This window comes from Catellatospora sichuanensis, from assembly GCF_007483665.1.
GTDB lineage: Bacteria > Actinomycetota > Actinomycetes > Mycobacteriales > Micromonosporaceae > Catellatospora > Catellatospora sichuanensis.
In genome coordinates this window covers 1-115,343 of record NZ_VIQO01000039.1, presented here as the reverse complement: position 1 = coordinate 115,343, position 115,343 = coordinate 1, and the positions used below count along the sequence as shown (strand labels likewise).

Below are 115,343 nucleotides of genomic sequence, written 5' to 3'. Positions count from 1 at the left end.
GTCGCTGTTCGCGCTGGGGAACACCGGCTCGTAGGTGAACACGCCGATGATGCGGTTGTGCCGTGCGGCCAGCCGCCGGGCGATCGGGTCGGCCACGTAGCCGGTCTCGGCGATGGCCCGCAGCACCTTCTCGCGGGTCTCCGCCGAGAGCTTGACGTCGGCGTCGGACCGTCCGTTGAGGACGAGCGAGACGGTCGCCTGGCTCACGCCGGTCATGCGGGCGATGTCCTGCTGGGTCACCCGCCTGCGGGCTCCGGTCACGGTGCGTGTCCAATCCTCGGGCTAATGCGCATTAGTTGGTTCGGTGAGATGAGATCCTGCGGCCTTGCGGGCGCTTCGTCAAGGCCCACAACGAAAATCGTGCGCGCAGAAGTTCCTGAACTAATTCGTATTAGCCCCTTGACGTCCGCGCGCCGCGAGCCCGAGACTCACCGTTACTTTCGGTTATATCCATCGATGGGAGGCACCACCGATGAAACCGCTCCTCAACCGCAGGCAACTCCTGGTCGCGGGCGCAGCCGCCGCGGCCGGCGGGCTCACCGGGACGGTACTGGGCAGCCCGGCCCACGCCGCCCCCGCGGGTTTTCCGACGTACCAGTACCTCGGGACCCCGTTCAACAAGGCGAACCTGCGCTACAACCCCACCGGCGAGCTGATCTTCCCATGCATCCGCGGGGTGTACGACAAGATCGCCTCACCGCTGGGCAGGTACTACCTGTACTACGCCCCGCACGACTCGCCCGGCGGCATCTGCCTGGCCTACGGCAACTCCCTGAGCGGCCAGTTCACCGAGTACCCGAACAACCCGATCATCTCGAACAACTGGGCGCCGCACTACTCGGTGAGCCACGTGTCGTCGTCGCACGTCATCTGGAACGCCGCGAACAGCAAGTTCTACCTGTACTTCCACGGCGAGAACAACACGACCCGGATGGCCTGGTCCACCGACGGCGTGCACTTCACCTACTTCGGACGGGTGCTGCACACCGGCGTCATCCCGAACTGCACCGAGACGTCGTACGCCCGCGTCTTCGAGCACACCGTGCCCGGCCTGGGCAACAAGTACGTGATGGTGTTCATGGGCGTCACCTCGGGCACCCGCAAGATCTTCTGGGGTTGGTCCAACGACGGCAAGACCTGGTCCTACGACCCGACCCCGCTGGTCACCCCCGGCCCCGACGGGCAGGTCGACATCGCCGCGCCGCACATCCTCAAGCGCAACAACACCACGTACGTCGTCTACCACGGCAACGGCGGCGACATGTACCTCACCGAGGTCGGCAACAGCTTCGACCGCGAGGTCCACCTCGGCGTCTTCCACTACGCCATGGACGCCGGGCCCGACCGGGGCCGCAGCGCCGCCGCGAGCTTCGGCACCGACGGCGGCGTGGAGTACATGTTCTACGAGGCCGGTCCCCGCCTCGACGCGACCATCGCGGTGGCCCGGGCAGTCTGAGCCGACGGGCAAGATCGCCTTTTCCGCTCGGAAGGTGCAGCCAGACCGCATTTTCCGAGCGGAAACAGCGATCTCGTTGCCACCCACGCGATATTCGCCACTGCCGCCGCACGGCGAAGGCGGCTACGGTCGCTGGCGTGACCCCCGACTCCTGGTTCCTGTCCGCCGACGAGCGCGGCAACCCGGCCACCGGCATCGACCGGCGCCGCGCGGACGGCCTCGCCTGGAGCCGGGGCAACCTGGCCCGCCCGCTGGTGCACGGGGCGGCATACTTCAGCGAACTCGTCGCCGTGCTCGACGGCACGCGGGCCGGGGACGTCGTCATGTTCACCGACTGGCGCGGCGACCCGGACGAGCAGCTCGACGGGCCGCGTACCCAGGTCACCAAGGTGCTCGGCGACGCCGCGCGACGCGGAGTGCAGGTGTACGGCCTGCTGTGGCGCTCGCACCCCGACTGGCTGCACTTCAGCTCGCCGCAGAACCGCCAGCTCGCCGAGGAGCTGCAGGCCGCGGGCGCGCACGTGCTGCTCGACATGCGGGTGCGTTTCGGCGGCTCGCACCACCAGAAGCTGTTCGTGGTACGCCACCCGGGCCACCCGGAACGCGACGTCGCCTTCGTCGGCGGCATCGACCTGTGCCGCGGCCGCAACGACGACGCCGAACACCACGGCGACCCGCTCGCCCCGCCGATGGCCGAGGTCTACGGTCCGAACCCGCCCTGGCACGACATCCAGCTGGAGCTGCGCGGACCGGCGGTCGGCGACATCGAGCACGTGTTCCGGGAACGCTGGGACGACCCCAGCGCGCTGTCGCTCAACGTCGCGGACCTCGTCCGCGACAAACTGTCCCGGCTGCGCACCGAGGTCCCCGCCCTGCCCCCGCCGCTGCCCGACCCGCCCCGGCAGGGCCCGCACAGCGTGCAGACGCTGCGCACGTACCCGCGGCGGCGGCTCGGGCGCTACCCGTTCGCGCCGCGCGGTGAGCGCAGCATCGCCCGCGGATACCTCAAGGCGCTCGCCCGTGCCGAGAAGCTCATCTACGTCGAGGACCAGTACCTGTGGTCGGCCCGGGTCATCCACCCGTTCGCGCAGGCGCTGCGGAACAACCCCGAGCTGCGGCTGATCTGCGTGGTGCCGCTCGCGCCGGACGCGGCCTCCCCCGCCATCTCCCGCGCCGAGTCCTGGGGACGCAAGCAGGCCATGAAGGTGCTGGGCAAGGCGGGAGGCGACCGGGTCGCGGTGTACGGCCTGGAGAACGCCGCCGGGACGCCGATCTACGTGCACGCCAAGTCCTGCATCGTCGACGACGTCTGGGCGACGGTCGGGTCGGACAACTTCAACCTGCGGTCGTGGACCTACGACTCGGAACTGACCTGCGCCGTGGTGGACGAGTCGCCCGAACCGGCGTACGCCCGCGACTTGCGCTTGGAGCTGATGAGCGAGCACCTCGGCGGGGCCGGCGACCCGCCGGACCCGCGGCTGGGCGATGCGCGGGCGGCGTTCGACCTGTTCGCCGCCGCAGCCCGGCAGCTGGACGAATGGCACGCGTCCGGCCAGGTCGGCCCGCGCCCGCGGACCCGGCTGCGCCGCTACGATCCGCCGAAGGTCCGCGGCTGGCGACGGCTGCCCGCCCGGCTGGTCTACGAACTGATCTGCGACCCCGACGGCCGACCCAGCACCATGCGGGTGCGCAACCGCTTCTGACCGCTCACCAGTAGGCGGCACTGCCGAACGGCTCGCGGCGCGGACGGCGCAGCACACCCGGGCTCAGAACGGCTTCGAACGCCGCGACCTGGTACGGGCACGAATCGCTGGGCTGCGCCAACCACTCCCGCACCGGCACGCCCGGCACCACCTCGGCGGCTGCCCACCACTGCGCACGATGCTCCTGCCAGAACTCGTCGTCGAACCCGATGTCGAGCAACCGCAGCCTCCGGACAACCGGCACCGCCTCCTGGACGAAATCATCCTCGTCGGCGGCGTCCTGGCGGGCCATGGCCTGCTCCAGGTCCTCGTCGTCGCCCGCCTCGTCACCGTCGGTGAGCAGGCGGAACACGAACCGCCGCTCGGCGTCCTCGGCGTCCGGCGGCAGTCCTGCATCCGGATGCACCGTCACACACTCGACGACGACCCGCTGACAGCCGTTCCCTGCGAGCATGTACTCCGGCTCAACAGTCGTCGCCGGCTCGTACCCGAGCACGCGGGCAAGGTAGAGAGTGCTCACCCGGCAGAGTATGGCCGGGCCTGCCGAACGCGCATCGGCGCGCCCCTCTCGCTTGGGATCAGCAGGGAGACTGCGCAGGCGCTGTGCGCGCAGCCCGCCGCGGACAAGCCCCGGCGAACCTGGTGGAAGCGGCGCTGAGCCCACCCCGGACGTCGCCTGGTGGTCGTCAAGCGGCTGCGGCATCATCGTGCCGTGACCGTTGAAGATCCAGTGTCGATCGACCTGACCGACGACGAGCGTCTCCTGCTCGTCCGCGGCTTCCTCCAGTGGGGCGGGCCCGCCCACGCCACTGACGCGCTGGCGGTCCTCATGGGCTTCGACAGCGTCGAGGACATGTACCGGCAGTGCCGCCGCCTCAGCACGGCCGTCGAGGCTGGGCAGCCGCTCAGCCGACGGGACTGGCGACGCTCGCTGATCAGCACGGAGATCGTCTTCGCCAGCGACATCTTCGGGGCGGGCTATGAATGGTCGACCACCACCGGCCTATCCGACGCGGAGACGATGAAAACCCTGCGGCAACTGCAACGCAAACTCACCATGCAGGCGCGGGTACACAACGTCTGACCGGCTGCCGAACGCCTCCCCCGCACCGTGCTCTCCATGCGCCGTTGTGCGGACGTTCTCGGCGGGTTCAACCGGGATGTCTAACGTCCGGGGCGATTTCCCGTTCGAGGAGGATTCATGACACGTCTGCCCCGGCTGGCCCTGACCGGCCTGACCGTGCTGACCCTGGCGGTCGCCCTGCCCACCGGCGGTTCCGCGGCCCCGGCCGAGGCGGCGCGGTCCGGTGACTTCGGGCCGGCCGTGCTGACCGGCTTCGCCAAGCTGCCCGCGCTGACGTTCGTGCCCGCCAGCGACCCGTCCGGTTCGCTGCTCGGCACCACCCCGGTCAACGGCGTCACGCCGCCCTTCGCCGACCAGCCCGTACAGGGCTTCAGCGGCATCGCCCGCAACAGCGACGGCAGCTACGACGTGCTGTCGGACAACGGCTACGGCAACATCAACAACAGCGGCGACTTCGTACTGCGCATCCAGCGCATCGTCCCCGACTTCGGCACCCGTGGCGTCGACGTCGTCGGCGGCATCAACCTCACCGACCCGGCCGGGTTCGTGTCCTGGCCCCTGACCCGCGCCGACCGGGTGCTGACCGGGGCCGACTTCGACGTCGAGTCGATCGTCAAAGCCAAGTACGGCAGCTACTGGATCGGCGACGAGTTCGGGCCGTACCTGCTGCACTTCGACCGGGCCGGGCGGCTGCTGGCCGCGCCGGTGCCGCTGCCGGGCGTCAACGCGCCGGAGAGCGCCGCCCGGCTGGGCGTGACCGCGAACCTGGGCAGCAGCAAGGGCTTCGAGGGCATGGCCGCCTCGGTCGACGGCAGATACCTGTACCCGCTGCTGGAGGGCACCGTCAGCGGAGACACCGCGGGCACCCTGCGGATCAACCAGTTGGACCGCACCACCGGCGCGTACACGGCCAAACGCTGGACGTACCGGCTGGAGTCGCCTTCGAACGCCATCGGCGATTTCATCGCGGTGGACAAGCAGCGTTTCCTGGTCATCGAGCGCGACAACAACCAGGGCGACGCGGCCGTGTTCAAGAAGATCTACCTCGTGGACCTGGCCGACCGGGACCGGGACGGCCTGGTCGACAAGACGCTGGTCGCCGATCTGCTGAACATCGCCGACCCGAAGCACCTGGGCGGCAGCGCCGACACGTTCCGGTTCCCGTTCCAGACGATCGAGGACGTGCTGATTCTCGACAACCGGACCCTGGCCGTGCTGAACGACAACAACTTCCCGTTCTCGTCAGGCCGCACCCCGGGCCGCCCCGACGACAACGAGTTCATCACCATCCGCCTCGACCGCTCCCTGCACGCCGACCACCGCGTGCTCGGCTGAGCCCGCACGGCTGGGTCCGGTCACGCTCCCGGACCCAGCCGTCGGCGCCACACCCACGTGCGTGCCGACGCTCACTTGACGAAGTGGTAGTCAGGGTGGGCCAGCCAGGCTGCTGTCGCCGCCGCGTCCAGGTAGACGGCGTTGTCGACGCCGATGCAGCGGCCTGCGTCCGCCAGGTGACGCAGCAGGCGTGCCGAGGGCGGAACCCGGAACTCGATGAACACCCAGCCGCCGGTCCGGCGTGCCACTCGCTGGGCGATGCGGGCCAGGGCGGGTCCGTCGGCCGGGTCGCTGACGAGGGTGTGCAGCACGACGTCGCAACGCATGGCAGTACCGGCGATCTGTGCGATGAGCTGCAGCTCTTCCGGCTCGATCTCGTGGTTCGGTGCCTGAAGCCAGTATTGGAAGGCCAGCCCGCCTGCGGTGAACCAGTAGCCCGGGTAGCGCTCGTCCCGGACCAGGCCCTCGGCCGCCAGCTCCTCCACCAGGACCGGCTCCGCCTGCTCAGCGGCACAGGAAGTCAGGAAACTCAAGGTCGTTCCGGCCACGGCCGACAGGTTATCGCACCTGGACCCCGAATCCTGTCGGTGCTCGGCAGGGTCGAGCTCCGCCTGGGTACGCTGCTCGCCGACATCCATCGTCGGGAGGGCACGTATGGGCACCTGGGGCAGCGGCAACTTCGACGACGACACCGCCGCCGACCACCTGTCGATGCTGACCGACCGGCTCATCCGCGAGATCGCCGAGGCGATGTCCGGCGATCCCGTCGGGATCGAACCCGACGAGTACTGGGGCGTCGCGGTGCCGTGCAACCTCGAACTGCTCCACCTCATCGCGAGCCGGAACCTTGTCGGCGCCGGCCTGCCCGACCCCGAGGTGATCGCCGACTGGAAGACCCGGTTCCTGGGCGTCTGGGAACAGGCCATCGACGGGCTGGAGCCGGTACCCGGGTTCAAGGAGCAGCGGCGGGCCGTCCTGGTGCAGACCTTCGACCAGCTGTCCGAACTGGCCGTACGCAGGCGGGCCTAGGTTGGCTTACCAGAGTGCGATCCGCACGGTCGACTGTCCGGCCTGCGGGGGAACCGCGACGTACGAAGTGACGGGTTATTCGGACGGCAGGGGTATCCGCTGGGACTCCTCGGTGACCTGCGCTGTGTGCTCGAGCGACGAACTGCACTGTCGCGCCACGTTCGTCGGCGTGGACGACTACGCGATGCTCCGGGAGCAGGGCGGCTGGTTCGGGCTGCAGGTCACCGTGCCTGGCGGTGACCGGATCCGGCTGCTGAGGGAACTACGGGCGGCGCTCGACCTTTCGCTGGACGAGGTTTCACGCATCCTCGCGGTGCGCACGGGTCCGCGGCTGTGCGGGCTGGAGATGGAGATGCGCCACGTGGAGTCCCTCGTGCGATCTGCGCTGCCGCAAGCCGTGACGAGCGTCGAGCGCATCACGGACTCAGCGGATTGCGTCCAAGCCGTCACCAGTCGCCTATGGCTGGCGGACTAGTCGGCGACGTGGATGACGATCTTGCCGCGGCGTTTGGCCTCCAGCGCCTCATAGCCTGAGCGCGTCTCGGCCAGAGGCAGCACGCGGTCCAGCACCGGCCGCACCCTGCCCTCGTCGACCAGTTCCGCGATCGAGCGCAACGCCGCCCGGTCGGGCTTGACGACGAAGTAGGTCGCGCGTACCCCGTGGCGGGCGGCCTCTTGCTGGTCGGGTGGCGCGGACAGGGCGACCAGGATGCCGCCCGGTTTCAGGACCGACCAGGATCGTGCCTGCGCGGCCGCGCCGGCGAGGTCGACCACGACGTCCACGTCCCGGACGTGGTCCTCGAGACGTTCGTCCTTGTAGTCGATGACCTGCTCGGCGCCCAGCCCTTCGACGAACTCCAGATCGGCGGCCCCCGCCGTGGCGCTCACCCGGGCGCCGAGGGCGGCCGCGAGCTGCACCACGTACATGCCCACGCCGCCCGCGCCGCCCTGCACGAGTATGTGCTGACCGGCCTGCAGCTCGGCGTGATCGCGTAGCGCCTCCCACGCGCTCAGCGCCGCCAGCGGCAGCGCGGCTGCGTGATCATGGTCGAGGGTGGCGGGTTTCGCCGCCACGACGGCGGCAGGCACGGTCACGTACTCGGCGGCCGCCCCGTTGAGGGTGAACGGGATCAACCCGTAGACGGCGTCGCCCACGGCAGGGCTGTCCACCCCTGGCCCGGTCGCCGCGACGACGCCGGAGAACTCGTGCGACGGGATGATCGGCGTGCGCTCAGGTCCCGTCCCGTCAGAGGTGTATGTCCAGGTTTCGGGCCAGGTGAGCTCTTGCGGTGTCATGGAGGCGGCTTTGACGGCCACCAGCACTTCACCCGGCCCCGGCTCGGGCCGCGGAGCCTGCTCGTACACGAGCTGCTCCGGGCCGCCCTTGGTATGCGCCCTCACGGCGAACATGGTGCTCATCCGGCGCTCCTCTCCGACCGTGCGCCCTGGAGAACAAGCCGCAGCCCCCATTATCTGGCCGACAGCGCCCCACCCGCCGGGGTTCGCTCTCCGGCCCGGAGATCATTCTCGCGCCATACCCAGCACACCCGCGCGCAGCAGCACGTACGTGATCCGCCGGTCGCCGTGCACGAGCACGTCGGCCGCGCCGTGATCCTCGAACAGCTCCAGCCCTCGCCGGACGTGGTTGCCCTCAGACGCCATGGCAGGCGACGGTGAGCGTGTCGTGCCCGCGCAGGATCAGCGGCTTGGGCGCGTTGCCGGGCTGCTGGGCCAAGGCCAGGTCGGGGAACCGTTCGAGCAGCGCCGGGAACGCGACCTGGCCCTCCAGGCGGCTCAGTGCCGCGCCGAGGCAGTAGTGCGGGCCGAAGCCGAAGCTCAGCGACCCGGGATCGGGCCGGGCCGGGTCGAAGGCGTCCGGGTCGGTGAAACGCGCCGGGTCCCGGTTCGCCGCCCCGATCATGACGAGCACCGCCTGGCCCGCCGGACAGGGCACGCCCTCGATCTCGGCGTCCTCGGGTGCATACCGGACCAGGATCTGCACCGGCGGTTCGAACCGCAGCATCTCATCCACGTAGGAGCCGACATTGTCCGCGGTCAGCTCCGCGCGCAGCCGCGGGCGTTCCAGCAGCATCGTCAATCCGTTGCCGAGCAGGTGCGTGGTCGTGACGAATCCGGCGTTGAAGGTCGTGATCAGGTTGGCGACGAGCGCGTCGTCGCTCAGCTCGGTGGCGGCCAGCATGCTGATCAGGTCGTCGCGGGGGTCGGCGCGCCGCAGCGCGACCAGGTCGGTGAAGTATGCCGACAGCTCCTTGGCCGCCGTGTCGGCGCGGACCATGTTGCGCCAGTTCGCGCCGTCGAGTTCGAGGATCGCCCCGATCGCCAGCACCCGCGGCCGGAACCAGGCCAGGTCGTCCTGCGGCACACCCAGCAGCTCGGCCATCACGCTGCTCGGCAGCAGGTAGGCGAACTCGCCCATGAACTCGACCGGGCCGTCGGCGGCCAGCTGGGCCAGCCGGTCGAGCAGCCGATGGGTCAGGTCCGTGACCGCGTGCTCCAGCGCGGACACCCGCCGCGCGGTGAACGCCCGCCCGATGATCTGCCGTACGCCGTCGTGCGCGGGGCCGTCGGTGAAGAACATCGAGTCGCGCAGCACGCGCAGCGCGGGGTGCCGCCGCCACTGCGGCGTGTGCAGATCCAGGTAGGCCGCATCGAGCTGACGGAACCTGGGATCCTTGAGCACCTGCGCGACCGCCTCGAAACCGTGCACCGCCACGGCGAAGCCCTGCGCGCCGCCGTCCACGGCCACCGCGACGCCCTCCCGGTGCAGGCGCGCGTAGAGGGCAGGCGGATCAACGCGCCCCTCCTCAGAGAGCAGTGCATTTAGATCCATGAGCATGTTCCTACCACACGGCGCAGGTCACCGGAACGGCACTGTTTCTGCGCCGACCGCTCACCGGCGGCGGCGCAGCCACGGGCCGGCCGCCTCCATCTGCTGGAGGACCGCCAGCCGGACCAGCGCGACGAACATGGCGGCGCACAACCCGGCGGCGACGACCGCGAGCACCCAGGCATAACGAGCCGGGTACGTGAGGACACGCGCCGCGCCGCCGGTGACGATGACGTCGCGGGTGCAGACCAACGCCGCCGGCTGCGCGGTGGACACGTCGATTCCACCGATGCCCGCCCAGCCGTTGGTGTCCCGCGGCACGTCGACGTACTCCCGGGACCTGCCGACGGTCAGCTCGCAGCCGCCGCCTGCGGCGGAGCTGTGCAGAAAGATCGTCCCGCTGGTCCATTCGTACGGATTTCCGGCCGGCAGCGCGGTGCCGATGGTGCTGACCAGCGGCGCGAACAGACACGCGACAAGCATGGCGAGCGCGGTCGCGCCGACCAGCCGGTGGCAGCGGCGCATGGCCCGCTCGATCGCCTGCGCGCCTCGTATCGCATCGTGGTCGGCGGTCAAGTGTCTGCCCCCTCGCGTCGCGGCCCATCCGCGCCTCGATGATGGCGGCACGTGGCAAGCAGACACGTCGGCGGCGCCCACCGGCGCGAGACCGCCCGCGGCGGTGCCGGAGTTCGAAAACGCCCCGGTCAGTGTCGCGGCTTGCCCCGCCGCGCAGCGGCAGGCGTCGCCCGTTCCGCGCTGTTGAACCGCACCTCGTGGCGGGTGGCGTCGGGTGCGGCGAACGCGAGCAGCCGCTCGCCCTCCTCGGTCAGGTCCTGCACGTCCCGGGTGGGGATCTGGAACAGGGGACGCACGACCAGCGTCGCCGCGCCCTTCTTCCTGACGATCGTCCAGATCGCCTGGACGAACCCGTCGACCAGCACCGTGCCGGGCACCACCCCGGGCACGGCGAACACGTCGCGCCGGTCCCGGTCGTCCATGATCCGGAAGGTGTCGTCGTACGCGTCCAGCATCGCGTCGAATTCCGCGAGGTAACGCGCGGGCGCGGGGGTGTCCGGGTGCGGCAGCGGGGCGTCGGGCAGGTCGAGCAGCTCGGTTCCCTCCTCGTCGCGGTAGACCACGAGCCGGCCGATGAGCCGGTCGACGACCTCGCCCAGCCCGCCGAGCCCCGACCAGGCCTGCATGTCGCGGACGGTCGCCGGGCCGAACGCGGCCAGATACCGCAGGACCAGCTCGTCGACGGTGGCCCGCGGACCCGCGTCGGCGCCGAGCCAGTGCTCGGCGGTGGTGTACGCGGGCTGCCCGACCGCACCCCACAGCCCGTGCGGCGGCACCTGCACCAGCGGCAGGGCCGCCCGAGCCGCCGGCCCGAGCGCGGCGGGATCGGCGTCGGGCCAGCGTTCGGCGAGCGCCACGCCCAGGTCCTTGACCGTGTACGGCCGCTGCTCGACCAGCGCCCGCGCCGCCGCAGCCACCTGGCCCAGGTCGGCTCCCCGCAGCCGCTCCCGTGACGCGGCGCCCAGGTGCCGTTCCTGCACGACCTGCAGCAGCGGCCGGAAGGCCGCGGCATCGCGGGCGCTGACCAGCTGCGGTGTGGCCTGCATCAGCGCCATCCTGACTGCTGCCCGCGAGGTGAGCAGGTCGGACAGGTCGTCGATCCGGAACTCCCGCAGCCGCGTCCACAGGCCGAGGTAGGGCGGGTTCGGCGCCTGGGCGGGCAGTCCGGCGAGGTGTTCGATCGCCTCCAGCGGGGCCATGGGCGATCGCTCCAGCAGCAACTGCCGCGCGAGCAGGGCACGGTTGAGATCGCGGCGGGTCAGCACGTGTGGATCATTTCATGGAACCGCCGGTCGCCACGCGCAGCACGGCGGACCCGTCACCTCAGGATGAGACCGGCCGCGCATGCGGGTCAGCATCGACGGTTCCAGGCGGCGTGGCCGGGCAGGCGGCCGTCCCGAATGTCAGAACCTCGGTCCAGCTTGCTTCCATGATTCGTGGTCGGCTAGGGCAACAGGTCGTCGATGCGGCAATGATCGACGCGACGGCGGCCGTGTTGGAGTTCGACGACGCCCGCGGATGGTTGGACGCCGCGGCTCAAGGACCGATGGAGCCGCTGGGGGCCGAAGTCTGGGTGTTCGACCCGGACTTCACCCAGGTCGTGTTGGTGCATCACCCCTGGCGGGCCTGGGTGCCGCCGGGCGGCAAGGTCGAACTCGGGGAAACGCCCCGCGAGGGCGCGATGAGGGAGTTGTTCGAGGAGACGGGTCTGCGCGTGCGCCTCCTGGCCGAGCCGGCGGCAGCGGCGGTGCGCTCGTTCCATCCGGACCTGCCGGCGACACTGTCCCTCTCGTACGCCGCGGTCGCCGCCGCGTCGACACCCCTGATCGGGGAAAGCGGGCAGCAGGCGGCCTGGATGCGGCTGGACAAGGACTGGGAGAGCTACTTCCCGGAGGACGCCGCCCGAATGCGGAGCTTCGTGACGGCACGCGCACATGAACTGAGAACGGCGTGACGGCGTTGTCAGACTCCGAAGTCGGTTACGAGGCCACGCGTTCGCCTGCCGATGCCCGCTGCTCGCTGCTCGCTGCTCGCTGCTCGCTGCTCGCTGCTCGCAACACCCCCGCATACGGCCCCGTAGGCATATACCTTGCGCGGAAACCCACGGCGGCCGCGGCGAAGTAGGCTGCGGTTTGTGACCAGTGCCGAGTGGGATCTGGACGATGTGCTGGTCGTGGTCGGCAGTTCCTGGGGCGACTACCAGGTGGCGCTGGTTGAGTGGATGGCCAGAGGCCCCGGTCCTCGGCACGGGTGCAGGCCAGAGTCCGCGCGGTCGCGATCGACGGGCGAGGCGCTGCCGCTGACGGTGATTCCCCTGGCGTACCGCAACGATCGCGAGTCGCGCGCCCTCATCGCGGTCGGCAGGATCGAGTCGCCGTGGCGCGAGGTCCCATGGGACATCGACAACTGGGGCGAGCCGCCCTGTCAGGTCCGCGGCCCGCGACCCTTTGACCGAACGGTGCCGAACCCGGAACGGATCGATCGCATTGCCGCCAGCGTCCTTCGCATTTTGCCACCCGGCCCAGTACACACAGAGACCGCACGCGCGGTGCTTTCCCAGGTGCCGGAGTTTGGCAGTGCTGCTCGTCCCATAATACGGAGGCTCGCGGCCGAGGCTCGGTGGAAGGAACTGGGCTCGATCGTCCAGTTGGCCGCCGTCGCCGCACTCGACGACGTAGCTCCGGTGTTGTGCGAGGTGCTCGAGTCGAATGCCAGACCGCCTCATCCGGGAGACCTTGTGGATGCGCTTGGACAGCTCAGATACGACGAGGCCGCGGAGCTTCTGGAAGGCCTGATTGGACAGTTCGCGTATGCGGATGGCGATCTGTCCGACGCTCGACGGTGTATCCGCGCGCTGGCTGCGATTGATGGGCAAAAGTCGCGTGCAAGGCTGACGCTCATCTCCTGGAGGGACTGGCCCGGACCCATTCGACAGTGGGCGGTCTGGGAGTTGGAGGCCAAGGGCCAGTATATTCCTCCACCAGGTCCTTGATCCGGACGCGGAGAAGGTCGGTGGCAGGATCCGGTCCACCAAACACCTCAGCCATGATCAGGTGCGGCCTGACCTACCCTGATGCGGATCACTTAGGGGGTGAGCGGGCATGGAAGAGCGTGAGAGGCGGGCGGCGATCGCATTGGTTGCCGCCATCCGGGCAGGAGATACCGAGGAGGAGGTCGATGAGATGATCGAGGACCTCGAGGGATACTTCCTTCTTCCTTCGGGGCGCCTTACGAACTACATCTTCTGGACCGAGTTGTCGGATGAGGAAGTAGTGGACAAGGCGCTGGAGTACGAACCTATCGCCCTGTAGCTCTCACCCGCGGGCGCTCCTGATCCGCAGGTTCGGGGCTTAAGCCCGTGGCAGCGCACCACCTGCGCCGGGGCTTTGGACACATCCAATAGCCCAACTTCGCTGCGCATCGTACGGCAGCGGCAGGTAGCTCAGGCTGGAGGCGGCGACCAAGTAGATCGCCTGCTGGACTCCCGGGCCGGTGCCGACGGTGCGGCTGGTCACCGTCGCTGTGCATCCGATGAGGCTCGACCGGCACCGCGGGCAACTGCGGCCTCAATGCGGAGCAGCAACCCCGCGACCACCATCAGGCCGCCGACGAACAGTCCGTCGGCACCCAGCAGACCGTACCGCCGCATCAGAAATGCAGCCACGATGACGATCACACCAATGACCGCAAGCGACGTGCCGAGGATCCCTGCCGCTGTACCTGGTCTCGCTTCCATGCGCCGCAGGCTACACATGATCGCCAACACACGGTATCCCCGCGATCATCCGCTGGGCTTTATGCGGCCTACCTCGTAACACGGGGCGGACACGCCTGGGCCTCCGTTACGGTAGGCCGGTGAAGGTCGTGCCGGACGACGGTCATGAGTCCCCTGGACGTCAGTTCCGGATCCAGGACTCTCCCGGCGATTCCGGAGTGAGCGGCGCCGGGAGCCGACGCGGTGGTGAGGGGCCGCGGAGGGACCAGACTCGTGATCACGGTGCCGGAGCAGTTCGCCGAGTGGCGCATCCGTGTCGACGGCGAGGCCGGGCGAAGGTGGGTGCAGTCGCTGCCAACGCTGGTCGAGCTGCTTCGCGAGCGGTGGGACCTGGTCGTCGACGATGCCGCGCCGCTGCACGGGGGCCTGAGCCTGGTGGTCTTGGTCCGCCGTGGCGGGCAGCCGCTGGCTCTGAAGCTGACCTGGCTGGTGGACTCCGCGGGAGAGGAGGCCCGCGCGCTGAGGGCGTGGCAGGGCCGAGGCGCGGTCGCGCTCCTGGCGGCCGAACCGGACGTGGGCGCCCTGCTCCTGGAGCGCTTGGACCACACCCGATCCCTGCACACGCTGCCGCTGCCGGAAGCAGCGGAAGTCGCCGGTTCCCTGATCCGCGCCCTTGCCGTCGCGGCTCCGGCCGGGGTGCGTACGCTGCGCGAGGTCGCGGCGGAAATTCCGGAAACGCTGGCCCGGCGCCAGCGGGCTCTCGGCTACCCGGTCCCACCCGGCTGGGTGGAGGCGGCCTGCGGCCACGCCGTCGAGTTGGCGGAAGCCGGGGAGCAGGTCCTGATTCACGCCGACCTGCACTATGGCAACGTGCTGGCCGCGACACGGCAGCCGTGGTCGGCCATCGATCCCCGACCGCTCCGGGGCGCCCCGGAGTACTCCGTACCCGAACTGATGTGGAGCCGCGCCGACGAGTTGCCCGCCGACGCCGACGTACGGCGGCTGCTCGACATCCTCGTCACAGCCGGGAACCTGGACGTCGAGGCAGCACACGGCTGGACCGTCACCCGCTGCGTCGACTACTGGCTCTGGGGTCTGGAGCGCGGCCTGACGATCGACCCCGCCCGCTGCGAACGGATACTGAGTGCACTCATCCGCTCGTGACGGACCTGGGTCCGTATCGAGCACGCCGCGCTCACGGCGGACCGGGTTGCGAGCCGTGGTGGTGCCGACTGCGGACGGCACCACCACGGTCGGGAAGGCCTCCGGTCAGCCGGCGCCGGTCGCCGCGGCCAGCGCGACGGCGGACTCCGGATACCGGGCCAGCAGCTCGTGGACCGGCCCGGTGCCGGGCTCCGGCTCCGCCGACGCCCACGTCCCATCGCAGCCGAGCAGCGCCGCGAGCGCATCGGTCGGCACCGGGTGCGTCGCCAGCAGCGCCGCGACCGGACCCGCCTGACCGCGCGGCGCGACGGCGACCGATGCCGGGTCCACAGCCGCCGCCGACCACGGCGGGGTCCACGCGTCCAGCGTCGCCAGGTCACCCGGGAACACCCGGCCGGCCTCACGGACCAGCAGGCCGACGTGGTCGCCGCCCTCCTTGCGCAGGGTCGTGATCAGCGTCGGCAGCCAGGGCAGCAGCACCGGGTCGGGCAGCCGCCCGAACGCCTGCGAGATCGCCTCGACGACGAACCCGGCCAGCGCCGGCACCGGTTCCAGCGCTTGCACGAAACCGCTCAGATACTGCGGGTACGCGGGCAGTACCAGCGGGTTGTCCAGCAGTGCCGCGCAGCGTTCGCGCAGCTCGGCCCGGGGCAGCACGCCGAGCTGGTGCTGTGCGGCCCACAGCAGCGCGGTCTTGCCGGGCGTCGTCGGGTGCGACTGCGCCACGGCCAGTTCGAGCTGGGCCCGGTCGCAGCCCAGCGACAGGGCGAGGCTCTCCATGCTGAACAGGAAGCCGAGCATCGCAGCGACCTGGCGGGTGCCGGTCTCCTCCTCGACGAAGGCGTTCGGCAGCAGGGTGCAGTAGTGCGCGTACCCGGCTTTGACGAAAGCCTCCAGCCAGGCGGGCAGCACCGGTTCGGTGGCCCGGTAGTGGGCCAGCAGGCGGCGGGCCCGGCGCAGCACGTCGGGCGCGTCGTCGACGGTGCGTTCGGCGGCGAGCAGGTCGACCGCGCGGGCGCCGAGTTCGTCGGCGAAGCGGCGGCTGCGCAGGTACAGCGTGGCGTCCTCGACTGCGCCGAGGGCGACCGCGGCGGTGGCCTGCGGGCCCCAGACTGAGCGGCGCAGCCGCTGTTCGAGCACCTGCTCGACGGTGATGCCCTCGTAGCCGAGTTCGATCAGTTCCCGCTGGTGGGTGCCGAGTGCCAGGTCCCAGGACTCCTGGATGGCCCGGTGGCCGAGCCGCCGCTCGCCCATGATCGGGCGGGCCGCGCCTTTGGGCAGCAGGTGCAGCAGGATCCACAGCAGGTCGGAGCACTTGCCCAGCACAGGATCCCCGGCGATGTCGAGCAGGGCCCGCTGCACGCCGCGCTGCTCCAGTTTGAGACCGAGCGGTGCGAGCCGGTCGTGCACGTCGCGGGCCAGCGGCGGCAGCGATTCGTAGCCGACCTGGCCGATGCGGTCGCCGCCGAGCATGATCTCGCAGAGCCGCCGCACGTCGCGGCGGCCGGGCACGGACTCCTTCTCGATGCAGGTGACGGCCGCGTCCTGGAAGTCGTACGGGGTGGGCCGGGCGCGGCCGCGCATCCCGGCGAGCAGGATCGAGGTCTCGAACACGGCGATGGCGTCGGCGGTGCTGGCCAGGTAGCCGTTGCGCCGGGCCAGCCGCACGATCTCCACGGACCAGCCGAGCAGCTCGTCCTCGTCGAGCGTGTCGAGGACCGGGGGCCGGGCGAGGAACCCGGACAGCCGGTCGGCGACCTGCTGCGACTGTGGTGACACCACCGCGGTCGGCTTGGCCTTCTTCTTCGCCGACGGGCGACCCTGCTGGCCCTCCAGCCGGTATGGGATCACGCCGGTGCGGGTCAGCGACTTCGCGAAGACCGCGGCGGCGATCGACACCGAGCCCGAGGCCAGTCCGAACTGGGCCTCGATCGAGGAGTGGCTCGACGGGATCAGGCCGTAGTGCCACTTCGTGGCGGTCCGGGGGCTGATCTCGTAGGTGTCGGTGCCGTGCAGGCCGAACTCGTCGACGTGGCTGGCGGCGTGGAACGCGCCGCAGACGTAGAGCGTGTCGGCCGGGTCGGCGCCGGATGCGGCGAGGTGCTGCCGCATCCGGGTCCACATGTAGCGCTCGCGTTCCTCGTCGGAGGCGACCCGGTCGTGCGCGCCGGGCGCGAGCCGCCGGAACAGGCTGCCGATCAGGACCATGACCTGCCGGTATGTGTCGTAGTCGGCGTCGCCGAGGGGCTGCTCGACATACTGGTCCCACCACTCCGACCAGTGCCGCACCTTGCCGTGGTGCAGCAGGTGCTGCTCCAGTTCGGCGAAGCGCGGCCGCAGGTCGCCGATCTCGACGCCGACGGCGTCACCGTGCAGATCGGCGTCCTCGGCGGGTTCCGTGCCGGGTTCGTCGGCCGGTTCGGCTGCCTTGTCCTTGCGCGGCTGCCACTGGAACACGTGGTCGGTCGACCGGTCCACGAGCACCAGCTCGACGCCGGGCGTGTCCAGGGCGTACGCGATGGCCTGGTATTCGGCCGACGCCTCGGTGATCGGCGCGACCACCGACAGCGGTGCCCAGTCCTGCGGGAAGCCGTCCAGCTCGGACGCGAACGCCTGCACCGCCACCGGCAGCCGGCAGTTGCGCAGCTCGGTGAGCAGCGGTGTCATGTCCTCGCACAGCTCCAGATAGATGACCTTGGGCTGCTTCTCCTGCAGCCGTCGGGCCATCGCCATCGCGGACGCGGGCGAGTGGTGGCACACCGGGAAGATCTCCAGCGGCTCGGCCAGCGCCCGGTCGACGTCGTCCACGATGCCGGAGAGGATCCCGGCGAGCGCGTCCGGCCCGTCGGCGAGCGCCGCCGCCGCGTCGAGCAACTGCGAACGCAGCGCTCCGAAGGTCGGCGTCGTCATGACAGGGTCTTGATCGCTTCGCGGCCGCCTTCGAGGAACTCGGTCCACGACCCGCCCTCGGCCTTGCTGCGCGGCTCGACGACACCGTGCCAGTACTTGTTGAGGATCGCCAGGTCCTCCGGGGCGCGCCGGGCCAGCGAGCCGACCAGCGAACCGGCGAGGGTCTGCGCCCGCAGCGACCGGTCGCCGAAGAAGTTGCTGTGCAGGATCGCATCCTCCAGCACGCCGATCTGTTCGGCGGTGGACAGCGCCGACTCGAGCTTCTCGTCGTCGCTGCCCGCCGAAGCGGCGGCGGCGCGCAGGTCGGCGAAGCTCTGCAGCAGGATGTCGAGCAGCGTCGGCGGCACGTCCAGCTCGATCTGGTGGCGGCGCAGCAGTTCCACGGTGCGGAACCGGACGATCTCGGCTTCGCTCTTCTTGTTGGTGACCACGGGGATGCGCACGAAGTTGAAGCGCCGCTTGAGCGCCGAGGACAGGTCGTTGACGCCCCGGTCGCGGCTGTTGGCGGTGGCGATGATGGAGAAGCCGGGCTTGGCGAACACGATATTGTCGTCGTCGAGCTCGGGAATGGACACGTACTTCTCGGACAGGATCGAGATCAGCGCGTCCTGCACGTCGCTGGTGGAGCGGGTCAGCTCCTCGAAGCGGCCGATGACGCCCTGCTCCATCGCCGTCATGATCGGCGACGGGATCATCGAGGCCCGGGACTGGCCGTTGGCGATGACCGCGGACACGTTCCAGGAGTATTTGATGTGGTCCTCGGTGGTGCCGGCGGTGCCCTGCACGACCAGGGTCGAGTTGCGGCTGATCGCCGCGGACAGCAGCTCGGCGAGCCAGCTCTTGCCGGTGCCGGGGTCGCCGATGAGCAGCAGGCCGCGGTCGGAGGCGAGGGTGACGATGGCGCGTTCGACGAAACTGCGGTCGCCGAACCACTTCTGGGCGATCTCGCGGTCGAGGCCGTCGGCGCGTTCGCTGCCCAGGATGAACAGCCGCACCATCTTCGGGCTCAGCCGCCACGAGAACGGCCTCGGCCCGTCGTCGACGGACTCCAGCCAGTCCAGCTCCTCGGCGTACTTGGTCTCGGCGGGGGCGCGCAGCATCTCGGTCATGGTGCAGATCTCCTAGGCGAGGAAGTTCTTGAGTTCGAACACGAGCTTGCGGATGTGGCCGGACACCACCGGCGTGCCGAGGTCCTTGAACCGCTGGCGGAACCACGGGTTGACGATGTTCTGGCCGGAGCTGGTCACCGAGCCGACGGGGATGAACCGCACCCCGGAGCGCTGCACCGCGACGATGCTGTCGTACAGCGGCTGGGATGCGCCGAACTCGTAGAAGTCCGAGATCCAGACCATCGCGGTGTTGGCCGGCTCGGCGATCTTCGGGCGGGCCATGGCCATCGCGACCGGGCCGTCGTTGCCGCCGCCGAGATTCGTGCGCAGCAGCACCTCGAACGGGTCGTGCACCCACGGCGTCAGGTCGATGGCCCGGGTGTCGTACGCAATGAGGTGCACGTCGACCTTCGGCAGCCCGGCGAAGATCGAGGCGAGGATGGTGCAGTTCACCATCGAGTCGACCATCGAGCCGGACTGGTCCACCACCACGATCAGCCGCGACGGCGTGGTCTTGCTGGCGGTGTGCCGGTAGAACAGCCGGTCGACGTAGAGCTTCTGGTCGTCCGGGCTCCAGTTGGTGAGGTTCTTCCAGATGGTGCGGTCCAGGTCCAGGTTGCGGAACACCCGCTTGGGCGGCACGCTCCGGTCGATCTTGCCGACCGCGGTGCGTTCCACCTGGGTACGCAGCACCGCAGCGACGTCGTCGACGAACCGCCGGATCAGCGACTTGGCGTTGGCCAGCGCGACGCCGGACAGGTTGGACTTGTCGCGCAGCAGCTGCTCGATCAGCGACATGCTCGGGGTGAGCTGCGCCGCGAGCTTCGGGTCGGCCAGCACCTCGCGCAGTTGCATCCGGCTCACCAGGTCACCTTCCAGCTCGCCGAGCGTGCCGCCCATGCCCTGCCCGCTGCCGCCGCCCGCTCCCCCGCCGCCCTGGCGGCGCAGGCTGCCCGGTTCCTCGCCCAGCGCCCGCTCCAGCCAGCCCGCGTCGGACTGCCAGCGCGCCAGCTGCGTTGCCGACACCGAGCCCGACCCGGTATCGAACACATTGAGCAGCAGCTTCGCCGCCAGCGCGGCCCGGCGCACCTCAGCGGCCGTATCGCGGCCCGACTCGTCCGGCACCGCCGCGGCAACCTCGTCGGCGGCGGCTGCGGAACCGCCGGCAACGGCGCTACCGGTGGCCGCCGGGTCGCCCCCGGTTGTCCTCGCCTCGTCGGACGGCGCGGCATCGTCGGCCGGCACGGCATCGTCGGCCGGCGCGGAGCCGAGGTTCTCGGCCGTCATCAGGCCGTCGAACTCGTTGGCCAGGTCGGGGAAGCGCTGCACGATGTTGTCGATCGACACCGACGGGTCGAGCAGCGCGGCGGGCAGGCCGATGTCCTCGGTCACGGCCAGGCTGGCGGCCTCCAGGGCCGTCTGCTCCTCGCGGCTGAACAGCCGCGCGATGAGCCGCCAGTAGATGACCTGGCGGCGGTTGAAGTCCGCGTCGATCGTCATCTGCGCAGCAACCTTCCGGCGCGCTCGCGCAGCACCTTGACCGCGTCGGCGGCGGCTGCCTCCGCCTTGGCTCCGGCGGCGTCACCGGCCCCGCCCGCCCACGCACCCGCGTGCACGGCGACTGTCTTGCGCTTGACCTGCGCCTCGACCCCGAGCGGCTGGATCGTCCAGCGCCCGTCCCAGCGCAGCAGCCCGATGCACGCGGTCGACGCCGCGACCAGCGCGGGGGTGAGCGGCCCGGCGCTGTGCATCCGCTCGACGTCGACGTCGACGGCCAGTCCCGGCAGGGCGAGCGTGACGCCGTCGTCGTGCGCCGCTGCGGTGTACCCCTCCAGGAGCACCGGCTCGGCGAGGCGAACGGGGTGCCGTTCCAGCGGCGGGGCCGGAGCGGCGGCGGCGGTCGCCAACTGCACGCGTGCGGTGGCGAACGGCTCGGCGGGCGTGTCGAGTCTGGCGTGCGCGTCGGACCAGATCAGGTCGCCGCCCGCGGTGACCGGCATGTCGGTCAGGGCCATGGCGCGCTGCTCGGTGACCGCCGCCAGCAGCGCGCTGTGGCCGCGCAGCAGCTGCCACACGCCGGACCCGACCAGCGTGTCCACCTTCGGGGCGGAGACGCTCGCGCGGACCAGCCGCGGTCCGTCCGCGGTCTCCAGCACGGCGTGCACCTGCGCCTGCACCGCGGTCGGGTGCTCGTGCAGGTCGATCCCGAGCGGCAGCAGCCGCCCCGACACCGTGCCCGCTTCGGCGGCGGTGAGCGCGCCCGGCTGGGCCAGTAGCACCGCGCGGGCCCACAGGTCGGCCCAGCGCCGCACCGGCACCCGCGGCATGGTCGCGCCAGGCGCGCAGGCGCGCAGCTCACCGGCGAAACCGTCGAGCAGCGCGCCCAGCCTGCGCAGGCGCGCGTCGGCGAGCAGTGCCTGCACCGCCTGGTCGGCGTGCGACACCAGGTCGTGGTCGATGCCGCGCCAACCCGCGATGGCCAGATCGGACAGCCAGGACCGCGCTGCGGCCAGCAGGTTGTCGGCTCCTGCCGCGGTTGCCGTCACGGTCGCGGGCCACGGCTGTCGGGCCCGCCCGGCGGCGTCGTCGAGCCGGGCCAGCAGGGCGTCGTGGGCCGCACCGAGCAGCGCGGACCTGGCCGCGACCAGGGCTGCCAGGTGCTCGTCGGAGATCGAGCCGGCGACGGTCTTGTCGACCGCCTCGGCCACCCGGCCGGCCAGCGGCGTGCCCGACACGGCGGCGGCGAGTGCGTGCAGCGCGGCGATCTGTTCCGCGCCCGGCCGCAGCAGCCCGGCGACCAGCGTGCCGTCGAACCCGGCGACCACCTCGTACGCCTCGGTCACCCCGTCGACCGGGGCCGTCAGCAGGTCGAATCGCATCAGCGCACCGCCCCGCCGGCCGGGAACCAGTGCAGCTCGGGCAGCGGCTCGGTGGTGGCCGCCAGCTCCAGGTAGGCCAGGTGGCGCAGGAAGCGGCTGAACACCGGAGCGCCCGCCGACGGTTCGTGCCATGCGTTGACCGCCGCCAGCACGGCCGCGCCGGTCGTGGCGTCGGCGGCCACGTCGGCGCGCAGGTAGCGGGCGACCCGATCGACGCCGTACTGCAGCACGGCCTCGTCGGCCAGGGCGCGCAGGTGGTTGCAGCCGCCGGAGCGGATGCCGCCGCAGGGGCGGTTGTTGTTGGTGCTGCAGTGGAACGAGTGGTTCGCGGCGGTCAGCGAGGAGACGTACACCCGCTCGATGTCCGAGCCGCTGGACACCACTCCCTGCAGCCGGCCGTCGGCCAGTTCCACGAACGGCACCTTGGCGAGTTTGCGCGGCCGCGCGGGCGCGACCACGCGCGCGGCGCTGCGCTCCTCCCACGGTTTCTGGGCAGCGTTCAACCTGCCTGCACCTCCTTGAACGGCGGTTCCACCGGCCAAGGTCGGCTTCGGCGGCGCGGTGAAGTTACCGTCGCCGCCCGACATTTTCCATTCGGGCGCCAGTCGTTCGTGGACTACGACAGTTCGAGCACGTCGTAGGGGTCGAGGATGCCGGTGTAGCGGTCCGGGTGGAAGGTCGCCAGAGTCGCGCCGAGGTCCTGGACGACAGCGACGGCGTGGGCCGGGCCGTGCCCGAGCGTGCGTGCCGAGGTGGCCACTGCGGGCACGAGGTCGGTGTGCATCGGCAGCACCTGCACCGGGCTGTCCGCGCGCCCGATCAGGTCGGTGACCAGGTTCTGCTCCTCCTTGCCGAGGTCGGGCCACAGGTCGACCAGGGCGAGGACCGGTATCCCGGCCAGGTCGCCGTCCTCGGCGACGGTCTGCAGCAACTCCCCCACGGACACGCTCTCCAGACGGGCGTAGGCGCGCAGCGCGGAGGCGTCCAGCACGACGGTGATGTTCACGCGGCCTGCTGGCGGCGGTTGGCCCGCTCGCGGCGCACCCGGTGCAGCCGGTCGCGCATGGCCGCCACGCCGTCGTCGGTGATCGCCTGGTCGCCGGCGTATCCGTGCTCGACCAGCATCGCCTTGATCCGGTCGAGGCGGCGGTCCTTCTCGATCAGGCTCGCCAGGTATGCCGAGGTGTTGCCGTTGCCCTTGGCGCGGGCGTATTCGGCCAGGTCCACAGGCAGGCTGATCGAGGTGCGGTCCACCTGTTCTCTGTTCATACGATGACTGTATACCGTAATACTGTTCAACTATCGTCGTTCGCCACGGACGGTGATGACGACGTTGCCGGTCTTGTGGCCGGTGTCGACGTAACGGTGCGCCTCGACGATCTGCTCCAGCGGGTAGGTCCGGTCGATGACGATCCGCAGCCGGTCCTGCTCGATGAGGTCGCGCACGTAGGCCAGCAGCTCGGTCTTGTGCACGGACATGCCGCCGACTACACGGCGGCCACGAGACAGCCCGGTCAGCCAGACCAGCGGGACGTTGTGCAGACCCGTCGTCGGGACGTAGCAGCCCCGGGGCGTGAGGGAGGCTCGACACGCGCGGAAGGAACTGCGCCCGACCGTGTCGAAGACGACGTCGTAGCGCTCGCCGTTCGCGGTGAAGTCCTCCTGCGTGTAGTCGATGACGTGGTCCGCGCCGAGTTCGGCGGCCAGGGCGGTGTTGCGGGTGCCGCATACCCCGGTGACGTGCGCGCCGAGGTGCTTGGCCAGCTGGACCGCGTACGTACCGATGCTGCCGGAGGCGCCGATGACCAGCACCCGCTGGCCCGGCTGCACCCGCGCCTGGTCCCGCAGGAAGAACAGTGCGGTGGTGGCCCCGTCGACCGCGGCGGCGGCCTGCTCGAAGGTCACGTTCGCGGGCATGACGGCCAGCGAGCCCTGCTCCGGCATGCACTTGTAGTCGGCGTACGCGCCAAGCCCGAAGCCGGTGAAGCCGAACACCCGGTCGCCGGGCCGGAACCGGGTCACTTCCGCGCCAACCGCGGCGACCTCGCCGGCCAGTTCCATGCCGAGCCGGCGCATCCGCCGGCGTGGCCGGGTGAACCCGAGGATCACCCGGCCCCAGCGGGGCTCGCCGCGCCGCATCGCGCACTCGGCCGCGGTGACGGTCGTGGCGAAGACCTTGACCAGGACGTCGCGGTGGCCGGGCATGGGTGGATCCACCTCGGCCAGGCGCAGGACGTCGGGGGGTCCGTAGGCGTTGTGCACGATCGCTCGCATGGAGGTCCCCAACCGTGAGACGGCATTGGACGGACGACGTCGGCCGATGTCCGCCACGCTAGGCCCGTCCACGGGACCGCCGCATCGGCGTGAACCCTGAACCCGCCCCCTAATAGGGCGGCGGAGGCGGGGCCCGGCCCCCGGCCGGGCCCCCCCCGGGGCGAACAGGGCCGGGCCCCCCCCCCGCCGGCCCCCCCCCCCCCCCCCCCCCCCCCCCGGGGGGGGGGGGGGGGGCCCCCCCCCCCCCCCCCCCCACGCCTCGTTGCCTACAGGTCAGGCGCCCGGACGCGGCCGGATGGTCTTGACACCCGACTGTTCGAAGTCGTAGATGGTGTCGTTGATCCGCAGTCCGTCGACGGCGCCGACCCAGATGAAGTCGCGGCCCTTGCCCACCGCGGCGGTGTAGATGGTCGCCGGGGCACCGCCGTCCGCGAGCAGCCTGGTCTGCACGGTGGAGAACGAGCACAGGTCGCCCTGTTCGCAGTCGATCGCGGCACCTGCGGGGCCGGTGAGGAACCAGGTGCCGGTCTGCGTGGCGTCGAGGAACGGGCTCCAGCCGTTCAGTGTGGGGGACTCGGCCGGCACCCATACGAGCGTGGAGTACGTGGTGGTCGGGTTCGCGCCAAGGTTCGGGTTGATCTCGAACCGGATGTTCGGCATGTTCACCGTCGTGCCACCGTACGAGACGTTCTCGCCCGTCTGGAACACGTGGAAGCCGACCCGGGTCAGTTCCGACACCGGCTTGCCGAAGAAGTCGACCTCGTTGCCGAAGTCGACCTTCTCGCTGGACGTGCCGAGGGTGGTGGCGTCGTCGGCGACCTCGATGCCGAGGCTGCCCTGGCCGTACGGCGGCCGCACCAGGGTGCCGGTCGCGTTGAACCTGGTGAACGGGCCGTTGCGCAGGTCGGCGACGGGGGAACCGATCGTGTTGCGGGCGATCACACCCCAGTGATCACGCTGGTCCCGGTGGCCGCCGTCGCCGTCGGGTTCGGCGGACGCGGATCCGGGGGCCACCGCGGCGATGATGGCGAGCAGTGGCAGGGCCAGCAGCGCAGTAGCCCAGCGGCGCGCACCGATGCGAGTCTTCATACGCACTCCTTGTGGATGCGGGTTGTCAGAGCCCGGCCACCGTAACTGACGCTGCGTAATTGTTTGGCTACGACATGCAAGGGTGGGTGCCGGGTTCACCCGCATGTGCACATCGCCACCAGGCTTCGCACAGGATCACCGTCCGTTGCGGATACCCATGAGGCCCCCGGCACGGTCGCCGCGCCGAGGGCACCTGCCGCCTGCGTCAGGCCGTCGCGGGCGCATCCCAGTCGATGGCGTAGCGCTGCACCGGCCCGAGCGTCTTCTCCGGGTTCATGGCGACCCGCATGACGGCCCGCATCATGATCGGCATGAGGAGCCTGCCGACCGGGCCGAGCGCCTTGGCCTGGTTCACCCGCGCAGCGCGCTTGGCGATGCCTTCCACCCGGCTGCGGCGCAGGCCTTCGTAGGCGGCGAACGCCGACGGCACATCAGGCAGGTCGCGCAGGCAGCGCGCCAGCTGGATCGCGCTCTCGATGGCCAGTGACGCGCCCTGACCGGAGCTGTTGGACGGCGCGTGGGCGGAGTCGCCGACCAACACCATCCGGCCGCGGTGCCAGTGCCGCAACGGCGGCATGATCTGCAACGATCCCACGATCTGCAACTCGTCCGGGTTGCTGCGCTGCATCAGGTCGTGGCCGGGCAGGTCGTCGGCGTACGCCTGGCGCAGCGTCCGCATCCACTCGGCCTTGGGCACCGCACGGGCCTCGGCCATCGTGTAGGGCCGGTCCTGGGGCAGGTTGACGCCCCAGCCGGTGCCGCCGCCGGGCTGTGGCCAGTAGAGGTAGTAGCCCCGCTTGCCGAACGCGAACGTCATGGTGCCGGCCTCGACCGGCACGTCGACGTCGGCCGCGGCCTCGAAGCCGAGTGTGCCGGTGTGTCTCGGACCGGGCGCGTCCGGGTCGATCAACGTCCGCACCGTGGACCGCACGCCGTCGGCGCCGATCAGGACGTCCGCGGACGCGGTGCTGCCGTCGGCGAACGTCGCGACGATGCCCGACGGGGTCTCCCGGGCGCCCGTCAACCGCTTGCCGTATTCCGTGGTGATCCCCTGCGCGGCGGCCGCGTCGTGCAGCACCCGGTACAGGTCGGCGCGGTGGACCAGCTGCATCGGCGCGACATCTGCCAGGCCGGGCATCTCCAGCCGCTTGCCGCCCACTTCCATGACCGTCTTCGAGATGGGCAGGCCGATGGCGACCACCGCCTGGTCCACCCCGACGATCCGCAGTGCGGCAAGGCCGTTCGCGGCCAGGGCCAGCGTGCCGCCGACGCCGTCGGCGGTGCTCGGATAGGCCTCGTGGACGGTCGCGGCGATGCCCGCTTTACGCAGCGCCATCGCCGTCACCGGACCGGCGATGCCGCCGCCGATGACGATGGCCGTACTGACGTCTGTCATGTGTTCTCCCTCTGTCGATCCGGTGGGGTGCGCCCGAACCGTCCTGGGAGGTGACCCGGCTATCGTTGTGGTTGCCGCCTCGTGCCGGGTTGCCGTTCCAGGTGAGTGGTTCGAGGTCGAGGGCCCTGGCACAGGTGTTGGCGCACCCGTGCCGGGGCCTGATTCTCTTATCGCGGATGCGTTTGCGCGAGGTCGGCCAGTTCAGCCGGGATCTCGCCGGTCTCGTGGAACGCCCGCCACTGCTCCAGGCCCGGATAGCTGCCTGAGGCGAACTCGTGCAGCATCGACTGCGTCCACGCCGCTTCGGTCTCGTGGATGGCCAGGTCGTACTCCGTCTCGATGAGGAACAGCCGCGGCAGGGTCGCGCCGTGCTCCGCCAGCTCCGCGCGCAGCCGGGCGATCTCCTCCGCCAGTCGGCCGAGCCGCTGCCGGAACAGGCTGATCGCCTCGTCCGGCCCCAGCACGGCCAGCACCGACAGGCCCGCCTTGAAGCGGGGATACTCCCGCACCGGGGTGGAGATCAGTTCGCGGGTCCAGTCGACGAGCTCAGCGCGCCCGGCGTCGGTGATGGCGTACACGGTGCGCTCGGGACGCCTGCCCTCGCGGGTGCTCTCCACCGCCGCGATCAGACCGTGCTTGTCGAGGTTTCGCACGACGGTGTAGAGCGAGCCCCACTTGAGCTCCATGTCCTGGTCCTTGCCCCAGCCGCGCAGCGTGGAGGCCATCTCGTAGGGATGCATCGGCCGCTGCGCGACCGCGGACAACACGGCGAGCGCCATCAGATTGCCCACCTTGCGCCGTTTCACCGCTGCCTCCCGTTCTGCCTTTCGAACGAATACTCGTAGACAAGTATACGCGCGCAAGTATTGCGCACAACGGTCGGCCACGACGCGATCGGCAACGGCCGGTGACGGCGGTCACGGGCCGTCACACGCTTCTCGGCTGCCCTGTCTTAGCTGGTTGAGCAGGGCAGACCTTACGAATTGGAGAACAAGATGTCCGACCACAAGCCGACCGTCGTACTCGTGCACGGTGCGTTCGCCGAATCCGCGAGCTGGGCCGGGGTGGTTCAGCGGCTGCAGAACCGCTCGATCGACGTCGTGGCCGTCGCCAACCCGCTGCGCAGCGTGTCGGGCGACGCCGCCTACGTCCGTGACGTCATCGCGGCGATCGACGGACCGGTGGTGCTCGTCGGCCACTCGTACGGCGGCATGGTGATCACCGAGGCGGCATCCCGGAACGACAAGGTCGCCGGCCTGGTCTACGTCTGCGCGTTCGCGCCCGATCAGGGCGAGTCCGCGTTCGAACTGTCGACCAGGTTCCCGGGCAGCACCCTCGGCCAGGCACTGACCGCCTACCCGGTCGCGACCGGCGGCAAGGAGCTCGCCATCCGGCCCGACGCCTTCCACCACCAGTTCGCCGCCGACGTGTCGCCCGCGGGAGCCGCCGTGATGTGCGCGACGCAGCGCCCCGTCACGGAGATCGCCCTCACCACAGGCCTGCCGACGGACGCGCCCGCGTGGTCGTCGATTCCGCCGTGGTTCGTCTTCAGCGACGCCGACCTCTGCATCCCGGTCGCCCTGCAGCACTTCATGGCGAACCGGGCCGGTGCCAAGAGCGTCCGGGAGGTGCCCGGGGCGTCCCACGCGATCGGCGTCTCGCAGCCCGACGCCGTGACGGCGTCGATCCTCGAGGCCGTGGACGCGGCGTAACCCGATCCGGGGGTGAGGTCCCTCCCCGAGGCCTCACCCCCACCCGGCGACAGCAGGAAGAAGGGCGGTGGCACGGTGAAAGCCAGTCGGCTGGAGGCGTTCAGTGATGGGGTGCTCGCCATCATCATCACGATCATGGTGCTGGAACTGAAGGTGCCGGAGGGCCACGATCTGGCCGATTTCCTCCACACGAGCGGCACCGGGCTGCTGACGTATCTGCTCAGCTTCGTCTACGTGGGCATCTACTGGAACAGCCACCACCACATGTTCCACCTGGTGCAGCGGGTCAGCGGCAGTGTGCAGTGGGCCAACCTGGCGCTGCTGTTCTGCCTGTCGCTGTTCCCGTTCACGACGGCGTGGGTGGACGAGTCGGGGTTCGCGCAGACCTCGGTCGTCGTCTATGGACTGAACCTGCTCGCCTCGGCGCTGGCCTACGTCGTGCTCCAGACGGTGATCATCCGGCAGCAGGGACCGGACTCGCCACTGCGCCGGGCCGTCGGCCGTGACCGCAAGGGCAAGATCTCCCTGGCACTCGACGCCGTCGGCATCCTCAGCGCCATGACGGTCGGCGGGCAGGTCGGCGTGCGGATCGCCCTGGCATGCTTCGTCGCCGTGGTGATCATGTGGGTGGTCCCCGACCCCCGCATCGACCGGATGTTCCGCGAGCACGAGGCTCAGGAAGCGACCTGACCGGGCCCACGCGTCCGACACCCATCCACTACGTTTGCCGCCATGGGATTGCTGGCAAGGTTGTTCGGATCGCCCCGGGACAGGTTCGCGGCCGAGGCGCTCAGGATCACCCGGCAGGCCCCGGGGGTCCGCCGGGTTCGCTACGACGCCGACAAGTTCGCGATTGCGGCCTGGCGTGAGGGTGCCACCGCCCCAGTCTGGATCTACCTGGCGAACGTCTTCACCGAATGCGAGGGCTCCGGGGCGTCCGCCCGGCACGCCCGGATCACACAGCTCGTGCGCATCATCATGACCCCGCACGAGGACGAGACCTGGGAACAGGTGCGCCCCCGGCTGCGGCCGGTGCTGCGCGCAGAGACCTTCGGGCAGGGCGGCCCGCTGGGCATGGTGCCGCCGCTGTCCCGGGCCGCCGTGCCGCACCTGCGCGAACTGGTCGTCGTCGACCGCCCCGAGTCCATGGCGTACGTGACCCCGCCCCGGCTCGACGATTGGCAGGTCAGCGCCGACGAGGTCTTCGCCGCCGCCCGGGAGAACCTCCAGCGCATCGCGGAGCGCTCGCTGAGCCGCGAGTGGCCCGACGAGGGCGCGCTGATCCGTATGATCGACACCGGCGACGGCTACTTCACCTCGCTGCTGCTCGCTCCCGGCTGGCTCGCCGGAATCGGTGACGCGATGAAGGCCCAGATCGTCGCGTTCGTGCCCGACGTCAACACGGTCCTGCTGTGCCCGGTCGGCGAGGGCGGCATGCCCGGCCTGTTCTCCCTCATCGAGAGCGAGTTCAACGAAGCGACCCGCGGGGTGTCGCCGGTCGGTTACGTCGCCGACGAGCGCGGCCGGGTCACGGCGTACGCACCGCCGCCCGACCACCCCGACCACGTGCCGGCCCGGCGGGCCCAGGTGGTGCTCGCCCACACCGAGTACGGCGCGCAGACCCGCTGGCTGTCGGCCCAATACGCCGAGCACGACATCGACGTGTTCGTGGCGGCGCTCATCGCCGCGGCCCGTCCCGACGAGCCCGCGATCACCGTCACCACCTGGACCGACGGCATCGTCTCGCTGCTGCCGGAGGCAGACTTCGTATCCTTCGTCCGCGACGGCGAGATCTGGGGCCGGGTGCCGTGGCGCGAAGTCGCCCGGCTCGTCGAACTGACGCCCGAGCCGCTGCTCGCACCGACCCGCTACCAGGTCGGCGACTGGCCCGCGCCGGAGGTCATGAAGCAGTTGCGCGCCCACGCCGTCGACTGAAACCGGCGCCTCGGCCGTTCTCACCGCCTGGCGGGAACGAACGGGCCTCGTCGGTGTGTGGCCGCACAGCCTGCCCGCATCCCGCCGACGGTCACGAGTCGAGGACCGCGGGCAGCGCGGCGACCAGCCGTTCGAGCCACGGCGCCGCGGCCTGCTGCTTCGTTTTGCCGCCGGGCCGGTCGATGCGCCAGGACCGGACCCGGTCGGGGTGGAACGCGTCCGGATCGGACACCCGCCGCAGCAGCCTGCGGCGCAGGAGGTCGGGCAGCCGCATGCCGTCGCGTTCGGCGAGCAGCATCGCGTCGTAGAGGTCCTTGCCCGCCGACGAGCCCGTGCTCGCCTGGTCGGCGTGCAGCCACTGCAGTTTCCAGGCCAGCGACAATTCCGGGCTGGCGGTCCACACCGTGGTCGGCGGGCCGCCGTCGGCGCGGGGTATCGCGGTGACCACGGGCGCCTCCGGCAGCCGCTCGTCGTAGGAGAAGTCCAGTTGCAGCGTCCCGTGCACGGTGTCGTCGACCCGCCAGGGCAGCAGCAGACGCGTCCCGCCCGCACCGTACTCGTCGTCGTACGCATACGCCCAGGCGTGGTCGAGGACCGCCGCTTCGGGGTCGAACAGCACACCGGCCGCGGCCCGTGGCTGCTCCTCCACGAGCGCGAGCACGTCCTCGTGCGGACGGTCGAGGTCCATCCGGCCGACGGGCAGCATCCAGCGCAGTCCCTCGGGCGGTAGCAGGGCGCGTATCCCGCCGGTGTCGAAGTCCTCGGGGTCCCACATCTCGTCACCGGTCGCGCCGTGGGCCGCCTCCGGCCAGGTGCGCACCTTGTCGAGCTTGTTCAGGTAGGGATATGGATGGGCCAGGTCGATCGGCACCCAGGCCAGCGGCCGCACCACCCAGTCCAGATCGCCGGGGTCGCGTGCCTGTTCCCCCGCCCAGGCCAGCATGGCCATGCTGCCGCGCAGCACCAGACTCTCCCCGCACGGCGCGGCGGCGACAAGGGCGAGCACGTGGTCGAGCGCCGCCCGGCGGGCCGCCCGCAGCCGGGCACGGCCGGACGACGTCTGCTCGAACTCTGCCGCGACCTCGCCCATGCCGACCGTCCCGCCGGGGCGCCACCCGTCGTGGCGCGCACCGGCGAGAGGGTAGGCGCACCGTCTGACAGTGGTCAACGGTCGAAGCGATACCGGGTCTGGCTGAACTGTGCGCCCTTGCCGAAGGCGAACACCTTCACCGGCTCGACCTCGAACACCAGCGCGTCGCCGCCGGAGTGGTGGAACATGCCGTCGCCGACGGTGAACCGCCAGTCCTCGCCGTATTTGGCGGCCCAGTCCCCGGCGAGGCGGGCCAGCACGCCGTCGTCGGTGACGCGCACCGCGTCGCCCTCCACCACCAGGTCGAGCCCGTCGTCGAGGTCGCTCGTGCCGGTGGTCAGGGTGCAGTGGGGGTTGTCCGAGAGGTTGCGGGCCTTGCGTTCGCCGCTTTCCGTGCTCACACCGCATTCCCCGCTCGCATCGGACCAAACGCCGCGAAGCGGTCCGATGCGAGCGGAACGAGGCTCAGGTGAAGATGCTGACGCCTCCGGGGCCCACCAGCAGGCCGACGACGATCAGCACGATTCCCCAGAGGATCTCCCTGCGAATCAGGGCGAAGATACCCGCGACCACCAGCACGACCGCGAGAATCCACAGCAGCGTGGCCATCTTTTGCTCCTCCGTGTGACCTGTCGGCCCCGGTCGGGCCCGACTCCGGTTGGCGAACCAGGTCGATCAGCGACGGCCGACCGAGCCCGCACGACATTCCGGGTACCCAAGGTTTAAACATGTCAAACCGACCAGCCTGCCGGACGCTCAACCGCGCTCCGCGCAAAGTGAAAGGAAGGGCACCTTCACATCGATTTGCGATGTAGAAGGTGCCCTTCCCAACAGTTGACCGTCTCAGCCGACCTCGACGGGGTCGAGGCGCAGGCGCTCGATCAGGTTCGCGCGGTGCATGTTGGCGATCGGGGCGACCAGGTCCGGGTGGCGCAGCAGAGCGGCGGCGCGGCTGTCGTCGGCGTCGGGTTCGGTGAGGCGGCCGAAGTCCCGCGGACCGGCCTCGGCGTGCTCGCAGTCGGCGGTCGCGGCGACCGCGTCGGCGGCCAGGCGCGGGTCCGACAGCAGGCACGCCGCCCAGCTGGCGACGACCTCGTCGACCCAGCCCCGCCAGATGCGGTCGTTCGCGTCGTCTTCGAGGTGCTCGTCCCTGCGCATGACCCGGTCCAGCCCGCCCGAGCCGCCGGTGCCGACCATCGCCAGCAGCCCGGCGTCCAGCGACGTCGGATAGCGCAGCCAGGCGGCCACCGTGGCGGCCTGGCGCGCCTGGGCGAGCAGGCGGGCCGCCTGGGCCGGGCCGCTGTCGGAGGGGTACGCCCGGGTCAGCCAATGGGTGGTGGCGGCGATGACGGGGGCCAGGCCTGCGGTCACGACTACCTCATTCGGGGTGCACGAGGCCGCGCCGGTGCGGCCTGCCCCGCTGGGGCCAGCGAGGATCAGCAATGTTAGCCAGGATGGGGGCGGGGAGGCTTCCATGATCTTGATTGCGTACGCTCAGCCGGCCGGAAGGATGTGACATGTCCGATACGACGGGGTACAACTCCGGGGTGCACCGGGACGCCGCCGCCGACCTGCTGGCCATCGCTGTGGAGCTGGAGCGCGCCGGGGAGGCCGGTTACCGCATCCGGGCCTTCCGCCGGGCGGCGCAGACCGTCGCCGACACCGACCCGGCCGAGCTGGCCGACCGGGCCGCCCAGGGCACCTTGGCCAAGCTGCCCGGCCTGGGCGAGGTGACCGCCCGCTGCGTCGCCGAGTCGCTTGCCGGGGAGGAACCCGTCTATCTCCGCCGCCTGCTGGCCACCGCGGACCGGCCCCTCGATGAGGCCGTCGAGGCGCTGCACAGCGCGCTGCGCGGCGACTGCCACAGCCACTCCGACTGGTCCGACGGCGCGGAGCCCATCGCCGCGATGGCCGACGCCGCCCGCGCGCTGGGCCGGGAGTACCTGGTGCTCACCGACCACTCCCCCCGCCTGACCATCGCCCGCGGCCTGACCGTGCAGCGGCTGGAGCAGCAGCTGGCCGAGGTCGAACGCCTGAACGCCGGGTACGGCGACGGATTCCGCCTGCTGTCCGGCATCGAGGTCGACATCCTCGACGACGGCTCGCTGGACCAGACCGACGAGCTGCTCGGCCGTCTCGACGTCGTGGTGGCCAGCGTGCACAGCAAGCTGCGCGCCCCGACGGAGGTGATGACTCCGCGGATGCTCGCGGCCGTCGCCGACCCGCACACCGACATCCTGGGCCACTGCACCGGCCGCGTGCTCCGGCGCGCGGGCGGCGGCACCGCCACCGAAACCCGGCCGGAGAGCACGTTCGACGCCGAGGCCGTGTTCGCCGCGTGCGCGGACCGCGGTGTCGCCGTGGAGATCAACTCACGGCCGGACCGGCTCGACCCGCCCAAGCGGCTGCTACGCCTGGCCGTCGAGGCGGGCTGCCTGTTCGCCATCGACTCCGACGCCCACTACAGCGTCCAGCTGGACTGGCTGCGCTTCGGCTGCGAACGCGCCGCACGGTGCGGCGTGCCGGTGGACCGGGTGGTCAACACGTGGCCGCTGGACCGGCTGCTGGCCTGGACCCGCCGTGAGCGCTCCTGACCGTCAGCGGGTGCCCTCCCGGTGCTCCAGGCCGACGGCGTCGCGCAGCTCCACCATGTCCTGCACCAGCTGCTCCTTGTCCTCGCTCTGGGCCTCCATCAGGTCGGCCAGCCCGTCGGCGATCGCGTTCAGCTTGTGCTGCACCGCCTCGTTCGCCCGGGTCTGGCTGTTCTGCAGCAGGGCCACCATGAGGAACGTGACGATGGTCGTGGCCGTATTGATGATCAGCTGCCAGGTGTCGACCTTGCCGATGAACACGATCGACGGCGCCCAGACCAGGATCAGCAGCACGCACAGTGCGAAGAACCATGCCTTCGACGCGAAGTTGCTGGCCGCCTCAGCGAAGTGATCGAACATCGACATGTCCTTGCCGGACACCGATGACGGCATGTCCCCCTTGCGCCCGGTCATGGCCTGTCCTCCCATCGTCGCGACACAACCGGGTATTGCCCGCCCGCGGCGCTTTCCATGCCTGTACCACCGCCCCGTTCCGGAACACGCCGAAAGTCCGGATCGAGGGCAGGGAACCGCCAGCCGCCCGCCGAGGTCAGTACCGGTGGTCCACCCGCAAGATCCGCACATCGGAGGTACCGGCGCACGATGCCCGACGAGCTGGAGTTGCTGCCCGCGTTGGAGGAACACGCCTACCGCGTCCTGGTGAAACTGGACCGGGCCCGGCCCGGCGACCTCGCCGCGCTCACCACGCTGTCGTTCGCCGAGGCGACCCGGGTGCTGTACGCGCTGCAGGCCCGCGGCCTGGCCGCCGCGCAGCCCGGCGAGGACGGTGTGTTCCGCCCACTGCCGCCCGACGTCGCCCTCGGCAACCAGCTGCTGCGCCGCCACGAGGCCCTGGAACAGGCCAGGCAGCTGGTCGCCGAGCTGAACGACGAATACCGGGCCGGTGTGCGCCGGTCGGAGGCCGACCACCTGGTGGAGGTGATCATCGGCGGCGGCGCGCTGCGTGACCGGTTGCAGCAGCTGCAGGACGGCGCCCGCGAGGAGATGCTCTGGTTCTGCCGGTCCAACCCCGTGGCGCTGCCCAGCGGGGAGAACACCGCCGAGCTGGACGCGCTGCGCCGGGGCGTGCGCTATCAGGTGATCTACGACCGGGAGTTCCTGCAGTCCCCGGGCGTGCTGGACAACGCCCTGGCTGGCATGCGGCTCGGGCAGCAGGGCCGGATCCTGCCCAGCCTGCCGATCCGGATCGCGATCGCCGACCGCACCACCGCGATCTGCCCGCTGGTCCGTGAGACGGGCGGCGGCGAGACCACTGCCGCCGTGATCGGCCCGAGCGAGCTGCTCAACGCCCTCATCGCGCTGTTCGACGCCTACTGGGCGATGGCCGCCCCGATCCACGGCCCCGGCGAAGCCGACGCCACGGGCGCCGACGCCCCCGACGACTCCGAGCTGTACGTGCTGTCCCTGATGATCGGCGGCCTGCCCGACAAGGCCATCGCCTCCCAGCTCGGCGTCAGCCGCCGCACCGTCCAACGTCGACTCGACCGGCTGATGACTCTGGCCCGCGTCGACACCCGGCCCGGCCTCGCCTACCACGCCGCCCGCCACGGCTGGCTGTGAAGCAGGCCGATCCGGTCGGCCCGATCCGTCGCGGCGGCGGCCGGGTCTGGCCACTGGCTAGGATCGGGCCATGCCGTTGACCGCGCAGGACGTCGACCGGTTCGAGGCCTCCAGGCACCGCCTGGAGGCCGTGGCCTACCGCATGCTCGGCTCCGCCGCGGAGGCTGAGGACGCCGTGCAGGAGACGTTCCTGCGCTGGCAGGCCGTCGACGTCGACCGCATCGAGGTGCCCGAGGCCTGGCTGACGAAGGTCCTCACCAACCTGTGCCTCAACCAGCTCACCTCCGCGCGGGCGCGCCGCGAGACCTACGTGGGCGAATGGCTTCCCGAACCGCTGCTCGCCGGGGACCCGATGCTCGGCCCCGCCGACACGGTCGAGCAGCGCGAATCGGTGTCGTACGCGGTCCTCACCCTCATGGAGCGCCTCTCCCCCAACGAGCGGGCGGTCTACGTGCTGCGGGAGGCATTCGACTACCCGCACCGGGACATCGCCGAGATCCTCGACATCACCGAGACCGCCAGCCAGCAGATCTTCCACCGCGCCAAGAAACACGTCGCGGACGGCAAGGCCCGCGCCGAGATCGACGAGGCCGCCGCACGGCGCATCGTCGAGGAGTTCCTGGCTGCCGCGACCAGCGGCCGGACCGAGCCGCTCGTACGCCTGCTCACCGCCGACGCCATCGCGATCGGCGACGGCGGCGGCAAGGTCCCGGCCCGCGTCAAGGCGTTCGAGGGCGCCGTCGCGGTCGCGAAGTTCCTGTGGGGCCTGTTCAAACCTGCCGAGGCCAAGCGCGCCATCGTCGGCGGTTCACCGGAGGTCTACGCCTCGACCGCCAACGGCGACCCCGCCGCGGTGGCGGTCCTGGACGGCCGGGTCGTCGGCATCATGTGCCTGGAGGTCACCGCCGACGGCATCGCCGCGTTCCGCAACCAGGTCAACCCGGACAAGCTCGCCCGCGCGACCGCGCACTGGGCGACGGTCGACCACGGGAAACCCCTGTTCAACGCCTTCTGACCATGCTGTGAGGTGCTTCACAGCGGTACCTGTCAGGAAACGGCGGGCTGCCCGGTTCAAGAGGCGAACCCGCGAACGACAGGAGTAGGGACATGCAGCACCGCATCATCGTCCTCGGCGCCGGATACACCGGCGCCATCGCCGCCGGGCGCCTCGCCAAGCGGCTGCACCGCGAGGACGTCGCCATCACCCTGGTCAACGCCGAACCCGACTTCGTCGAACGCGTCCGCATGCACCAGCTGGCGGCGGGCCAGGACCTCAAGCCCCGGCCGTTGCACGAGATGTTCGCCGGCACCGGCGTCGAGCTGAGGCTCGCGCGGGTCACCGGTATCGACGTCGACCACAGGACCGTCGCCGTCGTCGACGCGCACGGCGCGGCAGAACTCGCCTACGACACGCTCGTCTACGCCCTCGGCAGCGGCTGGAACGCCCAGGGCGTCCCCGGGACCGCCGAGCACGCCCACGAGCTCGCGAGCCGCCCCGGAGCACAACGGCTGCGCGAGCGCCTGGCCCACCTCGACGCCGGGCAGCCCGTGGTCGTCGTCGGCGGCGGCCTCACCGGCCTGGAGGCCGCGACCGAGATCGCCGAGGCCCGGCCGGACCTCGACGTGGCGCTGGCCGCGCGCGGCGACCTCGGCGACTGGCTCTCCCCCAAGGGCCGCGAGCACCTGCGCAACGTCTTCGGCAAGCTCGGGATCACCGCGTACGAGCACGCCGCCGTCACCGCCGTCGAAGCCGACCGGGTCGCCACCGCCGACGGCCGGGCCATCCCGGCCGCGGTCACCGTGTGGACCACCGGCTTCGCGGTACACCCGATCGCGCAGGCGACCACCCTGGAGGTCACCGGCACCGGCCGGATCGTGGTCGACGGGACCATGCGCTCGGTCTCGCACCCGGACGTGTACGCCGTCGGCGACGCGGCCATGGCGCTGGGCGCCGGAGACAAGCCGCTGCGGATGTCGTGCGCCTCGGGAACCCCGATGGCATGGCAGGCCGCCGACGTGATCGCGGCGCGCCTGACCGGCGGGAAGCTGCCGAACGCACACCTGCGCTACTTCAACCAGTGCATCTCGCTGGGCCGCAAGGAAGGCCTGATCCAGTACGTCACCGCCGACGACCGCGCCAAGCCGGCGGTCCTGACCGGACGGCTCGCCGCCGTCTACAAGGAGCTGATCTGCAAGGGCGCCGCCTGGGGCGTGGCCAACCCGATGCTCGGCCTGCCGACCCGGCGCCACCGCGTCACGCGGGAGCGGGCCGCGACCGGCCCGACCGTCGAGGCCGCGGCGTAGCACCCGAAACGAAGCGGGCGCCGTCCACGCGGCGGCGCCCGCCCACCACTGGCCCTCGATCATTCACGCTGTTCGGGGCCGATCACCCCCGACTCCCGGCCTGGCGGAGCATCGCGTCCATCTCGGGGTCGGGCAGGATCTCCCGGACCTCTTGCGCGCAGCGGCAAGCGGCGGCAATCTTCGCAGCCCACGCCTGCGCCTCCTCGCGTGAGGCCACGTCGACGACCACGAACCCGCCGATGACCTCCTTGGTCTCCGGGTAAGGGCCGTCGGTGACCATCCCGTCCGCGGCCACGACGCTCGCCTGCTGCCTTTCCAGTCCGGCGCCGAACACCCACACGCCGGCGTTCACGGCCTCCTGCACCACCGCGTGCGCGGCCTTGCCCACGTCGGGCATGTCCTCGCCGGGGATGTGGTCCATCGCGCCGTCATTGAACGAGATCAAGTACCGCGTCATCCCATCACTCCCTTGTCCCGGCGGCCTCCTCCGGCCACCACTCACCTGTACTACGAACGACCCGCCCCGAATCCGACGCCATGCCGGAAGAATTCTCACCAGCGACGACGAGCCGGCCCAGGACTGTCGGCGACGGCTCCTGGCCGCTTGATGCCGATAGCATCGAGGCCGTGGATCAGCCCTGACACTTCCCGCCGACGCGTCCGATCGCCCGCCGTTGCGCGGTGTACGAAATTCCTCGAAGTTTCTCGGCGGAGCGTGTCCGAGTGAAGCGGCGGCGTTCGTAGCAGGGGTGGGAGCCCGTTCGAGAGAGCGGCGACACGACGACAGGAGATGATCCCGATGGCGCAGTACCTGATGTCCGTGCTGTTCGATTCGACCGACCTCGCCACTGCGGAGGAGATGGCCGCGATCGACGTCTTCAATGAAAAGCTCCAGGCCGACGGCAACTGGGTGTTCGCCGGAGGCCTCGCGGCGCCCGCCACGGCCACCGTCGTCGACGGCCGGGACGGGGATCCGGTGTTCACCGACGGACCGTACCTGGAGTCGAAGGAGCACGTCGCCGGATTCTGGATCATCGAGGCACCCCACCTCGACGTGGCGCTCCGGCTCGCCGCACTGGGGTCGAAGAGCTGTAACCGCAGGGTCGAGCTCCGGCCGCTCCTGGGCGAATGACCGACGTCGGCGAAGTGATCACCCGGGTCCACCACGAGGAGTGGGCCCGGGTCATCGCGACCCTGGCCAGGCGCTTAGGGGACCTCGACATCGCCGAGGAGATGGCCGCCGAGGCGTTCGCGACCGCCGTCGAACGCTGGCCGGTGGACGGCGTCCCGCCCAGTCCCGGCGCGTGGCTCACCACCACCGCCCATCGCAAGGCCATCGACCGGCTCCGACGCGAGGTCAGGCGCGAGGAGAAGCACAGGGAGGCGCTGATGGTGTTCGACACCCCGGAGCCGCTCGGCGTCATCGACGACGACCGGCTCCGCCTCGTCTTCACCTGCTGCCACCCCGCCCTCGCCATGGAGGCGCGGATCGCGCTGACCCTGCGGATGGTCGGCGGGCTCACCGTGCCCGAGATCGCTCGCGCGTTCCTGGTCGAGGAGAACGCCATGGGCCGGCGCATCACCCGCGCGAAGGCGAAGATCAAAGCAGCGAAGATCCCCTATGGCGTGCCGTTTCGCGAGGACATCCCGGCCCGGGTCATCGGGGTACTCGCCGTCCTCTACCTGATCTTCAACGAGGGCTACCTGGCCTCGGACCCCGAGAAGGAGGCGGTCCGCGGCGAGCTGACCGCCGAGGCGATCCGGCTGACCCGGCTGGTCCGTGACCTGATGCCGGCCGACGGTGAGGTCGCCGGGCTCCTGGCGCTGATGCTACTGACGGAGGCCCGCCGGACCGCGCGGGTATCCGCAAGCGGTGAGCTCGTCACCCTCGGCGAGCAGGACCGCGGTGCCTGGGACCGCGAGCTGATCGCCGAGGGCCACGCCCTGGTCCGGGCGCGCCTGGCAGCCGGTCAGGCGCCAGGGCGCTACCAGATCCTCGCCGCGATCAACGCCGTCCACACCGCTGCCCGCGACATCCGCGACACCGACTGGTCGCAGGTCGTCGCGCTGTACGACCAGCTGGTCCGCGTCGACCCCTCGCCGATCGTGCGGCTCAACCGGGCGATCGCGGTCGCCGAGCTCGACGGCCCGCAGGTCGCGCTGGCGGAGGTCGACGATCTGCCGCTGGAGGGCTACCACGCCTTCCACGCCGCCCGCGCCGACCTGCTGCGCCGGCTGGGCCGCAGCGAACAGTCGCGCGCGGCGTACGACCGGGCCATCGGGCTGGCCGGCAACACCGCCGAGGCGGCGTACCTCATCCGTCGACGGGACCAGCTGTCCGGACCGTGACTCTCACCCCGGCCACCGACGAACCGGATGTCATCGTGGCCGCGATCTCTCAGGCGGCAGGCCAACCGGCCGCGCATAATCCGGGATCAGCGGCCGGCGCGGTGAAGAAGCTGGGCGCGGGTCTGTCGTCGAATGGTCTGACTTCCGTGATCACGACTTCCCACGCGGTGACCTCACCTTCGACGGTCATCGTGATGCAGCGTGGCCTGCCCGATCCTGAGTCGAACTGAAATCCGCCGATGCGCTCGCCGTCGCAGCCGCCCCAGAGCTTGATCCCGTTGGCGGTGGACAGCGTCACCTTGCCGTCGCCGAGGCAAGCGGCGAACATGTCCATCGCGGTGAGAGAGCTGAAAGGACCGAAAGTCCGTGACGGACCACCATGTTCTTCGACGTGGTTCAGCAGGATGTTGTAGTTGCCCGCCATCTCGGATGCGATGTCCGGCAGCCGGTCCGGTGCGCGATCGCAGGACGCGACGAAGACCATCGAGGTGGCGATGAGTGCGGCGGATGCGGCCCTACGTCGCCGGGACATGCTGATCTCCTCGCTGCGGAATGGTTGCCGACAGGGTACTCAGTGGGCCAAAGCTCTGAGGTGCTCGATCAGGCAACGACCTTGCGCACGTGAGCCGCCGGTCGACCCCGCGATCTCCAAAGTCGCATGCGGCCGGCCGAGGCGGGAGCGCGTAGACGGGCGAATGGGCGCCCTCCCGCGAAGAGGACGCCCATCCTGTCCCGCTAGCGCACGTCGTACGCGTGGACGACGGTCTGGGTGACCGTGTTCCCCGCCCCGTCGGTGGCCCGGGTCCGCAGCGACACGCTGCCCGCACCAGCCGGGAGGTGCGCGGTGTACGCGTCACCGCGCCCCGTCACCCGCACCGCCCGCCAGCTCGCGCCCTCGTCGAACGACACCTCGACGACCAGCGTCGTGTGTCGCGGCGTCGGCAGCCCCGCCTGGTGGCGCAGCCCGATCCCGACGGTGTGCGGCCGACCGGCGACCGAGCCGTCGAGTCCCGCCGGCACCCGGTAATCGACCTGCAGCAGCGGCAGCGGCCGCGCCTCGTCGCCGGGAACCGTCGCGGACTGGAACGCCCAGGTCGTGTCGGTGCGTGTCGCCCGCACCCACTCGGCCGTCGCCCGCGCGGTGGTGAGCTGGAGCCGGTAGCCGCCGGCTCCGGCCGGGACCTCGACGTCGGCCATGGCATGGGGCAGGTCCGCGACCAGTGTCCCGTCGCGCCACAACTTGGCCGCGACCTCGTCACCCTCCCGGAACCCGGCGTGGCCGTCGGCGTCGACGAACTCGGGGACCCGCAGCGACAGCACGTCACCCAGGCGGGTGGAGACCAGCCCGCTCGCCGCGGCCGGCCGGACCACGGGCCCGAACCACGTCTCGTGCCTACGGCCCGCCCGGTGGCTGCGCGGCTGGTCGGTGATGCCGCCGGCCAGCGGGCCCCAGCCGCCCCACGGGTATTCCTGGTGCACCCGGTGCTGCCACACCGAATCACCGGCCGACACCCATTCCTCGCGCGTGGACGGGGTCGCCACGAACCGGGTCGTGTCGTTCCAGGAGTAGTCCTGCCACGGCCGCCAGCCGAAGCGCTGCTCCCGCGCGAACGGCTCGCCGCCGTTGTGCGCGTAGCGGGAGTCGATGCGCATCGAGTTCGCGCTGGTCACCCGGTGCACGATGCGCTGCGGGACGCGGCCCTGCTCGACGTGGAAGACGTCGTACAGGTAGGGACTCACCGTGGTCAGGGTCAGTTCGATCGTCGCACCGGGACGCGTGGCGCGGGCCAGCAGCCTCTGCCCGTCGTCGTGGGCGACCACCATGGCCGGGATCGGCTCGCGTTCGCCCTGCGGCTCCCACACCGTCCACGCCGACCAGTCCGCGGGACGCACGATGACGACCGCCGCCGCACCCGCCGCGGCCGCTGCCGCGATCTGGTCCTGCTCGGTGCGGTCGGAGGCCGTCTCGACCAGCGCGACCGCGCCGCGCACCCGCGCCGCCGTGAGCTGCTGCGCCGTGCCGGTCCCGGCCCGGACCAGCTTCAGCCGCCGCGGCCCGTCGTAGCCGGGCGACATGTGCAGCAGGTTGATGTCGAGCGGGCCGTTCACCCCGTCGACCTTGGCCTGCACCATCGGCGCGACCAGCTGCCAGCGGGAGGAGAACTCGTACGTGCCCGCCGTGACCGGCTTCGTCGGTGTCACGTTGACCTGCTGCACGGTGCTGAAGTGCATGACGCCGTGGCTGATGGTGCGGCCGTTGCCGTGCACCCGGTGCACGTAGTAGCTGAGGATCGCCTGCTGCTCGGCGGGCTTGGGCGTCTCGATGCGGATCGGGGTGCCCTTGCGGGCGTCGAGCACGACGGTCATGTCCCGGGTGACCTTCAGCTCCGGGTCGGTGACCAGGGTGACCTGCTCGTCGAGCGGCGCGCCGTGTTCGATCAGGCCCTGCAGCAGGTAGGTGCCCTCCTCGACCTCGACGGTGCCGTCGTTGCCGACCAGCCACGTCAGGGTGTCGGAGCGGCTGTCCTCGCCGTGCAGCATCACGACCGGTGCGGTGCCGGGGTTTCCGGCGGGGTCGAGCGCGCGCAGGGTGACCTTGTGCCGCGGGCCGGTCATCGTGACGCCGACCGCGGTGCGCAGGGCGATGCCGCCGGGGCCGGTCGCCGTGATGACGCCGCTGTGGCGGCCCCGGTCCAGCTTGGCCGGGTCGAGGGTGGCGGTGACGTCTGCGGTGCCGCCTGCCGGGATGGTCACCTGCGCCGTGCCGGTGGTCAGCGCGTCGGTCTCCGCGACGCCCCGGTCGACGTTGCGCAGGTCGACCTTCAGGTCGAGGGTGACCGCGGCGCTGCCGGTGTTGGTGAACGTCAGCGTACGGGTCGACGCCTGCGCCGAGGGCGCGACGGTGAGCAGGCCGAAGTCGGCGGTGGCGGTGCCGTACACGGTCTGCGCGGCGGCCCGGGACACGTCGACCCGGCCCGCGCCCTGCTCGAACACCGTGAGCGTGGCGTTGGCGCGGGCGGTGCTGACCAGCGCGTTCTTCAGCTGCCCGGCCTTCCAGCCAGGGTGGGCCTGGGCCAGCAGCGCGGCCGCGCCCGCGACGTGCGGGGTGGCCATCGAGGTGCCCGACGCGGTCGTGTAGTTCGCGTCGACGACGGTGCCCATCGACGTCCCGGCCGCGCGGGCCGCGACGATACCCACGCCAGGCGCAGTGATCTCGGGCTTGAGGCCTTCGTCGCCGAGGCGCGGGCCGCGGCTGGAGAAGTCGGCCAGGTTGTCGTCGCGGTCCACGGCCCCGACGGTCAGCGCGGAAGCCGCCGCACCGGGCGAGCCGACGCTGTATTCGGAGCCCTCGTTGCCCGCGGCGATGACGAACAGCGTGCCGCTGGCGGCGGTCAGCCGGTCCACGGCCAGGCTCATCGGGTCCTGGCCGTCGGTGGCCGAGCCGCCCAGGCTCATGCTGACGACCTCGGCGCCCTGCTCGACGGCCCACTCCATGCCCGCGACGATCCAGGACTCGTAACCGGAACCGCCGTCGTTGAGCACCTTGCCCACCAGCAGGTTCGCGCCTGGGGCGACGCCCTTGCGGGTGCCGCCCGAGGCAGCGCCCGTGCCGCCGACTGTCGCGGCGACGTGGGTGCCGTGCCCGTGCCGGTCCACCGCGTCAGGGCTGTCGGTGAAGTTGCGTGCCTGCCCGATCCGACCCGTGAGGTCGGGGTGGTTCGCGTCGACACCGGTGTCCAGGATCGCGACGTCGACGCCCTTGCCGTCGAAGCCGGCGGCCCAGGCCGCGGGCGCGCCGATCTGCGCCACGCTGCGGTCCAGCGCGGCCTTGACGCGGCCGTCGAGCCAGATCCGCTCGATGCCGCCGTCGAGCCGTCCGGCCTCAGCGCGTGCCCGCGCGCTGCCCGCCGCGGACGCGGCGGCTGCCGTGTCCGTCGCCGTCGGTGCCGTCGGTGCGGTGGCCCGCCAGAACCCGGCGAGGCTGTCGCGGCCCGCGGTCAAGGCGGCGCCGCCGATGCTCGGCAGGTCGCGTACCCCGGTGACACCGGCGCTGGCCCGCATGGCGTTCGCGCCGCCTGCGGCGTACCGGACGATCAGCGGCAGGCCGGCCGCGGCGGCGTCGCCGTAGCCGGCTGCGAGCAGCTCCTCCACGTCGAACAGGTCGACGTCGACCGCGCCGGAGGACACGTAGGGCACCACGTCGGACGGCAGCACCCGCAGCCCGCCGTCGACCTCCAGGGTGTGGAACGTGATCCGCTCCCGGCCAGCGGCGGGGCGTACCGCGGCGGTGTGCCTGCCGCCGCCGACGTCACTCAGGGTGACCACGTCACCGGTGACCAGGGTGACCGACTGCGAACCGGCCGTCGGGGTCGCCGCGGTCCGGTCGGGCGCGGACGCCGCGGCGGCAGCGGTCTGCTGCGCCGTGGCGACCACGGTGAAGGTGAGTACGGCCGCCAAACCGCCGGCGGCGGTGGCGCGGCCCAGGGGTGACCACATCGTGTGCAGCTCCTCACGATCAACGCCGCGGACAGCGGCGAAGTTTGATCGGATTGTTCAGCGGCACCGTGTCCAAGGTCACCACTGCGCGGCCTGCGCAAAGGCGACATGTCACCAGGTGGACAACCGGCGTTCACCGCCGCGCCCCGCCCGGCCGGCCGACGGCGGCATGTCCCGCCGGGCCCGTACCCACGGTCCCGGCAGGCGAACGCTGCCGGGGCGGCCGCCCGTCAGCGCGAGGTGAGCACCGCCAACTGGGCCAGGATCGACGAATCGGTGATCTTCTCGTCCTCGGCCAGCAGCAGCACCTTGCTGAGCACCACGCTCGTCATCGCATCATCGTCGGCGAACGGCAGGAACAGCCGCCGGTGTGGCTTGCGCCCGAACCCGTCCGGCACCACGCAGAGGTAACCGCCCGGCTCCACGTGGATGCTGCCGCTGGTCAGGTGCACCCGGTAGACGGCCCGTGAGCCGCGCACCACCGCGGCCGTGCCCTCCACGGTGACCCGGCGCAGGCCCAGATCCTCGATGAGCGCGGTGAGCACCTCGGCCCGGCTCTGTGCGCGAGCCGGTGAGTCCAGCCGGGCGGGGTCGGTGCCCGCCACCGACACGACAAGGTCGAGGTCGCGCATGACCTCGGAGAACACGATCGGCGGCACGTCGGCCAGCGGCACGGTGTCGCGTCCGGACAGGAAACGCAGCGCGCCGATCTCCACGTCGCCCATGCCGAAATAGCCGTGGAAGTCGCAGCGCAGGGCCGCGGTCAGCCCGTCGCCCGCCGGACGGGTGGCCTGGTGCTCGGCATAGTCGTCGTGGGTGCGCCAGCCGCGCCCCGCCAGCAGCTGCCCGGCGACCCGGCCGGTCACGGTGTGGCCCGCGAACCGCTGCGAGGCGTCGACGGCGTCGCGTTCGGCGGGCGTGAGCACGTACAGCTCCCGGAACGCCTGCTTGACGGGCTGGCGCAGCCGGCGGCGCACCACCTCGGCCTGCCAGTGCGCGAGCCGCCCCGACGTGTACAGGTCGAACGGGTGCACCGCGGTCACCGGGCCGGCCGTGTCGACGTCGTCGAGCAGCCCCACCTCGCCGGTGCGGTCGCGCCACAGCAGTGCGGGCAGCATCGCCGCGCCCGCGGGCAACCGGCGCAGCCCGGCCAGCTCCTGTGGACTCACCGGCGCGCCGGTGGCGACGAGCCGTTCGATCACGCCGGTCCGCAGCCGCCGGGCCTGGTCGCGGAGCAGGTCCTGGTGTTCGCGGCTGGCCGTGTAGCGGGCGTCGGCGCGTACCGCGGCGGGCACGCTCTTGAGGGTCTTGTCTCCGCTGGCCACGGTGATCACGGGGTCGGGACCGTCCATGACGACCGTGACCGTGTAGTCGCCGACCGACCACGGCGGCGGGGTGTCGTCGGCCAGTCGGGCCTCGCAGTCGGTCTCCAGGCGGCTCGCGTCGGGCAGGCCCGCGACCTGCGCCAGGTGGTCCAGCGCGACCTCGATCGCGGCGGCGTGGCTGTGCCGCCGGTTCGGGCCGAGCTTCGGCCCGCGCTTGGCGACCTCACGCAGCGCCGTGTACCGGTCCAGCACCATCTCGCCTTCGGCGAGCGGCAGCATTCCGTACGCCGCGATGCCCGCCAGGGCGTTGTTCTTCACGCGTTTGAGCACCGCCGTGCGGTTCTCGCCCAGGGCCGCGCTGACCAGCTCGCACGGCGTCTGCGCCAGCAGCCGCGCGGTCGCGTCCGGTCCGGCCGACTCGGCCGCGGCCAGGATCGGTTCCCGGTCGTGGCGGACCACCCCAGCCGCCGTGATCTGGTGCACCAGCCGCAGCAGCGCCGTCGCGGGCTCGAGTCCGAGCACGGGCAGCAGCGCCTCGGCGTCACCCGCGGGGCGGCGCAGGTGGAAGGCGCGCAGCCGGATCGCGTGCGGGCGCTCCCACAGGTGCGCGACCAGCTCCGCCATCTCGGCATCGGTCAGTTCGGCCGCGCCGAGACGCAGGCCGGTCTTCTCCTCGCCCGTCCAGTCCAGCGCCCGCAGCATGAAGCGCAGCCCGCGCGGCGGGATCACCTGCGGCAGCTCGTCGTCGGGCACCCCGGCCGAGGTCATCCGCCACAGCATCTCGTCGACGTACGGCCGCACGCCGTCGGCGCACGACGCGGGCGGCTGCGACGGGCCGCCCGACGGGTCCCGGCCCACGATGGTGTTGCCCAGCCAGCGGTCCACGGTGAAGGCGTGCTCGACCAGTTCCTTGTCGAGCGCGTCGTGGGCGTGCAGGGCGTCGAGCAGGCGGGTCCTGGCGGCCCGGTTCAGCCTCCCCAGCGGCGTCAGCACCAGCACCCGCATCGCGGCCACGTCACCGGCCGCGATGAACCGGTCGGCCGTCTCGTCCAGCTGCGGTGTCGCCCAGACCGAGCACCCCAGCAGGGCCCGCAGCGCCGCCTCACGGGACCCGGTCGGCCACGGCGTGTCGAGCACCGTGCGCAGGTCCGCGTCGGGGGCGAGCGGGAACGCCTCGTCGTACGCCTCGCTGAGCGCCTGTCCGATGTCGGGGATGCGGCGTTCAAGGTTGCCGCAGACGCGGTCGTCGCCGCGGCGCACCTGCTCGCGGACGATCGGTCCCAGCTCGCGCAGCAGTTCCAGGTCACCGTCCTTGACCGCGGTGCGCACCTGCTCGACCCGCTGCCACAGCGCGGCGCGCGCCTGCGCGAACGCCTCCAGATAGATGTCGGGCACGGGGTGGTCCACGTCAGCCTCCGACCAGCGCGGTGAGCCGCACGAACACGACCGGCTCGCCCAGGCGCAGCACGATCTCCTCGTCCAGCACGTCGACCTGCCGGCCGCCGACGAACAGCGCGAACGCGCCGCGTTCGAACGCCCGCCAGGCGCGGGCCACCTCGGCCTCGACGTCGGGGACGGCCTGCGACCGGTCGGGCAGGCGCACCACTCCGGTCGCGGCCTGGGCGCGGATGTCGTCGTCGGTGAGGTACTGCCGGTCCAGCAGGGTGCGGCACCGGGCGCTGTCGACCTGCCAGGCCCGGACCTGCTCGGCGACGGCCGCGCCGATCAGCTCGCGCACCGTCGTGCGTTCCTGCGCCAGCTCCACCAGCACATCGGGCAGGCGGTCCCCGCCCGGGATCCTGCTGCGTACCTCGACCTGCACCACGTGCCTCCTCGCCTAGGACGGTCCCGACCCTAACCGGGCCGTCCGACATCGGCGGATCACTCCGAATGGGACGTATCGGCGTCGGGTCGGTGATCGCGGTCACGGTGTGTAGGCATACCTAGACCGGCCCAGGGAGGTGTCTAGGTAGGTCGCGGCCAGGCAGGATACGCCGTCGCTGCGGATGGAGATGGGTCGCGGAGAGACGAGTATTTACCTCGTCAGCAAGACACAGAGTCAAGGACTGAGGAGTCTGCGATGTTTGGATCGCCCGAGATGTACTTCGATCTCGCGAAGTTGCATCACCGAGAGCTCATCGACGAGGCCGCGAAGGAGCGGGTAGCGAACCGGCTGCACCGTCACGGCCGCAAGCGCCGCCAGGCGCGCGACCACACGGCGCGATGAGCACGAGCAACAGGCCCGGGAGCCGGAAACGGCCCCGGGCCTGTTCGTATGTGCAGGCCCTGATCGTCCGGCCACCTTGAGTCACATGGTCCTGCGCGGCCGCCTGTCCGATACAAGCGTGAACGCGTCCGGCTGACGGGAGCCGACCAGCGGCCAGGCTGTGAGGATCGATGCATCCGCGGCACCCGCCGCCACCATGGTCCCGGAGGTCCCCCCTTGCTAATCGCCATCCTCGATTTCCGCACCGCCGCCGCCGACCGCGACGCCGCCCTCGCCCAGCTCGACCGGGAGAGCGGCCAGGTCCGCGCCATGCCGGGCAACGTCGCCTACCGGATCTACGCGTCTCGAACGGACGAGTCCGCGATCACCGTCGTACACGAATGGGACGACGAGGAGTCGTTCGGCCGCTATCTGGGGTCGGACTCCTTCGCCCGCTCCGGCGAGGTGCTCCGCCCGATGATGACCGCGCCGCCGGTGAGCCGTCGTTTCCGCGCCGAGCTGCTGGAAACGGTCGGCTGACCAGCGTCCGGTCGCCACCTACGATGTGTCCGTGCGAGGCCGTCGATGATCCGCAAGGCGTACAGCTTCGTCCGCACGTTCCCGGCCGAGCCTGCGCGCGAACTCCGCGTGGACCGCCATTACCTGCTCTGCGCCTCCGCCGGCACCCTCCGGCTGGAGGCGCAGGGCCAGGCGTGGCTGCTGCCCCCGGCGCGGGCCGCGCTGATCGAAGCGGGCCGACCGATCCGGGTGAGCATCCCGCAGCCGGTCACCACGGCGTCGGTGCTGTTCGACCCCGGCTTCACCGCCGTCCCGCCGGCGCCGCTGACCGTGTTCGACCTCAACCCGCTGGCCCGTGCGCTGGTCGACGAGTGCGGGGTGTGGGGCGAGAGCGACGAACCCCTCACCGCGTACGCCGAGACGCTGTTCGCCGCGCTCGCCGCGGTGACCTGGCGGCTCGCCGAGCAACCGAGCCCGGTCGTGGTGCCCGCGGGACGGTCGCCGGAGCTGCGGCGGGCCCTCGAGTCGACCGAGCGGCAACTCGGCGGAGAGGTTCGCTTCGAGGACGTGGCGGCCGAGGTCGGCCTCGCGCCGCGGTCGCTTGCGCGGCGCTTCGCGGAGGAAACCGGCCTGACGTGGCAGGCGGTCCTGCGCCGGATGCGGGTGCTGCACGCGATCGAGTTGCTCGCCGCCGGCGACATCTCGGTGACCCGGATCGCCCACACGGTCGGCTACACCTCGCTGTCGGCGTTCAACTCCGCGTTCCGGGACCTGACCGGCCGCACCCCCACGCAGTACCGCGCGAGCTTCCGGCCCTGATCCGGGTCACCTCTCGGTGTTCAGACCGGCGACGATCGCCCGGGCCACCGGCGACGGGTCCGAGCCGTCGATCGCGAAGCCGTCCGCGACGTACACGGCCGGCTGGGCCATCATCCGCGGCGTCGCGCCGCGGTGAGGCCAGGTCGCGGTGTGCACGATGAACGGGTGGCACAGGAACACGTCACCGGCGCGCCCGGTGGCGTGCACGACCGTGCGGCACAGGACCGACGGACGCACCTGGGACATGGACTCGTCGCCGCTCATCCCGTCCTCGCCCGCCGCGGCCAGGATGCGCGGCATCGCCAGATGCGAGCCGATCGCCATCCGCGTCGGCGCGTCGTCCTCGCCCACGTCGCTGAACAGGAACAGCGCGAGCAGGCCGCGCGCACGTGAGCGCACGTTCGCCCAGTACTCGCCGCCGACCGCGTAGCTGCCCTCGATGTGCCAGCCGACGTCACCCGGGAACTCCTCGGACGGGAACCGCACCGGCACCGAGCCGCCGACGCCGCGGCGCGGTGCCCACCGGCCCGGACCCAGCAACGTGTCGTATGCCGACCACAGTGCGGGCGACGTGCCGGCGGCTTCGAAGGGACCGCCTTCCGGGCACGGGACCCGGACGACCGGGCGGTTCCACGTCCCCGGGTCGCGGGTCACACCCTGCCGCGCGAGCGCCTCCCAGATGGCGTCCCGGCAGGCGGCGACGACGTCGGGAGCGACGGCACCGCGCACGGCGACGTACCCGTCCCGCTCGAACTGCTCGACTTCGCGACCGTCCACGACAATCAGTGTGCCGGAGCACAGCGCAGAGAACATCTCCATTTCTCGATACCCGTCGCCCGACGACGTGAGGCAGGTTCGGTACGACGGTCAGTCCTGCTGGTGGCTGGAACCGCTGCCCGTCCACCAGCCGAGATCGTCCCCGGCACCCGCACCGCGCCGACTGGGGCGTCCCCAACGTCGGCTGAGCCTGGCCGCGTCCCGCGATGCCGCCTGCCCGCGTTCGACCGGTGTCCGGCCGAGCCGCCGTCGCCGAACCACGCGCGGTCGGATCCCACCTGCCCTGAGCAGCGGCAGAGGCGGACGTGGTGGGCGGCGGGCGCGCGCCCCCGGCCCGGCCCGGCGCCTGCGGTGGGCCATCGCGATCAGCGCCTCGCCGACGAGCACGACACCAACACATGCCGACACGACGAGCAGGATGGCCATTCCGTCCGACATGCACCACACGGTACGACGGCCTGGCCCGTCGGCACCGACCCGAACGGTACGACCACGGCGCCGAATCGCACTGTCCCGCCGATGGAATCGCCACTCGCCGTTGTGCTCGCATAGGACGGTCTCTGGCCCTGACCGGGCGGTCCGACATCGGCGGATCACTCCGAATGGGATGTATCGGCGTCGGGTCGGTGATCGCGGTCACGGTGTGTAGGCATACCTAGACCGGCCCAGGAGGTGTCTAGGTAGGTCGCGGCCAGGCAAGATACGCCGTCGCTGCGGATGGAGATGGGCCGTCGTGGGAGGAGTATTTCTCTCGTCAGCAAGACACAGAGTCAAGGACTGAGGAGTCTGCGATGTTTGGATCGCCCGAGATGTACTTCGATCTCGCGAAGTTGCATCACCGAGAGCTCATCGACGAGGCCGCGAAGGAGCGGATAGCGAACCGGCTGCACCGTCACGGCCGCAAGCGCCGCCAGGCGCGCGACCACACGGCGCGATGAGCACGAGCAGACAGGCCCGGGAGCCGGAAACGGCCCCGGGCCTGTTTTTTTGCGCGTCGGACGCAGGTAGGCCGACCCGGTTCGGGACCGCAGCATGACATGTGACGAGCACAACTAATCGTTAGTGGCCCCAACAATCGTGCTATCGTTCGGAGAACAAACGTTAGTGTCACTAACGATTTAGCCGGATAGATCCGTTGGGAGCCACGACCGTGATCAAGCCTTTCCGTATCGACATCCCCCAGGCCGACCTCGACGACCTGAACGACCGGCTCGCCCGCACCCGTTGGCCGAACGAGGTCGCCGACGCCGGGTGGGACTACGGCTTCCCCCTCGCGCGGCTCCAGGAGCTGGCCGAATACTGGCGCACCGGCTACGACTGGCGCGAGCACGAGGCCAAGCTCAACGAGCTGCCACACTTCACCACCGAGATCGAAGGCCAGAACATCCACTTCGTCCACGTCCGGTCCGCGAAGCCGGACGCGCTCGCGCTGATCCTCACCCACGGCTGGCCCGGTTCGTTCCTGGAGTTCCTCGACGTGATCGAGCCGCTGTCGCGCGACTTCCACCTGGTGATCCCGTCCATCCCGGGTTACGGCTTCTCCGGGCCGACCCACGAGCGCGGCTGGGACATCGTCCGGGTCGCGCGGGCCTGGGCCGAGCTGATGCGCCGCCTCGGATACGAGCGCTACGGCGCGCAGGGTGGCGACTTCGGCTCGGGCATCTCCACGGCGCTCGGCGCGGTGGCACCCGAGCAGGTCGTCGGGGTGCACGTCAACTACCTGCCGACCCGGCCGGTCCCGGACGCCGGCATCGAGCTGTCCGCAACGGACGAGGCGCGGCTGGACAAGGTCCGGCAGCTGATGGCGAACCGTCCGCCGTACCAGACTCTGCAGGCCGCCACCCCGCAGACCATCGGCTACGCGCTCACCGACTCCCCGGTCGGCCAGCTGGCCTGGATCGCCGAGCGCTTCGCCCAGTGGACGGACCCGCGGGCGCCGATCAGCGACGAGCGGATGCTCACCGACATCTCGCTGTACTGGCTGACCGCCACCGCGGCCTCCTCGGCGCGGCTGCACCGTGAGACTCCGCGCGGGACCGAGCCGTGCCCGGTGCCGGTCGGCGTGGCGGTGTTCGCGCACGACATCACGCAGTCGGTGCGGCCCCTGGCCGAGCGGCTGTACGACATCAGGCACTGGTCGGAGTTCGAGCGCGGCGGCCACTTCGCCGCGATGGAGGTGCCCGAGCTGCTCGCCGACGACATCCGGGACTTCTTCCTCACCCTCGTCAAGAACGGCTGACCGGGTCGCCACCCGGCAGGAGCCGCTGTCGGCCGCGAACCCCGGGAGCCCGGAGCTCGCGGCCGACGGGCCGTCCGCCGCGGCAGCCCACAGCTGTGGGTCGCGGTTCGCTTGGCGTCTTCGCCGCTGTTAGCCTCAGTGCCGCACAGCCCCCAGCTCGAGCAACGGATGCGTGATGACCGCAGAACACGATGACTCCCCTCGATTCGCATCAGAGCCGTACCCGGCCGACCAACGCGGTCGCAGGATCCGGTGGAGGATCGTGACCATCGGCATGTTCGTGGCGCTCGCCGGCGGGTGCTGGTGGCTGGCGGAGCAGATGGACTGGAACGTCAAGGCCGTCACCGCCGCGGTCGCCATCCCGTACTGGCTCGTCGTCACGGTTGTCTGGCGGCGTTACGGCCCCGCCATGCCGGGCCTGTAAGCGGGGCCTGCACCGGTCACTGGTGCGGCAGGATCTCCTTGGCGTACAGGTCGATCATGTCGCGGAAGTGCGGGCCGACCGAGGCGACGTAGAACTCGTCGAAGCCCGCGTCGCGGTACTTGCCGACCAGGTCCCGGTGGACCTGCGGGTCGGGCCCGCACGCGATCTTCTCGGCGATCGCGTCGGGTGTCACCGGGGTCGCGGCCTGCTCGAAGTGGGCGGGCGTGGGCAGGATCTGCGACAGCTCTCCGGTCAGGCCCGACGTCGGCCACAAGTGGTGGGCCAGCCGCACCGCCTCGTCGCGGTCCGGGGCGTAGCACGCCTTGCCGCCCGCGGCGCTCGGTTTGCCGGCGCCGCCGCTGTCGCGGAACAGCTGCAGCATCTCCGCGTTCGGCTGGGTGCTGATGTAACCGTCGCCGATGCGACCGGCCAGTTTCGTCGAGGTCGGCGCCAGCCCGGACACGTAGATCTTCGGCGGGGTGTCGGGCAGCGTGTAGATCCGGGCGTTCTCCACCGTGTAGTACACGCCGTCGTGCTCGACGTCCTCGCCGGTCCACAGTTCGCGGATGACCTCGACGGCTTCTTCGAGCATGTCGAGGCGCGCCTTGGCCGGTGGCCAGTGCTCGCCGGTGATGTGCTCGTTGAGCGCCTCGCCGGAGCCGACACCCAGCGTGAACCGGCCCTCGGTGAGCACGGCGCTGGTCGCGGCCGCCTGGGCGATGATCGCCGGGTGGGTCCGTACCGTCGGGCACGTCACCGCGGTCGTGATCGGCAGCGTCGTCACGCGGCTCAGTGCGCCGATCATCGACCACACGAACGGACTGTGCCCCTGCGCATCGACCCAGGGATGGAAGTGGTCCGAGATCCACAGCGCGGAGAACCCCGCATCCTGGGCCCGCTGGGCCTGCTCCAGGAGCTCCTGCGGCGAGTACTCCTCGCTGGACAGAAAGTATCCGATTCTCATGATTTGCCGGGTACCCGGGCCTGACCGCAGGGAAACCCGGCGCCCGCGATACCCGGTTTCCATCGGCCATCGACCGGGCACCTGTATGCCATGCATCTGCCCATCAATCACCGGATGCGGCCCCTGTGGCGACTGCTCGCCGGTTCGTCCGCCGCTTACCTGCTGGCCTTCGGGCTGCTCAGCGTGATCGCCACCGCCGGGCAGCCGTTCTTCCACGACGGCGACGCCCGGATGCTGGGCCTGCGCACGAACCCCGCGCTGGCCTGGCTGTGCGTCGCCCTCGGCGCCGTCGGGCTGGCCGGGACGGTCATCGGCCGGACCGCAGCCATGGCCGTGCACCTCGGCGTAGGCGCGGTCTGCCTGCTCGGCGGCCTGGCGACGCTCGCCGTGCTGCAGACCTCGGTCAACAAGCTCAACCTGGACATGGCGACCTGCATCGCGTCGTTCGTGACGGGCACGATCCTGCTGGCCGCCGGGCTGTACGGCAGGACCGGCACCCCACGCGAGGCCGTCACCGAGGAGGTGCTGCGCCACAGCACCCGCCCCGGCGACAAGTTCGCCGTCGAGCCGCACGCCAATCCGTAGCCGTTGCCCGTCTGCGCGGCCGCACCTCGTGCATCGCCCCATCGCCCCGCGTGATCTCCCGGATCATCGGCGAGCGGCGGGTGCTGCCCGCCGACGACATCCTGCAGCGCCTGCGCTGAGGCGCTGTCCGGGCTCCGCCGCACGGCTCTTGGCGGGTGCCGCTGTCGCGGCGCGTCCTGCCTGCGCACTGCGGCAGCGGCGGGTCAGTCGGGAGCGCCGGTGGGCCGCCGCCGGAACGCGGCGCCGAGGGCCGCGCCGCCCGCCATACCCGCCAGCCAGAAGACCACCATCATGAGCAGGAAGTCCACGCGGAGCACGTCGAGGACCGCCGACTGCCAGTCCGGTGGCACGGCATCGCCGGTGCTCAGGTATCCGGCCCGCCGGTTGCCCAGACGACGGCTTCGGGAATGCTGACGGCGAGCACCGCCACCAGGGCGGCGAGCCCGGACAGGGCTCCGGTGCGCAGACCCGCACCGAAGGACCGGCTGCGCCAGGCCGCGGCGAGCGCGACGGCGAGCAGCAGGAAGCTCGGGAAGGAGACCCAGAAGCTGAGTACGCCGCCCTGGTCGTGCGCCAGTGACCAGCGCGAGGCGGCGAAGTTGCCACCTGCCACGACGATCGCCACCCCGGCGGCCGGGATCCACATGCCGCGCGGCCGCCCGGACCGCAGCGCAGCCCACACGCCGCCGAGGGCGAACCTGCGGCGCTCGGCCGGCGGGTCGATCGCCGCGAGTTCGGCCCGCAGCGCCGCGCCCCACGCAGACCGGCTTTCGGGCAGGTCGGCGGTGGTCAGGTCGAGCAGGACCTGCCAAACGTCGCGCGCCGGTTCCCGCCCTGCCGACGCGGTCCTGGCGCCGAGCGCCGCACCGAGGACGGACCACGGCATGGCCCAGATCAGCACGACGAGGAAGATCTCGAACGGCAGCAGCAGGGCGCCCTCGCCGGGGTTCGCGACGGCGGGGAAACTGCCGGGGTCTGCCCGGTACGCGGCGCGCAGGGGCAGGTGCGCGGCCGCGGCACCGGCGGCGACGGCGACCATGGCCAGCAGCCCGGCGACGGCGCCCGCTCCGAATCCGCGGACGCGGGCCACGGCGGCCGCGGCCAGGCTGGCGAGGCCGCCGTAGCCGAGTGCGGCGAGCAGTCCGAGCATCAGGGTCACCAGCACCACGTCGACGCCCCAGCGGGGGCCGTTCGCGACCGTGGCCAGATACGCGCGTTCCAGGGCGAAGGTGAGCAGACCAACGCAGGCGGCGACGGCGAGCAGTCCCCGCCACACGGGACGTCTGACGCCGGCGCGCCACGCAGCACGGGCGCGGGCACCCAGGGTGCCCGCGCCGCCCTGGCGTACGGCGTCCCGCAGCCGGACCGCCACCACCACGACCGCGAGCACGGGCGGTGCGATCAGCACCAGGAAGAAGAGGAAGTCGGGCATCGATGGCCTCCGAGCAGCAGGGCGGATCGGGGATGGTGCGGTCGAAGGTCAGGCGGCCCGGGGGGCGAGCCGGGCCGCACCCGGGGCGGGCGGGGCTTCGCCGGCGCGTGCCGCGTGGGCGACGGTGCGGGCGAGTTCTGCGCCGGCGGTGCTGAGCCGGTACAGGTGGCGGGGCGGCCGCCCGCGTGGCGGGTCGGTCTCCCAGGAGGTCTCCACGTGCCCGCGCTCGGCGAGGCGGATGAGGATCGGGTAGACGGTGCCCGCCTTCAGGCCGAGGGCGCGGCACAGGTCGTAGCCGTGACTCCAGCCGTCGCCGGTCTCGGCGAGGGCGGTGAGCACGGCCGCGGTCTGCGGGGAGGGCTGTCGGGCGCGTACCATGCCTCCAATATCTACCTAGATAGAGTTATCGCGCAAGTCCCTTCTGCGGAGACCCGCGATGGCGCCGGACATGGCCACCAGGGCCACCGCCGCGGCGCACGCCAGCAACGGAACGGTGCGCAGGCCGTCGTCGAGCCCGGCGCCCACGGCGGACTCGACCGCCAGCGGCCCGAGGGCCTGACCGGCCAGCAGCATCGCGGCCAGGCCGAGCAGCGCCGAACCGGCGACCTCGACCGGCGCACCGCGCTCCGTACGCAGCACGCGGGTCAGGCCGGCACTCAGCGCGAAGCACATTCCCACCACGAGCAGCAGCGAGCCGGCAAGCGCCCAGGGACCCTCGTGCCGAATGGCCACGGCGTGGACGGCGACGCCCGCGGCCACCACGCCCGCGCCGAGCGCGTCCCAGGGCAGCCGCCGGTCGGCGCGGATGACGGCGTACGCACCGAGCACGGCCGCCAGACATCCGACAGCGAGCAAGCCGGACGGCGCGGCTGTCAGGTAGAGGCTGTTGGTCGTGGCGGTGTGCACCGGTGCGGCCAGTGCGAGGCAGAGGACCGTCCAGCGGGCGGGATCGGCACGGCCGTGCTGGTAGGCGTACCAGGTCAGCACCGCGGTGACCGCCACCGCGATCGCGACCAGGCCGTAGCGGGCCGCACCTTGCACGAACTCGACGCCGGGCTGGTGGCCGAACGTGTCGCCGTAGCGCTGCGGTGGCCCGACGCGGTGCGCCGTGCGGCGTTGCCCGCGAACAGGACGGCGGCGGCGACGGCGGTCGCGGCGGCCGGACGCCACGGGCGTGCGGCCGGGACGCGTGCGTTCCTGTCGGCGGTGACCGGGCGCACGGGACGGCCCCGACGGGGTGACTCGCTTGGGGCCGGCGATGCCGGTCCGGTGTGGGCGGTCGCGTCACCCGGCTTTCGGAGGGTTCCATGTCGGCCGGCCAGGAGCCCGGTCTGTCGCTGGGCGCCTGGCCGGCCGGTGGTCGGTTACTGGAAGGTGATGTGGTCGATGGTGATGGCGGAGTTGCCGCCGTACCAGAAGCCCATGGCCAGCTGGGACGGCGAGTTGCGGTTGATGCCGTTGGCGGCCATCGGGATGCGGATGTCCTGGTAGCCGGTGGTGATCACCGGATGCGCTCCGCCGTCGAGGGTGAAGTCGGCGAACACCTTCGTGGAGCCGCCCAGACCGAGGCTGAAGTGCCCCTGCTCCCCTCCGGTCGCGCCCTTGATCCGTACGACCAGGTAGGTGTAGGCGCTCAGGTCCACGCCGACGTCCGAGCCGAACCAGCCGCAGTTGTTGTAGCGCAGGCTCAGCGCCCCGCCGGTCACCACTCCGGAGCCGCCGCCGTCGAGGAAGCAGTTCCCGCCCGTCCATTTACCCAGGTCGTTCTGCGACGAGGCCGGATACGCCGGAGTGCCGTCGTAGTTGTCCAGCACCAGCCCGGTCGGCGGCTGCGGAGCGGCATCCGTGGTGACCGTCACCGTGTTGCTGGCCGCCGAGCGGTTGCCCGCCGCGTCGCGGGCCTTGACCGTGTAGCTGTAAGCGGTCGACGCGGTCCGGCCGGTGTCGGTGAACGAGGTCCCCGTCGGGCTGCCGATCAGCGTCGATCCGCGGAACACCTCGTAGCCGGTCACGGCCACGTTGTCGGTCGAGGCCGTCCACGACAGCGACACCGTCGTGTCGGTCTTGCCCGGAGACGACAGCGTCGGCGCACTCGGCGCGGTGCAGTCGCCTGAGCAGCCGGTCGTGGTCGCCGACACCGTGGCCGACGACCCGGACACGTTGCCCGCGGCGTCCACGGCCCGGACCGTGTACTGGTAGGTCTGCCCCGGCGAGCGGCCCGAGTCGGTGAACGACGTGCCTGTCGGGTTGCCGACCTGCGTCGACCCGCGGAACACCTGGTACCCGGTCACCCCGACGTTGTCCGTGGACGCCGCCCACGACAGCGACACGCTGGTGTTCGTCACCCCGGACACGGTCAGTCCGGTCGGCACGGACGGTGCCGTGCAGTCACCCGTGCAGGAACCGACGGCGACCGACGAGGCCAGCACGTTGTACCCCTTGGCCGCGTCCCACGTACCGGTGTTGGCCAGCCGGATCGCGTACTCGGGACGGGCCTGCAGCCCCGCGCTGGGGTCCGGCAGCCACAGCGCCAGCGTGTAGTTGCCCGCGACCGCGCCGCCGGGCAGCGTGACGTTCGCGGTGACGGTGCTGTTGCCGGCCAGCCAGGTGCGCGGGTCGACGCTGCTCAGCGGCAGGTTGTAGCGGTTGGCGCCGTTGTCGAGCACGAGGTAGGCGGTGCGGTTCTTGATGAGCCCGGACCACCCGTCGTTGCTGAGGTGGGCGGTGAGGCTGAGACTGCCGCCGGGTGCGACGGTGGTGGGGAAGGTGGCGTCGAGCAGCCTCAGCCGGTACCCGAGCTTGCGCTTGATGCGCACGAAGCAGGGCTCGGCCGGGTCGTTGCCGCTGGCGGCGAGGTGGGCCGCCTTCCACTTGTCGGTGTTGACGGCGGCGTAGTCCTCGTTGATCTCGGTGAAGTTGAGCTTGTTCATCTCGGTCTGCGCGTTGACGCAGGCGGCGTCGTTGTAGCCGTCGGCGCCGCAGGTCTCGCCGCCGACCATCTTGTTGAACCCGGTCGAGGTGGCCAGGTCGTACATCCACTGCTTCTTCTGTTCGATGTAGAACCAGCCCATCCACGATGGGTTGTCGTAGGTGCCCATGTCGTTGAGGTCGGCCAGGAAGCAGTCGTTGTGGAAGCTGATCCGGTCCTTCTGCGCCTGGGTCAGCGTGCAGCCTTCGGGCACGACGCAGGAGGTGGGGTCGACCATCTCCTTGATGTAGATCGGATAGCGCATCGCCAGCGGAATGCTCGCCGGGGTGGTGTCGGCGATCTTCTTGACGATGCGGTACCGGGCGGGTGCCTCCTCGACCGACGACGGGTTGGTCAGGCCGCCGGTGTGCCACTCGCCCCAGGCGCCGAGGTAGCCGGTCTCCAGGTGCAGGACGACGTCGGCGTTCGCGGTGATCACGGCGTTGATCTGGGCGATGTGGGCGAGGATCTGCGCTTCGGCGACGGTGGCGTAGCCGTCCCAGGTGTAGGCGGGCCGCAGGACGATCTTCATGCCGGCGGTGCGGACCGCGGCCAGGCCGGAGGCGAGGTTGTCCAGCAGCGCCTGGGGCAGGGCCTGGGTCTTGTACTTGTCGAGGTGCAGGTAGCTGTGCACCAGGGTGTTGCCGCCGGCCTTGGCGCGGGCGAAGGTGCGGTCGAGCAGGTCGGGGTTGAAACCGGGGATGGTGGCGGCGTTGACGTAGTCGTTGACCGCCGGGTCGTTGATGATCTCGTAGCGGTTGTGGTAGCCGCGTTCCGGGTTGGCGAACGCGGTGGCCGGATCGGCCTGGTAGGTGACGGTGGCGGCCTGGGCGGGCGTGCCGAGCGACACGACCGCCAGCGCGGCCAGTAGCGTTGTCGCGGTGAACATCCGCAGTACGCGGGTGGGCATGGTGGCCTTCCTGTGCATCGGGAGGGTAGGCCGCCTGGCCGGGTCGGGAGCCCTGCCAGGCGGCCGGGCTGCTACTGGAACGTGATGTGGTCGATGGTGATGGTGGAGTTGCCGCCGTACCAGAAGCCCATGGCCAACTGGGACGGCGAGTTGCGGTTGATGCCGTTGGCGGCCATCGGGATCTTGATGTCCTGGTACGCCGTCGTGATCACCGGATGCGCACCCCCGTCGAGGGTGAAGTCGCCGAAGACCTTCGTCGACCCGCCCAACCCCAGGTTGAAGTGGCCCTGCTCGCCACCGGCCGCGCCCTTGATGCGCACGACGAGGTAGGTGTAGGCGCTCAGGTCCACACCCACGTCGGAGCCGAACCAGCCGCAGGCGTTGTAGCGCAGGCTCAGCGCCCCGCCCGTGACCACGCCCGAGCCGCCGCCATCGAGGAAGCAGTTGCCGCCCGTCCACTTGCCCAGGTCGTTCTGCGTCGAGGACGGATACGCCGGGGTGCCGTCGTAGTTGTCCAGCACCAATCCGGTCGGTGGCTGGGGTGCCGCGCTGGTGGTGACCGGGACGGTGTTGCTGGCGGCCGACCGGTTGCCCGCCGCGTCTCGGGCCTTGACGGTGTAGCTGTAGGCCGTCGACGCCGTGAGGCCCGTGTCGGTGAAGGACGTGCTCGTCGGGCTGCCGATCAGCGTCGACCCGCGGAACACCTCGTAACCGGTCACGCCCACGTTGTCGGTCGACGCGGTCCACGACAGCGACACGCTCGTGTCGGTCTTCGCAGGCGAGGACAATATAGGCGAACTAGGGGCAGTGCAGTCACCCGCGCACCCCGTGGTGGTCGCGGACACCGATGCGGACGAATTGGACACGTTTCCGGCGGCGTCGACCGCCCGGACCGTGTACTGGTACGTCTGCCCCGGCGAACGGCCCGAGTCGGTGAACGACGTGCCCGACGGCGAACCCACCAGCACCCCGTCCCGGAACACCCGGTAGCCCGTGACTCCCACGTTGTCCGTGGCCGCCGACCACGACAGCGACACGCTCGTGTTCGTCACCCCGGAGACGGTCAGGCCCGACGGCGCCGACGGAGCCGTGCAGTCACCCGTGCAGGTGCCGGTGGTCGACACGCTGCCGAGGTTGACCCAGCCGTCGGCGCCCTGGTTGCTGTTGGCGAACGACAGCGGCAGCCGCGGACGCCACTGGTCGATGACCCAGTCGGTCAGCCTGCTGGCTGCCGGGCGGGCGCGCAGCACGTCCGCGGTGACCGCCTCCAGCGGGTTGCGTACCTTCAGGACCAGGCTGTAGGCGCCCGCGGGCACGCCCGCGGTGCTGACGGTCGCGGAGAAGTTGACCGGGCGGCCGAAGTCGAGGTACTTCGGGTCGGCCCCCACGTTCCAGTCGGGGAAGGCCCGGATCTTCAAGGGCTGCACGGTGCGCAGGTCCCAACTGGTGTCCCAGGTCTTCACGACGCTGCCCGCGCTGTTGCGCAGGCCGAGCTGCACCGTCCACGGGTAGTAGAACGGCGCCACGCCGTCGTTCTGCACGGTGACGCCGACCTTGAAGTTGCCAGCGGCGGTCGCGTTGAAGTTGGCCTGCGGGATGTGCAGGTTGTAGCCCATCTTGCGGACGCCGGCGGAGACCTTCGGATCACTGGTGCTGTACCCGCCCGCGCCGGTCTGGTTGATCATCCAGCTGATGTGGGTGAGCTCGGTCGCCGCGAGCACGTCGTCGACCTGCCCGGAGCCGCCCGGCCAGTTGGCGTAGAGCGTGCCCTGAATCTCGGGACGGGCCTCGCCGCCGATGGAGTGGGTGACCCACCGGTTCTCGGTGCCGGTGTTGAGCTGCAGCTGCAGGAACGCGTCCTCCCACCCGTTCATCGACATCGGCAGGGTCATGCTCTTGAGCTGCCCGCCGCTGCGGAACTCCTTGTAGGGCCAGGAGTCGTCATGGAAGCCGATGTTCGCCGTCTCGGTGCCGGCAAGCGGGTAGCGGACCTCCAGCTGGATGTTGTCGAACGCCGTGTCGTACGCCCCGATGAGGGTGCGGATGGTGGCGTCGGTCGGCATCAGGTTCGGGTAGCCGTCGGCCAGATCCCGGTCGTACGGCCAGGTGTGCCACTCGCCCCACAGGCCGACCAGGCCCAGCGACATGAACCCGATGCGCGGGTCGGCGGTGCCGCCCGGACCGGCCTTGTCGTAGCGTGCGGCGAACGCGTTGATGAAGGTGGTCAGCGCGTTGATGACGTCCGGGTCGTCGTAGTCGGGGCTGACGGTGCCCCAGAACCCGTTGTTGCGCAGCGCCATCTTGCCGTTCAGGCACGGCGGGATGCCGTTGCCGGGGTGGGTGCCGCTGCCGCCGGGGTATTCCAGGTAGAAGCGGAAGGCGGTCTGGCGGCTCCAGACGGCGGCCTCGTCGAGCGCCTTCTCGAACACGCTCCAGTCGATGTTCGCGCAGTTGGCCGGGTCCTTCATCACCTCGTTCAGGGCGAAGTAGCTCCAGACCAGGCCGCCGGGGTACTTGGTGGACAGGTTGTCACCGGGGAAGAGGTAGGGGGCGAACCCCTTCAGCGGCTGGCCGAGCGCGGCGTCGGCGTACGTGTAGGTGTGGGTGGCCAGGCTCGTGTCGGGGCCTGGACCGGCGGGCGGCCGGGCGGGCGGGCCCGCGGGTGCGGCGGCCGCGCTGGTGGCGACCAGCGCGAGCGTCAACGCCGCCGCCGTGGTGGCGAGCAGCTTGCGTACGGATGGCATGAACCGTTGTTCCCTTCGGGGACGAAGTTCAGGAACAGGAAAGGGTTCGGTGCGGGCGCCGCCGGCCGGCTGCCGGCGGCGCCGAGGTGCGGTGGTGCTTGGTGCGTCGGTGCCGTCAGCGGGTGGTGACGGCACCGAGGTGCAGCCAGCCGGTGTGGGTGTCCTGGCTGGTGTTGGCGAACCGCAACGGGATGCCGTTCGGCAGCGGGTTGGCCACGCGCATGACGATGTCGTAGCTGCCGGGGCGCAGGCCGCGGGTGTCGATGCGGGTGGTCAGCTCGGCGGGGGCCTGGCCGGGCTGGATGCCGTCCACGGTCCAGCCGGTCTGCCAGCGCCTGACGATGCGGCCCTGGCCGTCGACGGCGGCCAGCTCGGCCCGCCAGTCGTAGTAGAAGGGCGCGGTGCCGCGGTTGGCCACGCGCACCGAGACCCGGTCGCGGGACAGCGCGGCCTCGGTGACGGTCAGCTCGTAGCCCAGCGACTTGGCCGCGGACAGGGCGCGGAAGTACTCGTCGCCGGTGTAGCCCCCGTTCGCGAACGCCGCGTGGTTGATCATCCAGCTGATGTGGGTCAGGTCGACGGACTGTGTGAAGTCCTCGTACTGCCCGCAGGTGACGGGCTGCTCGAACAGGCAGGACTGGATCTCCGGGCGCAGCTCGCCGCCGATGGGCTCACGTTGCCACTTGTCGGTGACGCCCTCGTCGATGAGTCGCTGCACGAAGTGCCATGAGGTCGGCGGCAGGGTCTCGAAGGCGAACGAGTCGTCGTGGTAGCCGATGCCGAGGTCCTTGTTCTGCGGGCTCGGATAGCGGGCCAGCAGCCTGGTCTTGTCGAACGCGGTGTCGAAGGTGTTCAGGATGCCGGTGAGGATCTCGGTCGAGGGCATCCAGTTCTCGGGCTTGGTCCAGCCGTCGTAGGGCCAGGTGTGCCACTCGCCCCAGAAGCCGATCAGCCCGAGGGTGAGGAAGCCGATGCGCGGGTCGCCGTCGTACCTGCGGCCGAGCGCGGTGATGAAGTCCTGCACGGCGGCGACCAGGCGCGGGTCGCTGTAGTCCGGGGCGACGCTGACGCCGTTGTTGCCGAAGTCGTCGTAGGCGTGGGTGGCCAGGCCCTGGTCGAGCAGGTACTGCGGGATGCCGGTGGGCTTGCCGGGGTAGTCGAGGTAGAACCGGAACACGGCCTGGTGGCCGCGGGCGGCGATGGCGTTGAGCTGGCGTTCGACGGCGTCCCAGCGGAACTGCTTCGGGCCGGTCATCACGTCGCGCACGGGCAGGTAGAACCATTCCATGCTGTACGGGAAGGTCTGGTAGCTGCCCGCGTACGGCATGAAGCCCTTGAGGGGGTTGTCCGCGGGCGCGGAGGTGTAGGTCAGCGGGCTCCATTGCGGTTCGGTGGGTGCGGGCCGGGCCGCGGCGGGTGTTCCCGCGGCGAGGGTGAGGGCCGCCAGCAGGGCGACGGTGAGGCGGGCTGCTCTTCTCATATGGGTTACCTCGGTGGGAGGGTTGGCCGGCCAGGCCCCCGTTCACCTGGCCGGTGTGTGGGCGGAAGGGTCAGCTGACGGTGATGCGGTCGAGGTCGGGGGCCCAGCCGCTCGGGTTGGCGACGGTGACCGTGTTGTTGCCCGCGCCCAGGGTCAACGTGACCGTGGTCGAGCCGACGGTGTTCCAGTCGGCGGTCGGCGCGAAGTTCACCGTCTGCCCGTTGACCACCGCGGTACGCGCCACGGCCGACAGGTAGTAGATGGTGATGGTCCGCGCGCCGCCCGTGCCGCCTGCGACGTTGTTGAACGCCAGGGTTGCGCCGTTGCCGACGTAGCCGACCTTCGACCCGCCCGAGCACGACCCGCAGGCCGCGACCACCGCGGTGCCGGTCCGGGTGTTGCCGGACGCTTCGGCCTCGTAACCGGCCGGTCCGGTGCCGCCGCCGCTGCCTGCGACGGCGATGCGGTCGATGTCGGGCGCCCAGCCGGAGGGATTGCCGACCGTGATGGTGTTGGTCCCGGCGGACAGGTTCAGGGTGACCGTGGTGGAGCCGACGGTGTCCCAGTTGGCGGTGGCCGGGAAGCTGACCGTCTGCCCGTTGACGACAGCGGTCCGAGCTTCCGCGGAGGTGTAGTACACGGTCACCGTCCGGCTTCCGCCGGTGCCGCCCGCGACGCCGTTGAAGGCCACCGCCGCGCCGTTGCCGAGGTAGCCGACCTTCGAGCCGCCCGAGCACGCCGCGCAGGCGGCGACTGCCGCGGTGCCGGTCCGGGTGTTGCCCGACGCTTCAGCCTCGTACGTGACCGTTCCGCCGGTGCCCGCCGAGGTGGAGACCGTGAGCGTGTTGCTCGCCGCCGACCGGTTCCCGGCCGCGTCCCGTGCCTTGACGGTGTAGCTGTAGCTGGTCGACGCGGTCAGGCCGGTGTCGGTGAACGACGTCGCGGTCGGGCTGCCGACCAGGGTGCCGCCGCGGAAGACCTCGTACCCGGTGACGCCCACGTTGTCGGTGGAGCCGTTCCAGGACAGCGACACCGACGACGACGTCAGGCCGGTCGAGGCCAGGCCGGTCGGGGTGCTGGGCGCGGTGGTGTCGCCGCCGCCGGACGTGCCGACGTTGACCGTGCCGAGGCCGAGCCAGCCGTCGGCGTTCTGGGTGGCGTTGGCGAAACGCAGCTTCTTGGCGTTGGCGTTGACGGCCTCCAGGGGGTTCTTGACCCGCATGACCCACTGGTAGCCGCCCTGGGCCAGGCCGGACAGGTCGGCGCTGTGCTGGAAGTACTGCCGGTAGCCGAAGTCGCGGTAGCTCGGGTTGGCCCCGGTGTTCCAGTCGGGGAAGTTCCGGATCGTCAGCGGCTGGACCTTACGCAGGTCCCAGGACGTGTCGAAGGTGCGCACCACGGTCCCGGAGCTGTTCTTCAGGCCGAGCGTGACCGTCCACGGGTAGTAGAACGGAGCCACGCCGCTGTTGCTGATCTGCACGCCGACGCTGGTCGCACCGCTGGCGGTGTCCTTGTAGTAGGCGTTGTCGACGGTGAGGTTGTAGCCCATCAGCCGCACGGCGGCCGCCACGTTGGCGTCACCGGAGGCGTAGCCGCCGCTCTGCTCGTTGATCATCCAGGTGGCGTGGTCGAGCTCGATGCACGCCTTGAGGTTGTCCACCTGGCCCGACCCGTTGGGCCAGTACTGGAACGCCGACGACTGGATCTCCGGGCGCAGCTCGCCGCCCATCGAGCTGGTGATCCACTTGTTCTCGGTGCCGGAGTCGAGCTTGCGCTGCAGCTGGGCGTAGGAGGCGCCGCCCATGGACACGGGCAGGGTCACGCCCTGCAGTGGTGAGCCTTCCCGGTAGCAGAACGAGTCGTCGTGGTAGCCGATGTCGCGGGTGTTGGCCGCTCCCCCGGCCGCGCCGGGATAACGCAGCTCGACCTTGGTGGTGTTGAACGCGGCGTCGAACGCGGCGAGCAGCTGCGCGCCGTTGGCATCGCTGGGCATGTAGTTGGGCAGCCCGTCGGCGGTGTCGGTGTCGTACGGCCAGGTGTGCCACTCGCCCCAGAGCCCGACCAGGCCCAGGTGGATGAACCCGAGCCGGGGGTCGCCGTCGTACCGGGCGCCGAACGCGGCGATGAAGTTCTTCATCGCGTTGATCAGGAACGGGCTGTCGTAGTCGGGGTGGGTGACGTTCCAGTAGGTGTCGGCGCGGTTGGCCACGTTGCCGTTGAAGCACGGCGGGATGGCGTTGCCCGGGTGGCTGCCGGTGCCGCCGGGGTAGGTCAGGTAGATGCGGATGGCGGCCTGGTTGCCGTAGCCGGCCGTCTCGGCCAGCATGCTGTCCACGATCGACCAGTTGTAGCCGGCACAGTTCGACGAGCTGGTCATGATCTCGGACAGGCCGAAGTAGCCCCAGGTCAGCGCGTGCGGGTAGCCGACGTTCTGGTTGGCGCCGGGTGAGTAGAACTTGGCCCAGCCCTTCAGCGGGTTGTCCACCGGCCCGGGTGCGGCGGTGAGGGCGTGGACCTGCAGCGTCGGGTCAGGGCTGGCGGGTGCTGCCGGGCGCGGGGGCGGGCCGGCCGGGGCGGCCGACGCGGGGGCCGGGCCGACGAGTGTCAGGGCGGCGCCGAGCGCTGCGGCGGCGACTGCGGCCAGGATGGTTCGGCCGCGTGAACGTGATTTCATGGCGATCTCCGGTGGGAGTCGGGCGTTTCTGCGGGTGGTGCGGGGCTGCGTGCCGCGCGGGCACACCACTGAGCCGACGCACAGGGTCCACATAGTCCCTGGTCGGAGCATCGGCACAGCAGTTCTTAGCTGGTCGGCCCCCTCGTCGTTACCGAAGTAATACGAAGAGGTGTTGACAAAATTTCGAAGGTCTACATCATTATTCGAGAGCGGGGCGGCTGGCAAGAGCCGACCGATAGACGGATCCGAGGACGTGGATGAGCGCGACAAAACCGCGGGACGACCGCCGGGCGGCGTGGTGGTTCCTGGCACCGGTGCTGGTGGGATTCGCCGTCTTCTACGGCTACCCGGCCGCCCGGGGCGTGTGGTACTCGGTCACCGACTACAACATGCTCAACACCGCGTCGTACGTGGGCACCGAGAACTACGCCAAGTTGTTCGCCGACGAGAAGTTCTGGAACTCGATGCTGGTGACGGCCTGGTACGTCGTGCTCAACATCGGGTCGCAGACCCTGCTGGCACTGGGCGTCGCGTCGCTGATGCACCGGCTGACCCGCTCGGTCGTGCTACGGGCCACGCTGCTGCTGCCGTGGCTCGTCCCCAACGTCACCATCGGCCTGCTGTGGATGTGGCTGCTCGACACCAACCTCGGCTTCGTCAACCAGCTGCTGCACACCTTCGGCTTCGACCCGGTCGGCTTCTTCACCGACGAGACCTGGGCGATGCCGACCGTCGCCGGCATCAACACCTGGGCCTACACCGGCTACACGGCGCTGCTGCTCTACGCCGGGATGCTGCAGATCCCGCAGTACCTCTACGAGGGCGCGGCGATCGACGGCGCCGGGGAGTGGCGCATGTTCCGCGGCATCACCCTGCCGCTGCTGCGGCCGGTGCTGGCCCTGGTGCTGGTCGTGTCCATGATCGGCTCGTTCCAGATCTTCGACACCATCGCGGTCACCACCAAGGGCGGGCCCGTCTCGGCCACCCAGGTCATCTACTACTTCATCTACCAGCAGGCATTCAAGTACTTCCACATGGGTTACGCCGCCGCGGCGGCGATCTGCCTGGCCCTGATCCTCGGCCTGCTCACCGCGATACAGATGCGCATGCTGCGTGCCTCGCGCTCGGACCTGGCCTGAGAGGGGCGGACAGACATGACACGCAGGACCTTCAGCCCCGGACGCGCACTGGCATGGGTGGCGATGGCCGTCTTCGTCGTGGTGACCGTCTTCCCGTTCTGGTGGATGATCCGCACCGCGCTCACCCCGGCGGCCGACATCTACACCGACAACGCGAGCCTGCTGCCCGAAAACCCGACGCTGATCAACTTCACCCGGGTACTCGGGCTGACCACCGAAGCCGAGGCCCGCGCCGCCGGCGGGTCCGGCGCGCACCTGAACTTCGCCGGCTACCTGTGGAACTCGATCGTCTACTGCAGCCTGATCGCCGCCGTGCAGACGCTGTTCTGCGCGATGGCCGGGTACGCGTTCGCCCGGCTGCGCTTCCCCGGCCGCGACCTGGTGTTCGGGATCGTGATCGCGGCGCTGATGGTGCCGCCGATCTTCACGCTGCTGCCGAACTTCATCTTCGTCAAGGACCTCGGCCTGATGAGCACGATGGCCGGCATGGTCGCCCCGACCATCCTGATGACCCCGTTCGCGGTGTTCTTCCTGCGCCAGTTCTTCCTGTCGCTGCCCCGCGACGTGGAGGAGGCGGCGATCCTCGACGGCAACGGGCCATGGGGCATCTTCTGGCGCATCGCCCTGCCGATGAGCCGCGGCCCGCTGATCACCATCGGGCTGACCACCACCGTGTGGGCCTGGAAGGACTACCTGTGGCCGCTGCTGGTCGGCCGCGACGAGGAGAACCGCCTCGTCACCGTCGCGCTCGGGGTGTTCCTGCAGCAGTCGCCCAACACCCAACCCGACTGGACCGGCCTGATGGCCGCCTCGACGCTGTCGGTCCTGCCCGTGCTCGTCCTGCTGATCTTCATGGGCAAGCGGCTGGTCCAGTCCCTGAACTTCACCGGCAGCAAGTGACAACACCCACCCCCCAAAAGGAAAGAAGGACCCGATGAACCGCAGATCACGGGCCGGAGCAGCGCTGCTGTCCCTGGCCGTGGTGGCCGGCCTGGCCGCTTGCAGCACCGCCGAAGAGGAGCCCGGCGCCGCCGTCACCCTGGACTACTGGCTCTGGGACGACAACCAGAAGGCGTCGTACCAGCAGTGCGCCGACGCGTTCACCAAGGCCAACCCGAACATCACCATCAAGATCAGCCAGGCGGCGTGGACCGAGTACTGGCAGAACCTGACCACGCAGATCGCCGCGGGCGACGCCCCGGACGTGTGGACCAACCAGGGCTCGTACTACCCGCAGTTCGTCAGCTCCGGGCAGATCCTCGACATCCAGCCCTTCGTCGACGCCGACAAGGTCGACCTGTCCCAGTACCAGGGCGGCCTGGCCGACCTGTTCACCAAGGACGGCCAGCGCTTCGGTCTGCCGAAGGACTGGGACACCATGGCGCTGGTCTACAACACCGAGCACCTCAAGGCCCAGGGCATCGACGCGGCCGCGCTGAAGGACCTGACCTGGAACCCGACCGATGGCGGCAGCTTCGAGCAGGTCATCGCCAAGGCCACGGTCGACGAGAAGGGCCGCAACGGCCTGGACCCGGCGTTCGACAAGACCAAGGTCAAGGTCTTCGGCTACCTGCCGGAGTGGGCCGACGGCTCGCAGGGCCAGAACGGCTGGGGCAACCTGGCCGCCAGCAACGGCTTCACCTACCTGGACAAGAACCCCTGGGGCACCCAGTACAAGTACGACGACCCCAAGCTCGCCCAGACCATCGACTGGTTCAAGTCGCTGTCCGCCAAGGGTTACAGCCCCGCGCTGGACAAGGCTTCCACGCTCAGCCGGGACTCGCTGCTCAACGCCGGCAAGGGCGCCATCACCTTCGCCGGTTCCTGGATGATCAACAGCTACCTGGGTGAGGGCGCGAAGCTGAAGTTCGCGTTCGCGCCGCTGCCGGCGGGCCCGCAGGGCCGCAAGACGGCGATCAACGGCCTGTCCGACGCGATCTGGTCCGGCACCAAGCACAAGGACGAGGCCTGGAAGTGGGTCAAGTTCCTGGGCTCCGCCGACTGCCAGAACATCGTCGGCGGCAACGGCGTGGTCTTCCCGGCCATCAAGTCCGCCAGCGAGAAGGCGCTGGCCGCCCACCAGGGCAAGGGCCGCGACGTGAAGGTGTTCGTCGACGAGGCCGCGGCGCCCGGCGGCACGTTCTTCGTGCCGATCACCGAGCACGGCAACGAGGTCAGCCAGCTCGTGCAGGACGCCATCCAGTCGGCGATCCTCGGCCAGTCCGACTCGGCCACCGCCCTGAAGAAGGCCAACGACCAGGTCAACGCCCTGTTCAAGTAGCCCGCACGACGAACAGGTGCGGCGGGACGCATGGTCGCGTCCCGCCGCACCCCGCACCTGCAACTCATCTGCATCTCACCCGCCAAGGAGAACCATGGCACTGCTCATCGAGCTGGCCGGCCACACTTTCGCCCTCGAACACGACGGCCCCGGCAGCCCGCAAGCAGCCGACGGGGGCCTGGTCCTGCCACCGGGACGGGTCGCGTTGCTGCACGGACTGGGCGATGCCCTGTTCTACCGGCACGGGCACAACTCCTGGAGTCCCTGCGGATGGCGTCGGCTGAGCGAACCGCCGCTGCGTATCGCCAACCCGCAGCGACGCCTCACCGCCGACGACACCGTCTGGGACGATGCGGCCCGGCACCACTCCTCCGCCGTGGCCGCCCTCGACGCCGGTGACGGCAACGTCCTGCTGCTCGGCGCGCTCGGACTGGGCGTCCCGCGACTGGCCGCCGACCGGGACACCCTGTCCGGCTGGTACGAGCACGGAGCCCAGCCCTGGTTCGCCGCCTACGGCCCCGAGGACGAGGTCTTCGCCGCGTACACCCGGCAGCTGGCGCAGCGGCTGGGCAGCAGCACCCGCCGCGCCGGCAACGTCTGGTGCTCCTGGTACGCCTATTACGAGACCGTCACCGAGCAGCAGCTCGCCAAGGACATCGACGACCTGCGCGGGATGCCGTTCGACGTCGTGCAGGTCGACGACGGCTGGGAGCGGCTGGTCGGCGACTGGCAGCCCAACCACAAGTTCCCGTCCGGGATGAAGGCCCTCGCAGACCGGATCACCGACGCGGGCATGACCGCCGGGCTGTGGCTGGCTCCGTTCATCGCCCTGCCCGGCTCGGAGCTCGCCCGGGAGCGCCCCGAGCTGCTGCTGCGCGACCACCGCGGCGAGCATGTGATCGCGGGAAACAACTGGGGCAGCGGCTACCACGCCCTCGACCTGTCCCGGCCCGCCGCCCGCGACTACCTCAGCGAGCTGACCCACCGGGTGGTGCACGAGTGGGGCTTCAAGTATCTGAAGCTCGACTTCATCAACGCCGGGGCAGCGCCCGGCATCCGCGCCGACGACGCCGAGCGGGAGCAGTCCTATCGCGACGCGCTCACCCTGATCCGCGAGGTCGCCGGCGACGACGTGTACCTGCTGGGCAGCGGGGCCATGCTGCTGCCGTCGCTGGGCATCCTCGACGGGCTGCGCAGCGGACCCGACGTGGCGCCGATGTGGCAGAACTACGCCAGTGACGACCCGTCCGACGCGATGGCCCGCAACGCGGTGGTCAACACGCTGCACCGGCTGTGGCACCAACCGCTGGCCGAGGTCGACCCCGACGTCATCTACTTCCGCAGCCGGCTGAACCTGCTCACCGATCAGCAGCTGGCGTGGTTGCGAGAGCTGGCCGACATCTGCCGGTTCCGGGCCGTGTCCGACCCGCCCAGCTGGCTGTCGGCCACCGAGCTCGACGACATGAGCAGCTACCTGGCGGCGCAGCCGGAGATCCGGCGGCTGGGTCGGTACGAGTACAGCGTCGGCGGGCGCAGGGTGGACTTCACCGCGGCGGTCACGCCGGCGGCTCAGGCCTATCCGATCTCCTGACATGTTCCGGCTCCGTCCGGACCCGGCCCGGTTGCCCTCCCCCGTCCGCGGGCGGCGCAGCCGGGCCTGGACCGTCGTCCCGGTGGTCCGGTCCGCCCTGGTGCGCAGCACCGGCCCTCACGGTGGGTGGGCTTGCCATCACTCCACGATTTTGTAAAGATCAAAGCGTATTGCGCGGGCTCGACCGCACGCAAACAAGGGACAGAACGTGACAGAGTTAGCAACAACCGGAACGGACCTGCCGCGGCTGCGCGAGCTCAACTCCCTGAGCATCGTGCGCGCGCTGCGTGACCACCCGCCGTCCACCGTCACCGAGCTGTCCCAGCGCACCGGGCTGTCCCGGCCCGCCGTAGACGTCATCGCCCAGGGGCTGGTCTCCGACGGCTGGGCCACCGTGCTCGAGCCCGGCGCCAGCAGCGCCGTCGGCCGCCCGGCACGCCGCTACCGGTTCCGCGCCGGCGCCGGTCACGTGCTCGGCGTGGACGTGGGTGTCCACAAGATACTGGCGCTGCTGGCCGACCTCGACGGCAACATCGTGCACACCGTCCGCCAGTCCGTGGCCGCCGAGGCCGAACCCGCCGAACGCCTCGCCGTGCTCGACGAGGTCGTCAGCGCCTGCGTCGCCGAGGCCGGCAAGGCGGCCGCGGACATCTGGGCCGTCACCGCCGCGGTCACCGGCGCGGTCGACGCGTCCGGGCGGACCAGCTTCTTCACCCCGCTGCCCGGCTGGAAGAGCGTCGACCTGGCCGCGCACCTGGGCACGCGGTTCTCCTGCCCGGTCGTCGTAGAGAACGACTGCAAGCTGGCAGCCCTGGCCGAGCGGTGGAAAGGCGCGGCGACCGACGCCGACGACATCGTCTACCTGCTGGGCGGCATGCGTACCGGCGCGGGCCTGATCATCGACGGTGTGCTGCGCCGGGGCTTCGGCGGCGCGGCCGGCGAGATCGGCGCGTTGAAGCACGTCCGCTGGCTCAACGCCCCCGAGCACCTGCAGAACTGCCCCGGTGTGCCCGCGACCGTCAGCCCTGACGACGCCGCCGCCTGGGTCTTCAACGCCGCGCGGGAGGGAGACCGGGCCGCGCGGGCCGCGGTCAACCGCTACGTCAAGGACCTCGCCGTCGGCGCGGCCGCGCTCGTGCTCACCCTCGACCCCCAGGTGGTCGTGTTCGGTGGCGGCTTCTCCCGGTCCGCCGACCTCGTGCTCGAGCCGCTACGCAACGAACTTCAGCGCCTGTGCCTGCGCATGCCCGACGTGCGCGCCTCCACTCTCGGCGCGGACTCCGTCGCCCTCGGCGCGCTGAAACTGTCCCTCAACGAGGTCGACGTACGGCTGTTCAGCGCCGGCCTGTCCGCGCCCGTGGCTCCCCGGCGCCAGTGACCGTCCCGGCAGCGGCGAGCGCTCGCTCCCGCAACCGGAACGGCCTCAGGCGATCTGGAAGTAGGTGTCGCGTGTCATCGTGATGGCGATGCCGCCCACGACCCTCAGCTCACCGGCGCCGGCAAGCAGGGACGGGCGTTGCGTGCGCGCATTCTTGATTTTGAACGTCGACCCCTCCTGGACACTGTCGCCCCAGGGCTGCGCGACGTAGAACTTCTCGGATCCGCCGAAGGTCCACCGGCCGTCCGCGGTTCTCGCGAACAGGCACACCTCGCCCTTGCCGGTCGCCGCGATCGCCACGGCTCGCCCGCCGCCGTCGGGGATGAACCCCCAACCCGCCGCGTAGGAGTCGCCACCGCTGCACAGCGCGACGAAGACGGCGCGGCCGCTGCGGTTGTGGATCGTCAGGTCGCGGTTCGTGCCTGCGGCGAGCCACGTCCCGCCGCCGACTCCGGTCTGCAAGATCGCGAAGGGGTCCATGGGCCGCCGTTTCGACAGGCTTCGAGAATGCCCGATCATATCGATGTCCGTGAACCATCGGCGAGCTTTGCCGTGACAACTGAGTGTCCTGGCGGTTTCCCCGGGGTGGTCGATCCCGTCAGGTCAGGCCCGATGCCCGACCTTCCGGCTCTTTCAGCAGCACTGCCAGGACCAATCCGGTCACCAGTCCGGCGCCGTGGGAGTCGCCCAGCGTGGCCATCAGGACTGCGCCGGCCACCACGAGCGCGACCATGACGCCGCGCGCCAGGCGGGTGGCGCCCATCCGATGCGTCGACATCACCAGCGCGACCGCCGCCGCGCCGGCGACAGTCGCCGCGATCACCACCGCCGCCGCGAAGGCCGCCAGGTAGAGCACGAAGTGCACGGCATACAGGAAGGCGGGCAGCGGCGGCGTCCAGCCGCTGCGCCACGTCATGACGGCAAGCGCACCGATCAGGCCGGCGACCGCGTCGGAGGAGCCGCCGCCGGTGTCGAGCGGGTGCAGCACCAGCATCAGGGCCACACCGGCCAGGCCCGCCGCGAGATACAGCGCGAGCCAGTCGAGCATGTCCCGCTTGAAGCCCGTGGCTCCCCGCCGCCAGTGAGGTCGGTGGACGAACGGCGCCGGGAGCGGCTCAGGTGACCTGGACCTAGGTGTCGCGGGTCATCGTGATGGCGATCCCGTCCACTACCCTCGGCGCCCGATCCCGCGGCCGCCCGCTCAGCGGTTCTTGGCCGCGGCGACCTCTGCCCGTGCCAGGTCTGTCAGTCTGGCAATGTTCTCCGGAGTGGCTTCGTAGCCGGCGATCGTGGCGCCCACCACCATCGTGCCGTCGAGCACGCCGAGGCCGACGTGGGTCTGGCCGTTCTGGGTCACGCTTCCGGCGAAGGCCTGCTCACCCAGGCTGGGCACCGGCACGGCCTTGACGTCGGGGACGGCGCGGCTCAGCTCGACGGCCTGCTGGTAGCCGGCGGACGCGTCGGCCGGAGTCGCGTACGCGTCCGCCGAGATGGTGACCTTCTTCGAGCCGTCGCCGCTGGTGTAGGCGACGCTTCTCGTGGCCGTGGGACTGCCCGAGGCGGTGGCGTTCCAGCCCGTGGTGGATTCCTGTGTCACGTCCGGAAAGAACGTCTGAACCTCGTTCAGCGGAATGACGATGTCGCGGGGAAGCAGGGCGCCCGTGGCAGAGGGTTGCGCAATGCGCGGCGCGGTTGCGGACGTCACGGGGCTTGCGCAAGCCGGCAGTACGAGAACCCCGATCGCGGCCGCCCACAGCACGGCCGACCTGCCCCAGCGTGAGTTCCTCAACCGCGTGTTCATGTGCGCCCCCGCTCACGGAAAACCTGCCCAGACACCGATCTGCCCAGCGAACGCAATATATCCCGACACATGGGACCAACTATGGCTATTAGCCGATTATGCCGCGCCTCGTACACCTTCACGGATATGAATCAGCGGGCTATGGTGACCGTGCGATGTTAGCGATCACATCACCGCGCGCGCCGACGTCGCTCAACGGCGAATTCACCACGGGGAGTGCGGCAATGTGGTCGATGACCATGGCGCAATGGCGGGTCAGGGTCAGGCGGACCGGGGCCTTCGTCGCGATGATCGCCGCTGCGGTGGCCGCCTTCACCTTGCTGACGTCGGCCGCCACCGCCGAGCGACTGGACGCCATCGGTACTGTCGTGGCCAACTACCGGCCGACCTATGACATCCTGGTCCGCCCCACCGGCAGCCGCCTTCCGCTGGAACAGCAGCGCAATCTCGTCCAATCCGGACAACTGGCGGGCATGAACGGCGGCATCACCGTCGACCAGTGGCACACGATCCAGCAGGTCGACGGGATTGCGGTGGCCGCACCCGTCGCGGTCGTCGGATACAGCATGCGCACCGTCCCGGTCGAGGTCGACCTCACCGGGCAGCTCGACCCCACGGCCACGCAGCAGGTGCTGCGCGTCCAGCCCACCTGGGTCACCGATGCGGGGCTCAGCAACATCCCCGACGGCGCCGCCTACGTGTACGTCACCCGCAACCCGCTCAGGCAGCCGAAGCCCGCCCGCTACACCGGGCAGCTGGTCGGCCCGCAGGAGCTGTCCGGCGACGGCACGTCGGTGCTCGTCTGCGCCGCCGGCGAGGGCGGCCCGACCAGCCCTCTGGCCGAGCAGGCGCGATCCTCGCTCACCTGTGTCGGCGGACCCGGCTCCATCGGATACGACGGCCTGCCCCAGGCCACCACTGCGGTCCTGCGGCTCGGCTGGTCGATCCCCTTCCTGCTCGCCGCCGTCGACCCCACCGCCGAAGCCGCCCTCGCCCGCCTCGACACCGCCGTCACCTCCGGTCGCTACTTCACCGACGGTGAGGGACCGCGCCCTTACAGCTTCCCCGAGCCGCTGTCCAACCCACCGGTCATGGCTTACGAGGGGGTGCCGATCCTGATGGCCGACCGACCGCAGCTCGACACGACGCTGCGCCTCGGCGTGCAGCGGCTCGACCCGGCCGCGGTACAGGTGGTGCGCGCCAACCCGGACCAGGAGAAGGTCCGCGCCACGCTGGGCGCCGTGCCCGGCACACCCGTGGATCAGCGGCGGGTCACCGCGCAGCAGGTCTACCCCGGCTTCGTCGACCGCATCCGCGACCCGGCCGCGCACACCGGCGACATGATCTACGGCGACGGCACGTTCAACGGATCACCGCTGCTCGGTGTCTTCTGGACCGTCGGACCGGCCCGGCTCACGTCCGACGGCGACGGCCTGCGCGCCGAAGCCGTCGGACAGGACCCGAAGATCTGGGGCTCCGGCTCGTCCATGGGCGACACGGCCCACGCCGTGCCGATGGAACTGGCCGACCTCGGCGTGCGCGGCGGCATCGCCGTCCACCACGGCCTGGACCGCGACCCGGCGGTAATCGGCCTGACCTCGCTGCCCGACGTCGGCCTCCAGCTCGTCGGCACCTTCGACGCGGGCAAGGTCGACATCGGTGGCGCCCTGTCCGCGGTGCCGATGGACACCTACTTCAACCCGGGCGTCACCGGCGCCGACGCCGCATCCCGCCAGGCACTGGGCGGCGCGACGCTGCGGCCCAACGCCAACCTCGCAGGCCTGCTCAGCCAGCCGCCGCTCATGCTCACCACGATGGAGTCGGTGCCCCTGCTGCTCGGCGACAAGGACTTCAACACCCGGCCCGACTACCCCGAATACCAGCTGCGCCCCGAGGCTCCGATCAGCGCGATCCGGGTACGCCTCGCCGGTGACCTGGGCATCGACCCGGTCTCCAGGGAGAAGGTCAGGCTCGCCGCCGCCCGCATCGCCGAGCGCACCGGCCTGCAGGTCGACATCACCCTCGGCTCCTCACCCACCGCGGTGTCGGTGGCCTACCCGGAGGGCCGCTACGGCCGGCCCGCCCTCACCGTCGCGCAGTCCTGGGTGCGCAAGGGGGTGGCGGTCGTGCTGGTCGAGGCCATCGACCGCAAGAGCCTGCTGCTGTCGGGCCTCGTGCTCACGGTGTGCGGGCTGGCGGTGCTGAACGCCACCAGCGCCGCGATGCGCTCCCGCCGCCTGGAACTGGCGATACTCTCCTGCCTCGGCTGGCCCCGACGCAAGATCCTGTCTTTGCTGCTGCTCGAGGCGTCCGGAAGCGGCCTCGCCGCCGGAGCGCTCGGCACCGCCCTCGCCGTCACCGGAATCACCGTGTTCGGCATGCGGATCGACTGGCGCCACGCCCTGATCGCCGTTCCGGCCGCGCTGGCGCTGACCTTGCTCGCCACGCTGTGGCCCGCCTGGCGTGCCACCCGCGCGGACCCCGCGGCAGCGGTACGCCCCTCCGTCGCGCTCAGCCTCCGAAGATATAGGGCACCCCGGCGGATCAGCACCCTCGCGTTCGCCAACCTCACCCGCAGCCCCGGCCGGACACTGCTGGGCGCCGCCGGCATCGCCATCGGCGTGTCCGCGCTGACGGTCCTGCTCGCGATCACGTTCGCCTTCCGCGGCGCGGTGACCGGCACCCTGCTCGGCGAGGCCATCTCGCTGCAGGCACGCACCGTCGACTACCTCGCCGTCGCGATCACCGTGGTCCTCGGCGTCGTGACCATCGCCGATCTGGTCTATCTGACCATCCAGGACAGGGCGGCCGAGCTCGCCCTGTTCCGGGCCGTCGGCTGGCCGGAGCGGCTGCTCCACCGCCTCGTGACGATCGAGGCCGTCGGCATCGGCGTCCTCGGCGGCACGGCCGGAGCCGCGCTGGGCCTCGGCGGCGCCGCCTGGTTCGTCGGCCAGGTCACCGCGCCGCTGCTCTGGTGCGCACTCGCCGCGCTGCTCACCGGTGTCGCCGTCAGCGGCCTGTCGGTGCTGGTCCCGATGGCCGTGCTGCGGAGGCTGCCCACCGCGCAGCTACTTGCCGAGGAGTGAGGACCCCGATGGATGAGCCGCCAAAGCAGGGCCGCCCGGCCGCCGATCCGCTCGTACGCCTGCGCGGGGTGCGCAGAATGTTCCCGATGCCGGCCGGCGCACCGCCGGTGGTGGCCGTCGACGACGTGAGCCTGACCATCGCCGCGGGCAGCGTGATCGCCCTGACCGGTCCCAGCGGTTCGGGCAAGTCCACGCTGCTGCACATGATCGGCGCCATCGAACGCTGCGACGAAGGTGTCATCGAGGTCGCGGGCCGGCCCGTGAGTGGCCTGTCGTCGGCGGCGGCAGCGGCATACCGGCGTGGGATCGGCCTGGTCTTCCAGCGCTTCCACCTGCTGCCCGCCCTCACCGCACTCGACAACGTCGTCGTACCGGTGCTGCCGTTTCGCACCGACTTCGACAAACACGCCCGCGCCCGGGAACTGCTGGCGCTGGTCGGGCTCGCCGACAAGGCGGCGGCATTGCCCTCCCGGCTGTCCGGCGGCCAGCAGCAGCGGGTGGCCATCGCCCGTGCGCTGATCAACCGGCCGTCGCTCCTGCTGGCCGACGAGCCCACCGGCAATCTCGACAGCCACAACGGAGCCGCGGTCATGGACCTGCTGTTGCGGCTGCGGGACGAGGAGGGCACCACGATCGTCGTCGCCACCCACGACACCGACATCGCCGCGCGGTGCGACCAGGCGCTGCATCTGAGGGACGGACGACTGACCGACAAGCCCTGAAGCGCCGGCCCCGCCGAGCCGGTCAGGGCGCCGTCAGATACTCCAGCACCAGGTCACCGAGCATCTGCCGGTGGTGCTCGCGCCGGGCGGGGTCGAGCATGTCCCGCTTGAAGATCGCGTTGAAGGTGTACCGGTTGGCCGTGCGGAACACACAGAACGCGCTGATCACCATGTGCACGTCGATCGGGTCGACGTCGTCGCGGAACCGCCCGGCGGCGCGGCCGCGGTCGAGGATGCGGGTCAGCACGTTCAGCGCCGGATCGGCCAGACCCGGCAGGATGTCCGAACGGATCAGGTGCTGGGCGCGGTGGATGTTCTCGATGCTGACCAGGCGGATGAAGTCGGGATGCGCCTCATGGTGGTCGAAGGTCAGCGACGCCAGCCGCCGGATCGCGTCGGCGGGGTCCAGATGGTCGACGTCGAGCTGCTGCTCCAGTGCGCGGATCCCGGCGTAGGCACGCTCCAGCACGGCGATGTAGAGCTGCTCCTTGCCGGTGAAGTAGTAGTAGATCATCCGCTTGGTGGTGCGGGTCTTCGCGGCGATCTCGTCCACCCGCGCGCCCGCGTACCCCTTGTCGGCGAACTCGTGCGTGGCGACGTCGAGGATCTCCGACCTGGTCCGGTCGGCGTCGCGCACCGACGGCCCCACGGCGACCTTGGGTTGTGCGGGCAACGGCGCTCCCTCCATCGTCGACGCCCACTGTAGTCAGTCCTGTCCGGGCGCCGGAACCTTCCCCGTCGGTCGCGCCGAGTGTATAAGTAACTATCCAGTACGTTCATAACGGCCACCGCGGCTGCCGCCCCGCGCAAGGGAGAGTCCCATGCTCACCACGGAAAGGCACCCCACGACGGACCCCGCACCTCGACCGCGACCCGCGCTCGGCCCGGCGATCGCGACCGTGTGCCTGTCCGGAACGTTGGAGGACAAGCTCGCCGCGGCTGCCGCGGCCGGTTTCCAGGGGATCGAGATCTTCGAGAACGACCTCGTCGCCTCCCCATGGTCGCCGCGTCGCGTCGGCCAGGAGTGCGCCCGGCGAGGCCTGTCCATCGTGGCCTACCAGCCGTTCCGCGACTTCGAAGCCGTCCCCCCGGACGTGCTGCGGGCCAGCCTGCGCCGCGCGGAACGCAAGTTCGACCTGCTCGGGCAGCTGGGCGCCGACACGATGCTGGTCTGCTCGTCGGAGTCGGCGGACTGCGTCGACGACGACGACCTCGCCGCCGAGCAGCTGCACCAGCTGGCCTCGCGCGCGGCCGAGCGCGGGATGCGGATCGCGTACGAGCCCCTGTCATGGGGCCGGTTCGTCAACACCTACCAGCACGCCTGGCGGATCGTGCGGCATGTCGGCCATCCCGCGCTCGGCCTGTGCCTGGACAGCTTCCATGTGCTCTCCCGCGGCGTCGACCCGGCCGGTATCCGCGTCATCCCGGGCGCGAAGATATTCCACCTCCAGCTCGCCGACGCCCCGCGGCTGCATTCGGACCTGGTCGAGTGGAGCCGCCATCACCGGCTGTTCCCCGGCCTGGGCTCGTTCGACCTGACCGGTTTCGTGGGCCACGTGCTCAGCACCGGATACGACGGGCCGCTGTCGTTGGAGGTGTTCAACGACGTATACCGTCAGGCCGATCCCCGGCACGCGGCGATCGACGGCATGCGCTCGCTGCTCAGCCTGCAGGAACTCGTCGGCACGCAGGGTCCGCCGCCGGTGCGCGAGCGCCTGCGGATGTCGGGCCTGCCGCCCGCGCCACCGCTGGGCGGCCACGTCTTCACCGAGCTCGCGGTCGACGACATCTCCGGCCCGGTGGTGGCGGGCACGCTGGCCGCGCTCGGGTTCGCCCACACCGGGCAGCACCGTTCCAAGCCGGTGCAGTTGTGGCAGCAGGGTGAAGCCCGGGTCCTGCTCAACTTCGAGCCGCAGCGCACGGTGGCGCCCGGCACGGCGGCCGTCTGCGCGCTCGCTGTGGAGAGCACGGACCCGGCCGCCTCGACGCAGCGGGCCGTCCGCCTGCTCGCCCCGGTGCTGCCCCGCACCCGGCGTCCCGACGAGGCCGAGCTCAGTTCCGTGGCGGCCCCGGACGGCACGGCGGTCTTCTTCTGCCGCGACGGCTCCGACAGCGGCGGCTGGCTGGCCGACTTCACCGCCACCGGCGCGTACGCCCGGACCGACGGTTTCGTCACCGCGACCGACTACGTTTCACTGACCGAGTCCGTGGACGACTTCGACCAGGTCGTGCTGTTCTACAGCCTGGTGCTCGGCCTGCGCTCCGGTGGCGCCACCGAGCTCGCCGCGCCGTTCGGGCTGATCCGCAGCCGGGCCGCGGGCGACGGGAGCGGCAGGATCCGCATCATGCTCAACACCGCGCCGCTGCGCCGCGGTGACTGGGCTCCGGCGGTCGCCAGCCCGCAGCACATCGCGTTCGCCAGCCACGACGTGATCGCCAGCGCCAAAGCCATGCGTGCCATGGGCGCGCCGGTGCTGCGCATGCCCGACAACTATTACGACGACCTCGACGCCCGGCTCGCGCCGCCGCCGCCGCTGCTGGCCGCGATGCGGGAGTACTCGATCCTCTACGACCGGGACGAGCACGGCGAGTTCCTGCACTTCTACACCGAGATGCTCGGCTCCCGCCTCTTCTTCGAGGTGGTGCAGCGCATCGACGGGTACGCCGGCTACGGCGCACCGGGCAGCGCTCCCGTACGCATGGCGGCGCACCGGCTGCGCCGCCTGATCACCCTGCGCGACGCGGCGGAGCCACGCGACACCACGCAGCCGCGCGACGACCGGCGGCACGACTACTCGCTGGCGCACCTCACCGCGCTGAGCCTGGCTCCGCCGGACCTGGTCGAGGCCGCGGCCGCGGCCGGCTACCGCTATGTCGGGCTGCGCCTGAACCGCGTCACGCCGCAGGAGCCGCACTACCCGCTGGCCACCGACCCGGCGCTGATGCGCAAGACGAAGGTACGCCTGGCCGCGACCGGCATCGAGGTGCTCGACATCGAGCTGGCCCGGATCAGCCCGCATGACGACCCGCGGGAGCTGCAGCGTTTCCTGGAGGCCGGGGCCGAGCTCGGCGCCCACCACGTGATCACGCAGCTGCCCGATCCCGACCGCGCCCGCAAGATCGCCCGGTTCGCCCAGTTGTGCGAGATGGCCCGGCCGCTGGGCCTGACCGTCGATCTGGAGTTTCCATCGTGGACGGAGACGCCCGACCTGGCCGAGGCAGCCAGGGTGCTGCGGGCGGCGGACCAGCCCAACGCGGGACTGCTGGTCGACCTGCTGCACTTCGCCCGGTCCGGCTCCAGCGTGGCCCAGCTGCGGGAGCTGCCCGCGGAGTGGTTCCACTTCGCCCACGTCTGCGACGCCCCGGCAGCCGTGCCCGCCACGAACGAGGGCCTGATCCACACCGCCCGGTTCGAGCGCCTGTTCCCCGGCGACGGGGGCATCGACGTGCACGGGATCCTGGCTGCGCTGCCCGCCGGGATCCCGTACGCGCTGGAAATCCCGCGGGCGACGCTGGTGGCGCAGGTGGGAGCCACGGAGTATGCGCGCATGGCGCTCGCGGCGACCCGCGAGCATCTCGACGTCGCCCGGCGCCCCGGACCGGGACCGGCCTGATCCGCGACGTGCGACCGTCACCCGCCGGTGGGTGCGGGTGACGGTCGCAGCGCGAGCGCGAGCGCCGTCGGGCGGCCGTCGCGGAAGCCTTTCACAGCCCGAGGTAGATCTTCCTGACGCGCGCGTCGTGGGTCAGCTCCGCGGACGTCCCGGACAGCACCACTTCGCCGTGCTCCATGACCAGGCAGGTACCGGTCGCCTCGAAGGTCAGCTTGGCGTTCTGCTCGACTAGGAGCATGCTCAGCCCCTGGCCCTGCAGGCGTTGCAGCACGGCGAGGATCGTCTCGACGAGCTTCGGGGACAGGCCCATCGACGGCTCGTCGAGCAGCAGCAGCTTGGGCTGCGACATCAGCGCCCGGCCGATGGCCAGCATCTGCTGCTGGCCACCGGACAGGGCGCCGGCCAGCCGGTCCTTCATCTCTTCGAGGACCGGGAACAGTTCGTACACCTCGGACAGGCTCGCCCTGGTGGCCGCGTCCCACTTGCGCGCGTACGCGCCGAGCAGGAGGTTCTTCTCGACCGGCAGGCCTGCGAAGACGTGGCGGCCCTCGGGCACGTAGCCGATGCCGTGGCGGACCATGTCGCGTGCCTTGACCCGGGCGAGGTCGGTGTCGCCGAACCGGACCGCGCCGACCTTGCGCGGCACCAGCCCCATCAGCGCGCGCAGCGCGGAGGTCTTGCCCGCGCCGTTGGCGCCGATGAGGCCGACCGACTGCCCGGCGGGCACGGTGAGGCTGATCCCGTTGACCGCGCAGACCCCGCCGTAGTGCACGGTCAGGCCCTCGACGGCGAAGTCCGGACCGGTGGTGCGGGCGGGGGTCGGGTCGGTGCCGATGCTCATCGTGTCGCCTCCGTCGCGGTGGCGACCGGCACGTCCTCGGACATGGCGGAGTCGCCCAGATATGCCTCGACCACCTGTGGCGCGCGGGCCACCTCGGCCGGTGTGCCGTCGGCGATGACGCGGCCGCTCGCGAAGACGGTGACCCGCTCGCACAGCGACATGACCAGGCCCATGTTGTGCTCGATGAGCACGACGGTGACGCCGGTCGAACGGATGGACCGCACGATCTCGCTGAGCTGGCGGACCTCCTCGCCGTTGAGGCCCGCGGCGGGCTCGTCGAGCAGCAGCAGGCGCGGGTGGCGGGCCATGGCGCGGGCGATCTCGACCCGTCGCTGGGTGCCGTAGGGCAGCTCGCCGGGGGCCGCGTCGGCGAACGCGGTGAGCCCGAAGCGGTCGAGCAGCTCGTCGGCCTGCCGGCGCAGGGCCCGGTCGTGGCGCCATACGCCGGGCTGCCACAGCGCGTACCGCCAGCTGCCGAGCACCGAGGTCTGGTCGAGTGCCACGAGCAGGTTCTCGCGCACGGTGAGCAGCGGGAACAGCCGCAGGTTCTGGAAGGTGCGGGCGACGCCGGCGCGGGCCAGGGTGTGCGGGCGGGCGGCGGTCAGGTCCCGCTCCCCCAGCCAGACCCGGCCCGAGGTGGGCCGGTAGAGCCCGCTGACCACGTTGAACAGCGTGGTCTTGCCGGAGCCGTTCGGGCCGACGACGCCACGGATCTCACCTGACGTGATCTCCATGGTCACCTCCTGCAGGGCCTTGAGGCCGCGGAAGTGCATGCTCACGTCGTCGATGCGCAGGATCACCTGCTCGGCCGGGCGCTCGACCTCGTCGTACGGCCGGAAGTCGCCGAGTTTCGGCGGCGCGCCCGTGTCGCGGCGCAGCCAGCCGAGGCGTTGCAGCAGGCCACGGGCGCGGACGGGCAGGCCGGCCAGGCCGGTGGGAGCGAACACGACGGTCAGCACCACGATGGTCCCGTAGGCCACCTGCGCGTACGTCGGGTAGTCGACCAGCACCTCGCGCAGCAGGGACAGCGCGACCGCGCCGACGACGCAGCCGACCAGGCTCTGCCGCCCTCCGATGATCACCATGGCGAGCAGCAGGAACATGTTGGCGATGCTGAACGTCTCCGGCGCGACGTAGCGGATGAGGCCCGCGTAGAGCACACCGGCGACACCCCCGTAGATGCTGGCCAGGAAGAACGCCGTCATGCGCAGCTGCGGCACCTCCACCCCGACCGCGCCCGCCGCGAGGGAGTCGTCGCGCATCGCGCGCATCTTGCGCCCGAGCGGGGTGCGCACCACGAACAGGCCGAAGGCCAGCGCCAGCGCGAACACGATGAGTTCCAGGTAGTAGAAGAAGTAGTCGTTGCGCAGGTCGATGCCGGGCAGTGTCGGGGCGGGGATGCCGGTGATGCCCTCCGCGCCGCCGGCGATGTGGGCGTTGGTGACCCAGTTGGTCAGCGCCAGGGCGAGGCCGAGGGTGACGATGCCGAGGTAGTGCGACTGCATGCGCAGCGCAGGCGTGCCGATCAGCAGCCCGATGGCGGCCACGATGAGCATGGCCAGCGCGGCGGCCGTCCAGAACCCGAAGCCGGCCCGGGTGGTCAGGATGGCCGTGGCGTAGGAGGCCACGCCGAACAGCGCGATCTGGGCGAGGTTGATCTGCCCCGCGATGCCCATGACCAGGCCGAGGCCGATCGCGAGGATGGCGAACAGGATCACCACGTTCGCGACGTGGATCAGGTAGGAGTCGAGCTGGTAGGGCAGCAGCCAGGCGAGGACCGCCAGCACGCCGATACCGGCGACGCGCAGTTTCATGCGCGGTTCACCGTCCTCTCGCCGAAGATTCCGGTGGGCCGGATCATGATGACCACGGTGAAGACCAGGAAGGTGACCAGTTCCGAGTAGCCCTGGAAGTGGCCCGCGGTGAACGCGTCCAGCACGCCGATCGCGAACCCGCCGACGATCGCGCCGGGGATGCTGCCGAAGCCGCCCAGGATCGCGGCGGCGAAGCCCTTGATGCCGAGCGCGCCGCCCATGGTGGGGTTGACGTAGAGCAGCGGGCCGACCAGCCCGCCGGCGAGCGCGGCCAGGCCTGCGCCGAGCATGAAGGCGATCGCGTTGCTGCGTCCGACGTGGATGCCGACGGCCGTGGCGGCCTCGTGGTCCATCGCGACGGCCTGCATGGCCGCGCCGCGTTTGGTGGACTGCAGGAAGAAGACCAGCAGCACGGCGGCGGCGGTCGCGATCGCGAGCACGACCAGGTCGTATGTGCGGATGCGCAGCCCGAGCACTTCCAGCGGACCGGTGGGCACGGGGTTGGGCACGGCGTTGCCGGTCGCGCCCCAGATGATGATCGCGACGGCTTCGAGCACGATGCCGAACCCGATGGTGCCGATCAGCATGAGGTCGAAGTCCTTGTTCTCCAGCGGGCGCAGCACCCGCTCGATGATCACGCCGATCAGCCCGGTGCCGCCGATGGCCAGGGCCATGGCCAGCGCGAAGGGCAGCTTCGTGGAGAGGTAGAACGTCGAGGCGAGGTACGCGCCGATCATGACGACGTTGCCGTGCGAGAAGTTGACCAGGCCCATCGTGCGGAAGACGAGCGAGAAGCCCAGTGCCACGAGTGCGTAGATCGCGCCGAGGCTCATCCCGCCGATGAACGTTTGAAGAAAGACCTGCATGGCACTCCCTGTGCGCAGAGCGAGGGGAACGGGAGCGGTCGCCGCATGCGGGATGACCCGCCTGCGGCGACCGCTCGGGTGATCATCAGCCGGCGGCGACCAGCTTGCCGCCCTGGATCGTGCCGATCCGGGTGGCGAAGATGCCCACGCCGGTGTCGTCGAACGCGAAGTCGCCCAGCAGACCGGCGTACTTGGTGGCGCGGATCGCGTCGGCCAGTGCCTGCCCGGTCGCGACGTTGCTGGTCTTCAGCGCGTTGAGCAGGATCTGCGTGCCGTCGTAGGCCTTGGCGCCGTGCATCTCGGCGTCCTCGTTGAACTTCGCCTTGTACGCCGCGGCGAACTTCTTCGACGCCTCGCTGACCTCGTTGCTCAGGTAGGGCGAGCTGACGATGGTGCCCTCGACGTTGGCCGTGCCGGCCGTGTCGGCGAAGACCGGGGTGCCCTGCGGCGCCGCGCCGGCGAACGGCACGGTGATGCCGAGGTCGCGGGCCTGCTTGACGATCAGGCCGGACTGGACCTCCTCCGCGCCGATGAAGATGACCTGCGGGTTCTTCTGCCGGATCGTGGTCAGCGCCGCGCTGAAGTCCTTCTGGTCGGCGGTGACGACCTGGTCCTCGATCGGCTTCACGCCGCGGGCCTGCAACGACTTGGTGAACGCGTCGTGCTCGCCCTTGCCGTAGCCGCCGTTGTTCGTGATCATCGCGATGTTCTTGAGCCCCTTGGTGTCCACGATGTACTTCGCCAGGGTCTCGTCGTAGGTGACGCTGGTGGGGCCGTTGAGGAACAGGAACGGGCTCTTCACCGCGACCAGGCCGGGCGACTGGCCGGACGTGATGTTCGGGATCTTGGATTCGCGCAGGATCGGGGCCATGGCGATGGTGACCGCGCTCTCGGCGGTGCCGATCATCGCGATGTAGCCCTCGCTGGCGATCTTCCGGGCCAGGTTGGTGCCCACGGTCGGGTCGCCCTGGTCGTCGAAGACGCCGAGTTCGATCTGGCGGCCGTTGATGCCGCCGGCCGCGTTCCACTCGTCGATCGCCAGGCGGGCGCCCTTGAGCTCCCAGGCGCCCAGCGAGCTGAGCTGCCCGCTCTGCGCGTCCACGAGCGCGATCTTGATCGGACCGTCGGTCTTGTTCGAGTCGCCCTGGTCTCCGCCGGGTGCGGAGCAGGCCGCGAGCGCGACCGGAAGGGCGAGTCCGAGGAGCATGACGGCGGCGCGGCGCCGCAGGGACGAGAACATGCACATCACCTCTGTTGTGGGGAGGAACGGAGACGGGATGCGTTACCTGGTGGGGTGCGGGGCGCGCGGCTCGCGCCCGGTGTCGACGTGCTGTTTCACTCGAATACGCCGTGGTAGATGTCCTTGATGTTCCAGTGCCCGGGGGTCGGCACCGGCTCGTTGACCATGGGCACGTCCAGCACCGCCGGTCGGCGCCGCTGCACTGCCGTACGAAGCGCGGCTACGAGGTCCGCCGGCTGCGCGATGTCGTATCCGTCCGCCCCGCAGGCCCGGCCGAGCGCGGCGAAGTCGGGGCTGTAGGGGTTGCCGTCCGGGTCGCGGAACTCGCAGCCGTAACTGCGGCCGAAGTTCGCCGCCTGCAGGTCGGCGATGGTGCCGTGGGCTCGGTTGTTCATCACCAGGAAGATCACCGGCAGGCCGCGCTCGACCGCCATCGGCAGCGCGGGCAGCTGGGCGCTCATGCCCCCGTCGCCGATGAGCGCGACCACGACCTTCTCCGGTGCCGCCAGTTGCACGCCGAGCGCCGCAGCCGGGCCGAAGCCCATGGTCGACGCGCCACCGGGGGTGATGAAGCGCCCGTCGGCGGGCAGTGGGTAGCACTGCGCCACGCCGTTCTTGTTCCAGCCGACGTCGGTCACCAGGATCGTGTCGGAGGGCAGCGCGGCCCGCACGTCGGCGAGGATGCGCTCGGGGCGCAGCGGGAACTGGTCGCTGCGCCCGCGTTCCGCGCTTCCGGCGAACAGCGCCGAGCGGGCGGCCGCGATGTCGGCTCGCAGTTCGGGCCGCGACCGTCCCTGCGGCAACTGGTCGAGCACCTGCCCGGTGATCGCCTGCACGGCCAGGGTCGCGTCGGCCACGACGCCGATCTCGACCGGGTAGTTGCGGCCGATCTCCGCCGGGTCGATGTCGATCTGGATCAGCCGCGACGGCGGGAAGCGCCAGGTGTAGGCGGGATCCCAGGAGCTGGCGTCGGTCTCGGCGAAGCGGGTGCCGATGGCGAGCACCACGTCGGCGTTCAGTGCGTAGCCGTTGGTGCTCTCGGTGCCCCAGAATCCAGGCATGCCCAGCAGCAGCGGGTGCTCGTCGGGGACCGCGCCCTTGGCCATCAGCGAGTGCGCGATGGGGATGTCGAGGTGCTCGGCGAGCGTGAGCAGGGCCGCGCGCCCGGCGCCGCGGCCCAGTCCGCCGCCGAGGTAGATGAGCGGCTGCCGGGCCGACACCAGCTCGCGGGCGATGCGTGCCGCGTCGTCTGCCGGGAGCGCGGGGGCCGTCGTCTGCACGGGCTGCGGGTACCGGTCGGTGTGGTGGTCGGCCAGCGGCCGGGAGAACAGGTCCATCGGGACGTTGAGCAGCACGGCGCCGGGACGGCCGGAGGTCGCCGTCCAGAACGCGCGCTCCAGGAAGCGCGGCAGATCCTCGACCCGGTGCGCGTGCCAGGCCCGCTTGACGAACGGCCGGAAGATCGCCGTCTGGTCGGCGTCGGCGTGCAGGTTGACCTCTTGGTGCGGGTGCCTGCCGTGCATATAGGACGGCACGTCCCCGGCGATCGTCACGAGGGGCACGGAGTCCAGCGCGGCCGTGGCCACTCCGGTGACGGCGTTCATCATGCCGGGGCCGACGTGGACCAGCAGCACGCCGACCTTGCCGGAGACCCGGGCGTATCCATCGGCCGCGTGCGCGGCGGCCTGCTCGTGCCGCGCGATCACGAACTCGATGCCGACCTGCTCGAACGCGGCCAGCAGCGCGATGTTGGTATGGCCGCAGGTGCCGAACACGTACTCGACGCCGTACGCCTGGAGCTGCCGGGCCATGGCGAGGGCACCGGTGCCGCTCGCGACGTCGTCGGCGGGCAGGACGCGGGCCTCGGTGTCTGTGCTCATCGGTGCTCCTCTGTCGCTCGTGCGAAGGCTGCTCACCCGTGCTCACCCCAGATCGACATGCCGCGCAGCAGCATGGTCTTCACCGTGGTGAAGTCCTCGATCATCAGGCGGGGCGACTCGCGCCCGAAGCCGGAGTCCTTCACCCCGCCGAAGGGCACATGGTCGAGGCGGAAGTTGGACGATCCGTTGACGACGAGCCCGCCGACCTCGAGTTCGCGCCATGCCGTGACGGCCCGCCCGAGGTCGCGGGTGAACAGGCCGGCCTGCAGTCCGTAGCGGCTTTCGTTGCAGGCGGCCAGGACGGCGTCGAAGTCGTCGTAGGGCATGACGGCGACCAGCGCCCCGAAGACCTCGTGCACCACGACGGCGGCGTCGGCGGGCGGGGCGGCCACCACGGTGGGGAACACGGTCGCGCCGTCGCGCCGGCCGCCGGTGGTGATCGTCGCGCCGCCCGCGACGGCTTGGGCGGCCCACGACACGACGCGCTCGGCGGCGGCTTCGTCCACCATGGAGCCGACATCGGTGGCGGGGTCGAGCGGGTCGCCGACCACCAGGCTCTCGACCTCGGCGGTGAGCGCGCCGAGGAACTGCGCGTAGCGGTCGCGGTGCACGTACACCCGCTGCACCGAGATGCAGCTCTGGCCGGAGTTGGAGTAGCCGGTCCGGGCGCAGACCCGGGCGGCCGCGGCGATGTCGGCGTCCTCGCACACGATGGTGGCGGCGTTGCCCCCGAGTTCCAGCACGAGGCGCTTGGCACCTGCCGCGCGGGCCACGGCCGCGCCGGTCGCCGCGCTGCCGGTGAAGCTCACGACGCTGACCTCGGTCAGCGCACACAGCGCCGCGCCGATGTCGCCGCCGCCGTGCAGCAACTGCACCGCCTGCTCGGGCGCGCCGGCTTCGAGCAGCAGCGCCACCACGGCCGCGGAGACCGCGGGCGCCTGCGGCGGAGCCTTGACGATGGTGGTGTTGCCCGCCGCGAAGGAAGCGCCGAGCTTGTGCGCCAGCAGGTTGGCCGGGGCGTTGAACGGCGTGATCGCCAGTGCCACACCGGCCGGGGCGCGGTAGGTCAGCGCGGTGTTGCCGATCCCCCGTCGCCAGCCCGCGACCGGCAGCACCTCACCGCCGATCTGACGCGCTTCGGCGGCGCAGACGGTGAAGGTGTCGGCCACCCGGTCCATCTCGCCCAGCCCGTCGCGCAGCGGCTTGCCCAGCTCCAGCGCGATCAGGCGGGCGAACTCGGCGCGATGGGCCTGGGCCAGCCGCCCCGCCTCATCGAGGACTTCCGCGCGCGCCGCCGGAGCCAGCCGCGCCATGTGCCGGGCCGCGCCGCGCGCGTGCCCGGCTACCGCGTCCACATCGGCCGCCGCGGTGACCGGTGCTCTGCTGACCACGGTGCGGACGTATGGTCCCACCCGCTCGTCATAGGGTCCAGCCACGACCCAGTTGCCGGCCACCAGATTCGCGGCCGTGTACACCGCATCAGCGCCGGGCTTGAGAATGGCGTCGAGCACCGGAACCTCCTTCGTGGACCACTCTGTGGTTCTACTGGACCGCTCTACGGACTGGGTGTAACGTACGGGCGTCCGCTGGATCTAGCAAGGGGTCGAGTCCAGAACGTTACGGACGAGTGAAGGCACCACCAGGCGCGCAGGTCGTCGACAGTCGTGATGGGATGCTCATCCGCAGGCCATCGATGTGGACATGAGGAAAGCGAGGAACCGTGGCGGCGGCAACGGGACACGACAGGGCAGCCGGACGGCAGCGAACCGCGCAGGACCACGCCGCGGCATCGCAACCGGCCGCCGACAGCGGCGACCAGCAGGGAGTACGCAGCGTCCAGCGGGCACTGGACATCCTCACGCTGCTCACCGCCGAGCGGCCGACCGTGACGGTCCGCGAGATCACCGAGGCCACCGGTCTCGCGAAGACCACGGTGATCCGTCTGGTCTCGACACTGGAGCAGAGCGGCCTGCTCTGGGCCACCACGAGCGGCTACATGGCAGGCCCCGGCCTGTGGCGCTGGGCGCACCTGGCCCACAGCAGCTGGGAGCTGCCGCCGGAGACCCAGCGCGGCATGCGCGAGCTCGCGGCCCGCATGCGCGAGACGGTCAACGTCTACGTCGCCCGCGACGTCTTCCGGGTCTGCATCGCACAGCAGGAGAGCCCGCAGGCACTGCGCCACGTCGTGCACGTCGGCGACGAGCTCCCGCTCTGGGCCGGCGCCACGGCCAAGGTGCTGCTGCGCGACGCGAGCCCCGCGCTGCTGGCCCGGGTCGCCCGCAGCTCCCCCTACGGATCCGGCCACGTCAAGCGGCTGCAGGAGTGGATCGACGAGGCCGCCGTCGCCGGATACGCCGTCAGCCACGGCGAACGCGACGAGGGCCTGTCGGCGGTGGCCGCCCCGATCGTGGGCCGCTCCGGCGCCGTCGTCGCCGCACTCAGTCTCAGCGGACCCACGCTGCGCTTCACCGAAGCCCGGGTCGCCGAGTTCGCGGCGGAGGTCAAGCGCATGGCACAGCAGGTGTCCGAGCGCGGCTTCGACCATCCGCTCGGCACGTCCCTCTAGGTCGCGCCGCGCCGGCGCGCCTTGTGTCAGCCAGCCCACCCGAGGAGACCATGCATGGCGCATCGACCGCTCGCCGGCATCCGCGTGCTCGACCTGACCAACGTGCTCGCCGGCCCGTACTGCACGTATCAACTGGCCCTGCTCGGCGCGGAGGTCCTCAAGGTCGAGATCCCCGGCGTCGGAGACCTGGCCCGCCGCCTCGGCCCCGACCCCGAACTCAACGAGGCCGCCCTGGGCGCCTCGTTCCTGGCGCAGAACGCGGGCAAGAAGTCGGTGGAGCTCGACCTCAAGGACGACGACGGACGGGCGTCGTTCGTGGAACTGGTCACGGCCGCGGACGTGCTGGTGGAGAACTTCCGGGCCGGGGTGCTGGCCCGGATCGGGTTCGGCTGGGAGCGCCTGCGCGAGCTGAACCCGAGGCTGGTCTACTGCGCGATCAGCGGCTTCGGGCAGAGCGGGCCGATGAGCCAGGCTCCCGCATACGACCAGGTGATCCAGGGCCTCTCCGGCATGATGAGCATCACCGGTACGCAGGACACCGCCCCGCTGCGGGTCGGCTTCCCGATCAGCGACACGCTGGGCGGGCTCACCGCCGCGCTGGCCGTCACCGCCGCGATCGCCGGGCGGGAGCGGCACGGGCAGGGCTCGTTCCTCGACGTGTCGATGCTGGAGGCGTCCGTGTCGGCGATGGGCTGGGCGGTCTCCAACCATCTCGTCGGCGGCGTGCCGCCACGGGCGATGGGCAACCAGAACCCGACCGCCGCCCCGTCGGGCACCTTCCACGCCGCCGACGGCCCGCTCAACATCGCGGCCAACCGGCAGGAGCAGTTCGAGAGCCTGTGCCACTGCGTGGGCCGGCCCGATCTGGTGAGCGATCCGCGCTTCGCCACCCGGGAGCAGCGCAAGGCGCACCGCGACGCGCTCAACGAGGAGCTGGACGACGCCCTGCGGGCACGCCCCGCACTCGCCTGGGAGCAGGAACTCAACCGGGTCGGCGTGCCGGCCGCCCGGATCCTCACCGTGCCGCAGGCCGTCGAGCTGGAACAGCTGGCCCACCGCCGGTTCTTCGCCGACGTGCGCTTCCCGGGCCCGGCCACCGACCGGCGGCTGCGCCTGAGCGGCACCGGGGTGCTCGTCGACGGCGAACCGCTGCATCCGGTGGGCGCGCCGCCGCTGCTCGGCGAGCACAACGACGAGCTCCCGGAGATCACGCGCCGGTGGCGCAAGCCCGGGTCCTGACATACGGCCGGCTCCCCCTCTCCGTCACGACGCCGCCGCGGCGGTGAGTGATGAGAAGTGCCGGTACATCCGCTCGAGGTCGGGCGACAGCCCGGTGATCAGCTGGAACGTCTCCGCCGCCTGGGCCACGACCATGCCGCCGCCGTCCAGGGTCCGGCAGCCCGCCGCGCGGGCCTGGCGCAGCAGCTCGGTCAGCAGCGGACGGTAGACGATGTCCGCGACCCACATCCCCGGACGGAGCAGCTCGGCCGGCAGCGGCGTCGCCCCGTCCCCGCTCATCCCGACGGGTGTGGCGTTGACCAGGCCGTCGGCCGCGGCCAGCCGGTCGCGGACCTCCTCGACCGTGCGGGCGGTGCGAACCGTCACGGGCGCGGCGGGCCCCGCGGCGCGGCGCACCACCTCGGCGAGGTGTTCGGCGCGCTCCACCGCCAGGTCCACCACGGTCAGCCGCCGCACCCCGAGCCGTACGAGTGCGAAGGCGACCGCGGTGCCCGCTCCCCCGGCGCCCAGCAGCACGACGTCGCCGACCGGGGCACCGGGCAGCCCGCGCCGGAATCCGGTGAGGAAGCCCGACCAGTCCGTGTTGTGCCCGACCGCCTGTCCCTGCCGGAACACCACGGTGTTCACCGCGCCGAGCACCGCGGCGTCGGCGGACAGCTCGTCGAGGTACTTCACCACCACCTGCTTCGACGGGTGCGTGATGTTGAGACCGGCGAAGCCGAGCTGCCCGGCGTGCGCGACGAGCGCGCCGACGTCCTCCGCGCCGAGGTCCAGCACGTCGAGGTCGATGACCTGGTACAGGTAGCGCACGTCCAGCTCGTCGGCCTCCCGCTCGTGCAGCGCGGGGCTGAGCGACGGACCGAGGTCGCAACCGATGAGCCCCACCAGGAAACGTCGTCCTCGGCCCACCGAGCCCCCCTGCTTGTTATACGAGCTAGTACGTTAATTAGCTATACGGCGGTGTCTGAAGTCAAGAGTCGCGAGGCGCTCGCGAGCCCGCCGCACCGTCCGCTGCGGACGATCCACCGCCCGGCCCGAGTGGCGGCGGCCTGCGACGTGAGCAATGTGCACCGCCCCACCCACGGAACGCACGGAGAAATCCACTCAACGGACCCACTAGCCCACTCTGCGGACTCCGCTGTAGGTTCGGCGAGGGTCGAACAGTCGGTCCCGGCACCGCAGGAGGCGACGTGAACACCACGCAGGACACGACCGCGGCGATGGTCGCGGACTGGTGGGCCACGTCGGTGTCCCGGATGGCACCCGGCGTGATCGAGCTGCGCGGCCGCCCGGTGCAGGAGCTGATCGGCTCCACCGGCCTCACCGACATGATCTGGTTGATGCTGCGCGGAGACATGCCCGACCCGCGGCAGGCGGCCCTGCTGGAGGCCGCGCTCGTCGCCGGCGTCGACCATGGCCCGCACGCGCCGTCGATCGCCGCCGCACGCATGGCCGCGACCTGCGGCATCGGTTTGAACAACGCGGTCGCCACCGGCGTCAACCTGCTCGGCGACTCGCATGGCGGGGCGGGACAGCAGTGTGTCGAGGTGCTGTCCGACATCTGCGCCCGCCAGGACGCGGGCGCCGATCTCGACACCGCGGTCGCCGACGCGCTGACCGCGTGGCGCACCCACTCGCGTTACATTCCCGGCTTCGGGCACCGCTTCCACCCCGTGGACCCGCGCCGCGATCCCCTGCTGGGCCTGGTCGACACGGCCGTACGCGACGGCGTGGTCGAGGGTCGGCACGCGACCGCGGCCCGCGCCGTGGAGGCGGCACTGCAGCGACCGGGCCGGCGTCCGGTGCCGATGAACATCGACGGGGCGACCGCGGTCATCTACGCCGAACTCGGCTTCCCGGCCCCGCTGGCCCGCGGCCTGTTCGTGCTCAGCCGCAGCATCGGCATCCTGGCCCACGCCTGGGAGGAGACCCAGCAGGGCCGGCGCAACAAGGGTCCGATCCCGACCGCGATCCTGCCGACCTACCTCGGGAACTGACCAGTCCCGTCCGCGCCGCCACGGCCCGGACCTGCCGTCGCGTGCCATCGGGTCTGCCGATCGACGCGACGACACATTCCGGAAGCCTCGCCTTGCGCCGCAGCGAGGTCGGTCATATATTGAGCCGTGCCTCTAGATGGCCCATTAGGTCCGTCTAGTGGACCTCATGATCGTTAGTCGGATTCGTTGACGGACAACGCGTTGCACGCGACGCCTCCAGCCCGCTTACCGCCCGGCATCGCGCAGCCGGTCACGCCTGCCCGCAGTCGCCACACATCGCATGCGAATCCACCCCGAGCCGCACAGGACACGCCACCGCAGACAGACCGCCTTCAGCACAGGAACGAGGTCAGCATGGCAGAGATCCCACGACGGGCATTACTCACCGGAGCAGCGGCGACGGCCGTCGGCGCAGCACTGGTGCCGGCCGCCGGCACCGCCGCCGACGCCGCACCCGCCTCGCACGGGCACGGCGGCTCCCGCTGCACCACCCCGGGCGGTGCCGACTTCCCCAAGGTCGGCGGCAACTACGGCAACCAGAACTACACGTCGCTGCACCGCGTCAACCGCCGCACCATCGACCGCCTGGGCGGGGCGTGGCACAACCGCATCGAGGGCGGCATCGACACCGGCACCAACCAGAGCACCGCGGTGGCCGTCGACGGGGTGCTCTACATCGAGTCCGCATTCGGCAACGTGTTCGCCGTCGACGGCGCCACCGGCGTCACCAAATGGGTGTACCGACAGACCCGCGGCACGGTGACCCGCCGCGGCGTCGCGGTCGGCGACGGCAGGGTGTTCACCCACGGCCGCGGCAACTGGATCATCGCGCTCGACCGGGAGACCGGCGCGGTCGCCTGGGAACGGCAGGTCAGCGAATACGGCAACATGGAGAAGGTCGCCGTCACCCACTACGACGGCATCCTCTACGTCGGCACCCACGACAGCGACCGCGCCGCGGCGCTGGCCCTCGACGCCCGCAACGGCGACGTCGTCTGGCACTTCTGGGGCGCACCCGAGCCGGGCGAATTCGGCCACGAGACGTGGGAGGGCACGTCGTGGCAGAACGGCGGCGCGGCACCCTGGATGCACCCCGCGCTCGACCCCGACCTCGGCCTCGTCTACTGGACCTTCGGCAACCCGCGCGGCAACCGGTCCTCCCAGGACGGCTCGGAGCGCGGAGGCCTGAACCTGTTCTCCAGCTCCATCGTCGCCATGGACCTCAAGACCGGCCGGTACCGCTGGCACTTCCAGTCGATCCACCACGGCATCTGGGACATGGACAACACCATGGCCCCGGTCCTCGTGGACACGAAGATCCGCGGCCGTGACCGCAAGCTGGTCGTGTACGGCAGCAAGTCCGGCATGTACTTCATCCTCGACCGCGAGGACGGCTCCGCTCCCCTGGGCATCGACGAGGTCCCGGTGCCGCAGGAGCCCAGGCAGAAGACCTGGCCCACCCAGCCGTTCCCGCGCCAGGGGGCCTGGACCGAGACCCGGGTCGTCGACCAGCCGCTCGGCGCCGAGATCCCCGGCGACCCCAACCGCGCCGTTCCCAACTACGTGCAGGGGTCGCTGTACGACCCGCACTGGGACGTGCCGATCCTGTCCATCCCCGGCCACGGCGGCGGAGCCGACTGGAGCCACCAGTCGTTCAGCCACCGCACCGGCCTCGTCTACACCGGATACGGCTACGTCGCCGCGGCGCACTCGCTCACCGAGTCCAGCAACGGCCTGCGCCCGCCGGGCGAATACCAGACCGGCGGCGTCGTCGCCGTCGATCCCGCCACCAACCGGGTGCGGTGGAAGAAGCACATGCCGTACTCCCTGGCGCACGGCAACGGCATCCTCACCACCGCGGGCGACCTGCTGTTCATCGGACAGCCCGACGGGAACCTGCTGGCCCTCGACGCCCGCAACGGGCGCGAGCTGTGGCGCTTCCAGACCGGGGCCGCGATCAGCAGCAGCCCGATCAGCTACGAGATCGACGGCGAGCAGTACGTCGCGGTCTACGCCGGCGGCACGGGCATCCCCTACGGCAACTCCGCCCCGCGCGGTGACCACCTATGGGCTTTCAAGATCGGCGGCACGGTCGCCGCCGCCGCCGCGCCGCCCCCGCCGGTGGTACGCCGGCCGGTGTCCGGCGGCCCGGTGGAGGGCAGCGCGGTCGGCAACACCGTGGTCCTGGCACGGATCTACAACCCCGCGACCGGGACCGTGGGCACCGTCGAGTCGACCGCGGTCAACGCCATGGCCCCCACGCACCTGCGGGTGCCGGTCGGCACGACCGTCACCTTCGTCAACCCCGCCGACAACGTGAACGTGCACGGCGCCACCCAGTTCTTCGAGGGGCTGTTCGACATCAGGCTGCAGCCCGGCGAGTCGTTCACCTACACCTTCACCGCCAAGGGCGAGTACTTCTTCAACGACTCGTTCAGCCCCAGACCGACCGGCAAGGTCGAGGTCTACTGACCGCCAGGAGAGGCAACGACGTGCGCAGACTCCCGATGAAGACCCGCCTGACCGTGGCCCTGACAGCTCTGGCCGGCATCCTGGCCACCCTCACCTTCGCCGTGCTGACAGGACTGCCGTCCGCCGCGCACGACGACCGGGGCCGGGACAGGGGCGCCCAGCAGCTGGGCGACCCGGACTACGGCGTGTGCCGCGGCACCGACGTGAAGTGCTACCACGACTGGGGCAACTTCGACCCGGCCGACGGCTACAGGGTCCTGCTGTACACGCGTACCGCCGGACCGCGGCACGCCAATCTCGGCCCGGCGCTGGCCGCCGGCCTGAACCCGCCGCTGACCGAGGCAAACGTCGTCCACCACGCCATCGTCAAGATGGGCCAGGACAACGGGTTCGGCGTCGACTACACCGAGGACGTCACGCGGCTGGCCTCGGCCGGGCAGCTGTTCGGCTACAACGCGATCATCTTCTTCAGCACGTCCCGCGACACCCTCGACGACGGCGCACAGACCGCGCTGCGCCAGTACATCCGCGGCGGCGGCGGCTTCGTGGGCATCCACAACGCGTTCGGCACCGAGTACAACTGGCCGTGGTACGAAGGCCTGCTCGGCGGGGCGAACTACTACGACCACGGACCCAACCAGGTCGCGACGGTGAAGACGCTCAGCCGCCGGGACGCCTCGACGGCCGGGCTTCCCGCGACCTGGACCTTCACCGACGAGTGGTACAACCTGGTGCCGTTCCCGTCCGACGTGCGCATCCTGGCCGCCGTGGACGAGTCCACGATGCAACGCGGCGTCGCCGGTTCGATGGGCCACCCGGGCCACGGCGACGTCCACCCGGTGGCCTGGTGCCAGTACTACGACGGCGGGCGCGCGTTCCTGACCACCCTGGGCCACGACGCCCGGTCTTTCTCCACGGACGGCTCCTTCCCCGGGGCGACGGAGTTCCAGCAGCTCATTCTGGGCGGAATTCAGTCCACGATGGGCAAAGTCCCGTTCTGCCGCTAGACGCCGTAAGGCTCGTGCCGGTCGTGCTGACGCGCGATCGGCACGACCGCGGCATGCCGGCCCGGTATCGCACCGCCTACCGACTGAGGCGGTCGCGACGGCGCTCGCCACGTTCGACGCATTGCGACGCGACCGGACCGCCGAACTCGTCCGCATGGAGCAGTCCGACCAGGACGCCAAGACCGCCGGGATCGTCACCGGCCGCATGCGCGACCTGATCATGCCCCGCGTGTTCAACCGCGTCTACGAACGGTCCACCGCCTGACTCCACGACTTCGACCCGGGCACCCTGCCGACTCCAGCCGAAGAGGACCGTTCGCATATGCGGGTCGACGTCCTGCTCCGCCGTGCCGAGGTAGGCCCGATGTTCGATGCCCGCCTGGATCGCGCTTGACGCAGATCAATGAGGGACGCTAACTTCCGCCTGCCGGAGCAAATACTTCGGACGTCCACGATAGACAGTCCACGGGGGAAGTGGCTTCATGCGTGTTGTTTTGCGTGCAATAACTATGTGCACAGCTGCGACGGTGGCGGTGTCCAGCTGGATGGCCGGCGGCGCCGTCCCGGCGGGCGCTGTTCCGGTCGGGCTTCCGTCCCTGGTGGACGACGGTGTCTATCCCTACCCTGACGCGGCGCAGATCCTCGCCGAGCAGAACGTCCGCCTGATCTCCGGCGACGGACACATCGTCCTGGCCGACTGCGCGACCCCACCGGTCGGCAACATCGGCCTGCTCAAGGTATGGACCACCGACGAACTGATCGGCCCCGACGGCGTCGGACGGGTCTGCTTCAAAGTCAACGCGCCATCCGGCGTACTGAACCTCGAAGTACCCGGCGTCTACGAAATCCGCGGCGACGGCCAGACCACCGGCACCGGCCACGAAGTCACCGCCGAACTCGAAGACGAAACCGGCGAAGAGATCACCGTCGAGATCGACCCCGACGGCAGCACCCCCGTCGGCCTCGGCGCCGACCCCACCGCACCACCCACCATGCTGCTCCAACTACGCGCAGGCGACGGCCCCGCACCCGTCACCGGCACACAAGCCGCGGTCGGCAAACTCACCGGCCACGACCGCATGTGCACCACAACCCTCGTCGCACCCCGCTGGGTCCTCGCAGCCGCGAGCTGCCTCGCCGCCGACCCGAACCAGCCCCAGGTGACCGAAGGCGTATCGAACGGCGCCTATCAGGTCACCTTCCCGGGGCACGCCCCGGTCGCAGTGGACTGGCTGATCCCGCGTACCGGCCGCGACGTGGTTCTGGCCCGCCTGGCCACCCCGGTCCAGGACATCACCCCCGTCGCACTCGCGACCACCGCACCGACCGGCGTCGCACTGACCGCCACCGGCTACGGACGCAACACCGACTGGATCACCGACCAGCAGCAGACCGCACAGATCACCTTCACCAACACCACCGCCACCACCCTGTCGGCTGCTTCAGGACCACTGGTCTGCAGCGGCATGGCCGGCGCACCCGTCCTGACCGACGGCAAACTCGCCGCCATCCTCACCCAAGCCGGACAGCAAGGCTGCCTCGGCAGCACCACCACCGACACCAGCGTCACCGCCACCCGCACCGACGACCTCACCACCTGGTTCAACGCCATCACCACCACCACCGCCGCACACACCTGGACCCTGGCCGACATGCCAGCGACAGCGACACCGGGCACCCCCGTCACCACCACCACCGACACCGTGTTCACCGGCACCGCCCTGCCACTGACCGCCACCGCCGGCACGACCTGGAACACCGGCGACCAGTTCAGCCCGAACATCGCCCTCAACGGCACCACCGGCACGCTCACCACCGGCGCACCCGCCGTCAACACGAACGCCGATTTCACCATCAGCGTCCGAGTCAAGCCGACCGTGGCCGGCGGCGTGGTCGTGTCGCAGAACGGGACCCAGACGGCCGCGTTCAAGCTGTACAGCGACGCGGCGACCAAGTCCTGGCGATTCGCCATGAGCAGTGCCGACAGCACCACCGCCACGTGGGCGACCGCTGCCGCTCCCGCGAACAGCGTGCAACTGGGCCAGTGGGCGCACCTCAACATCGCGTTCAGGGCATCGAGCGGCCTGATGACCCTCGACGTCGACGGGGTCAACCGGGCCTCGATCCACAACCCCGCGAGGTGGGCGGCCACCGGCGGCCTTCGACTGGGCGCGGTCAAGACCGGCGCGAGCACCGTCGGTTCCTGGTACGCCGGCCAGCTGGCGCTCGTCCAGACGTGGAACGCGGCGAACACCGCCTTCCGCACCTACCCCACCGCCGGCTCCACCCTCATCAACCGCAACGGCAACGCCGAGGTCTACTTCAACTCCGGTGGCACGCTCAAGGAGACGCACTTCAACGGCACGTCCTGGTCGGTGCCCCAGTCCCTGGGCAGCACGGTTCAGGGCATCCCGACCGTCGTGCAGAACCCGGTCAACAACAACATCCAGGTCTACCACGTCTCCGGCGGGCTGCTCAGCGAGACGTCGTTCGACGGCACCACGTGGACCACCACGTCCTTCGGTGTGGCGGCGACCGGCCAGCCGGCGGTGCTGGTCAATCCGAACACCGACAACGTGGAGATCTACTTCAACTCCGGGAACGTGCTCAAGGAGCGGCACTGGAGCCCGAGCGGTGGCTGGTCGGCGGTGCAGAGCCTGGGCGCGAGCATCACCGGCAGCCCGACAGTGATCTACAACCCGGTCAACCGAAACGTCGAGGTGTACCTCAACTCCGGTGGCTCGCTGAGCGAGAAGTACTTCACCGGCGGTGCCTGGTCCTCGCTGAAGAACCTCGGTGTTCCGATGACCGGCCAGCCGTCCGCGCTGTACAACCCGAACAACAACAACATTCAGGTGTACGCCAACTCGGGCGGCCTGCTCAAGGAGCTCTACTGGAATGCGGCGGCCGGGTGGTCGACCCTCGGCAACCTCGCCCTCGCCATGACGGGCAGCCCTGCGGCCGTCTACAACCCGGTCAACGGCAACACGCAGGTCTACGTCAACTCCGGTGGCGCGCTGAAGGAGAAGTACTGGCGGCCGAGTGTCGGCTGGGCCAATCCGGGCGATCTCACCACACCGATCACCAACAGCCCGTGGGTGACCTTCAACCCGGGAACCGGTGACATGGAGATCTACCTCAACTCCGCGGGCAATCTGAGCCTCAAGTCGTGGGACTTCGTCACGATCTGGGCGCCCGTCCAGAACCTGGGCGCCCCGATCACGAACTGACTCGGCAACCAACCCGTCATGATCATCGCGCCAGCCGGACGGCCGCGCGATGATCATGACAGGTGTTCCGCTACGTCGAGTTTCAGCAGTTCAGAACCAGGTGGCCCAACGGCGTTACTGTCGTCGTCGCGCCACTGTTCAATCACGACGATCGCCAGCGGGCTCTGACGCGTCATGCGGAGGATCCGCTGCCGACCGCCTGTCCGCCAGGCATCTTCGCCTGGCGGGCCACATCAACCACGGGGAGCTTTACATGGGTTCGATGTCGCGTTTAGCGGCGTTCGGCACCGCGACAGCGGTGGCCGTGTCTTTGGCGGTGGTCGCCGGGTCGGCGCCCGCCGCCGCCGATCCGATCGCGTTGCCGTCGCTGGTGGACGACGGTGTCTACCCCTATCCCGACGCGGCCGCGATCCTGGCGGCGCAGAACGTCAGGCTGATCTCCGGCGACGGGCACATCGTGCTCGCCGACTGCGCGACGCCGCCACAGGGCGACATCGGTCTGCTGAAGGTATGGACCACCGACGAGATGATCGGCACCAGCGGCATCGGCCTGGTGTGTTTCAAGGTGACGGCCGCGTCCGGGCTGCTCAACCTGCAGGTCCCCGGCGTGTACGAGATCCGCGGCGACGGACAGCGGACCGGCACCGGCCACGAGGTCACCGCCGAACTCGTCAGCGACGCCGGTGAGGAGATCACCGTCCAGGTCGACCGCGACGGCAGCACCCCGGTAGGCCTGGGCACCGACCCCGACGCCTCCCCCACCATGCTGCTGCAGCTGCGAACCGGCACCGGCCCCGCGCCGGTCACCGGCGCCCAGGCGGCGGTCGGCAAGATCTCCCACCGCGGCCGGATGTGCACCGCGACCCTGGTCGCGCCACGCTGGGCGCTCACCGCCGGCAGCTGCTTCGCCGACAACCCCGCCCAGCCGCAACTGACCGAAGGAGCACCGGCCGGCGCGAGCCACGCCGTGTTCCCCGGGCACGCGGTCACCGCGATCGACTGGCTGAGCCCGCGACCGGGCCGCGACGTGGTCCTGGCCCGGCTCGCCACCCCGATCCAGGACATCACCCCGATCGCCCTGGCCACCGCCGTCGTCGCCACCGGGGTCGATGTGCCCGCCGTGGGCTTCGGCCGCACGCCGACCGCGCCGATCGCCGACCAGCAGCAGACCGCCCAGCTCAGGTTCACCGCGAGCAGCGCCACGACACTGACCGTCGGCACCGCACCGCTGGTGTGCAGCGGCATGGCGGGCGCGCCCGTCCTGTCCGGCGGCAAGCTCGCCGCCGTGCTCAGCCGGGCCGGCCAGGCGGGCTGCCCCGGCGTCACCGGCACGGACAGCAGCGTCACGGCTGCCCGCACCGACGACCTCGCCAGCTGGTTCAACGCCATCACCACGACCACGGCGGACCACACCTGGACCTTGGCCGACATGCCCGCCGCGGCGACCTCGGGCACCAGCGTCACGGGCGCCGCCGACAGCGTGTTCAGCGGGACCGCACTGCCACTGACGGCCACGACGGGCGCGAAGTGGAACACCGGCGACACCTTCAGCCCGTCCGTCACGGTCGACGGGTCGACCGGCACGCTGGTCACCGGTGCGCCGGCGGTCACGACGGATGCCGACTTCACCGTCAGCGTCCGCGCCAAGCCCACCGCGAACGGGGGCACCGTCCTGTCCCAGGACGGCACCAACACCGCCGCGTTCAAGCTGTGGTCCGAGCCGTCCGACAAGTCCTGGCGGTTCTCCATGAGCCAGACCGATGTCGCCAGCCCGGCGTGGGACACCGCCTTCGCACCCCCGAACAGCGCACCCCTAGGTGTATGGAGCCAGGTCACCGTCACCTACAAGGCGTCGACCGGCACCGTGGCCGTCCACGTCAACGGCACGAAGGTCGCAGGCACCGGTCATGCCGTCAAGTGGAAGGCCACGGGCGGCCTGCGCATCGGCGCCCACCGCAGTGGCTCGGCCCTCGGCGGCTTCTTCAACGGCCGGGTCGCCGACGTGCGGACCTGGAACAGGGAGACCATCGCGTCGGGCACGTTCGGCTTCGCCGCCGACTGGTTCGACGACGGCGCGGGCTGGATCCCCTGGAGCGCCATGACCACGGCGGACGTCAACAACGACGGCAAGGCGGACTTCGTCGGCCGCTACAACGACCACCTGTACATCAAGCTCAGCACCAGCACCGGCGGCACCATCTCGTTCGGCGGCTGGATCGACCTGGGCCATGGCTGGAACACGTGGGACTACATCCAGCTCGCCGACATCACCGGAGATGGCAAGCCCGAGCTGATCGGCCGGTACAACGGCCACCTGTGGTACAAGATCAACACGAGTACCACGAGCTCGGTCAGCTTCGCCGCCAACTGGCACGACGACGGCGCCGGCTGGATCCCCTGGAACACCATTTCCGCGGTCGACGTCAACAACGACGGCAAGGCAGACATCGTCGGCCGCTACAACGACCACCTGTACATCAAGCTCAGCACCAGCTCCACCAACGCCATCTCGTTCGGCGGCTGGATCGACCTGGGCACCGGCTGGAACGCCCGCGACCACATCCAGCTCGCGGACGTCACCGGCGACGGCAAGCCCGAACTGGTCAGCCGGCTGGACGGCCACATGTGGTACAAGATCAATACCAGCACCACGAGCTCGGTCAGCTTCGCCGCCAACTGGCACGACGACGGCGCCGGCTGGATCCCCTGGAACACCATCACCGTGGCCGACATCGACAACGACGGCAAGGCGGACTTCGCCGGTCGCTACAACGACCACCTGTACATCAAGCTCAGCACCAGCTCCACCAGCACCGTGGCGTTCAGCAACGTCTGGTACGACCTCGGTGCCGGTGCAAACACTCGCGACTACGTCCAGTACGCGGACGTCACCGGCGACGGCAGGCTCGAAGTGATCAGCCGAAAAGACGGCCACCTGTGGTTCAGGCTCAACACCAGCACGAACTGACGTCGAGGTCCACGCCTCTCGACGAGGGAGCCGGTATCGCCGCCCAGCGCGGCGACACCGGCTCCCTGCACGACGGCACGTGGGGTGTCGGCACGCGCGTCCTGCTACTTCCTGCCGGCATCCGCCGGCAGGTTCTGCGAAACACATCACGGGGAGTTCCTGTATGAGTTCCAAGTGGCGTTCGGCGGCGCTCTGCGCCGCTTCCACGCTGGCGTTCTCGGTGGCGGTGGTCGGTGTGTCCGCACCGGCCGGTGCTGTTCCGGTCGCGCTTCCGTCCCTGGTGGACGACGGTGTCTATCCCTACCCTGACGCGGCGCAGATTCTCGCCGAGCAGAACGTCCGACTGATCTCCGGCGACGGACACATCGTGCTGGCCGACTGCGCGACCCCACCGGTCGGCAACATCGGCCTGCTCAAGGTGTGGACCACCGACGAACTGATCGGCCCCGACGGCGTCGGACGGGTCTGCTTCAAAGTCAACGCGCCATCCGGCGTACTGAACCTCGAAGTACCCGGCGTCTACGAAATCCGCGGCGACGGCCAGACCACCGGCACCGGCCACGAAGTCACCGCCGAACTCGAAGACGAAACCGGCGAAGAGATCACCGTCGAGATCGACCCCGACGGCAGCACCCCCGTCGGCCTCGGCGCCGACCCCACCGCACCACCCACCATGCTGCTCCAACTACGCGCAGGCGACGGCCCCGCACCCGTCACCGGCACACAAGCCGCGGTCGGCAAACTCACCGGCCCCGACCGCATGTGCACCACAACCCTCGTCGCACCCCGCTGGGTCCTCACAGCCGCGAGCTGCCTCGCCACCGACCCGAACCAGCCCCAGGTGACCGAGGGAGCCCCGGTCGGAGTGCACCACGTCGTGTTCCCCGGCCACGCCGCCGTCGCGGTGGACTGGCTGAGTCCGCGTGCGGGCCGCGACGTGGTTCTGGCCCGCCTGGCCACCGCCATTCAGGACATCACTCCCGTCGCGCTCGCGACCACCGCACCGACCGGAGTCGCGCTGACCGCCACCGGATACGGCCGCAACACCGACTGGATCACCGACCAGCAGCAGACCGCACAGATCACCTTCACCAACACCACCGCCACCACCCTGACCACCACATCAGGACCGCTCGTATGCAGCGGCATGGCCGGCGCACCCGTCCTGACCGACGGCAAACTCGCCGCCATCCTCACCCAAGCCGGACAGGCAGGCTGCCTCGGCGTCACCGCGACCGACACCAGCGTGACGGCCACCCGCACCGACGACCTCACCACCTGGTCCAATGCCATCACCACCACCACCGCCGCACACACCTGGACCCTCGCCGACACGCCGGCGGCGGCCACACCGGGCACCGCTGTGACCACCACCACCGACACCGTGTTCACCGGCACCGCCCTGCCACTGACCGCCACCGCCGGCACGACCTGGAACACCGGCGACCAGTTCAGCCCGAACATCGCCCTCAACGGCACCACCGGCACGCTCACCACCGGCGCACCCGCCGTCACCACGGGTGAGGACTTCACCGTCAGCGTCTGGGCCAAGGCCACCGTCGCCGGGACGGTTCTGTCCCAGGACGGTGTCAACACGGCGGGATTCCGGCTGTGGGCCGACCCGTCCGACAACTCCTGGCGCTTCGCGATGACCCGTTCCGACGTCGCCGTCCCCGTGTGGGACACGGCGGCAGCCCCGGCGGCTAGTTTCGCACCGGGCGTGTGGACTCACCTGACCGCGACGTTCAAGAAGGCGGACAACAAGGTCTACCTGCGCGTCGGCGACGCGGACGTGGCGTTCGCCCCGCACAGCACCAGCTGGAACGCGGGTGGAGCGCTGCGCATCGGGGCCTACCGGACCGGTGCCGCCACCGTCGGCGGCTATTTCGGCGGGCAGGTCGCCTTCGTGCAGACCTGGAACCAGGCCGTCGTCACGCCCAAGTTCGCTCCGCCGCCGCGCGGCACGTCCTACCTGAGCGACACGAACTGGCTTTGGGCCGCCAACGGCTTCGGGCCGGTGGAGAAGAACAGCAGCGTGGGCGAGGACGCGGCCGGCGACGGAAACCCCCAGACCATCAACGGCACCCATTACTACAAGGGCCTCGGCATGCATGCGCCCGCCGAGGTCTACTACTACCTGGGCGGCGGCTGCATGTCGGTCAGCGCATATGTGGGTGTGGACGACGAGGAGACCGCCGCTGGGTCGGTCGTCTTCCAGATCTGGAAGGACTCGACGAAAGTCGCCGACAGCGGGACGAAGACCTTTTCCCAGGCGGCCTCGCTGCTGACCGCCGACGTCAGCGGCGCGACGATGCTGCGCCTGGTCGTCACGGACGCGGGGAACGGCGTCACCTCCGACCACGCCGACTGGGCCAACCTGAAGATCACCTGTGGCGGCGTGGAGGCCGAGTCCGGCACCCTCGTCGGTGCTGCGGTGGTCACCGCCTGTCCCACCTGCTCGGGTGGGAACAAGGTCGGTTTCATCGGCAACGGCGCCAACCAGGTGACGCTGACGGTCGACCTCCCCTCCCCCGCATACCGGTTGACGGTTTCGTACGTCGTCAACGGCACGCGGTCGTTCTACATCGGCATCAACGGCGGTGTGCCGCAACTGGTCACCCTCACCGGAACCAGCTGGACCGATCCGGTGGACTCGGCGCCGATACAGGTCAAGCTCGGTCCCGGTGTGCACACCGTCAGGTTCTTCAACGACACCGCATTCGCCCCCGACCTAGACAAGATCATCGTCTACTGACGGCATGACCCATGTGCGGGTGGCGGCTCCGAGGAACCGCCACCCGCACGGCACAGCTCAGGGACCGGTCGTGGAGCAGGACACCGTCGCGCCGCCGGTGGTGCTCAGCAGGTAGCGCCACTGCGGTACGCCGGGCGCACCGCACTTGCCCCAGGTCGCGACGTCCGCGAGCCCGTCGCCGTTGCGGTCTGCCGCGCGCATGCCGAAGTGCGCGCTCACGTTCACCGGTGCGTCGTCGAAGTAGAACGGGCTGGTGATCCAGTTCAGAGAGACGAACGACGTTCCGGTGGACGACTGGACGCGCAGGCAGGACACACCGGTGCCGCACAGCCCGGGATAGGCGAGATCGGTGCGGCGGTCCCCGTCGAAGTCCGCGGCCAGCACGCCGTAGGTGGGCGTCAGCGCCGGATCGGCCCACATCCCGTCGCCGAAGCCGCGCACGGCGAACGAGTCGCCGGGCTGGCTCGCCAGCACCGTCCAGCAGGCGTGCCGGTCGGTGCCACACGATGCCCGGAAGGCGATGTCGGCCCGGCCGTCGTCGTCGAAGTCGCCGACATGGAACCCGTAGGTGAAGGTGTCCGCACTGGTCACCGTGCTGTCGGTGGACCAGTTTCGCGCCGCGGCGAAGCCGGTGCCGGTGCTCGCGAGCACCCGCCAGCACGGCACCGAGGGCGTGCCGCACAGCCCGTGATATGCGAGGTCGTCCTTACCATCACCGTTGAAGTCGGCGACCAGCACGCCGTATCTTTCGGTGTCGAGCACCCGTAGCTCGGGCCGCGCCGGAAGCTCACGCTTCGGCGCGGCCCAGCCTGGGTGACTCAGGACTTGCGAACCCCGGCGGCGAACGCGGCATCCGCGCCGCCGCCGGGATCGGCTGTCAGTTGTTGGAGAAGAACCCGTCGCTGTACACCGCAAGGTGCGCCGCGGATCCACTGACCGCGAAGGCGACCGACCCGTTGGCACCGGCGTTGACGACGGTGCTGTTGCTGACGGACTTGTCGACGATGAAGTTCAGCGTCGACGTGCTCGGCGCGGGCGTGGCGCTGGGGTAGGACGTGACCATGCCACCGCCGGATGACAGCGCAGCCAGTCCGACGACGAGCGTGATGTTGGCGCCGACCATGTTGGCGACCGGCGTGACGGTCTTGCTGCCCCCTGCCGGGGCCTGTGTGCCACTCTCAGCCGTGTACAACAGGCCGGTGGACGGGAACGCGTGGTACTTCTGCCCACTGGTGCCGGGCGCGAAGTAGCCCAGGATGTCGATGATGACGTGCGTCGGCTGGTGGGCGCTCAGGGAGAACTGGCCCGTGGTGGGGTTGACCGGGATGATCGCCATGCCGGCGTAGACATCGGTCGGCTGATACTGCAGACCGGATACGGCCGGCTTGGCCTGCCCCTGCTCCCAGGTGGTGACGAACCCGCCTGCCGTGGCGGAGACCGTGGTGATGTTGACCGCCACCGCGGTGATCCCGTTCGGAACCGTGCCCGTCCCGACCGTCGCACCGGTGACCTTGTAATTCCACGTGGCGCCGGCCGGGACCTTCCCGGTGTTGCCACCGGCCCCCGTGCGACTGTCCGCGAAGCGGACCGGCACGACCGGGGTGTAGGAACTGATCCCGGTGACGGCGCTGTCCGTGGTGAAGTAGCCACTGACGTCGGCCAGGATGTGCGTGCTCTTGTCAGTCGGCTGACTGATGAAGAACGTCTCCCGCCAGACGGGCGACAGGCGGATGTAACCGTTGCTGCCCACCGGAACGATCATGTAGCCGGACGTGACGACCCCTGCACGGTACTTCAGGTTGACGCCCAACGGCTGCGGCGTAAGGTCGGGCCAGGCCACCAGTCCGCTGCCGAACTGCGGCGAGACGGTCGCCACGTTCAGCGCCACGGCGGTGACGCCGGTGGCCGGCACGCCGTTGACCCCGGCGATCTGCACCCGGATGGAATCGTTCAGGTCGACCGTGCCGGTGGTGCCGCCGGTGCCGTTGCGAGTGTCCAGGAATCGGGTCGGCGCGGCCAGGCGCTTGTAATAGCTGGCAGGGCCTTGGGCCTGCACCGGATCGACCACCCTGTTCCACACCTGGACCGCCGCGACCTGGCCGCCGAAGAAGCTGCCGACGGTGCCGCGCGAGCGCTGCGCACCGATCCGCAACGGCCCGGTCGAGCTGACGCTGGCGTTTCCGTCGTTCCTGTGCCGGCCGACCTCGACGCCGTCGACGAACAGTTTCAGGACGCCGTCGGTCTTGTTGAAGGAAGCCGTGAGTTTCGTCCACTTGCCGACGGTGAGCGTGTCGCCGTCCGAACGTGCACCCTGCCAGACAGACAGCCACCGCGAGTCCTCGGTCGACACGCTGAACTGCCACGCGTTGCCCGCCGTCGAGGACAGCTCGAACCCGGTCTTGTTGACCGCGTCCTGGGACAGCACGGTTCCGGGCTGGCCGGTGGGCTTGACCCAGGCCGACACCGTGAACGAGCCGTCGGTGGCCACCGCCGAAGCGGTCGTGGCCAGGCTGCCGGAGACGCCGTCGAGCGCGACGCTCGGGGTGAACGTGTCGCCGGCGGTCACATTCCACGTCGCACCCGCGGTCGCGGTCAGCGGCCGCGCGGTTCCGGTGTACACACTGTCGGACGCGGTCGTCACCGCCGTGCCGGTGCTCGCACCCGCAGGCGTGTCGGCCAGGCTCCAGCTGTGGTCCGCGGCCGTGGTCGTGATCGCGTTGAACCAGGTGGCGAGGTCGTCGGCGCGCGTCGCGGTGACGGCGCTGCCGGTCGCGGTGAGGTCGAAGCAGCCCGCCTGGCCCGCCTGGGTCAGCACCGCGGCGAGTTTGCCGCCGGACAGCACGGGCGCGCCGGCCATGCCCTTGCACACCAGCGGGCCGCTGGTGGACGACAGGGTCGTGGCGGTGCTGCCGGTGAAGCTGAGCTGGGCGCTCTGCTGCTGATCGGCGACCCAGTCGACGGCCGTGCGGCCGTAACCGACCGCGGTCGCCGTGGCAGCGGCCGCCGTCGCCAGCGCCACCGGCGTGATGTCCAGGATCGGCGTGGCCAGGCGAGCCAGGACCAGGTCACGGCCCGTACGCGGGGTCACCCAGTCGATCGTCGCGGCGGCGTGGCCGGGGAACCGGACGACACCGGGGCGCGCGGGGGCGCCTTCGGTCAGTGCCGGCTGCAGGGGATCGTCGGCGAAGCAGCTGGTCGCGCTCAGCACCCAGCGCGGCGCGACCAGGGTCGCGGTGCACATCCGGTCGACGGCGAAGAGCTTGCCGATCGCCGTCTGGGTGCCGACGGCCGGCGCGGCGCCCTCCCCTGCCCGCAGCTGCAGCAGCATGGTCGGCGGCGCGGTCGGGTCGGCGCCCAGACCCACCGGGGTGCTGCCGTCCGGGTCGACCTCGACCGTGATCTCCTCGCCGGTCGCGTCCTCGAGCTCGGCGGTCACCTCGTGGCCGGTGCCGGTCCGCTGGCCGTCGCCGCGGATCTCGTACACCCCGGGGACCTCCAGGCTGAGCCAGCCCGCGTCGGCGGTCACTTTGAAGCACACCAGGCCGATGCCGCTGGTGCCGATCGTCTCGTCGGTGGTCCAGATCTTCAGCAGGCCGATGTCACCCTGCGGCGGCGTCGCGCAGTCGACGAGCAGAACGTGCCCGTCGCCCGCGATCAGCCGGACGTTCTGTTCTTCCAGGATCTGTGCCGCACCCGGGTAGACGCCGTCGCCGACGAGCGACGGTATCGCGATCGGATCGGCGGAGGCCGGCGCGGACAGGCCGAGTGCCGACATGGACACTGTCATTGCTGTGGCGACGCTGAAGGTCGCCATACGCCATTTTGATGGCATGGCAAGTCAACTCCCCGTGTTTGCGCGGAACCCATAGATGGGATCCGCTCGCGGAACGTAGCGTCCCGCCGCAGGAGGGGTCAAGGGCCAATCCGACGGTCGTGATTGCACCTTCGTATCGACCGGAACGATCGCGTACAGCGGCGGCGCGCCCAGAGCCGTTACGCGCGAGACACGCCATTGGAGCCCGGACGGGAGTTCCTGCCGCGCGGCATGGGATGTCAGGATCCAACTCGTGATCGCATCACTGGACGGGCGTCGCTTCGCCGCCGTGGCCGACGTCGCCGGCGGCGAGGTCGGCATGAAAACGGTGTTCACCTACCACGAGCACGACGGCATGATCTGGGCCGAATACGCCGGTGGCGCGATCCGTCGCGGCTTCCTCGTCGGCACCCGCGACGGCGACCGACTCGAATTCCGGTACACACAGCTCAACACCGACGGGCAGACCTCGACAGGGCACTGTGTGTCCGCGTTGTCCGTGCAGCACGACGGTCGGCTGAGGTTGGACGAGACCTGGCAGTGGGAGTCGCGGCCCGGCTCGGGTACGAGCGCCGTCGTCGAGCACGGCTGAAGCGTCAGGCTGGGGGCGGGTTGCGGGGACCGTATCCGATCACCGCAACCCGTCACCCGGCCGTCACACCTCACGCCTCAGAGGCGACCGAGCCGACGAAGATGTCGGGCCAGACTCTCCAACATCTCGATGAGATCGGCGACACCGATCGTCGCTGGTTCGACCTGACCGTAGATGCCCTCGATGCAGGCGACTTCGGCGTCGATGCGGCGGACCTTCACCGCGTCGGTGCCAACCGAATAGCCGTGTCCGAATTCGGCTTCGAGTCTCCTCCACTCCGTGAGATACAACTCCACCAGCCATGCGGCGCCGAGGAGCATGATCAGCATCTCCAGGGCCGGCTTGCGGTCGGCCGGCACCCACTCGCTGGTGATGACGAGGTCGTCGTCCTCGTCGAAGGCGAACTCCCAGACAGCTGTCATTTGCCCCCCGAAGGGAAGAACGTCGACGGCGAATAGGTTCCGTCGGCCTGCTTCTCGAGGAATCCGGTCATCTTCACACCGTCATAGGTTGCCGTGACCTTCGTGGGATACGTGTACCTGCCATGGGCGAAGAGATACTGCCCCGCCTCTATGATCTTGTTTTCATCCCAGTCCTCAGGAAAGAACGTATGCCCCACCGTGGCGTCCTTGGTGATGATCGAGCCATCCGGCAGCCGTGCACCGACAGTCCCGTTGACCCGGACAGAACCGTCGCTCAGCACTTGCAGCGTGCCGTTGATGAATCTGTCCGAGGGAATCCCGCCCGACTGGTTCGGGTGCAGGTGCCAACCCGCGAAGCCTCCTCCGCCGTTGATCACGCCCTTCATCACGTGATCACGAGCGGCCAAGGTTATGCAGGGCGGGCCGTCTGCATTGTGTACGAGAACCGGCGTGCCCCCGGCGACCACGTAGTACGTGTGGTCTTCGGCGACGGTGAGGTTGTGGACCGTCGCCTGCGAGGTCCACGAGCGGACCGCGCTGATCTGCACCCATGCGCCTGAACCGGTGCGCAGCAACTGACCGGCCCGCAGGTTGCCCGCGTCGACCCACTGCCGCAGATCCGGGACCCAGAAAGGGTGATTGGCGGTGGCCGTGATCCGGCTCGGGCCGCTCTCGTCGCCCGCACCTTCGACGGTGATCTCCACCAGGTGCTTGCGCCCAGTCCCGACGATGGTGTCGGTGACCGGTCGCGGCCGCGTCACCTCGCTTCGCGGATCGGTGGCCAGCACCTCGTCACCGATTCGGACGTCGGCGATGGGCCTGCTGCTGCCGTCGGCAAGCAGGACCGGGGTGTCCGGGGCGAAGCTGTTGCCGGTCCGGACACAGGACTTCAGCCATTCCGCGGTCACCAGGTGCAGCCGGCCCAGATCCGCCAGCTTGATCTCCACCAGCAGCTTGTTGGCGTTCCGGGACGCGACGTAAAGGTCCTTGAGGTGCCGGAACCCGGCGCTGAGCAACTTCCCGACCCCGGCCAGCAGCAGGCTCTCCAGCGCGGACTGGCCCAGGTTGAGCAGGGTCTGGGCCAGGGTCTGGTCGCCGTTGACGAGCTTGATGACGTTGTCACCGATTTCGACCAGGCTGAACAGGGTCCCGGCGACCGTGGCGCAAACGACGGTGACCACACACAGGACTGCGGAGGTCAGGCCCACCGTCGCGAACGTCGCCGTCAGGCTCTTGAGGGCCTCCGCAAGGTAGGTCATCGGCATCATGGCGCCGAACGCGGGATCTGCGGTGGAATTGACGCAGTTCCGGTACAGCTGTCCACCCTCCGGGTAGACCTTGCATAGCGCGGCGTTGCCGTAGATCCGTTTGACGAACTCGTCGGGGTCGGCTGGGTTGGGAATGTTGTTGAGGACGCAGTTACGGCCGAAGGATCCGTCGGGCTGGCCCCACAACTCCTCCAGACCGTCGAACGGGGTGTCGACGTAGTCGTGGTGGCACTGGGTGATGCTCACGTTTCGCAGGCTGATGTGGGCGTCGAAGGCCTGCTTGGCTGCGTCCGCGGCGTTCAGGCCGGTGGCCAGCGCCACGGCCCGGGCGAACTCCGCGGCGTCATGGGCGTCGATGGCGGACTGCACCGCAGCCTGATGCGACAACAGCGCCCATCCGGCCGACCGGATGGCGCTGCGGGCCGAGGTGCTGGCCCGTGTCGCCGCAGACCGTGCCGTGGCGGCCGCGGCAGCGGCCTTGTCGACCGCCTGGGTCGCTTCGGCCACATAGGCCTGTGCCTGGATCGCGTACGCCGTGGCCTGCTCGGCCGACGCCGCCGCCTGCATGGCGTAGGCCGCTGCCTGCTGGGCGTCGTCGCGGGCCTGGGCGGCCACGGAGTGCGCCAGTTGGGAGTTCTGCACCGCCGTGGTCGCGATCTGGTGAATGTTCTCGAGCATGCCGCCGACCGTCGACAGGTGGGCCATGCTCTCGTAGTCGCGTTCCGCGGCGGTGTACTGCCCGGTGCCGAGGAACTCGGCCAGTAGCACCGGTGGGCCGTCGAGCGCGATCTGCGCGGCGGCTTTGACCTCCGGGCCGCCGGCGGCGGCGATCTGGTTGACCCGCACCCGCTGCCCGGTGGCGGCGGCGGTGTACCGGCCGGTGTCGAGGAACTCACGCAGCGCCTGCAGGGTCTCGGCGTTCAGCGCGGCCTGCGCCGCCTGGGCCAGCACCACGTCACCGGCCGCGCTCGCCGCGGCCAGGAGCTGGTTGACCTTGACCCGGTCCTGTGTGTACCGGCCCGGATAGTTCTGAGTACGCAGGAACGTGCGGACCTGCGCGTCGGTGCCGGCCAGCGCTGTTCTGGCAGCCGCGGCGAGCGCCGCGTTGTCGGTGACCGCGATGTTCATCACCGCGTGCCGGTCGTCGCGGGCCTCGGCCGCCGCCAGACCGGTACGCACGAATTCGAGCGCCTGGTCGTCGGGGGCGGCCAGGGAGTCCAGCGCCGCCTGGCGGGTGTACACGCCCTGCCCCTGGGCCAGTGCCAGGGCCACCTGCCGGGCGGCTGCCACGGCCTCGGCCGTCGGCGTGGCCGGGTTCTGCGCCAACGCGATCAGCTGGCTGGTCTGCTGATCGCGCTTGGTCGCCTGCTCATCGTCGAAGTCGGCCTGGCGCTGCTGGGCCTCGTACAGCTCGTTCGCGGCCTGCGCGCCCTCCAGCCCTTCGTCACGCATCACGGCAAGCCGCTCCGCGTCGGCGACCCGGGCCGCGTCGAACACCGTCCCCGCCTGCGCCGCCGCGTCGACCGCGGCCTGCGCCGCGACAGTGGCGGCATTGGCGTGTTCGGTGGCCAGGCTCGCCGCCTCCGCGGCCTGCCCGGCATGTTCGGCCGCATGCAGCGCCGCCTGAGCCGCTGCTTGCGCGTTGGCCGCCGCCCGCAGGGCCGCGTCCCTCGCGGCGATCGTCGCCGCGAGCGCGACCTGCAGGTAACGCTCCGCCGCCTGCGCCGCGCGCTGGGCGCGAACGGCGTTGGCGCGCGCCAGCCGCGCCTGCTTCACCGCCTCGGACGCCTCCGCGCCGGCTTCCGTCGCGAACCGCGCCGCGTCCTCGTTGGCTATCGCGGCCAGCTCGGCATCCTCGGCGGCCGCATATGCCGCGCTGATCGCCTGGTTGGCCGACTCGATCGCCTGCTTCACGTGGCCCGCTTGGACGGCGATGTCGGTCGCGTTGCTCGCGGCGGCGCTGGCCTTCGTCGCCGCCTCGATCGCCGGGGCCGACTTGTCCGCGTCGAGGACGGCGTCGGCGGCCGCCTTGCGCGCGTGGGCGGCGGCCGACTCGGCCCACACCGCC

At 70.7% G+C, this 115,343-nt stretch carries 100 protein-coding genes (1 of these 100 running past the window's edge); 44 read left to right on the top strand and 56 right to left on the bottom strand.

Going from position 1 to position 115,343, the window contains the following annotated elements:
* Nucleotides 1-240 carry the 5' portion of a LacI family DNA-binding transcriptional regulator gene (locus FLL47_RS38510; RefSeq protein WP_246159234.1) on the bottom strand. The gene continues 777 nt to the left of window position 1, outside the view, so only the first 240 of its 1,017 coding nucleotides appear in the window; the start codon lies at nt 238-240; its stop codon lies off the left edge, out of view.
* Nucleotides 241-472: 232 nt separating this feature from the next.
* On the opposite strand from FLL47_RS38510, the gene FLL47_RS38505 reads away from it, so the two are divergent.
* Together FLL47_RS38505 and FLL47_RS38500 are read left to right on the top strand one after the other, a co-directional pair.
* Nucleotides 473-1,456 (top strand): hypothetical protein, encoded by a 984-nt coding sequence (locus tag FLL47_RS38505; protein WP_144127607.1) that lies wholly within the window; start codon nt 473-475, stop codon nt 1,454-1,456.
* 137 nt (nt 1,457-1,593) lie between these two features.
* A complete protein-coding gene (locus FLL47_RS38500; RefSeq protein WP_144127606.1) occupies nt 1,594-3,159 on the top strand; it encodes a phospholipase D family protein in 1,566 nt (521 codons plus the stop codon).
* A gap of 4 nt (nt 3,160-3,163) precedes the next feature.
* Here the strand turns inward: FLL47_RS38500 and FLL47_RS38495 are convergent, their stop codons facing one another.
* The gene (locus tag FLL47_RS38495; RefSeq protein ID WP_144127605.1) at nt 3,164-3,679 is read right to left on the bottom strand and encodes a hypothetical protein; all 516 of its coding nucleotides are present in this window, start codon (nt 3,677-3,679) and stop codon (nt 3,164-3,166) included.
* Nucleotides 3,680-3,838: 159 nt separating this feature from the next.
* On the opposite strand from FLL47_RS38495, the gene FLL47_RS38490 reads away from it, so the two are divergent.
* Together FLL47_RS38490 and FLL47_RS38485 are read left to right on the top strand one after the other, a co-directional pair.
* Nucleotides 3,839-4,243, top strand: coding sequence for a hypothetical protein (locus FLL47_RS38490; RefSeq protein ID WP_222106392.1), 405 nt, complete (start codon nt 3,839-3,841; stop codon nt 4,241-4,243).
* 117 nt (nt 4,244-4,360) lie between these two features.
* Nucleotides 4,361-5,578: an esterase-like activity of phytase family protein gene (locus tag FLL47_RS38485; protein ID WP_144127604.1), complete on the top strand. Its 1,218-nt coding sequence runs from the start codon at nt 4,361-4,363 to the stop codon at nt 5,576-5,578.
* Between the two features lie 71 nt (nt 5,579-5,649).
* Here the strand turns inward: FLL47_RS38485 and FLL47_RS38480 are convergent, their stop codons facing one another.
* Nucleotides 5,650-6,126 carry a hypothetical protein gene (locus FLL47_RS38480; protein ID WP_144127603.1) on the bottom strand — a complete coding sequence of 159 codons (477 nt, stop codon included), beginning with the start codon at nt 6,124-6,126 and terminating at the stop codon, nt 5,650-5,652.
* Nucleotides 6,127-6,232: 106 nt separating this feature from the next.
* On the opposite strand from FLL47_RS38480, the gene FLL47_RS38475 reads away from it, so the two are divergent.
* Together FLL47_RS38475 and FLL47_RS38470 are read left to right on the top strand one after the other, a co-directional pair.
* A complete protein-coding gene (locus tag FLL47_RS38475) occupies nt 6,233-6,607 on the top strand; it encodes a DUF4259 domain-containing protein (protein WP_144127602.1) in 375 nt (124 codons plus the stop codon).
* Nucleotides 6,608-6,776: 169 nt separating this feature from the next.
* Complete coding sequence (locus tag FLL47_RS38470; RefSeq protein ID WP_144127601.1) at nt 6,777-7,082, top strand: hypothetical protein; 306 nt, start codon at nt 6,777-6,779, stop codon at nt 7,080-7,082.
* Here FLL47_RS38470 and FLL47_RS38465 read toward each other — a convergent pair.
* The 5 genes from FLL47_RS38465 to FLL47_RS38450 all read right to left on the bottom strand — a co-directional run bounded on the left by FLL47_RS38465 (nt 7,079) and on the right by FLL47_RS38450 (nt 11,296).
* Nucleotides 7,079-8,026: an NADP-dependent oxidoreductase gene (locus FLL47_RS38465; protein ID WP_222106391.1), complete on the bottom strand. Its 948-nt coding sequence runs from the start codon at nt 8,024-8,026 to the stop codon at nt 7,079-7,081. The two genes, FLL47_RS38470 and FLL47_RS38465, sit on opposite strands and share 4 nt — an antisense overlap.
* Nucleotides 8,027-8,128: 102 nt before the next feature.
* Nucleotides 8,129-8,269: a hypothetical protein gene (locus FLL47_RS43395; RefSeq protein WP_186316164.1), complete on the bottom strand. Its 141-nt coding sequence runs from the start codon at nt 8,267-8,269 to the stop codon at nt 8,129-8,131.
* Nucleotides 8,259-9,458: a cytochrome P450 gene (locus tag FLL47_RS38460; protein ID WP_246159232.1), complete on the bottom strand. Its 1,200-nt coding sequence runs from the start codon at nt 9,456-9,458 to the stop codon at nt 8,259-8,261. Before FLL47_RS38460 ends, FLL47_RS43395 begins: the two co-directional genes overlap by 11 nt.
* Nucleotides 9,459-9,518: 60 nt before the next feature.
* Nucleotides 9,519-10,031 (bottom strand): hypothetical protein, encoded by a 513-nt coding sequence (locus FLL47_RS38455; protein ID WP_144127599.1) that lies wholly within the window; start codon nt 10,029-10,031, stop codon nt 9,519-9,521.
* A gap of 128 nt (nt 10,032-10,159) precedes the next feature.
* On the bottom strand, nt 10,160-11,296 hold the full coding sequence (locus tag FLL47_RS38450; protein WP_246159230.1) for a winged helix DNA-binding domain-containing protein: 1,137 nt from the start codon (nt 11,294-11,296) through the stop codon (nt 10,160-10,162).
* A 2-nt stretch (nt 11,297-11,298) separates the two neighbouring features.
* Between FLL47_RS38450 and FLL47_RS44530 the strand changes: the two genes are divergently transcribed.
* The 3 genes from FLL47_RS44530 to FLL47_RS38435 all read left to right on the top strand — a co-directional run bounded on the left by FLL47_RS44530 (nt 11,299) and on the right by FLL47_RS38435 (nt 13,342).
* Nucleotides 11,299-11,985, top strand: coding sequence for an NUDIX domain-containing protein (locus FLL47_RS44530; protein ID WP_246159228.1), 687 nt, complete (start codon nt 11,299-11,301; stop codon nt 11,983-11,985).
* A gap of 180 nt (nt 11,986-12,165) precedes the next feature.
* Nucleotides 12,166-13,023, top strand: coding sequence for a HEAT repeat domain-containing protein (locus tag FLL47_RS38440; RefSeq protein ID WP_144127598.1), 858 nt, complete (start codon nt 12,166-12,168; stop codon nt 13,021-13,023).
* A 109-nt stretch (nt 13,024-13,132) separates the two neighbouring features.
* Nucleotides 13,133-13,342 carry a hypothetical protein gene (locus FLL47_RS38435; RefSeq protein WP_144127597.1) on the top strand — a complete coding sequence of 70 codons (210 nt, stop codon included), beginning with the start codon at nt 13,133-13,135 and terminating at the stop codon, nt 13,340-13,342.
* 200 nt (nt 13,343-13,542) lie between these two features.
* Here FLL47_RS38435 and FLL47_RS38430 read toward each other — a convergent pair whose 3' ends face one another.
* Nucleotides 13,543-13,767, bottom strand: coding sequence for a hypothetical protein (locus FLL47_RS38430; protein ID WP_144127596.1), 225 nt, complete (start codon nt 13,765-13,767; stop codon nt 13,543-13,545).
* 252 nt (nt 13,768-14,019) lie between these two features.
* Between FLL47_RS38430 and FLL47_RS38425 the strand changes: the two genes are divergently transcribed.
* The gene (locus FLL47_RS38425; protein ID WP_144127595.1) at nt 14,020-14,910 is read left to right on the top strand and encodes an aminoglycoside phosphotransferase family protein; all 891 of its coding nucleotides are present in this window, start codon (nt 14,020-14,022) and stop codon (nt 14,908-14,910) included.
* 105 nt (nt 14,911-15,015) lie between these two features.
* On the opposite strand, the gene FLL47_RS38420 is transcribed toward FLL47_RS38425, so the two are convergent.
* The 11 genes from FLL47_RS38420 to FLL47_RS38370 form a co-directional block, all read right to left on the bottom strand.
* Nucleotides 15,016-17,820, bottom strand: coding sequence for a DUF5682 family protein (locus FLL47_RS38420; protein ID WP_144127594.1), 2,805 nt, complete (start codon nt 17,818-17,820; stop codon nt 15,016-15,018).
* The gene (locus tag FLL47_RS38415; protein ID WP_144127593.1) at nt 17,817-18,929 is read right to left on the bottom strand and encodes an ATP-binding protein; all 1,113 of its coding nucleotides are present in this window, start codon (nt 18,927-18,929) and stop codon (nt 17,817-17,819) included. The genes FLL47_RS38420 and FLL47_RS38415 overlap by 4 nt, the downstream gene beginning before the upstream one ends.
* 12 nt (nt 18,930-18,941) lie before the next feature.
* Nucleotides 18,942-20,429 (bottom strand): VWA domain-containing protein, encoded by a 1,488-nt coding sequence (locus FLL47_RS38410; RefSeq protein ID WP_144127592.1) that lies wholly within the window; start codon nt 20,427-20,429, stop codon nt 18,942-18,944.
* A complete protein-coding gene (locus FLL47_RS38405) occupies nt 20,426-21,808 on the bottom strand; it encodes a hypothetical protein (RefSeq protein WP_222106390.1) in 1,383 nt (460 codons plus the stop codon). Before FLL47_RS38405 ends, FLL47_RS38410 begins: the two co-directional genes overlap by 4 nt.
* Nucleotides 21,808-22,311: a hypothetical protein gene (locus FLL47_RS38400; protein ID WP_144127591.1), complete on the bottom strand. Its 504-nt coding sequence runs from the start codon at nt 22,309-22,311 to the stop codon at nt 21,808-21,810. The genes FLL47_RS38405 and FLL47_RS38400 overlap by 1 nt, the downstream gene beginning before the upstream one ends.
* Before the next feature lie 113 nt (nt 22,312-22,424).
* Nucleotides 22,425-22,814: a hypothetical protein gene (locus FLL47_RS38395; protein WP_144127590.1), complete on the bottom strand. Its 390-nt coding sequence runs from the start codon at nt 22,812-22,814 to the stop codon at nt 22,425-22,427.
* Nucleotides 22,811-23,077 carry a CopG family transcriptional regulator gene (locus FLL47_RS38390; RefSeq protein ID WP_144127589.1) on the bottom strand — a complete coding sequence of 89 codons (267 nt, stop codon included), beginning with the start codon at nt 23,075-23,077 and terminating at the stop codon, nt 22,811-22,813. The genes FLL47_RS38395 and FLL47_RS38390 overlap by 4 nt, the downstream gene beginning before the upstream one ends.
* Before the next feature lie 30 nt (nt 23,078-23,107).
* Nucleotides 23,108-24,082 (bottom strand): NAD(P)-dependent alcohol dehydrogenase, encoded by a 975-nt coding sequence (locus tag FLL47_RS38385; protein ID WP_144127588.1) that lies wholly within the window; start codon nt 24,080-24,082, stop codon nt 23,108-23,110.
* 273 nt (nt 24,083-24,355) lie between these two features.
* Nucleotides 24,356-25,171, bottom strand: coding sequence for a hypothetical protein (locus FLL47_RS38380; protein WP_222106389.1), 816 nt, complete (start codon nt 25,169-25,171; stop codon nt 24,356-24,358).
* 205 nt (nt 25,172-25,376) lie between these two features.
* A complete protein-coding gene (locus FLL47_RS38375) occupies nt 25,377-26,567 on the bottom strand; it encodes an FAD-dependent oxidoreductase (protein ID WP_144127587.1) in 1,191 nt (396 codons plus the stop codon).
* Between the two features lie 167 nt (nt 26,568-26,734).
* Nucleotides 26,735-27,373 carry a PadR family transcriptional regulator gene (locus FLL47_RS38370; RefSeq protein WP_246159223.1) on the bottom strand — a complete coding sequence of 213 codons (639 nt, stop codon included), beginning with the start codon at nt 27,371-27,373 and terminating at the stop codon, nt 26,735-26,737.
* 189 nt (nt 27,374-27,562) lie between these two features.
* Between FLL47_RS38370 and FLL47_RS38365 the strand changes: the two genes are divergently transcribed.
* The 3 genes from FLL47_RS38365 to FLL47_RS38355 all read left to right on the top strand — a co-directional run bounded on the left by FLL47_RS38365 (nt 27,563) and on the right by FLL47_RS38355 (nt 30,214).
* Nucleotides 27,563-28,279, top strand: a complete 717-nt coding sequence (locus FLL47_RS38365) for an alpha/beta fold hydrolase (protein ID WP_144127586.1) — start codon at nt 27,563-27,565, stop codon at nt 28,277-28,279.
* Between the two features lie 75 nt (nt 28,280-28,354).
* Nucleotides 28,355-28,969, top strand: coding sequence for a TMEM175 family protein (locus FLL47_RS38360; protein ID WP_144127585.1), 615 nt, complete (start codon nt 28,355-28,357; stop codon nt 28,967-28,969).
* A 42-nt stretch (nt 28,970-29,011) separates the two neighbouring features.
* Complete coding sequence (locus tag FLL47_RS38355) at nt 29,012-30,214, top strand: hypothetical protein (RefSeq protein WP_144127584.1); 1,203 nt, start codon at nt 29,012-29,014, stop codon at nt 30,212-30,214.
* Nucleotides 30,215-30,305: 91 nt separating this feature from the next.
* Here the strand turns inward: FLL47_RS38355 and FLL47_RS38350 are convergent, their stop codons facing one another.
* From FLL47_RS38350 to FLL47_RS38340, 4 genes are all read right to left on the bottom strand, one after another.
* Complete coding sequence (locus FLL47_RS38350) at nt 30,306-31,304, bottom strand: nucleotidyl transferase AbiEii/AbiGii toxin family protein (protein ID WP_144127583.1); 999 nt, start codon at nt 31,302-31,304, stop codon at nt 30,306-30,308.
* Between the two features lie 74 nt (nt 31,305-31,378).
* Complete coding sequence (locus tag FLL47_RS38345; protein ID WP_144127582.1) at nt 31,379-31,705, bottom strand: pyridoxamine 5'-phosphate oxidase family protein; 327 nt, start codon at nt 31,703-31,705, stop codon at nt 31,379-31,381.
* A 64-nt stretch (nt 31,706-31,769) separates the two neighbouring features.
* Nucleotides 31,770-31,913: a GPGG-motif small membrane protein gene (locus tag FLL47_RS43390; RefSeq protein ID WP_170213354.1), complete on the bottom strand. Its 144-nt coding sequence runs from the start codon at nt 31,911-31,913 to the stop codon at nt 31,770-31,772.
* Nucleotides 31,914-32,147: 234 nt separating this feature from the next.
* Nucleotides 32,148-32,675: a hypothetical protein gene (locus FLL47_RS38340; protein ID WP_144127581.1), complete on the bottom strand. Its 528-nt coding sequence runs from the start codon at nt 32,673-32,675 to the stop codon at nt 32,148-32,150.
* A 146-nt stretch (nt 32,676-32,821) separates the two neighbouring features.
* On the opposite strand from FLL47_RS38340, the gene FLL47_RS38335 reads away from it, so the two are divergent.
* Nucleotides 32,822-33,898, top strand: a complete 1,077-nt coding sequence (locus FLL47_RS38335) for a PHP domain-containing protein (protein ID WP_144127580.1) — start codon at nt 32,822-32,824, stop codon at nt 33,896-33,898.
* 3 nt (nt 33,899-33,901) lie between these two features.
* On the opposite strand, the gene FLL47_RS38330 is transcribed toward FLL47_RS38335, so the two are convergent.
* Nucleotides 33,902-34,309 (bottom strand): low affinity iron permease family protein, encoded by a 408-nt coding sequence (locus FLL47_RS38330; protein WP_246159221.1) that lies wholly within the window; start codon nt 34,307-34,309, stop codon nt 33,902-33,904.
* Between the two features lie 189 nt (nt 34,310-34,498).
* Here FLL47_RS38330 and FLL47_RS38325 point away from each other — a divergent pair, with 189 nt between their 5' ends.
* From FLL47_RS38325 to FLL47_RS38315, 3 genes are all read left to right on the top strand, one after another.
* On the top strand, nt 34,499-35,476 hold the full coding sequence (locus FLL47_RS38325) for an HTH domain-containing protein (RefSeq protein WP_144127579.1): 978 nt from the start codon (nt 34,499-34,501) through the stop codon (nt 35,474-35,476).
* A 70-nt stretch (nt 35,477-35,546) separates the two neighbouring features.
* Entirely contained in the window at nt 35,547-36,491 is a 945-nt protein-coding gene (sigJ, locus tag FLL47_RS38320; protein ID WP_144127578.1) for an RNA polymerase sigma factor SigJ, read from the top strand.
* Nucleotides 36,492-36,583: 92 nt separating this feature from the next.
* Entirely contained in the window at nt 36,584-37,780 is a 1,197-nt protein-coding gene (locus FLL47_RS38315; protein WP_144127577.1) for an NAD(P)/FAD-dependent oxidoreductase, read from the top strand.
* Between the two features lie 82 nt (nt 37,781-37,862).
* On the opposite strand, the gene FLL47_RS38310 is transcribed toward FLL47_RS38315, so the two are convergent.
* Complete coding sequence (locus FLL47_RS38310) at nt 37,863-38,237, bottom strand: YciI family protein (RefSeq protein ID WP_144127576.1); 375 nt, start codon at nt 38,235-38,237, stop codon at nt 37,863-37,865.
* 342 nt (nt 38,238-38,579) lie between these two features.
* On the opposite strand from FLL47_RS38310, the gene FLL47_RS38305 reads away from it, so the two are divergent.
* Together FLL47_RS38305 and FLL47_RS38300 are read left to right on the top strand one after the other, a co-directional pair.
* Nucleotides 38,580-38,912 (top strand): YciI family protein, encoded by a 333-nt coding sequence (locus FLL47_RS38305; protein ID WP_144127575.1) that lies wholly within the window; start codon nt 38,580-38,582, stop codon nt 38,910-38,912.
* The gene (locus FLL47_RS38300; RefSeq protein WP_144127574.1) at nt 38,909-40,129 is read left to right on the top strand and encodes an RNA polymerase sigma factor; all 1,221 of its coding nucleotides are present in this window, start codon (nt 38,909-38,911) and stop codon (nt 40,127-40,129) included. The genes FLL47_RS38305 and FLL47_RS38300 overlap by 4 nt, the downstream gene beginning before the upstream one ends.
* A gap of 49 nt (nt 40,130-40,178) precedes the next feature.
* On the opposite strand, the gene FLL47_RS38295 is transcribed toward FLL47_RS38300, so the two are convergent.
* From FLL47_RS38295 to FLL47_RS38280, 4 genes are all read right to left on the bottom strand, one after another.
* Nucleotides 40,179-40,661 (bottom strand): hypothetical protein, encoded by a 483-nt coding sequence (locus FLL47_RS38295; RefSeq protein ID WP_144127573.1) that lies wholly within the window; start codon nt 40,659-40,661, stop codon nt 40,179-40,181.
* Nucleotides 40,662-40,864: 203 nt separating this feature from the next.
* The gene (locus FLL47_RS38290; protein ID WP_144127572.1) at nt 40,865-44,626 is read right to left on the bottom strand and encodes a S8 family serine peptidase; all 3,762 of its coding nucleotides are present in this window, start codon (nt 44,624-44,626) and stop codon (nt 40,865-40,867) included.
* Between the two features lie 230 nt (nt 44,627-44,856).
* Nucleotides 44,857-47,358 (bottom strand): DUF4132 domain-containing protein, encoded by a 2,502-nt coding sequence (locus tag FLL47_RS38285; RefSeq protein ID WP_144127571.1) that lies wholly within the window; start codon nt 47,356-47,358, stop codon nt 44,857-44,859.
* Between the two features lies 1 nt (nt 47,359).
* On the bottom strand, nt 47,360-47,776 hold the full coding sequence (locus FLL47_RS38280; protein ID WP_144127570.1) for a hypothetical protein: 417 nt from the start codon (nt 47,774-47,776) through the stop codon (nt 47,360-47,362).
* Nucleotides 47,777-48,049: 273 nt separating this feature from the next.
* Between FLL47_RS38280 and FLL47_RS44895 the strand changes: the two genes are divergently transcribed.
* From FLL47_RS44895 to FLL47_RS38270, 3 genes are all read left to right on the top strand, one after another.
* Nucleotides 48,050-48,178: a hypothetical protein gene (locus tag FLL47_RS44895; protein ID WP_281286778.1), complete on the top strand. Its 129-nt coding sequence runs from the start codon at nt 48,050-48,052 to the stop codon at nt 48,176-48,178.
* 216 nt (nt 48,179-48,394) lie between these two features.
* A complete protein-coding gene (locus tag FLL47_RS38275) occupies nt 48,395-48,697 on the top strand; it encodes a putative quinol monooxygenase (RefSeq protein ID WP_144127569.1) in 303 nt (100 codons plus the stop codon).
* A 45-nt stretch (nt 48,698-48,742) separates the two neighbouring features.
* Nucleotides 48,743-49,495, top strand: a complete 753-nt coding sequence (locus FLL47_RS38270) for an AraC family transcriptional regulator (RefSeq protein ID WP_144127568.1) — start codon at nt 48,743-48,745, stop codon at nt 49,493-49,495.
* A gap of 6 nt (nt 49,496-49,501) precedes the next feature.
* On the opposite strand, the gene FLL47_RS38265 is transcribed toward FLL47_RS38270, so the two are convergent.
* Nucleotides 49,502-50,272 (bottom strand): phytanoyl-CoA dioxygenase family protein, encoded by a 771-nt coding sequence (locus FLL47_RS38265; protein ID WP_246159219.1) that lies wholly within the window; start codon nt 50,270-50,272, stop codon nt 49,502-49,504.
* An 809-nt stretch (nt 50,273-51,081) separates the two neighbouring features.
* Between FLL47_RS38265 and FLL47_RS44890 the strand changes: the two genes are divergently transcribed.
* The 3 genes from FLL47_RS44890 (at nt 51,082) to FLL47_RS43385 (ending at nt 52,935) form a co-directional block, all read left to right on the top strand.
* Complete coding sequence (locus tag FLL47_RS44890) at nt 51,082-51,210, top strand: hypothetical protein (protein WP_281286777.1); 129 nt, start codon at nt 51,082-51,084, stop codon at nt 51,208-51,210.
* 212 nt (nt 51,211-51,422) lie between these two features.
* Complete coding sequence (locus tag FLL47_RS38260) at nt 51,423-52,511, top strand: epoxide hydrolase family protein (RefSeq protein WP_144127567.1); 1,089 nt, start codon at nt 51,423-51,425, stop codon at nt 52,509-52,511.
* Nucleotides 52,512-52,773: 262 nt separating this feature from the next.
* Nucleotides 52,774-52,935, top strand: a complete 162-nt coding sequence (locus tag FLL47_RS43385; protein WP_186316163.1) for a hypothetical protein — start codon at nt 52,774-52,776, stop codon at nt 52,933-52,935.
* 16 nt (nt 52,936-52,951) lie between these two features.
* Here the strand turns inward: FLL47_RS43385 and FLL47_RS38255 are convergent, their stop codons facing one another.
* The gene (locus FLL47_RS38255) at nt 52,952-53,899 is read right to left on the bottom strand and encodes a TIGR03557 family F420-dependent LLM class oxidoreductase (protein WP_144127566.1); all 948 of its coding nucleotides are present in this window, start codon (nt 53,897-53,899) and stop codon (nt 52,952-52,954) included.
* 114 nt (nt 53,900-54,013) lie between these two features.
* Between FLL47_RS38255 and FLL47_RS38250 the strand changes: the two genes are divergently transcribed.
* Nucleotides 54,014-54,484: a DUF4383 domain-containing protein gene (locus FLL47_RS38250; protein WP_186316162.1), complete on the top strand. Its 471-nt coding sequence runs from the start codon at nt 54,014-54,016 to the stop codon at nt 54,482-54,484.
* Nucleotides 54,485-54,687: 203 nt separating this feature from the next.
* Here FLL47_RS38250 and FLL47_RS43380 read toward each other — a convergent pair whose 3' ends face one another.
* The 8 genes from FLL47_RS43380 to FLL47_RS38215 form a co-directional block, all read right to left on the bottom strand.
* Nucleotides 54,688-54,834: a hypothetical protein gene (locus tag FLL47_RS43380; RefSeq protein ID WP_186316161.1), complete on the bottom strand. Its 147-nt coding sequence runs from the start codon at nt 54,832-54,834 to the stop codon at nt 54,688-54,690.
* Between the two features lie 14 nt (nt 54,835-54,848).
* The gene (locus FLL47_RS38245) at nt 54,849-55,916 is read right to left on the bottom strand and encodes a hypothetical protein (RefSeq protein ID WP_144127564.1); all 1,068 of its coding nucleotides are present in this window, start codon (nt 55,914-55,916) and stop codon (nt 54,849-54,851) included.
* A gap of 48 nt (nt 55,917-55,964) precedes the next feature.
* On the bottom strand, nt 55,965-56,294 hold the full coding sequence (locus FLL47_RS38240) for a PadR family transcriptional regulator (protein WP_144127563.1): 330 nt from the start codon (nt 56,292-56,294) through the stop codon (nt 55,965-55,967).
* A 15-nt stretch (nt 56,295-56,309) separates the two neighbouring features.
* Nucleotides 56,310-57,086 carry a hypothetical protein gene (locus FLL47_RS38235; RefSeq protein ID WP_144127562.1) on the bottom strand — a complete coding sequence of 259 codons (777 nt, stop codon included), beginning with the start codon at nt 57,084-57,086 and terminating at the stop codon, nt 56,310-56,312.
* A gap of 194 nt (nt 57,087-57,280) precedes the next feature.
* Nucleotides 57,281-59,794: a DUF4832 domain-containing protein gene (locus FLL47_RS38230; RefSeq protein WP_186316160.1), complete on the bottom strand. Its 2,514-nt coding sequence runs from the start codon at nt 59,792-59,794 to the stop codon at nt 57,281-57,283.
* Between the two features lie 71 nt (nt 59,795-59,865).
* On the bottom strand, nt 59,866-62,538 hold the full coding sequence (locus FLL47_RS44885; protein WP_144127560.1) for a fibronectin type III domain-containing protein: 2,673 nt from the start codon (nt 62,536-62,538) through the stop codon (nt 59,866-59,868).
* Nucleotides 62,539-62,653: 115 nt separating this feature from the next.
* The gene (locus tag FLL47_RS38220; protein ID WP_222106388.1) at nt 62,654-64,018 is read right to left on the bottom strand and encodes a DUF4832 domain-containing protein; all 1,365 of its coding nucleotides are present in this window, start codon (nt 64,016-64,018) and stop codon (nt 62,654-62,656) included.
* Nucleotides 64,019-64,088: 70 nt separating this feature from the next.
* Nucleotides 64,089-66,692 (bottom strand): fibronectin type III domain-containing protein, encoded by a 2,604-nt coding sequence (locus tag FLL47_RS38215; RefSeq protein WP_222106387.1) that lies wholly within the window; start codon nt 66,690-66,692, stop codon nt 64,089-64,091.
* Between the two features lie 257 nt (nt 66,693-66,949).
* Here FLL47_RS38215 and FLL47_RS38210 point away from each other — a divergent pair, with 257 nt between their 5' ends.
* From FLL47_RS38210 to FLL47_RS38190, 5 genes are all read left to right on the top strand, one after another.
* Nucleotides 66,950-67,831: a carbohydrate ABC transporter permease gene (locus tag FLL47_RS38210; protein ID WP_144127559.1), complete on the top strand. Its 882-nt coding sequence runs from the start codon at nt 66,950-66,952 to the stop codon at nt 67,829-67,831.
* A gap of 15 nt (nt 67,832-67,846) precedes the next feature.
* Nucleotides 67,847-68,731: a carbohydrate ABC transporter permease gene (locus FLL47_RS38205; RefSeq protein ID WP_144127558.1), complete on the top strand. Its 885-nt coding sequence runs from the start codon at nt 67,847-67,849 to the stop codon at nt 68,729-68,731.
* A gap of 34 nt (nt 68,732-68,765) precedes the next feature.
* Nucleotides 68,766-70,112: an ABC transporter substrate-binding protein gene (locus FLL47_RS38200; RefSeq protein WP_144127557.1), complete on the top strand. Its 1,347-nt coding sequence runs from the start codon at nt 68,766-68,768 to the stop codon at nt 70,110-70,112.
* Nucleotides 70,113-70,206: 94 nt separating this feature from the next.
* Nucleotides 70,207-71,703 (top strand): glycoside hydrolase family 36 protein, encoded by a 1,497-nt coding sequence (locus tag FLL47_RS38195; RefSeq protein ID WP_144127556.1) that lies wholly within the window; start codon nt 70,207-70,209, stop codon nt 71,701-71,703.
* A 208-nt stretch (nt 71,704-71,911) separates the two neighbouring features.
* On the top strand, nt 71,912-73,081 hold the full coding sequence (locus tag FLL47_RS38190) for an ROK family transcriptional regulator (RefSeq protein ID WP_144127555.1): 1,170 nt from the start codon (nt 71,912-71,914) through the stop codon (nt 73,079-73,081).
* A gap of 45 nt (nt 73,082-73,126) precedes the next feature.
* Here the strand turns inward: FLL47_RS38190 and FLL47_RS38185 are convergent, their stop codons facing one another.
* The 3 genes from FLL47_RS38185 to FLL47_RS38175 all read right to left on the bottom strand — a co-directional run bounded on the left by FLL47_RS38185 (nt 73,127) and on the right by FLL47_RS38175 (nt 74,786).
* On the bottom strand, nt 73,127-73,561 hold the full coding sequence (locus FLL47_RS38185; protein WP_144127554.1) for a hypothetical protein: 435 nt from the start codon (nt 73,559-73,561) through the stop codon (nt 73,127-73,129).
* A 118-nt stretch (nt 73,562-73,679) separates the two neighbouring features.
* A complete protein-coding gene (locus tag FLL47_RS38180) occupies nt 73,680-74,129 on the bottom strand; it encodes a hypothetical protein (protein ID WP_144127553.1) in 450 nt (149 codons plus the stop codon).
* A 153-nt stretch (nt 74,130-74,282) separates the two neighbouring features.
* Nucleotides 74,283-74,786 carry a hypothetical protein gene (locus tag FLL47_RS38175; protein WP_144127552.1) on the bottom strand — a complete coding sequence of 168 codons (504 nt, stop codon included), beginning with the start codon at nt 74,784-74,786 and terminating at the stop codon, nt 74,283-74,285.
* A gap of 320 nt (nt 74,787-75,106) precedes the next feature.
* On the opposite strand from FLL47_RS38175, the gene FLL47_RS38170 reads away from it, so the two are divergent.
* Complete coding sequence (locus tag FLL47_RS38170; RefSeq protein ID WP_186316159.1) at nt 75,107-77,968, top strand: FtsX-like permease family protein; 2,862 nt, start codon at nt 75,107-75,109, stop codon at nt 77,966-77,968.
* Nucleotides 77,969-77,976: 8 nt separating this feature from the next.
* Entirely contained in the window at nt 77,977-78,690 is a 714-nt protein-coding gene (locus FLL47_RS38165; protein ID WP_144127550.1) for an ABC transporter ATP-binding protein, read from the top strand.
* Between the two features lie 22 nt (nt 78,691-78,712).
* Here FLL47_RS38165 and FLL47_RS38160 read toward each other — a convergent pair whose 3' ends face one another.
* Entirely contained in the window at nt 78,713-79,363 is a 651-nt protein-coding gene (locus FLL47_RS38160) for a TetR/AcrR family transcriptional regulator (RefSeq protein ID WP_246159217.1), read from the bottom strand.
* Nucleotides 79,364-79,511: 148 nt separating this feature from the next.
* Here FLL47_RS38160 and FLL47_RS38155 point away from each other — a divergent pair, with 148 nt between their 5' ends.
* Complete coding sequence (locus FLL47_RS38155; protein ID WP_144127548.1) at nt 79,512-82,304, top strand: TIM barrel protein; 2,793 nt, start codon at nt 79,512-79,514, stop codon at nt 82,302-82,304.
* 91 nt (nt 82,305-82,395) lie between these two features.
* On the opposite strand, the gene FLL47_RS38150 is transcribed toward FLL47_RS38155, so the two are convergent.
* From FLL47_RS38150 to FLL47_RS38125, 6 genes are all read right to left on the bottom strand, one after another.
* A complete protein-coding gene (locus FLL47_RS38150; RefSeq protein WP_144127547.1) occupies nt 82,396-83,145 on the bottom strand; it encodes an ABC transporter ATP-binding protein in 750 nt (249 codons plus the stop codon).
* Nucleotides 83,142-84,959 carry a branched-chain amino acid ABC transporter ATP-binding protein/permease gene (locus tag FLL47_RS38145; protein WP_144127546.1) on the bottom strand — a complete coding sequence of 606 codons (1,818 nt, stop codon included), beginning with the start codon at nt 84,957-84,959 and terminating at the stop codon, nt 83,142-83,144. Before FLL47_RS38145 ends, FLL47_RS38150 begins: the two co-directional genes overlap by 4 nt.
* A complete protein-coding gene (locus FLL47_RS38140) occupies nt 84,956-85,825 on the bottom strand; it encodes a branched-chain amino acid ABC transporter permease (RefSeq protein WP_144127545.1) in 870 nt (289 codons plus the stop codon). Before FLL47_RS38140 ends, FLL47_RS38145 begins: the two co-directional genes overlap by 4 nt.
* A gap of 85 nt (nt 85,826-85,910) precedes the next feature.
* Nucleotides 85,911-87,065 carry an ABC transporter substrate-binding protein gene (locus FLL47_RS38135; protein ID WP_186316158.1) on the bottom strand — a complete coding sequence of 385 codons (1,155 nt, stop codon included), beginning with the start codon at nt 87,063-87,065 and terminating at the stop codon, nt 85,911-85,913.
* A 95-nt stretch (nt 87,066-87,160) separates the two neighbouring features.
* On the bottom strand, nt 87,161-88,945 hold the full coding sequence (locus FLL47_RS38130; RefSeq protein WP_246159216.1) for a thiamine pyrophosphate-binding protein: 1,785 nt from the start codon (nt 88,943-88,945) through the stop codon (nt 87,161-87,163).
* A gap of 32 nt (nt 88,946-88,977) precedes the next feature.
* On the bottom strand, nt 88,978-90,456 hold the full coding sequence (locus FLL47_RS38125; protein WP_186316157.1) for an aldehyde dehydrogenase family protein: 1,479 nt from the start codon (nt 90,454-90,456) through the stop codon (nt 88,978-88,980).
* A 209-nt stretch (nt 90,457-90,665) separates the two neighbouring features.
* Here FLL47_RS38125 and FLL47_RS38120 point away from each other — a divergent pair, with 209 nt between their 5' ends.
* Both FLL47_RS38120 and FLL47_RS38115 read left to right on the top strand, forming a co-directional pair.
* On the top strand, nt 90,666-91,511 hold the full coding sequence (locus tag FLL47_RS38120; RefSeq protein WP_144127542.1) for an IclR family transcriptional regulator: 846 nt from the start codon (nt 90,666-90,668) through the stop codon (nt 91,509-91,511).
* A 54-nt stretch (nt 91,512-91,565) separates the two neighbouring features.
* Complete coding sequence (locus tag FLL47_RS38115) at nt 91,566-92,750, top strand: CaiB/BaiF CoA transferase family protein (protein ID WP_144127541.1); 1,185 nt, start codon at nt 91,566-91,568, stop codon at nt 92,748-92,750.
* A 24-nt stretch (nt 92,751-92,774) separates the two neighbouring features.
* Here FLL47_RS38115 and FLL47_RS38110 read toward each other — a convergent pair whose 3' ends face one another.
* Nucleotides 92,775-93,659, bottom strand: coding sequence for a shikimate dehydrogenase (locus FLL47_RS38110; RefSeq protein WP_144127540.1), 885 nt, complete (start codon nt 93,657-93,659; stop codon nt 92,775-92,777).
* A gap of 281 nt (nt 93,660-93,940) precedes the next feature.
* Here FLL47_RS38110 and FLL47_RS38105 point away from each other — a divergent pair, with 281 nt between their 5' ends.
* The 5 genes from FLL47_RS38105 (at nt 93,941) to FLL47_RS38090 (ending at nt 101,456) form a co-directional block, all read left to right on the top strand.
* Nucleotides 93,941-94,747, top strand: a complete 807-nt coding sequence (locus tag FLL47_RS38105) for a citryl-CoA lyase (protein WP_246159214.1) — start codon at nt 93,941-93,943, stop codon at nt 94,745-94,747.
* Nucleotides 94,748-95,101: 354 nt separating this feature from the next.
* Complete coding sequence (locus FLL47_RS38100; RefSeq protein ID WP_144127539.1) at nt 95,102-97,219, top strand: outer membrane protein assembly factor BamB family protein; 2,118 nt, start codon at nt 95,102-95,104, stop codon at nt 97,217-97,219.
* Between the two features lie 20 nt (nt 97,220-97,239).
* Entirely contained in the window at nt 97,240-98,226 is a 987-nt protein-coding gene (locus tag FLL47_RS38095) for a ThuA domain-containing protein (protein WP_246159212.1), read from the top strand.
* Nucleotides 98,227-98,347: 121 nt separating this feature from the next.
* A complete protein-coding gene (locus FLL47_RS43370; RefSeq protein ID WP_186316156.1) occupies nt 98,348-98,491 on the top strand; it encodes a hypothetical protein in 144 nt (47 codons plus the stop codon).
* Between the two features lie 262 nt (nt 98,492-98,753).
* Complete coding sequence (locus FLL47_RS38090; protein WP_186316155.1) at nt 98,754-101,456, top strand: trypsin-like serine protease; 2,703 nt, start codon at nt 98,754-98,756, stop codon at nt 101,454-101,456.
* 53 nt (nt 101,457-101,509) lie between these two features.
* On the opposite strand, the gene FLL47_RS44880 is transcribed toward FLL47_RS38090, so the two are convergent.
* Nucleotides 101,510-101,632, bottom strand: coding sequence for a hypothetical protein (locus FLL47_RS44880; RefSeq protein WP_281286776.1), 123 nt, complete (start codon nt 101,630-101,632; stop codon nt 101,510-101,512).
* Nucleotides 101,633-101,718: 86 nt separating this feature from the next.
* Between FLL47_RS44880 and FLL47_RS38085 the strand changes: the two genes are divergently transcribed.
* Nucleotides 101,719-104,424, top strand: a complete 2,706-nt coding sequence (locus FLL47_RS38085; RefSeq protein ID WP_246159210.1) for an FG-GAP-like repeat-containing protein — start codon at nt 101,719-101,721, stop codon at nt 104,422-104,424.
* Nucleotides 104,425-104,587: 163 nt separating this feature from the next.
* Nucleotides 104,588-107,179: an NPCBM/NEW2 domain-containing protein gene (locus tag FLL47_RS44875; RefSeq protein ID WP_222106386.1), complete on the top strand. Its 2,592-nt coding sequence runs from the start codon at nt 104,588-104,590 to the stop codon at nt 107,177-107,179.
* A 57-nt stretch (nt 107,180-107,236) separates the two neighbouring features.
* On the opposite strand, the gene FLL47_RS38075 is transcribed toward FLL47_RS44875, so the two are convergent.
* Both FLL47_RS38075 and FLL47_RS38070 read right to left on the bottom strand, forming a co-directional pair.
* Nucleotides 107,237-107,941, bottom strand: a complete 705-nt coding sequence (locus tag FLL47_RS38075) for an FG-GAP repeat domain-containing protein (protein WP_144127536.1) — start codon at nt 107,939-107,941, stop codon at nt 107,237-107,239.
* Between the two features lie 115 nt (nt 107,942-108,056).
* Nucleotides 108,057-110,954 (bottom strand): LamG domain-containing protein, encoded by a 2,898-nt coding sequence (locus FLL47_RS38070; RefSeq protein WP_186316154.1) that lies wholly within the window; start codon nt 110,952-110,954, stop codon nt 108,057-108,059.
* A 292-nt stretch (nt 110,955-111,246) separates the two neighbouring features.
* On the opposite strand from FLL47_RS38070, the gene FLL47_RS38065 reads away from it, so the two are divergent.
* On the top strand, nt 111,247-111,585 hold the full coding sequence (locus FLL47_RS38065) for an avidin-fold protein (protein WP_144127534.1): 339 nt from the start codon (nt 111,247-111,249) through the stop codon (nt 111,583-111,585).
* Nucleotides 111,586-111,662: 77 nt separating this feature from the next.
* Here FLL47_RS38065 and FLL47_RS38060 read toward each other — a convergent pair whose 3' ends face one another.
* Nucleotides 111,663-112,007 carry a hypothetical protein gene (locus FLL47_RS38060; RefSeq protein WP_144127533.1) on the bottom strand — a complete coding sequence of 115 codons (345 nt, stop codon included), beginning with the start codon at nt 112,005-112,007 and terminating at the stop codon, nt 111,663-111,665.
* On the bottom strand, nt 112,004-115,343 hold a 3,340-nt coding region (locus FLL47_RS38055), incomplete at its 5' end, for a polymorphic toxin-type HINT domain-containing protein (RefSeq protein ID WP_144127532.1). The genes FLL47_RS38060 and FLL47_RS38055, both read right to left, overlap by 4 nt.

Coding starts and splice junctions, on each gene's coding strand:
- FLL47_RS44890 (WP_281286777.1), top strand. CDS start 51,082: ATGTACTTCGATCTCGCGAAGTTGCATCACCGAGAGCTCATCGACGAG.
- FLL47_RS38205 (WP_144127558.1), top strand. CDS start 67,847: ATGACACGCAGGACCTTCAGCCCCGGACGCGCACTGGCATGGGTGGCG.
- FLL47_RS38115 (WP_144127541.1), top strand. CDS start 91,566: ATGGCGCATCGACCGCTCGCCGGCATCCGCGTGCTCGACCTGACCAAC.
- FLL47_RS38085 (WP_246159210.1), top strand. CDS start 101,719: ATGTCGCGTTTAGCGGCGTTCGGCACCGCGACAGCGGTGGCCGTGTCT.
- FLL47_RS38435 (WP_144127597.1), top strand. CDS start 13,133: ATGGAAGAGCGTGAGAGGCGGGCGGCGATCGCATTGGTTGCCGCCATC.
- FLL47_RS38300 (WP_144127574.1), top strand. CDS start 38,909: ATGACCGACGTCGGCGAAGTGATCACCCGGGTCCACCACGAGGAGTGG.
- FLL47_RS44895 (WP_281286778.1), top strand. CDS start 48,050: ATGTACTTCGATCTCGCGAAGTTGCATCACCGAGAGCTCATCGACGAG.
- sigJ (WP_144127578.1), top strand. CDS start 35,547: ATGCCGTTGACCGCGCAGGACGTCGACCGGTTCGAGGCCTCCAGGCAC.
- FLL47_RS38240 (WP_144127563.1), bottom strand. CDS start 56,294: ATGGTACGCGCCCGACAGCCCTCCCCGCAGACCGCGGCCGTGCTCACC.
- FLL47_RS38335 (WP_144127580.1), top strand. CDS start 32,822: ATGTCCGATACGACGGGGTACAACTCCGGGGTGCACCGGGACGCCGCC.
- FLL47_RS38315 (WP_144127577.1), top strand. CDS start 36,584: ATGCAGCACCGCATCATCGTCCTCGGCGCCGGATACACCGGCGCCATC.
- FLL47_RS38180 (WP_144127553.1), bottom strand. CDS start 74,129: ATGCTCGACTGGCTCGCGCTGTATCTCGCGGCGGGCCTGGCCGGTGTG.
- FLL47_RS38270 (WP_144127568.1), top strand. CDS start 48,743: ATGATCCGCAAGGCGTACAGCTTCGTCCGCACGTTCCCGGCCGAGCCT.
- FLL47_RS38250 (WP_186316162.1), top strand. CDS start 54,014: ATGCGGCCCCTGTGGCGACTGCTCGCCGGTTCGTCCGCCGCTTACCTG.
- FLL47_RS38475 (WP_144127602.1), top strand. CDS start 6,233: ATGGGCACCTGGGGCAGCGGCAACTTCGACGACGACACCGCCGCCGAC.
- FLL47_RS38170 (WP_186316159.1), top strand. CDS start 75,107: ATGTGGTCGATGACCATGGCGCAATGGCGGGTCAGGGTCAGGCGGACC.
- FLL47_RS38460 (WP_246159232.1), bottom strand. CDS start 9,458: ATGGATCTAAATGCACTGCTCTCTGAGGAGGGGCGCGTTGATCCGCCT.
- FLL47_RS38070 (WP_186316154.1), bottom strand. CDS start 110,954: ATGTCGGCACTCGGCCTGTCCGCGCCGGCCTCCGCCGATCCGATCGCG.
- FLL47_RS38100 (WP_144127539.1), top strand. CDS start 95,102: ATGGCAGAGATCCCACGACGGGCATTACTCACCGGAGCAGCGGCGACG.
- FLL47_RS38165 (WP_144127550.1), top strand. CDS start 77,977: ATGGATGAGCCGCCAAAGCAGGGCCGCCCGGCCGCCGATCCGCTCGTA.
- FLL47_RS38060 (WP_144127533.1), bottom strand. CDS start 112,007: ATGACAGCTGTCTGGGAGTTCGCCTTCGACGAGGACGACGACCTCGTC.
- FLL47_RS38245 (WP_144127564.1), bottom strand. CDS start 55,916: ATGCCCGACTTCCTCTTCTTCCTGGTGCTGATCGCACCGCCCGTGCTC.
- FLL47_RS38505 (WP_144127607.1), top strand. CDS start 473: ATGAAACCGCTCCTCAACCGCAGGCAACTCCTGGTCGCGGGCGCAGCC.
- FLL47_RS38325 (WP_144127579.1), top strand. CDS start 34,499: ATGCCCGACGAGCTGGAGTTGCTGCCCGCGTTGGAGGAACACGCCTAC.
- FLL47_RS38185 (WP_144127554.1), bottom strand. CDS start 73,561: ATGGACCCCTTCGCGATCTTGCAGACCGGAGTCGGCGGCGGGACGTGG.
- FLL47_RS38405 (WP_222106390.1), bottom strand. CDS start 21,808: ATGCGATTCGACCTGCTGACGGCCCCGGTCGACGGGGTGACCGAGGCG.
- FLL47_RS38145 (WP_144127546.1), bottom strand. CDS start 84,959: ATGAAACTGCGCGTCGCCGGTATCGGCGTGCTGGCGGTCCTCGCCTGG.
- FLL47_RS38310 (WP_144127576.1), bottom strand. CDS start 38,237: ATGACGCGGTACTTGATCTCGTTCAATGACGGCGCGATGGACCACATC.
- FLL47_RS38290 (WP_144127572.1), bottom strand. CDS start 44,626: ATGTGGTCACCCCTGGGCCGCGCCACCGCCGCCGGCGGTTTGGCGGCC.
- FLL47_RS38210 (WP_144127559.1), top strand. CDS start 66,950: ATGAGCGCGACAAAACCGCGGGACGACCGCCGGGCGGCGTGGTGGTTC.
- FLL47_RS38355 (WP_144127584.1), top strand. CDS start 29,012: ATGGGATTGCTGGCAAGGTTGTTCGGATCGCCCCGGGACAGGTTCGCG.
- FLL47_RS38130 (WP_246159216.1), bottom strand. CDS start 88,945: ATGAGCACAGACACCGAGGCCCGCGTCCTGCCCGCCGACGACGTCGCG.
- FLL47_RS38390 (WP_144127589.1), bottom strand. CDS start 23,077: ATGAACAGAGAACAGGTGGACCGCACCTCGATCAGCCTGCCTGTGGAC.
- FLL47_RS38330 (WP_246159221.1), bottom strand. CDS start 34,309: ATGACCGGGCGCAAGGGGGACATGCCGTCATCGGTGTCCGGCAAGGAC.
- FLL47_RS38485 (WP_144127604.1), top strand. CDS start 4,361: ATGACACGTCTGCCCCGGCTGGCCCTGACCGGCCTGACCGTGCTGACC.
- FLL47_RS44880 (WP_281286776.1), bottom strand. CDS start 101,632: ATGACGCGTCAGAGCCCGCTGGCGATCGTCGTGATTGAACAGTGGCGC.
- FLL47_RS38375 (WP_144127587.1), bottom strand. CDS start 26,567: ATGACAGACGTCAGTACGGCCATCGTCATCGGCGGCGGCATCGCCGGT.
- FLL47_RS38230 (WP_186316160.1), bottom strand. CDS start 59,794: ATGCCCACCCGCGTACTGCGGATGTTCACCGCGACAACGCTACTGGCC.
- FLL47_RS38465 (WP_222106391.1), bottom strand. CDS start 8,026: ATGAGCACCATGTTCGCCGTGAGGGCGCATACCAAGGGCGGCCCGGAG.
- FLL47_RS38295 (WP_144127573.1), bottom strand. CDS start 40,661: ATGTCCCGGCGACGTAGGGCCGCATCCGCCGCACTCATCGCCACCTCG.
- FLL47_RS38220 (WP_222106388.1), bottom strand. CDS start 64,018: ATGAGAAGAGCAGCCCGCCTCACCGTCGCCCTGCTGGCGGCCCTCACC.
- FLL47_RS38305 (WP_144127575.1), top strand. CDS start 38,580: ATGGCGCAGTACCTGATGTCCGTGCTGTTCGATTCGACCGACCTCGCC.
- FLL47_RS38410 (WP_144127592.1), bottom strand. CDS start 20,429: ATGACGATCGACGCGGACTTCAACCGCCGCCAGGTCATCTACTGGCGG.
- FLL47_RS44885 (WP_144127560.1), bottom strand. CDS start 62,538: ATGCCATCCGTACGCAAGCTGCTCGCCACCACGGCGGCGGCGTTGACG.
- FLL47_RS38415 (WP_144127593.1), bottom strand. CDS start 18,929: ATGACCGAGATGCTGCGCGCCCCCGCCGAGACCAAGTACGCCGAGGAG.
- FLL47_RS43390 (WP_170213354.1), bottom strand. CDS start 31,913: ATGGCCACGCTGCTGTGGATTCTCGCGGTCGTGCTGGTGGTCGCGGGT.
- FLL47_RS38215 (WP_222106387.1), bottom strand. CDS start 66,692: ATGAAATCACGTTCACGCGGCCGAACCATCCTGGCCGCAGTCGCCGCC.
- FLL47_RS38420 (WP_144127594.1), bottom strand. CDS start 17,820: ATGACGACGCCGACCTTCGGAGCGCTGCGTTCGCAGTTGCTCGACGCG.
- FLL47_RS38380 (WP_222106389.1), bottom strand. CDS start 25,171: ATGAAGACTCGCATCGGTGCGCGCCGCTGGGCTACTGCGCTGCTGGCC.
- FLL47_RS38350 (WP_144127583.1), bottom strand. CDS start 31,304: ATGGGCGAGGTCGCGGCAGAGTTCGAGCAGACGTCGTCCGGCCGTGCC.
- FLL47_RS43395 (WP_186316164.1), bottom strand. CDS start 8,269: ATGGCGTCTGAGGGCAACCACGTCCGGCGAGGGCTGGAGCTGTTCGAG.
- FLL47_RS38365 (WP_144127586.1), top strand. CDS start 27,563: ATGTCCGACCACAAGCCGACCGTCGTACTCGTGCACGGTGCGTTCGCC.
- FLL47_RS38385 (WP_144127588.1), bottom strand. CDS start 24,082: ATGCGAGCGATCGTGCACAACGCCTACGGACCCCCCGACGTCCTGCGC.
- FLL47_RS38195 (WP_144127556.1), top strand. CDS start 70,207: ATGGCACTGCTCATCGAGCTGGCCGGCCACACTTTCGCCCTCGAACAC.
- FLL47_RS38135 (WP_186316158.1), bottom strand. CDS start 87,065: ATGTTCTCGTCCCTGCGGCGCCGCGCCGCCGTCATGCTCCTCGGACTC.
- FLL47_RS38430 (WP_144127596.1), bottom strand. CDS start 13,767: ATGGAAGCGAGACCAGGTACAGCGGCAGGGATCCTCGGCACGTCGCTT.
- FLL47_RS38140 (WP_144127545.1), bottom strand. CDS start 85,825: ATGCAGGTCTTTCTTCAAACGTTCATCGGCGGGATGAGCCTCGGCGCG.
- FLL47_RS38150 (WP_144127547.1), bottom strand. CDS start 83,145: ATGAGCATCGGCACCGACCCGACCCCCGCCCGCACCACCGGTCCGGAC.
- FLL47_RS44875 (WP_222106386.1), top strand. CDS start 104,588: ATGAGTTCCAAGTGGCGTTCGGCGGCGCTCTGCGCCGCTTCCACGCTG.
- FLL47_RS38200 (WP_144127557.1), top strand. CDS start 68,766: ATGAACCGCAGATCACGGGCCGGAGCAGCGCTGCTGTCCCTGGCCGTG.
- FLL47_RS38255 (WP_144127566.1), bottom strand. CDS start 53,899: ATGAGAATCGGATACTTTCTGTCCAGCGAGGAGTACTCGCCGCAGGAG.
- FLL47_RS38155 (WP_144127548.1), top strand. CDS start 79,512: ATGCTCACCACGGAAAGGCACCCCACGACGGACCCCGCACCTCGACCG.